Raw genomic sequence first — 115343 nt, forward strand, 5'->3', positions numbered from 1 at the left:
CCATCACTCGGATCTTTGGGATCCAGCTTATGCTTAATCTCCCATTCGTCGGGCATCCCGTCGCCATCCGTGTCCAAGGGCAGCAATTTAGGGTCGAAGGTTAATGTGGGGTAGCCTCCTACCTCGCTAACATCTTTAATAATACCCGTAGCTGTGCTGGTTTTTCCGGTGCGCACCATATCCACCACGCGGGTATCTACAGCATCCCGCTTTGGCAGTGTTGCGCCAGCTTTTGCTAATACCGCGTCAAAGGCCACTTCGGCCGTCTGGTGTGGCGCTACAGGCCAGCCCTCAAACGGCGTATATACCCGCGCCAGCTGCTCCTGTGTATGCTCGCCAGCTTGCAACGCATCTTTTGTTTCCTTCATCCGCATCCCTGCCCAGTTGTTCAGCGTCACCGCCTCATCCCCGTGCATCACATTGCCCGCCACATACCATTTGCCCGGTCTATTGACCTCCTTAGCATACCAGTCGCCTGCTGCCCAAGCACTGCCCGGCGAGTACATGCTGCGCTGCTCGATACGCGCAAAGACAGATCGCATATTTTCGTTTGTCGCAGGGCCCGGTTTGAAATAATTGTTGATCAGGTTAATCATCGAAGTCTCGTCGCCCCCATCAATGGAGCGATGCTTCCAATTAAAAACCACATTGTAGCGAAAATCAAAAGGCCCCGACATCCCGATGGATGGGTTGCGCGCCGTATTGCTTGCAAACAAATTATGGTGAAAGGTAGACGGATTGCCGCCCCAAGTGCCGCCAAAGGCGTGTCCTTTAGCGTCCAGCGCCTCGCTGGATATCGTCCACTGTATGGTGACATGCTCGGCAGGATCCTTAATCTGCGTGCTGCCATCCAAGGAAGGGCGCATATGCCTATACAGCGAAATATTCTCATCCATCCCCCAGCTGGTGGAACAATGGTCAATAATAATGTGGTGATAAGGGTTGCCACCGATATTGTCATCGCCCTGCCCGCCTGTAGGAATACCACGGCGCACACGCAGGTGGCGGATGATGACGTTGTGCGTATCAATGTTTAAGGTGCCCGCAATGCAGATGCCATCGCCCGGCGCCGTCTGCCCCGCTATGGTAATATCGGGATGCTTGATGTGCAGGTCGCCCCCCACCTTGATGGTTCCCGCCACGCGGAATACCACAATTCGCGCCCCTTCTGCTTCTAGTGCAGCGCGCAAACTACCCGGCCCGCTATCGTTGAGGTTGGTCACCGCAATGACCTTTCCGCCGCGACCACCCGTGGTAAACATCCCTCCTCCCCAAGCGCCCGGAAATGCGGGAATAGCAGCCTCTGGCAAACGTGGCGGATGCGGCGGAATCTGCCCACGCTCCGGCAAAGCTCCTGCAGCTTCCTTAATTTGTGCATCCGCATCCAGCGTACTGCCCAATACGGCGAGCAAAGCCAAAGCGACCGCATTAAATTTATAGGATTTTATCCTTTTCAAACGCATCATCATAGTATCTTTTCTTTCGTTTATAATCTGATGTTAAAGATATTATAATACCGCTCATATCGATGTAACATTTACGTTTCTTAGTAAAAACAGCAATTTAACAGCTATATCTCGCAAGACAAAAAGCTACAACAAAAGGTTAACATCCTATACAAAACAGCGTACACAAAAAATCCCCCGTAAACTAAACGGAGGATGGTATGTTTGCGCGCAGCAGCGATTTGGCTACTTAAAGCTTCGCTAATTGATGCTCTGCTTGTAAAAGGTTTTTACCTGTTCCATTTTGATGGAAGCATCGGCATTTTTCAAATACTTGTATTTAACCGGCAAAAAGCCGGATGGAGCCGAACCGATAATGGGCGCGCCCTGCTCATCGAGCTCGGCCGTGTCGAAAAACACATTGATCAAGGTGTCGTCCGTAATGCTGTCGCCAAAGTAATCGATGCTCCGCTTGCCTACATAATAGTACAGCACGCGGTTGTCGTTTAAAGGCTCCACCCCGCAAATTGCATTGTAGACGAGCTTATTATTTGCCTGTAGCAGCATTTCCAATTCTTTTTTCATAAGACCTCCGTAATTTTGTTCGTGATTATGGAATGCTAGACAAATTTCGCGCCAGCGAGAAGCATAAATCACCGTACATCAACAAATCCGTATTTATTTAGGGTATTTGTTTCCGCAAAGCTTCCCTAAATCGTAGAAACACCTTGCTTGATGGGGTATATTGTGCGGTCATGCCGCAGTACCGCGAGCTATTGCCGCGATAAATATACATACCGATCTATATAGTAGGCAGGTCCGCTAATACTTACAAATAGTCACTGCCTCTGCGCCTTTACACAAAACGGGCAAATCGTGCTTCGACACTAAAAAAACAATTATTTTTTGTATCTTTGTATCCTATTACATAATTGGGGTCGACCGGAATTGACAGGATAGCGATGGTTATGTAAGCATGCAGTGCATTGTTAGTCTAGCACTTAAATCTGAACTTTCAACTTTATAACTGGCGAAGAAAACTACGCCTTAGCTGCTTAAGTTAGACTTAACATAGCTATTTGTCCCGCTAGATCCTGTTCTTTGGTTTAGCATTCGGGGCATCGAACGATAGAACTGGCCGATGTGATTTTACTAAGCATCGGTAAGAAACAGTAAATACGGAGAAAGGTATAGGTAAGCGACTCACCTTCCCTCTCCCGACAATTAAAGAGAAGCTAAGCATGTAGAAAGCGTAAATCATACTATGTTTGGACGAGGGTTCGAATCCCTCCGGCTCCACAAAAAAAGAGACATCTATAAGATGTCTTTTTTTGTGGGCAAGGGATTCGAACTAGTCGTGGGAAGGGTTCGAACAATTTCTTTGCGGCCTGGAGTTTGGGGCTGCGGGACGCAAAACATCCCTCCGGCTCCACGAATTTATACTTAGGACTTGGATCGACTGTTCCACCATACCGATGATTATTTGCCCTGCATACTATTTTTGTATAAATTCGCGCAAACCTCGAATATTAACAATGAATGCTAAACAACTTTTATATATCATGGTCGCTCTAATTGCAGTAGCAGTAACCATTACGCTTGTCACAACATATTTTAATGTAGAAAGCACTTTCTTGACTGCTGTAATGGGGGCGTCATTCTTATTGATATTGCCCGCTTCCTATATGCATATGCATGCTGTCAAACGGGAGCTCGAAGAACTGATAAGAACTAGCAATACCGATCTACATGCAATGTATGATGTTTGCTACAGATTTAAAGCACCTGATCATGCCATCAAAGAGTTATATAAAAACCTAAATAAAATACAAGCAGACTATAAAGACCATTTTGCACGCGAAACTTCTCAGAATAAAGATGTCTTTAGATTCTTGGACACAGAATACGACAAAGCGTCAAAACGAACCCTTCTTATCTTGCAAAAGAAAGTGCTGACGCTTCCTCACTCTATTGCTAAAAGAATGTTAGAAGCTTTTTCTGAAAATTACCTATAATCTCCCTTTAACTAGCTACACAGGGATGTGGGACGCAAAACATCCCTCCGGATCCACAAAATTAGACCGACCTCTACAAGAGGTTTAAGGTATTCAACACCAATAACTCTATTCACTCAAAACCCGATCGCAAAAACAACTTACCGTCGTTAAAGCTGCTATCACAGAATTACTGGAGCTTGGCTTCGACCCTTTCCAACAGTTTGCCTATGCTGATACCTCTTCCGTTGGTAAATACAATGTGTGCCGCTGCATAGATGAGTATCTAGAATTTGCCAAAACATCACTTAAGACAAACACTTACAAAGTGTATGAAGATCGATTGAACATTTTTAAAGGCTACCTTCTGGACGAAGGGATCGATCATAAGCGGATTGATCAAATATCAAAGGATAATATTTTCAACTTCGTCACCTCCTATAAGGTGAATCGCGGATGGGAAAATAAAACGTACAATCACTACCTCCAAGCGATCAATACCTTTTTGCAGTTCTTTATGGACAACAAAGATGGATACATTGCGGAAAATGTTTGTGCGAAGATAAAGCGACCTGAGGTTTACAAGAAAGGCAACACGCCTTTCAATAATGTCATCTTCCGCGATCTGCTCGACTGCTTGAAAGATCAAGATCCTTATCTGTATCAATTTAGCCGATTCATCTACTACAGTTGCATGAGGCCCGATGCAGAGCTACGCTTACTTAGAATATGTGACATCGATCTATATCGGCGTGTAATTTTGGTACCCAGCGAGAATTCGAAAAAGAAGAAAACGCAATATATACCTATCGACGACGAGTTCTTGGAGATCATTATGGAAATGAATTTGGATTGGTTTAATAAAACGGATTATGTTTTTACAACGTCTGGGATGCCTGAGCCAAAGCCTGCGTATGAAAGCTATTTCCGGAAACGGTTTATTCCTTTGAAGAAATCCCTAGGAATCAACAATGGAGAAACGTTGTACTCCTTTAAACATACCAGGTGCATCCATTTGGTGGAAGACGGGGAAAAGCTTCACAACATCATCAAGCTAACCCGGCATAAGACGCTGGCCGAGCTTATGGATTACCTCAAAGATATGGGTGTAATCTTGGGTGACGAGATCAAATTTAAGAGCAGGAGTATATAGAAGAAGGCTAGCATTATTCGCTAGCCTTTTTTCTAATGCCGGACCTCGTGAGCTCTGGCTAGACCAATGTCATCTAGCGAAGGGATTCTCACATCTTTAAATGTTCCTCTGACAAAGACTATGGTCTGCCGATATCTTAGAAAGCCATTAGCATAACATTTTGTGGTAATCTCCCCAATAAAAAATTGGTATAGCTCTTTGTGTGTCATCCCGACTACCTCAGGAAATTGTATCTCTAGTTCCGCTATTGCCTGCGTAAGGCACTGCGTTATATCTTGCTTGCGCATAATCAAAGATGGGTATAAAATCAACACATTTTTTGTCGTTGGACTTTGAGGCCTTAAAATAATTTATCATAAACAAACCCTTTGCGCCCACCACACGTTCACATAGCGGATGAAAACTATGATTGAATTTCCCAGGCGCGAGGCTGGGGATTTCTTTTTTATAAAACCTTTTTAGAAATAACCTGTTCTTTATTTACAAATAGTAAAAACGAAATGTACGGTTTAAAATCCCCTGCAGTGATGCATGGGATTTTTTTTAAACCTTTGCAGGTGGATACGTGTTACCTATTCGAATAATCTTTATAGCACATATTCAATTTCTCAGCTTTCCCCTATCACGCGAGGTGACTAGGGGATTTTTTATGCCACTGCGCATCCCAAAATCCCGCAAGCTCCGCATCACTCCACTGGGCAGCCTCTTCCAGTACAATCACATTGTCGCCTTCTTCATCCAATCGATCGAGGAACTCCCACAGATCGCCAAATGTCTTATGCGGCACCCCATCCATGAATAGGTTATATCCCTGCTGCATCCACTTTCCAATCTGTTCCTTAGTCAGCCCTGCCATCATCGAGTCGAACCATTCTAAGCTTTCGGGGATTGCCTGCGGATGTTCTCGGAAGCTGTTCTTAATCAATCCCCTGACGGCATTCTCCGACTGAAGATACCGCGCTACTGTAAGCGCCTGTGTTCCTATATGCTCCAAAGTTGACGGTTCCATGTGTATTGCTGTTAGTCAATAAATACTAAAAATTGTATTCAAATATAATATTTAATACTAATAATTTTAGTAAAATTGCAAAATGAAATCGCTAGAAGTCCACGCAAGAGGTCGCGTCATGTATGTCAAGTATTCCACGGAAAGAAAGCCCTTTGGCAGTCTAGAGGTAACCTTATTAGCTAAGAATGGAGTTTCCATTTACCTATTCCGTAAAGAACAGGGAACATGGCGGCTAGCATATGGATTTTTACAGGAGAACATCAAAGAAGCCTGTATAGATGCGATAATTCTGCGATTCGACACAAGCGTCGTCGAGATTCTACCAAAGCCCAAAGGCTTATGGCACGTCTTTGTAAATGACATTTACACCAGTAGCATAAGCAGTGATGGCAAAAAGTGGGATTACCATTTCGAGGAAGATTCTTGCATTACCGACGATCACATGAAAAAGTATATCGGGATCATATCGCTGGGGCAGGTTAAGTGGATCGATCGGGATGGGAGGTGAAATGTTAAATATTATTAAATATCATAATTTATAAAATTTATTTTATTATTTTGTATTTGAAGTTGAGAATTAGCCTTATGTATACAGCGAACAACATAGCAGATTTCTTTCTGGGCCGATATGCGGCGGAAGGTAAAATAACGCCAATGAAGTTGATCAAGCTGGTGTATATAGCACATGGATGGTATCTTGGTTTGACGGGAAAAGCTTTGATCGACGAGAATCCGGAGGCATGGAAATATGGACCTGTAATCCCCTCCGTGTATCATAGTTATAAGCACTTTAAAAACTCGCCCATTCGTTGCGAACATGATTCGGAAGTTACGACGGGAAGTGAAATTATTGATAAGTTTTTAGATAGAATCTGGAAAGTTTACGGAAAATATACAGGAACTCAACTTAGTGCCAAGACCCACATGCCAGGTACTCCGTGGGATATAACATGGAATGATTTAAAAGACAGAAACAGATCTTCTCTCCAAATTTTAGAAACGGACATCAAGGAGCATTATCAACAATTAGCTAGTAAAAATGCCAACGGATAGTAGCGATGATTCTGTTGAAAGGTTCTTAGAATCTCTAAATAATATACAGCCCGAAGCGAGTTCTGTATCCCAACTTGATTCTCAATCAGGTCAAGAGGAGGAGCTTTTTATCAATGGAACGAACTACGCACGTAGCACAAGGGAAGATTTAAGGGATCAAAGATATGAAAACAACACGCAGCTCCGTAAAAGGCTTGCATTTTGGGCACTAAGTATTGTTTCATTATGGCTGACATGCGTAATTCTAATTCTTGCGTACAATTCATCTAAATATAGACTATCTGATAATGTGCTAATAGCTCTTTTAACCACTACTACTGCAAATATCTTGGGTATAATCTACATAGTATTAAAAGACATATTTAACGGCAGATCCGAAGATTAAAGTTAAATACAACTTGTTTGTTTGTAATATATTCATGATTTAGTGCCCCATGGGTCAAATATCATTCACTTTTTACCCGCTCTAAATATAGAGGGATTTTTTATTCAAATGCCTATCTGTAAATCTTGTAAAGCTCCCCTAGTCTTGGGCATCTGCTAAGTGAAAGTCGTCGTAATGCTCAATCAAAACCTCATTACCTTCTGCATCTTTCAGGTAAGCCGCTGTACAATGGATATTAGAATACTGGTAAACGGCCACTCCGTGGGGGCTTCTCTCAATCCGACAAGACAAAAGCTAGCTGTGGTATTGTTCATTCTATCTCTAATAATCCTAATCGGCTCACCGAACTTTACCAGCTTCTCTCTTTTCATTTTGCGAAGCTACAGTAAAGTTTTTTAACAATAATGACCAGTATCATTTTTCAAAGTTCTTTAGCCGTTTAAGTTTGGTCTCCATTCTGGCCCTTCCCATGTGGCCGAAATCATAGGCAAGGCTCTCCATGGAAACGTGGAGAGCTTATTTTATTCGGACAAATGCCCTGCCTATTTGAGGTTGATGAAGTTTTGGGAGGTGGCGAGATAGGATTTGTTGACATAAATCAATACATTTTTCAAATAAATAATAATGGTAAACCATGTTTTATATATTTTAGTAATTTGTGATTTAAAGACACCTTCATTTAAATGAAGAAGATGATTTTCAGCCTATATTAAATACCAAACCATAAAAAAAATTATTATCATTATGAAAAAGTATTACCCTATTTTATTATCTAAATCTGGCGAGTTAGTTGCCCTGAAAAATATTTTTGACGAAGTCAAGGGAGGTGTATCACCTATTATACAGGTTTTGCCAGGTACTGACTCAAAAGTATTGGATTTTGCCAGAGACCATTGGTCAGAAAAAAACTATGAATTACTAATTGATTTTTCTCTATTTAAACCGTTTGATGAGGAGAAAATTGCAAACCTTATAGATGGATTGTTGTTGATCGGTGTAAATGCAATACCAGTAATATCTATTGATAGCGATCCTCGCTATTTAACCATGATTAACAAGCTCAAATCTACATTTATGATTGATCGCGTAGCAATCAGACTAATATCTAACAACGGAGATTTTTTAAAAATAAACGAAAATATTGAATCATTGTTAACAGATGTTTGGCTGGAACGTCCGGAAGTTTTACTCATACTAGATTTCGGACTAATTAATAAGGGAAACACGGATTACTTCACAACAATAGCGACCAAAATTATCCCATCTTTACATGCTGTGGAAGATTTTAGCAGTATTATTATTTCATCTGGTTCATTTCCTGAAAATTTAACAAACTTCCTCCCTTCTCCAAATTTTTATTTAATAGAACGCTATGAATGGACATTTTGGAAAAATCTGAAATCAACTTCCGAATATAGCCACCTTATATCTTATTCTGACTATGGAACTAAAAATCCCGTGTACGTTGACGCTAACTTTGCTGGCACTTGTAGTGTAAAATACACGTTGGAAGAATCATATTTAATTTATAGAGGTGAAAAATCTAATAATCATCCAAACGGACATGGTCAGTTTATTGACTTTGCAAATTCGTTGATATTATCACCCGAATATTCGGGTGAAACGTTCTCTTGGGGAGATGGACGTGTAATGGAAATTGCTAGAGAAAAAGGTAAAAAGGATCCAAAACCGGGTAGCCTAGAAAGTTGGGTGCAAATAAGTCAAAATCATCACATATCACTAATTCACCATCTTTTATAGAGCAATTTGCAGGTTATTCCTGATTTTTAATTTCTTACGAACTGAAACTGAGAGCTGATCTAACGGAACCTGATTAGCTAAAATCTCGCAGAGTGTCCAATTCCTATCCTTTTTCCGATAAGGAATCTGATACTCTGCGAGACAATCTATAATTTCATTTCTGTACAGAAGCTTAGCAATGTAAAAACCCTCTTTATACTTATTGAATTTTGGAGATCTAATTTTTTTAATTTGGTAATTTTCTCCTTTACAAACACAAACATATAGGCCTATCCACTTTGGAATACTTGCTTTAATTTTATCCAAATATCTAGACTCTGTTACGATTGACAAATAGTCAAATATTTTCGTGTAGGCTTCTATCTGTGAAGGTAATCGCTTTAAGGTATCAGATGCCCCCTTGATTTCAAATCCATGCAGGGAACCATTAACCACCGCGATGTCAATTCTTGCTTTTGTTGCAGCCAGGTCAAGTTCGTCTATCACTCTAGAATCCCCATCGTAAAAAAAATGGTTCAATTCGGTGTCCTTAAATAATTTGCGAATTTCTGGATCTTTCATATTTTACACGTCCACAATAATACAATTTTAAATACAAATGGTTAAATCAAAGTGATCAAATTTCACAGTACTATTTATCCACCCTTCAAAAAACCACCAAGCCAAACCTACGGCAACCTAAAAAAATTATACCCCCCCCCGCCTGAATCCCTATTCCAAAACGGCGAGGCTTAATTGGCGTCACCCTACGGAAATGCTCAACGTGATTTATCACCATATTACTATCTGGCGAGGTAATGTGCGTAACAAGGTAGTCATTGAAGAATGTCCGTTTCTGCTCGGCTACTACATCCAGCGTTGTATTGTAGTTATAAGTCAACGTGGACCGTCCAATGGTATCAACCCGCGTTGTAGCAGTAAAGTACCTACCTTGGTAATACGTCACCATCCGTTTAAGCGAATCGATCTCTCCCTTAGCCGCGCTCAGCTGGCCGGATACCGAAGCATTGATCTGTATCAGCTCCTTTATCCCGTCCATCTGGATCATTAATGTCAGAAGCCTTAATTTTAGGTGCAGGCCCTAAAGTATCCTGCACATAGTTATTGTATGCCGCGGTAATGTTGTTCGAAGGAATAATTCCCTCGCGCGGTGTATAGCTGACTACCGAATTACCACTCGGGGTTGTGCCTCTGGTTAACGGGATCGTGTCCGTTTTAGGGTCTACGGCCTCGGCGGCGATCATATCATTACAATCGCCGTTGAATATTCCGAAAAACAAATTTACTATCAAGGCGATCACTATGAGCCCCAATAGTACTATTGTAGTGTTTTTACCCATGTCATCTTTTTTATTAAGGATTTTCTTAGCCTCGACCTCCGTATTATCGCGAAGGGTGCTATCGGCATACCTAATCAAATTGTCCTTATCCCTACCTTCCTGCTCAAGCTCCTGTATCCTGTACTCCTTATCCCATATCCTGTCGGTCATCATATTGAGGCGTTCTACAGCATCGTCACGTTGCTTTTTGGCATCGAAATAGAAAGTAGTGGCTATCGTAGCTATGGTAGCATCCAGCTCTATAAACGTGTATTTATATAAACGAAAATGTTTATATTTATTCTATGATTAAGCAGTTCGAAAAATATAAAGGTATACATCCGGGGATTGTTCTCGAACGCGAATTGAAAAAGCGTGCTATTAAGCAGCGACCGTTTGCATTATCTTTAGACGAGCATCCACAAACCTTTAACGCGATAACCAAAGGCAAACGCGGGCTTAGCACAGCCTTGGCATTAAAAATCGAACGGGAACTAGGTTTGGAAGAAGGCACCTTGGTAATTCTACAGGCTTATTACGATATCCAAAAGGTCAAAGAAAAAGAAACTCAATCCACGCCAAATCTTTCTGTTCTCCGCTCATCACTTTTTTGGGATACGGATATCAACAAAATAGACTGGCAGAAGCAGTATCGGGCGGTCATCCAACGCGTTTTTGAACGTGGCAAAAACGAGATAGCGCGTTTTTATGGCATTGAAAAAGTAAGGAAGGCATTAGAAGAGTCTAAAGCCAGAACTCCATACACCATCTATAAACCAAATTAATAGGATGAGTAGTTTGTTTTATGGTACTGTTACGAATTTATTGAAAGATTCGTTGACCACTTTAATGAATTGTGGCGCATTGAAATAATTATGATTGGTTGGTGGCACTTCGCTAAGTCTGCAGATCGGTCAAGGAAGTAAGCTGTAGATACCTTATCACGTTGTAGGGAATAAGATGTAGAGGTAATTTCTTTAATAAATATATATACAACTCTTCCTGTGTCATCCTGTCTATCTTGGGAAATTGCTCCTGTAATTTCATTCTCGCCTCCGTAAGACGATTTGATATGGACTGTTCCAGACCACAAGGTTGAGGATTAAATCAATGCACTTTTTGAAAGTTGCGTCTGTCCCCACATTTTTCGCTAGCCTTCTAATTTCTCTGAAACGAAGAACAACACACCTAGATCACCAAAGGATTAACGGCATCATTATTGGTAACTACCAATCAGTAAACAAATTATAAAACGCATGAATATCTTGAGTAAATTATCTATAGCTGTTTTGCTTCTATTATCGGTCACTGCCTGTAGTAAAGATGATGAGCAGAACAGTACAGCCGGTTCTAGAATTAAGAACTTTGCGAATAAAGAACAGGTGATGGCCGCAGTTGGTGCTTTCGTAGACGGATACACAGAAGGGGGAATAAATAACACAATTTTCTATATGGGCGAGGACTACCCAACAGTCATTGCCGATACGTACTATAATATTCCATTTAGGCGTGAGGCAGCAGGTTATGAATACACCCGACAAATAATGGGCCGAACGACCGCACAGTACGAAAGCTATGAATATGTCACCACTGAAACCGCTTTTGAGGGATATGTAGAGATTTCGGATAATAGGCTCAGTAACGATGTCTATAGCAATGTGCGAATAGCAAAATCACCTGATAATAATGAATTATGGCAAACATTCATTGCGCATATCGATTTAAAAGAAGAATACAATAATTCGCAAGTTCTGCTGTTACATACTATACGAAGCGGCTTTCAAGGCGATCCCAGCAGTGCGCTTCCAGTGATCGATGACAATACAGCAGTCACACACTTACTTGCGCAGTTAGAGGCTCTTTAATGGAGCCAACTCGACGAAATAAAAGCGGACTTGCATTATTCGCCAGCCTGAGATTCGCGCAAACCTCGAATATTAACAATGAATGCTAAACAACTTTCATATATCATGGTCGCTCCGGTAGCAATAGTGTAATCTCACTTAACCATTTTGTACAATTCCTACTTTTTTATTAGCTGCAATCCTAACGAATTTATAAGAAGTACCTAAGATTGATTTATCGTACTTTTCAACAAAGTCAAGAACTGCAGTTGAGGTTTTGTGAGATGTTCTGATATATAAACGCTGCCGGCCATATTACCTTTTATGGAACGATAAGACCTAAAAATTGGGGCTTATCATTCCGCGATTGGTAAACATCAAGAGCAATTCTCCAAAAAATAACGTTTAATAGCAATCTCAAACCTACCACGCCTGCAAATCCCTCCTTATCATCAACAAACCATACCTACCCATTTCTAAATCATCACCCCCCATATCTATAGCAAAGTTCATATACAATAATATACCGATCGATTTCCAAAATCCACGGTTCCATTACTGTAAGCACACGGCGTTGATCTTCATTTTCTGCAGGACATACATTAACTATCGGCGCCTCAGCAAAAAGCCAGAGAGGACAAACACGAAAGTGTCGCACAAAAACGATGGAGTATTGCATATGAGCGATGAAGTATTGAAAATGAGCGATGCATTGTTGCATGGAAACAACGGTTTATTGTTATCTTACAATGGATCATCGCTATCATACAAAGCCACACTGTTACTATGCAAAGCGACAAAGTTACTGTCCAATAGCTCATTGTATATCAACAAAGGATTGATGCATCTATTCGACGCCTTATTGTACACAAACAATGCGACGTTGTATATGAACAATGCGCTATTGTTCATATACAATGATCCATTGTATAAGTGCTACGACGTATTGCTGTAATGCAGCAACCTATCGTTCATATGCAAAATGGCAGCTTTTCACAACTAGATATCAACTTATTAACAAGTTCCATTTTTTCTTGTCATTTTCCGGCCATGTTGCTATCGCAACGTGATGCAATAGCAACGTAGCTCGCTTAAGAATACTAGCCCAATGACCTCCGTTTTAGACAGCTGTGACGAAAAGAAAGTCGCCTAGATAATCCCCAGCTTATCTGCGTTTCTGAAATTTTGGAAGGCTATGCAGGCTAAAATTCGTAAATTGGTTTTTATCTATAAAAGCGACATGGAAAACCCGAATAAAAACAACAACATAAACCTCATACTGATACTTGTATTGATAGCCACCATTTTTATCTTGGGATATAATTTCGGATATAAGCTAATGGCCATGTTTGACTAAAATGGACTAACAGCTATTTATTGCACGAATAAATATATCTTTACCTTATGAATACCGCTGATAATATCGACATAAACACTTTTGAGTTTCCCATTTTTCGACTAAAAAACATCCTATATTCCATTCCTGTTTCTGCATTGCTTTTGTGGGGTTTCGTCAGTATCATACCCCTGATAGACCAATGGATGCTTGCTAATAATCCTTTGTTAAAACTTCCTTGCATGTTACTTTCCTTGGGAGCATTTGCGTTTATTCTTTTAAAAACGATCTTCTATATCCACGTTCGAAAGACCATCATTTATCTAAACGAGCAAGGCTTCTGGTTCAACAGCCTCCAAGGACAAGCAATCGCATGGGAAGACGTTCGCTACGTTGCATTTTCTAGGGATAAATATGAAAGGCAGTCCAATTCGTCTTCATCCAGCGTGTTTTTTTCGCTTGGCAGCATGAAGACGCTACACATCAACTGCTCTACTTGGACGATTATGGACAAGGCAAAGAGAAACAGATATAATCAAGATTTTCAGGCGTTCAAAGCGGTATTGCGTAACTATTGCCAAGTTCATGATCGATTTAGAAATTAACGCGACTATGCCTGCAAATTCAAATTACACTTATTATTTACCGCACAATATGCGGAGAATAAACACTTTATTCTCCGCATCCGGCTTGCATATCCAGCAATACACATTACAAGATCATCACTTCCTTTCCGGCGGATAACAAATACCATCCGGTCTGCGTCTACGTTTTAGCAGATCCAGTGCGATCAAGGCCAGTATATCCAAGGTCTTCAGCAGCAGGTTTCGCGTTACCAGATCATCGGCTTCCATGCCGACGGCAGCTGGCGCATGGCAGTGAGCGATAAGCCGATCTTCAACGCGGTATATCTGCCGGCGAACATCGATACCTTCGAACAATTTCGACAAGGTTTTGCGTAGATCTTTCCGCTCCTTGGCCGATACGTTTCTCGGACTCCAGTACGTCAGCTGATTCTCGGGAACGGGGCATCGCAAAAAATCAATGCTATCCGCATCCAGCCACAGCTTAGGGAAATAATCCGTTTGCAACAGCAGCCAACCAATTTCCAATATCCAGCGCAGCACCGCGCGCAGTTCGACGGGCGGGATAACATAAGGCGTATTGCTGCTAGACGACAGCGCATAGAGCGACAGTATGCTCGCTTGGATATCCGCATAACTACGCTCATAAAACACATCGCCGATGAGTTCCAAAGGACTTGCGCTCTGGTAGCCGTTCACATACTCCGAGCCAAGGTAATCCTCCAGCAAATGTCGGTTTGCTGGAGGGTAGGAAAGATCAGCCCAAAGCAGCGCTACCCGACAAGCCTCGTGCAGTTTCAACAGCTGTTCATAGGTGCGCAAGGGAGCATAGTCCGTCCCTTGCTCCGACAAACACTCGTCCGTTTCGATGCACGATTTCCAAGCTTTCAACAGCTTGAGCCAAGTACATAGATCCATCTCGCCAAAAAAATCAGCAAAAGCGAGCGCAAAGTTTTGCCCTTCCCGCCTATTCAGCATCGTAAAATGTGTCTTAAAATGCGCCAAATGCTGGTTATGCCTTTCATCCTCCCTTGATCGGTATTTCTTCTTACAGCGGTATGGATTTTTAACCCATTCGATATCGATCCATTCATCGCTATACTCCAGTCGTTTCTTATGGTGCAGAAAATAATGGCATCCCTTTATCATCAACCGAAGGCTGCCGACCGTCGCCTTCAACTGTTTCTTTTCCACGCTGCTCCTATCGCCTCTGGAAGTTAAGGAAACAAGGAGCGTCCACAGTTTTTTATTGAACGACCCGTAGGTATCATACGCAAAGGCTTCCGTAATTCCGTCCTCCAATAAAAACCAAGGTATATCCCACTTGCTCTCCGGATTGGTAAAATATGCATTATCCATAACGTTTTATATTTTGATTAGCTTAAACCCAAGCAAATCAACAGCATACAAAACAGATATCAAACCAGCTTATCTTTATTCCCACCAATGGTATTTGTACCTCACCGGCATATGCTTGTATTGTACCATCTCAAGAAATTTCGTATCTTAAACGCTGAATAATGTTAACTTTGGACTTATGCATACAACCAACACGACAAACCATATAGGAAGAAAAATCAGCCGCATACGCGAACTGCGCGGACTGAAGCAAGAAGCCTTGGCTATTGAATTGGGCGTGAGTCAGCAGACCGTGTCCAATATCGAGAAAAGTGAGTCTATAGAAGCCACCCTATTGGCACAGGTAGCCGAAATACTAGGGGTTACGCCAGAAGCGATCGAGAATTTTAGCGAAGAAGCAGTGTTCAATATTATAAATAACACATTTCAAGATAGCAGTTCGAATAATAACAATTATCTATGCACAATCAATCCACTAGATAAAATTATTGAATTGTATGAACGCCTGTTGGAAGCCGAAAAAGCGAAGTTGGAGTATCTAGAGCGCTTGTTAAAAGGAAAGTAGGTCTCTATGTCTCAAAAAGCGCTACATATTACTTTTGGTTTCTCTGGAAAAGCTACACTTGTGCAGAGCCAACTACTAGATTTAGAGCATGCTGAAATAATAAGCTTTACGGATCCTCTTTGTGAAGGTCCGTTATGTGGGCTTGACGAGACTGAAGCAATTTGTGTTAGAAAACAATGGATGCATAAGGTTTTCGGGCCTATAGAGTCCGAAGGGAGCAATAATTTTGTCGATGACAATCTCACGCTTTTAAAGCAAGTAATCTCTTTTTCCGACCAGCATAGCCATATCTACTTATGGCTTGGCGATGATGCCAACGAAAAGATTACGACCGCACGCCTACTTTTCTACTTAAAAAAACTGTCGACACCTATCTATAAACTGAATTTCCATAGTATGGATTTTAGGAACGAGCAAGGAGAAAAGCTAAATATCCGTTCCTTACAGATGATGCTAGAAGACAATATTTCGGAGGCTGCTAAGCACTTTGAACTGTTAAGCGAAAATGACATGCAATCTTACGCATCACTTTGGATGCATATTCGTGCGCGTGATGCCGTAATTAACCAATTTGATAATGCAGGAAAACATTTAGCTAGCGACGAGACTTTTTTTGATGAATATCTTTTGAAAAGATGCAGCGAGACAGCTCAAAATTCGTCATTGACTGTTGCCTTTACCCTTTGTGATATCTGGGATACATTCCATAATGGTTCCGTAGGCGAATCTTTCCTCTATTATCGACTGAAGGAACTTGCACATATGGAGAAGCTCGAGATTTCTAATCCACATGAAAATCCTGAACGGGCGAAGATCGTGTTTGATGTTAGAAAGAAAAATTAGCTAGTACCTCCAGCTAAAGCAGACCCCTCAAAACTTTCAAAAGATTGTAACTCACGAATAGTCTTTAATAGACCTAAAGAAATAGCAGACATTACGCATAACGTAAAAATTGCCTAACATGGTAACGACGAGCAACAAGTTTACAGACCTCATTACTAATGCGTTCTTTTGTTTTTTGTAATTCTCTAACAATTTGCATTTTGCTGTAAAGTTTTTCCAAGGGTTGGATATCTTTAGCAAATGTCTCCGCAGTTGTAGCGATTAGCGCTCTAGGGATAATAAAATCTTTGTCATCCTGAATATCTAAATTCTTCGGATCGACATCCCAAAATAAGTGTTTGGGAAAGATTTGCGATATATCCTTTATTGCGCTCATTTATACAAACTTACAGCATATTGAAAACAAAAGCAAAATAAATTTGTGCGTAAACCATCTATTTAAAAAAATATAGGTGCTTAATACCTCTTTACAAAACAAACCTCGACAGAAGGATTAAACAGCTCGCTACCCGAACACATCCACCAAGGAAAGCACAGTAGAAAAGCAAATTACACCCTACATTGGAGCGAGATCCTGATACGCGATCTGCACTTTATACATCAGCGTTGCTTGGTTGCCCGACATAATGCCTCCTGCGAAAAAAGGTTTGGCGAACTGCCGCATCAAGAAGGTAGTGACGAATTTCAGGCAAGCATTGTCGCACTTCAAACAAGCACTATTGTACATCAAGAAGCAAATGATCTACATCAATAGCAACGCCTCAAACCTCAAAAGCATACCGATGGATATCAGCGCGCAAACAGCAAATATCAGCCAAAGCTGGCCTAGCTTCAAGACACGAATGCTACGTAGCATTCCTTAGGCGACACAAGAATTAACTTCAAAAACAGATAAAATCACAAAACAAAATGTCGTCACAATAATTTCGGAGACCGTCAAAGACAAGTTGAAAGTCGGCAGCGAAATCTATTCGCCTGTTCTTGCGCTATTGTATGTCATCAAGCAGGCATTGATGCTTAAATGAATAACAAAAGCACATGAAGAGTGAAAAAAGTCATTCGTCAAACAAAAGCAGTCATAGCGCAAAAACATGTTGATGTCCATCCGTCTCGACAAAACGCCTGACAGCAAGAAAAATTCGTCTGACAACGAGAAGAAAAAGGTTGACGATGATAAGCTGATGCTTGTCAACAAAACTTTTTCACGTGAAGACAAGCGAATGCTACGTAGCATTTACAACGAGTAAAGAAAAAAAACATGCGCTAAAAGCATCTTAAGAGGCATTTTTCAAACTTTCGACTCCCTACTCTACAATTACCTGTATACCCGCTCGCTCAGCCTTATATTTAATTTTTTCCACTAGGCCATAGTAGCTCCAGTTACGCAGCAAAAAATTATCGGCTTTCGCGATTTCCTGCTTTCCCTGCTGGTTGACCAGCAGCAAGGTGCCCGCCTTTGCCTTTACACAGATATCGATCAGCCGACGGCTGTAGAGATGTAGTCGATTATCCACATAGCGTTTTTCTTTGTCGTGAAAATGCTTGAGGCATTTCAGCTTTTTTCCACGTCCATGGCCGCCACGGCAGTAGCTGGCCGCCCGTTGTGCGCGTTGCATCGCTGCCTGTATCGCTAGGCGGCGGTAGAGAAACTCCTCTTTGTTCCCTATTTGATGTTTTTCCCTATCGATAGATACCGTAATAAGCTGCTCCACGGATAGCGAAGCTTCGGCAATAATATGCTCGTGGAGCTCATGCTGCTGCTTGGGCTGCTCGAACCGCAGCAGCAAGAACAGCTTATCGTTCAGAATTTGGATGGCGCTGGCACATATCTTGATCTGCCCGGCGAGGGCACTTTGCAGCAGTGCCGGCGTATCCGACCGGTCTTTGCCAAGGAATGTGCAAAAAGGAATCTTGAAGAGCACAAACTTAAAATTGCGACCATGCTCGGCCTTGCTGAGCTTCAGTTGATCGCCACTAAACGGGATGGGCATATATTTTTGATAATTCCGCAAAGACTTCTCCCCTTTCCAGTACGCCAATCGATCGCTCTTGTAAAGACGGTTTATCGATATATTTAGGGCGGCCATAATTTTGGAAGGCAATTGCCCTTTAAAATAGAAAGACAACAGGCGATATGCGGATCCCAATTGCGAACAGACAAGCATGCCGTTCGCATCTTTCTTCACATCGGCGAGCTTGAGCTTGACATCATCATGCAGGTAGACCAAATCCTTGATCTGCTCCTGAACAAACAGATGTGTCGTGGCCAAGTTGGCGGCACGAAACACCGTGTTTTGCCAATAAAATAAGCGTTCGAAGTGCGCTGAGCGCTGCTCCTTATCCTTGCAATCCACCAAAATCTGGATCTTACGCGTCAAAATAATCGTTTGCTTTTCCATTGTCCTACGTATTAACCTTTTTTTTTCCTGCCGCTTTTAGCCTCGCATGTGCCTGCACAAAAAGCTTCTTCACCATCGTTAGCTCCATCGTTAATGCCTCCGATATTTGCTCAAAAGACCATTGCCGCTCATAGCGCATTTGGAAGATCTGCTGCTGTACCGCATCCAGATCATCCGTCGCCAACAGCTTCGCCAGCGCAGGTGCCTGCGCTATTTTCTGCGCGCCATTCGTAATAGATCGCAGGCGATCGATGGTTTTCTCCACCTGCCGCGCCACCTCGCGCGCCGATATGCCGCCCAAAGACAGCGCTATACGCTCGTAGTTGAAGCTATATTGGATGCAGAGCTTGATAAACAGCTGCTGTTGTCCATCCAAATTGGGTAGCAGCAGCTGCAATTCTTGCAGGTGTTGCTCCTTCTCTGCTTCCTCTCTGTCTAGATCTGCCGACTCGACGGCTTGGCTATCATCCATTTCATAGCCCAGTAAAATATCCTGCGCATCGGCTATGCCATCCAGCCTTAGGAAGCTTCGGTGGAATCTATTCTCCGTATTCTCGAAAAAGTTGCGTATAGCCGATCGCAGCTGCACCTTCAAGAAGCTGCTGATGCCCTCCACTGTATCCACCTGCTCCCGAAACAACCATAAGCGCAGCAATACCTCTTGCGATAGGCTATCTGCGACCGCATCATCCTGCGTTGCCCGCAATGTTCTACGATAGAGAAAGCCGTAAAAGCGATCATAGAAAAAGTTGAGCCCACGCACATCCCCGCGTTGGAGCAAAGCGATAAATTCTTGGGGCTGCTGTTGTTGCGATGTGTTGTTCATAATCATCATCTTGGTTAGTTAACGATACCGGCCCCGCTTGCTGCGGCAGACGGCTGAGCATCTAAAATTGATCTACAGGGCCTATCAAAAAGTAGCATAATGCGATGAGGTATGGGATATTGATCGAACAAACCGCAGCCATGACCTCGCGATAAGGGATAAAAACAACTTATTAGGAAAAGATGTATTGTGTTACATCTGCTTTGGGAAGCGCCAAGCATGGCGCAATTCCTAAGCTTAACGATAGGTGGAAGCGAGCTCTTCCATAATCTAGCGTTATGCCTACAGTACGTGCAGACGTATTTGGTGAGTGAGCAATATCCTCACCTTGCAGCGTCACAAGCAGCCTCATTGCATATATTTCCATCTCCTTCGCAGGAAAAACGTTCAATCAATAGCCATACATCAAAGAACTTTTACTTTTGGCTTTTCAAGCAAATTCTAACCTAAAAAGCACTAGTTATAAAGCACCTATAAAAATATCTACACAACAAATGTATATAATATTTTTATTTGCACAAAATATGTTACAAATAAATATGTAACATAAAGACTCCAAAATTATTTTTATTTGGTATGTGAGTACGATCAACAAAGAGATTCTAAAAGAAATTGGGATCAACATCAAGTCGCGGCGCGAGGAAATATCCTATTCGCAGAAAGATCTTTCCAACATGACCGGATTGACGATCAATATGATTTCGACTTTTGAAAATGGAAAGGGCGCTACGCTCAATAATTTCCTGTTGATCTGTCGCGCCCTAAAAATACAACCCAAAGACATCCTGCACAACAATATTGATTTAGAACCGCTCTACGATCTTCCACCCGAGTCTAAGCGACGGATCGAAGGCACGCGCAAATTGGATGACCTAGTAGTGCATACCGATTTTTTCGATTTCCCGAAACGGGTGTCGGAAGTACTGAAAAAGCTGGACTACGACAAGTCGCAGAGCAACAAGTTTTCGGTATACCTCAGCGGCTATTGCAAGGAGGGTAAACTGGAATATATCAAGGAAGGTAATATCAAAAAATACAGGAAAAAGCAGTAGCTTTTTCCTGCTATATATTGGTTCCCAAAGCGTATGATCCTCTAAAATATGTGGGACGCGCTTTTCAAGCAAATACCTACAACAGCTTTATACGCACGTACTGAAACGCATCATTCAGGCTTCCATCGGCCTTCCAAAAAGCATTAACATGGTTTACGGCTGTATACAGGTAGCCGTCGGCAGCCCAGAACATGTCCGTCTGCTCACCATTGGGCATCCAATTTTTAAAGCTCGCGGCCATCAGCCTATTGATCTTGTTGCCAGAAATGGAATACAGCTCTAAGTCGGCCGTCATATCGTAGGGGTTGGCATAGATGCAGATAATATGTTTCTTATCGGCCGAGATATGGGGGTACTCGCCAAAAACCTGTGTCTCTTCGCCACTCGTTTTGTCGATAAACCTATAGTTCAGGCTCTCCCAATACTGCCCATTGATGAGGAACTGGTTTAAAAATTCCACCTGCCCTAGGTATTGAAAATATTGCTCATCCTCCTCCGCATTGGCTCGATCAGCATACCTTACCGTTTTGCTTTGCGCGGGTAATTCGAGGACACCATTTTTCTTTTGGTGCGCAAGCGTATCCTGCAAAAGGAAATTTACCGAGCTGCCTTTCTTGCTATCAAACAATCCCTTATCTATCAATTCCAGTTCCAAGTATTTGCCAAGACGCTTACCGTCTTCATGCTGCTCCGTCTCCTCGCCCACCGTGAGCAGCGAAACCACCGCTAGGTCGGCCGGTACTAGCGCAATCGCGCCCACGGCACCCGTTTGGCTTTTCAAGACATATACCTTTTCCCATCCGTTACTTTCAATTTGGCTGCCATCACGTGTAAATTCCCGCGTTATGCGCTCGCGTATACCAAGCCAAGACTCCGTTTCCTCGATCACGTCCAGCTTGCTGCCATAGGTAAAAACACCCAACGACTTCGCATCCTCGCTAGCCTGCTGTCGCATGGTCGCCCCATTTCGGTCTACGACATAGGTGCTGCGAAGCACCGCCGTCTTATCAAAGTCAATGGGATTACCAGCAGGCTCGTCCAGCTGTGCCATCGTATCAGCAGGCGATTGCTGCGGTACATTCGCCGTCGTCTGCGCGGTATTCGTACAGCTAACAGCCAACAAAAGCGGCGCAGCAACAGCGAGATAAATCAGTTTTTTCATTCCTATAGTCCTACCAAAAAACCGGCCAATTTAAAAATAGAAAATGCGCACACGCTCGTGAACAAATTCAAGAATTAATGACCAATTCCCGAAGATAAATTTATTTTTCTTAATTTTAAGACTTAAATTATAAGCTACGGAGAAAGCATTGCACCATCTTTGCTATTTGCCTAGGGTCTGTATCTCACCTTAATCCCCTCCTCAGCTGTAGATTACCTTAGCAAGCAATACCCCAACAATCAGGTAGATGCTAAGTTTGTTGCAAAGTATTTCAGCTTAGGGAGATAGACCTCTTGGAAGGTTTACCAAACAATTTTATGCGCGAAGGACGCAGGAAAGGTATTATTTTTGAAGCATAGCGAAAAACAACAGATATGATCTTTAATCTTCAATTACTCTTTGCAAGCTTTATGACAGTCTTCACGGTTCAGCAGCAGGATCAGGAGCTTTACAAAGCATGGAAAATTGTGGCCGAGGAGCGCCTATATCTGAATTTGGATGGATCAGCGCATAGCGCATTTCTCAACAGGCTGGACTCGGCAAAATCCGAGGCTACTGTCTTTACTTTCCTTCCCGATGGCACCTTCCAATCTGCCGAAGGCAACGGAACATTTAAGGCCTCTGCCGACTCCATCCATTTACGGATTTCGGACAAAACCACCTCTTTTAAGTTTACATTGAAAGATAACAGCTTATATTTGTACAACGACGTGAAAAAGGAAGACCATATCCGTAGGGAGATGTTGCACGCGCAACCCTTGTAAGCATATCTCGCTCCTTTGAAGCGCCTACATAGCCCCACAAGAAACCATGAAAATTTACGCAGAAACAGAACGACTGATTTTAAGAGAAATAGTGCCCAGCGATATCGAGGGTATGTTTGAATTAGACTCGGATCCTGAAGTACATAAATACCTAGGCAATAAGCCCGTACAGGATAAGCAGCAGATTGCAGCCGTGATCGATTTCATCCGGAAGCAATATGTAGATTACGGTATCGGACGCTGGGCCATAGTGGATAAGGAAACCAATGAGTTTATGGGATGGGCTGGCTTAAAATACGTCACGGAGGAAACCAACGGACAGCGGAACTTCTATGATTTGGGCTATAGGCTGATACGCCGTCATTGGGGTAAAGGTATCGCTACCGAGGCTGCACAAGCTTCCTTGGACTACGGATTTAACGATATGAAATTAGAAAAACTTCACGGCATTGCAGATTGTCAGAATGTAGGTTCCAACAAAATTTTGGTGAAGATTGGATTTGATCTCGTGGAAACATTCAACTTCGACGACATAGCCTGCAACTGGTATACCATCGTCAAGCCATCTGTTTAAAGCGGATAAGCGTTTAGCGCTGCACAGGCATGCAGATGATTTGATACGCCGGGATGCGCAGGTCCTAAAAAAACCTTTGGCTATCCTCATCAAATGAAGATAGCCAAAGGATTACTATTAATAGCTAATGAGGCCTGGCGCTTTTGCTATAAAAACATCCAATACACCATCTGCCAGCTTGATAGGTCCTTCTACACGGGTAGCGCCCGGGATAGATTGTATTGCTGTTGCTTCGGCGGCAAACTTTTTAGCCTGCTCAAAATGACCCGTTGCTGCTGCATCTGCGCTATCGGCTGCCTCTAGCCCTGCCGCTGTGGACGCCAAAGCCTTGCCCCACAATACCATGGCATCTAGCCAAGGAGCCGCTTCGGCAAGGAAAGCCTTATCTACATGCCCATTGCGGATCACATTCGGCGCATCTGCAAAACGAGCAGCATGCTGTGCCAGCGCTGCAATTGCCGCTTTGCGGCTGTTGACATCGCCATAGGCGATAACATCCTCTACTTCATCCAAGATAGCTTTTAAATGAGGCGCCTGTGCCTGCCAAGGATGCGTACCAAAGGTTGGTGCCAAACGCTGCGTATCAAAGAAAGTCAGCAAAGCCTCGCTTACCTCTGGATTCCAAGCAGCCAGCTCACGTGCCGCAAATTTCCACGTGCGGTCGGCATCATAGCCCTTATCATTCCAAGCAAAAGCCACCACACCCGTCACGGCAGCACGACTCGCCACCTCTTGGTTCATCGGGTTAGACACAATACCGGAAAGCTCTTGCGAAAGACCTGATTCACGGCGCATGTAAGGCGCCATCAACAACCTGCCACTCGACTCGCCATAATCATTCACTGGATAGTTGTCCCACAAGAAAGTCTTGCGACCAAAGGCCTTGGTAGCCGCCTTTGCGTCGGAAATAGAAATGGCCGGCGGTACAACATCTGTTCCTGTCCACTGCACTACAATTGAAGGGTTAAGGTGCTTGCGCAAGGCTTCTTTGTAAGGTGTTTCCTTGGCGTCATAGTATTCCGTAGGCACCATAATCAATGGAGGTGCTGTTGGATCAACCTTTTTGATATCGGCTTGCACGGCATTCAGCAAATGTGCCTGCGCCCGAGCGGCAGCCTCGGCCCCTGAAGGACCAAAAGTAATCGAATCTTGCTCGCAGTTCCACTGTTTATACTCGATATCGTCTAGTGCAACATAAAAACTACGGATACCTAGTTCGCGCAGTACCTTAAATTTGGCGAGCAGCGCCTGTAGATCCTTCGGATCGGAAAAGCACACCGTTGGTCCAGGAGAAATAGCGTACACGAAGTTGATGTGGTTGTTCTTGGCCACCGCAGCAAGCTGCCCCAACTCTTTCAAGGTGGCAGCAGGGTAAGGCTCGCGCCAGCGATCACGTGCATAGGGATCGTCTTTCGGGCTATAGATAAAAGTATTGGCCTTTAGGGTAGCCAAAAAGTTGATATGCTTTTCACGCTCCAGCATGGACCAAGGCTTACCATAGAAACCTTCGATGGTACCACGGATGGGCAATGCTGGATGGTCGTTGATGACCAATGCTGGGAAAGCTGTCCGCGCAGCCAGTTGCCGGAATGTTTGGGCGGCATAATAAAGGCCGTCTGCGTCTTTGCCCAGCAGCGCGATCACTGCGCCGTCGCCGACAGGCTTGCTGGCCAAGGTATAACCACTTGCGGCCGTATCTACCGAGCTTGTTAGTTGTTTTACGGCATCCAGCACCTGCGCATCAGCATGCGTGCCTAGCAAGATGTAGGTGCCATCTATATTTTTAGGAATCTTTTTGGCGGTCTTCACCGTTTTTACGCCGGCATCTTGAAGCACGCGCGCAATCAATGCGCTGCTGCCCGCATCAACCGTTGACGAAGAAACCAATACCACCGATTTCCCTAAGCTAAAGTTGCCTTTACCCAGTTCCATCGACACAGGGGTCGGAAAAATGGACGGCAAGGTCGATGTTTTGGAGAAGGAAGAAGCATTCGTTAAAGGAGGAGTTGAAGAAGATTGAGCGAAAGTCATGCTTACACCCAAAAGCGGCATCGCCACAACAGCGCGTAGTAGCCTTTTCAGATTATTTGTCATAGTAGCCAAATTTAAAAAAATATCGTTGTGTTTACCAAGAAAAGCAGACTGATATCAAGAGAAGAGCATCATATACCAAAAATAAGCGTTCCGCGGGGCGCGGTTGCACGAAGGCATATGGGTTTGCGACAGGCTGCCATCCTGCTACAAGCAGTTAGATCGGGAAAAATTCCGTCTCGGTATACACCGCTAGGCAACCAGGCCGACAAGCTGCAGCTCCCTGTCTTTCCAGAGTAGCAAGTCTTCCAAGACCAACACGCAAGCATCCTCGTCTACACGCACGATAAATTCCCAAAAATCACCGTCTATCTTTTGACGAACCCCATTGACAAGCAGGTGGTATCCACGGGTGATTAAATCCTTTACTATATCTTTTGTTAGCGCTAGCTCTTCCATCTTCCTTCGTTTTCAATAGAACAAGAATTTATGAAGTTAGTTTTAAAAGCGTATTGGTTTATTCCATCTTTTTATAAAAAATTTGTAGCATTCATTATTTTTATTATATTCGATCAAACAATGCCGTTATTTTACTTCTGCTTATGAAAACTATTGACCGAAATCAAAAAATCACAACAACAAAAACGTAGAAGTAATTTTTCATGCTTATGAAAATCCTTTCGGGGAGAATTAATCCCTCTACTGCTCGGTAGAGGGATTTATTATTAGGATGTAAACTCGAAGTAGTAAATTTGGATACCGTAACAATGATAAATTATAACGACAAGTGCTTCTGCGCCGTAGCAAACAGTGATAATGGGGAAACCTCAGCAGAAACGATATTTCACTACCAACAGGTAGGGCAGATCTTAACGGCGCACTACCAAGGCGGAAAGATCGTCAGCGGACATCTAATCGGCATTGTCAATCAGGCCGGCGAAATTGATATGCGCTACCACCAAGTCAATACCGAAGGACAATTGATGACCGGTATCTGCAGATCCACACCGGAGATCTTGGCAAATGGAAAAATACGCTTGCACGAAACCTGGCAATGGACATCAGGCGATCAATCTGCTGGTGAATCTATTATCGAAGAACTATAGCGATATGCAACGCGTATTTTAAAAATTGATAGACAATTAATTTATCTTGATTGCCCAATCGAGCAACAATAATCGTTCTCGTATTATTCTTAAAGTAGACAGCACATCTTCTTCCTTTGGTAAGTCGCCAAATACCAACGGCCCAAAGTCATTGATATACACAAATCGAAGTTCTCTCCAAACAACCTCCAAATGTCTAAAAATCAAGGCATCAACCGGATGATGGACTAACCACATATTATTGTTTCTGAAGCTCAACTTATCATCATAGGCAACCTGTAACAACATCCTTTCGAACTCAACAGACTGCAGGAAAGTACAGAAAGCAGCTTGTTTCATAAGTTGATGTAAATCGTAGAGATGTCTTATCTTTTTCTTTAGATCATCCAAGGGTCTTTCCGTATACGAGAAACGAACTAAGCTCATTATTTTTTCACAGATAGTTCGTGTAGGCTGCAATACCGATAATTCAAAGGGCAAAAGCCCATATTCTTCCGCAAGATATCGTTGCCCGTTTCGAAGCAACATTTGACCTACAAACGAAGAAAGATAAACAGTTATCTGAAAGAGTTCGCAGATAAGTTCATGATAGATCAGGAAATCACCTTCCCGATGTCAAGGTATACCTTTTCGACTACGGTACACTAGGAATAATATACCCATATAGATCGTTTCCAAAATGCTCGGTCACACTGATATCAAGACGATGCAGACTATACCAAGCTATTGGATACGCTAAGAGCGTCGCCACCTAATGCCTTAGTAGGATGCGTTGTTGACTTGCACAATGTAATAAAGCAAGTTTCACCTCAGCTAACCATACCGAAAATTACAGAGATCTAACTCGCTTTTGGCTCTATTCCTTAGGATATCAACATATATCGATTTTGAATGTAGAGAGGCAGTTAATATATATAATTAATTTACAAGTGATTTATTAATACATATATCACATTACAGTAATATACAAACACGTATTATTGTAATCACAAAACAGATTATTAGTAAGCTTAATTTTGACACAATGAAAGAAAAAAATGGAGCTATTTTTTTACGAAGGTTTTGGTTTTGGGTCATGCCCCTCCTCGTTTTATTCATCTTACTACAAGGATGTGATAAGGGGATAGATGTAGCCAGCTTTCCGCGCTCAGCCGATGCGTTAGAAAATGGCTATCAAGCTCTTTATGAAAAACTTAACGTAGGAGACAAATTAATCGACACATTGAACTCGAACTTGATCGTAAACTATTTGCCCGAGTGGGAAAAATCCAGAGAATACCAAAAGAACGATTCCAGTCATCATAGAATCGTGCCACTGAAACCTGTAGTTACGACTGGGGGCATCGCCAAAGTAGCTAATGTCATATCTGACTTCCCTTTTTTATTCATAGTTAATGGAAAACAATTCTATTTTGGAAGATTCTTTTCTTCCGCGTACAGTGAGGGACAGGTTGTCAATATGGACAGCGTTTTTGTTAATGGTGAGATGGAGCTGACGGAAGTTTTTACGAATAAGATAATAAAATACCGATATGAGGGTGGTGCAGGAGAATACATTAGGCCATCTGTGCAAGCTCGGCAAGCAACTGGGAGAAATTTGCAATCAAGATACGAATTAAGATGTGAGACGGAGATTACCTGTACATGGTATGCCGATTGCCAAGGCGGGCTCTATTTAGCGACCAGTCCCTCTGGCACTTGTATACAGCCGCCGTCAACGACCCCATGCGACTACTCGGCACCATGGCAGCGTTCTACGGATATAAGGCGCGAAGTTTGTCAAAATGTATGGATTCCCGACCCCATAGATCCAGGCGTCCCTGGAGGCGGTGGACCTCCAACTAATGAGGACAATAAGACTGAAAAGGAAAAAATTCTGAGAGACCTTAAACTTAGCGACTGCCAAGGGGTAAAAAAAGCAAATGAGATAGCGAAAGATATTAAAATAAGAAATGCTATCAATGCAATAAAGAGCAAAACAAAAGAATGGGGCGTAGAATTGAAACTAGCGGATCCCAATGATCCTAATTCTTTAACAGTCGGCGCCCCCTACACAGATAGTAGGTCTTCAGTTGTAAATCTAACTCCAAGCTGGGATCAACGTCAGGGATATACAATTGGTTTTATTCATAACCATCCTAACGGGGGATCTCCAAGTCCATCTGATATCTTTAACGCGGCTGTCGATCTTGTTACGATGGCCGGCCAGCAAAATATTCCAGCAGATCAACTTTCGTTATATTTGAATAATTTTGTATCAATAGTGGTAAGCGGTGATTATATTTATACTATCACTGTCAAGGAAGCTCAAACATTCGCTTATATGACAAGAGAATTTGAAGGGAGTAGGCAAGTGAAAGAAAATTTGAGATACAGAGAGTCAATCGAAAAATATTTAGAAGACAATAATATTCAAAACCCAAGTCGAACCCAAATGCAGACAGCAGGAGAATCAGCTCTATTAAAACTGTTTGGAAACATGTTCAATCTTAGCAAGCAGAAAATTAACGAAATCGAAAAAAATCAGTCAGTACAGCGATCGGCCGATGGCAGCATTAATACTAAAAACCCTTGCAACCCTTAATTCAACAAAGATGAAAAAGATTTTTTTGCCGTTTTTTATATTGTTTTTTGTGGCCGATATTATGGCACAACAAAACGTTTTACAGAAAATTAACAGCCCTTATCTGCATTCGCGAGATTATCTTAGGACAGTTAGTGCAGTCAACGATTTAAACAACACAATCTTTAGGAAGTACATTGGCATGGATTATCTAAACATGATTGACAGGTTCTCCGATAAATCCGCTTATTTCAGAACGAGATATCCTTTATCTGAGCCAAATGAAATTGGTTTGTTAAATGTATCTTGGCTTTCCTTTTCTAGAGCTAGACCTAGAGCCACTATTGAAGAGTTTTCCAAATCCAACTTCGATGCTTTGACACTTGAAGAAGATTGGGACAGCCGAGTAATTAAGTTTGTCAAAAACAACATGGTCCATGGAAGCTATATGTACAATAAAAATACATTAGATGTTTACTTCTTGGTTGTGTCAATGACAAAACCAGAGATGATACGCGGATCAGTTAAAATAAATCTTACAAATGATCAACTAAAAGAAGCATTCCTTAATGATTTCATACAAAAGATTAAATTTGAGCCAGATGAGACGCAACTGCCTCCTGGTAATCCCGGAGGTACTAGGCCTCCACGCAGATGACAATAATTAACACCATTCAATAAGTTCTTTTCAGATCATGAGCGCGAATTAGCATTATTTGATCTAAAACGGAATACCCCTCCCCTTTACCAGTATATTTGCTCGGTAGAGGGGGTATTTCGGTGATTAATTAAATTTGATGGTTTTGTACATCGAATAGCAAACTATTAACTGCCCGAACACCAAGCGTAAATCTAGATTATGACTTCTCTAGTGTTTAAAAAGTTTCTCATAAGTTTCGAACGATATCACCATCAAGTTCGAGCAATAACCATCTGAAACATTTCCAGTCCAACAGTCAATACGCTCAATAGACGTCCCCAACGCAACTCTTTATATTTTCTTAACACTATCATAAAAATAGCTTTTTATGCTATCTCTACTTTTGGTAATTATTAACAGATCTAGAGGATGCATCTTGAAACAACAGATTTATTGGTTGATCGCGGCACGGCCCTGAGTATAGAAACATACAATGCGCTCTACGCGACCTATTGTCATTCCGTTTATCGAAACATCATGAAGCTTGTCAAGAATGAAAACGATGCGGAGGATATTCTGCAGGATGTATTTGTGTCGCTGTGGGAAAACAAGGATAAACTCAGCGATCGCTCCATCTCGGGCTGGCTCTTTATCGTGAGTCATAACAAAGCGATGGATCACCTGAAGAAACAGCTGCGCCTCACGATTGAGCAGCATAGCATTATCGAAGAAATAGCAGACCTTAGCCTTGATGTGCACGATCGCGAAGCCCTCTACCTAGAGCAACTCAAGATGGTGACAGAAGCCGTAGATGCCCTGCCAAAAAGAAAAAGAGAAGTGTTTAGGCTATGCCGTCTAGAGGGATACTCCAAGGATGATGTGGCCGCGATGATGGGCATCTCTTACCAATCCGTAAGCGACTACCTTAAGCAGTCCAACAAAGCCATCAAAGCATACATCGTCGAAAACTATCCCTATGCCGCCAGCGGAGCAATTGTTGCCGTGGCTGCCTTCTCTGCCTGAACTGTTTTTCCATTACAAATTCGAAACAATAGCTTCACGATTTGTTAATCCAAAAAAGCATCCCCTTTTTGCCATTCGTCAGTCTTTAGGACGAGATGCAACAGATAAGCAAACTGATAGACAAATTTTGGAGCGGAAAAAACCGTGCACAAGAAAACAAAAAACTGCTGGAGAGCCTTGGGCAAGATGCCGACGAAATCCAAGCGCAGCACCGCGACGAATTTGAGGATAGCCTAACAGGGGGTAACCTAGAACAGATGCCCGAGGAACGCCGCCAGCGCGTCTTCCGCAACTTGCAAGGACATATTCAGCAACAGCAGTTCGTAAGCGACCAACCAACTTCCCCCTATCATTTGCAAAGCAAGCGACGATATGCCTTTGTCCGCGTAGCGGCGGCAGCCATCCTGATGCTGGCGCTAGGCAGTATGATCGCGATCCGGCAAATCCAACAGCGCATCCATTCGGAGGTAACAGGCATCGCCTTAAACAAAGACATTACCAAGAAAAACGATAGTCAAGCCGTCCTATCGTTCAGCATGCCGGATCGTTCTACCGTGCACCTTGCCCCCGGCGCTACCATAACCTATAACGCAGACTACAACAACCGTAACCGCGACATCAGCCTTACTGGCCAAGCCCGCTTCGATGTGACGAAAAACCCCGATCTACCTTTTCAAGTTAGTGCCCGTGGATATACAGTGACCGCATTGGGAACGATTTTCCTCGTGAATGCCAGTCCAAAAGACCGCATGCTTGTAGCGCTATTGGAAGGTAAGGTAGCCGTTCAAAAAATAACGACGACAGCAGAAAAAACGGAAGCGCATATCCTGCTCCCAGGCGAAGAACTGCTGATCGACTTGCAAAACCAAAAGATAAAACATTTCGACATGGCCAGCAGCAAAATGCACAAAGCCGAAGATCATGCCCTACATCCCGAGCTCGCTGCTCCAAAGATAGGCAGCCAGCGCATCGTGCTACACTTTAGTGATACCCCTGTTTTGACCGTGATTTCCCAATTGCAAGAGCTCTACGGAAAAACATTCGTATACGACCAGCAACAGCTGAGCCGCGAGGTGTACAGCGGCAGCTTGTCCCTAGGCGACGGCAGCAGTATCGACTCGCTCAGAAAGACCTTGAACATTCTTTTCAGCGGCAGCAACCTTGACTTCAGCATAGAAGCCGATCAAATCAAGATAAAACGTAAAGAAACCCAAAACAACTAAAATACATAACAACCGTACAACATGCGTAAATTTTTAACCCTTCTCTTGCTGACAGGACTAACCCTAGGCCTGTTTTCAAGCCGTGTCCTCGCGCAGGCCACTAACGCCAGCATCGTGGGCGTCATTACCGATGCCAACAATCAACCTGTAGGCGGTGCCAGCATTACCGTGCGCAACGAGTCGACAGGCTTTACCACCAGCACGTCTACCAACACGAATGGCGAGTACCTTTTCCAACAATTGCCGCTAGGCAAGCCCTACACCATCACGGTGCAACACCTTCTTTACGCCCAAGCGGTAGAGAAAGGATATGGCCTAAATCAAGGCGATCTATTGCGGCTAAATTTCAGCATGAAGGAAACCAACAACATGCTCGATGCCGTGGAAGTATCCGCCAGCAGCAACCTGAAAAACACCATCCGCAACCTCGGTGCTTCCACAGCCGTAACCTCGCGCGACTTGGAGCGCCTACCCGTTAACGGAAGGAACTTCACCTCCCTCATCAACCTATCACCATTAAGTAATGGCAACCAGCTTTCTGGGCAGATAGCAACCTCCACCAACTATTCCATCGATGGAATGACCTCCCGTGGCCCGCTATCTGGCGGTACCACCAACCGTGGACCATATTCCGTTTCCATGGAAGCTATTCGGGAGTTCGAAATCGCAACCAATCAATACGATGTCACCTATGGCCGCGCAGGCGGCGGTACCATCAGCACGGTTACTAAATCTGGAACAAACACCTTTACCGGAAGTGTATTTGCCTATGGCAGAACCGCTGGTTTGGCTAGCCCATACGACATCCGAGGTAACCGCATCGACCAGGAATATTCCACTTACCAGTTTGGCTTTTCCTTGGGTGGTCCTATCGTCAAAGACAAAGCACACTTTTTTGTAGCGCTCGATCAGCAGCAAGACTCACGTCCGTTCTACATTGCCGATATACGTACGCCGGCAGATGAGACACGTCTAAACATCACCCAGTCCACGTTGGATCAGTTCCTATCCATCGCACGCAACAAATATGGCGTGGCCGAATCACAGCAGATCGGTGCTTTCGATAGAAAACGTCCTACTACCACCCTATTTGCCCGCGTAGATTGGCAGCTCAGCGATAAAAATCTATTGACCGTGCGCAACAACTATGTGCGCGATATGAACAACTATGGGGTGTCCGACAACAGTGCCATCAATATCTATGAAGTGTATGGCTCCCACCTGTCTACAGACAACAGCCTCATGGCTTCCTTGCGTACCTCCATTGCACCGAAAGTGACCAATGAGCTGAAAGCGCAGTACCTCTATACCTTGGATGATGGTCGCCCCAATGCGCAGCTCCCTTCATCGAATATTCCGCGTGCCATTGTGCAGCAGCTGGAATCTACCATTGATGGAAAAACCGTGAACACCACGGTGCAGCTTGGCGGACAGCGCTACCTACCCGAAGTATTCAAAAACCATGTGTTCCAATTGGTCGACAACCTCTACTATACCAAAAACAAGATCAACTATACCTTTGGTGTCGACCTGATGTATACCAAGCTGAGTTCTTTGGCCACCAGCGAAATGAACGGCCGCTACTACTTCAGCGGTATGGACAACTTCAACAACCTTACACCATTCCGCTATGCACGGGAAGTTTCCTTGGTGGATGATCCTACCGTAAACCAAAGTGTGCTCAACAGTGGTGTTTATGCGCAGGCACAATCCAACCTAGGTAGCGGATTGGATCTTACCGTAGGTGTGCGTGCAGACTATACCCACTATTTTGACAAGCCTACCTTCAACCAAGCGGTATATGATGCTCTGAAGCTGAGCACCGACAATGGTGTAACCACCTTCCAGCTTCAGCCCCGCTTTCAATTGACCTGGGACATCGGCGAACAACAACGTGATATACTACGCGTCGGTGCCGGAATCTTCGGGTCCAACCTCAATAACTACTCCATGGTCAACAATATGTTGAACGATGGTACCAAAGTAGCTTCGGTGGATATCTCGGGCGCACAAGTGCCTACACCAAATTTCCCTGGCTACCGCGCCGATCCGCTAAGCGCTCCCGGACAGGAACTGTTTAACCTTCCCGGCGTACAAAAAGTGAGTACCATCAACATGAATAGCAAAGATATCAAGGTACCTACCCTATATAAAGCCAACCTTTCCTACAACCGTTTCATCAGCGATCGCTTCCGTGTGGGCGCTACCTTCCTGATGTCCTTTGCACGTAACAACTACATGTATGTAGACCGCAATATGAAGAACGATCCGTTCTTCCGCTTAGCCAATGAAGGAAACCGCGGCGTATTTGTACCCGTAACCGGCATCAACCCAACCAATGGCGCTGCCGATTGGACTACAGGACGCGAAAGCACAGCAGTGAGCCGCGTATTGGAATTGGTGAGTGAAGGCAAAATAAATCAATACGCCATCGTGCTGGATGCAACAGCACGCTACTACAAAGATGGCGAGATTACTGCGAGCTACACTTGGAACGACACCAAAGACAACACTTCTTATAATGGTAACGTGGCCAACACCGCTACGCTGGACCTCATGGTGGCCGACGACCCGCGCGATCTGAGCACCATGGCCTATTCCAACAACCATTTCCGCAACAAAATCGTGGTCTATGGTACCTTGCCAAGCTTCTATGGTGTTAGTTTCGGTGTACGCTACTCGGGTATCGGCGGCACGCGCTACTCCCTAGCCGTAAACGGAAATGTGAATGGCGATTTTGTGAACAGCAACGACCTTGCCTTCGTCTTCGACCCCAACAATAGCAACAATAGCCAAGCGATTCGCGAGGGTATACAGAACATCTTGAACAACCCCGAAGCCGACCAACGCTTTAAAGACTACCTGAGCGGACGTTTAGGACAGATGGCAGAGCGTAACGGTGTGGAGAACGGTTTTTACGGCGTATGGGATATCCGCGCGAGCAAGAAATTCAAGATACATCGCACGCACAGCATCGAAATATCGGCGGATGTCTTCAACTTTGCCAACCTCTTGAACAAAGAGTGGGGCGTAGACCATTCCTTGACTAAGCAAAACCTGATGACGATCCGTAGCTTTGATGCTGCAGCTCAACAGTACAACTACCAGATCAATCCAAACGCTGGGGTTTCCAATTTAGCAGGTAACCCATACCAAATCCAACTCGGATTGCGTTACAGTTTTTAATATATAAAGCACAAGTATGAATAACTCCAGAAGAGATTTCATAAAAAAAGCGGCACTTCTATCAGGAAGTGCTGCTTTGGTCAATATGTTGCCGGCTACTATTCAGAAGGCACTCGCTATTGACCCCGCAAAGGGCAGTACATTTTATGACGCCGAGCATGTGGTTTTCCTGATGCAGGAAAATCGTTCATTCGACCACCTTTACGGCACCTTAAAGGGCGTACGGGGGTTTAACGATCCACGTATCATTAAGCAGCCCAATGACAACAACGTGTGGTTGCAGTCCAACGCCGAGGGGAAAACCTACATCCCCTTCCGCCTCAACACCAAGGAAACAAAAGTGCCTTGGATGGGATCTACGCCACATGGATGGGCCGACCAAACCGACGCCCGCAACCAAGGAAAATACGACCGCTGGCTGAACGTTAAAAAGCCTTACAACAAGGCTTATGCCGATATTCCCCTTACACTAGGCTACTGCGACCGTTCCGACTTTCCATTCTACTACTCCCTAGCCGATGCTTTTACCGTATGTGACCAACATTTCTGTTCCAGCATCACCGGTACGCACCCCAACCGCTGGTACTGGATGACGGGCACCGTACGAGAGAAGAACCAAGTGGATGCCAAAGCACATGTGTGGAACATCAGTGACTACAACAAGCCTACACTGAACTGGAAAACCTATCCCGAGCGACTGGAAGAGCAAGGCGTATCTTGGCGCATCTACCAAAATGAGCTCACGATGGGCTTTGGGCTAAATGGCGAAGAAAGCAATTGGCTGAGCAACTTCGGCACCAACGTCATGGAGTATTTTGAAGCTTACAATGTACGCCTGCACCCCAGCGGCATTGCTAACCTAGCGACACGAAAGGCAATAGCGCAACAGGAAATTGCCCGCATAGGATCTAACCCTAGCGATGAAGCCGATAAACGGCGGCTACAAGCGGCGCAAAAGGTGCTGTCCATGATCGAAACCGGCGAGCAGCGCTATACGCAGGAAAACTTTGATAAGCTGTCAACTCTGGAAAAATCCATCAACAGCAAGGCGTTCACCGTAAATAGTGGTGATCCCGACTTTCACAGCTTGACGAACCTGGCTTATGACGATGAGGGAACAGCGCGTAGCCTAGAAGTGCCCAAAGGCGACGTGCTCCACCAGTTTAGGCAAGATGTAAAGAACGACAAACTGCCCACCGTTTCTTGGCTCATGACGCCCGCCAACTTCTCCGACCATCCCGGTCGTCCTTGGTTTGGATCTTGGTATGTCAATGAAGTGATGGAGATCCTGTTGGAGAATCCCGAGATATGGAAAAAAACCATCTTCATATTAACCTATGACGAAAACGATGGCTTCTTCGACCATGTTGTACCCTACGCAGTGCCCAATCCCTACAAGGAAAACACAGGTAAAGTATCGGCCAATATAGATCCAAAAATGGACTGGGCCTTGAAAGACCAACAAACAAATCCTTCGGCTATGGACGACCGCATCCGCGAGAGCTCCATTGGTTTGGGGTATCGCGTGCCGCTCGTTATCGCCTCCCCTTGGACGCGTGGTGGCTTTGTCAACTCCGAACTTTTCGACCATACCTCTTCCCTGCAGTTTCTGGAAAACTTCCTTGCTACCAAGTTCAAGAAAAACGTGCGCGAAGAGAATATCACGGCATGGCGCAGAAGTGTATGTGGCGATTTAACATCCGTATTCCGCCCATACAACGGTGAAAAAATAAACGGTCCGCAGTTTATGGACAAAAGCGCTTTTATGGAAGATATCCATAAGTCACAATTCAAGGATCTGCCACAAAACTACAAGGCTCTTTCTGCAAGTGAGATACAACAGATCAATGACAATCCATTGGCCTCCCCGTTATTTCCGAAGCAAGAGCCCGGCATAAAACCAGCCTGCGCCATCCCCTACGAGCTTTATGTGCATGGTGCCTTCGATCCAAAAACAGCAAGCTACAACCTATCGTTCCAAGCTGGCAACAGCGTGCATGGAAGAAAAGCCAGTGGCTCGCCCTTTTTGGTCTATGCGCTAGCCCCTTACCAAGGCGAAAGCTTACGCACCTGGGAATATGCCGTGTCCGCTGGCGACCAGCTGCAGGATAGCTATCCCTTGGCTTCTTTCCAGCAGGATAGCTACCATTTCAGCGTATACGCGCCAAATGGCTTCTTCCGCGAGTTCCGCGGCAGCAAAGAGCAACCCGGTATACGCGTGAAAAGCCTGTATCAACAAGAGGGAGCCGCCGCCAAACTCAGCGGCAACATTCTGTTGGAGCTGCACAATGCCGGCAAGGAAAGCCGCGAGCTGCTCATCAGCGATCTGAGCTATGGCCAAAAAGCATTGTCCTGCCAGCTGAAAGCGGGCGAAACTAAGCAACTTGTGGTCGATCTGTCGAAAAACCATCATTGGTATGACCTATTGGTTACGGTAAAAGGTTATGCATCTTGGTCTGAGCGCTTCGCTGGACACGTGGAAACCGGCCGCCTATCCAACACCGATCCGCTTATGGGCGGAATCGTTTAATAAGCGAAAATATATTCTGTTACGGGGTGTATGTCCCGTAACAGACATATTTAGAGCTATGCCTAATCGGCCAATCGAAAAGAGGCCATGACGGGTAAGTGATCTGAAATCGTCCCCGCATCGGTTATCACTTCTCCTGCCAGCAAGCGAAGTTTGTCGTTGTAAAAAATATAGTCGAGCCGAGCCGACGGATCTGCACTGTCGTAGCTGTACATCAGCCTGTCGCCACCCAAAGCAACAGCCTGCATATCGGCAGCTTCTAAGAAAGGGGCAATCGTTGCATCCACTTCGTCAGGACTGCTATTGAAATCGCCGAGCAAAACGGTAGGATACTTCGCGGCATAGTGACGATAAATAGCAAGCACCTGCGCGCTATGAATGGCTCGGGTGTCGCGATCAAAGGCTTCCAGATGTACATTGATTACTATAAGCTCCTGCCCTTGAAACGCGACTCGACAAACCTGCGCTAAGCGCTCTAGGTAAAAATGATTGTAGAAGAAGGGCGCAGACTGTACTTTGGATAGCGTATCGACCTTTTGATCCATAATGGGATACTTCGACAGCAACGACTGTCCAGAAACAATCCGACCAAAATGAACCGTCGGCGGCCAATACGGAAACGGTACATAACGCTTATCCCAATTAACGGCACGTGCGACATAAGGAAAAGTCCCAGCCTTTGCAAGCAGCTCTTCTTGATCCATGTTATAGCTGCGATCACTCCCGTAATCAATCTCTTGAAAGGCGATGATATCCAAATTCTTTTGCTGTAGCAAGTCGGATGCCTTTTTTAGGTGAGTATCAAACAATGTCTTTGCAGGCTGCACAGGCTGATTATTTGTCAGTCCACTCAAATAACCCAAATTGTAGGTCATAATCCGGAACACGCTATCATTCAAAGCAGCGGTATCGACCTGAACAACCGATACACGATTGCCACGCAGCAGCACATGCTGTTCGCTCGGTAGGTTAGCCTGAAAGGCCCACAGGTAGAAAGCCATCACCAGTAGAAACAGCGCAAAGCATGCAAAAATGGTGTAACGAATAGTCTTTTTCATCAGCTTATCCTTTAATAGATGTACCTTACAGATTGCCCTTAGAAACTAACGCGTATCTGCGCCCCTACTACGCTACGTGTTCCACCCACAAAAGTCGGAAAACCTATGGTATCACCACTGTTACCAGCATCGATAATATACTTGGTATCCAGAACATTCTTGCCATAGGCACCAATTTCATAGCCAATGCCGCGTTTCTGAAAACGGAAACCCGCGGTAAAGTTAGCCAGACCATAGCCGTCCTGATAGAGGTCGGGGCGATTATCATCTTCGAAAAATACGCCAGACCGATACGAATAAGACGGTCGTGCATAGATAGACGAACTGCCCTTTAACGCGAAGTTGGCATCAAGCCCTATGGCAAAACTATGCTTAGGCGTCAATCGAAATTGGTTACCCGCATATTCCTGCGGATTTCCATTTTCATCCATATCACTAAACTTACCATCGATAAAGGAATAGTTACCAAAGAGCTGTACAGCGGGTAGGAAATAATAACGCAAACCTGCTTCCACACCAAAGGAACTCGCCTTACCGCCATCATCTGCCAAGAGTTGCGGTGCAATAGCACCTTCCACCTGCTGGAAAGACAGTGTCTGGAAATTAGACCAATCATAATAGTAGGTATTCAGCTCGTAACCCAGCTTACCATTATCCACGATTCCCTTAAGTCCCATCTCATAACTCCAAACAACTTCCGGCTTCAGGTATCTTGTTTCGCTAGGCAGGATATTCACCACGCCGGGTCTTCTTCCCCGGGATACCGTTGCATAAACATTGTTTTTCTCAAACATATAGTTCAGGGCGAAACGGCCAACGTATGAAAAATAATCCTTTTGCGCATAGATGGTTTCATTAGCGACAGGATTGAGCAAATTTGGCGATCCATTGTTCGCAATCATGCCGAACACGCTAGGTGGGTTTGCCGCTAGGGCACGATAGCCGCCACGTTGGGCTTCATAGGTACCACGCAACCCCAAGGTCATTTTCAGCTTATCCGTCAGATCATAAGAGCCATCCCCAAACAACTCTATCGCTTGGTTACGACCATAGTTGATCGACGACTCACGGTGTATGCCCTCAATAGGCGCTCCATTCAATAAAGAAACCAAGCCTATCAGCTCCTGCGGCAAAACACCGGCAGGCAACATGCCCGATGCCAATAGCTGATCCCAGGTCATTCCCGGAGGCAGTTGTCCACCCATCAACTGGTTAATAAGCCCCAAGGCTAGAGGTTGCAGATTGGGCAAATTGTTTACCGGCTGCACCACGCCATTCTCCATCACCGGAGGCGTAGTGAATATTTGCTGAACTTGCTGATTCAATAAGGCGATCTGCTCCGCAGGAAGATTCAACGATTGACCCAAAGCGCCGATTTGCGCCCCCAGCTGCCCGCCCAGTAGCGGTGCGATGTAGGCCGGATAGAGCACGCGCTCATTGATGCGCATAGGCACATCTTGAGAAGAGTTTTCATAAAAATAACTGGTCCCAAAAAATCCGGATAATTTGCTATCGCCTTCGTAGTTTAAACGGAACTCCTGACTGAATTGATTGCCTTTGGCTATCTCCGAAATCCACAGCAACTGTGCCGGCGTACCATCGGCGTCAAAGGACTCGTCGGATTTAAATGCCCGGAAGCCGGATAGCGAACTTAACTTCCATCGATTGCTCAAAGGATGATCCACCAAGAGGGTTGCTCCCCCGACATGCCTTTTTATGTATAATTTTTCGTTTTCGTCAGCTCCCAAGTGCGCCGGCGTATTCGGATCTGTATCGCCAGCAGCAGGAGCAAATCGTTTGCTCTTGAAACTTGTGCCGGGATAGTTATCATATTGGTAGTTCAGAATCAAATCGGCCGTAGTACCGTTATCTCCCCATAAACGGGTGGAGTTACGCAGTGCAATTACCTCTTTACCATTCAAACGGCCGCCCGCCCGATTGGCGATAAAACCGTCGCGACCCTCATAGTTTATAGCAAAGCGGTTGGCCAGTTTTTCTTTGATGACTGGTGTGTTGACAAAACCTTGCACAAACCGATGGTTGTAAGCTCCATATCCACCAGTTACTTCAGCAGCAAATCGATCCTGCGCCTTGTTTTGGATAATATGTACCGCACCAATCTGCGCGCCACGGCCAAAGAGTGTACCCTGCGGCCCTTTGGCTACTTCCACGCGCTCCAAGTCAAATAGTTCCACAACGGAAGCCCGCGAGCGCGAGATCGAAATACCGTCCTGAAAAACGGAAACTCTCGGTTGCGACCGCGCATCGCCATTATCCGATGTAATACCGCGAATAACATAACCCGGGTTGTTTGGACTTTGCAACTGTATCTGCATGCCGGGAATAAACTCGGCCATTTCATCCATCTGCCGGATATTCATCTTGTTCAGGATATCACCCGACACCACACTCACACTCACCGGAACCTCGACACTGGTTTGCGTGCGCCGTTGCGTGCTGACCAACACCTCCCCCAGCGCAATACGCTTGTCCGAAAGCACAATATTCCCCAGGTCATTTGCTCCTGCTTGCACGACGATCTCCCTTTCATAGTCGGACAGACCCTGATACTTGATCAGGATATCGTAGCTTCCCGACGGCAGATTTACAAATTGAAAACGTCCATCGGCATCCGAACTGGTATGCTGACCAGCCTTCCGCAGGGTAACGGTAGCGCCAACAACGGCCTGCTCCTTTTCGTCCCATAGTCTTCCAGAAAGACTAGATTGCTGTGCGTAAACGGCCGCTCCGAAATAAAAGTAAAAGCAGAGTGCGAGTAGATAGGTAATTAGCTTATGCATAAACGGTTTGTTTTATTTGACAAACCTAGTTATCACATGTAAACTAACCGTGAAATATGTATAAAGTTACGCAAGCGTTATCGGTCAGTGATATTTCTTTTATGTTAAAATCGATTTACTGTATTGTATAAATGAGACGACCATTGTGTTTGTATGAAGTTAAGGACTTCGCGACATGATTTAAGCAACAACATATAGTCCTTATCCACTACACCTTAAATAAACCTGATTTCTTTCAAGACATTCAAGAACTGCATACCGCGACATCTCCTTATCTCCCATCAAAACTTATACGAGTATCCCAACCGCACAACCTGCGTCTCATAATAATCATCACTGGTATAGCGAAAGCCATTACCTTGAATCTCCCGTTTAATCACCATCGTATTAAACAGATCCGTTGCATTCAAGAAAATCTCTCCTTTACCTCGTTGTACAGCTTTCTTCAAGCCCATATCTACCGAAAAGCGAGCAGCCATCTTTCCTTGCGGGATAATATCGGGTGCAAAGTATACGGCGCTAAGTTGTCCATTGAAGTCATGCGCAAAGCGGAAGATATTGTTCCACTTGAGGTTTCCCGAAACAATGCGTTGCGCTACTGCCGTAAACACCGTGGGCACAGGATAGCGGTTTTCCACCGTGAATGCGTCGATTTGGTTTCGGTATATATTTCCGTTTATAGTGAAGGTGTAAACGCTAGAAACCGGTTGGTTCCAGATAGCTTCTAGACCACTGTTGTAACTTTTGCCCGCGTTTTGAAACACCGCATACACCAAGGGGCTGCCCGGCACAATGGTAGAGATACGCGTAATAGTTGCGTCGGAGAAGCGGTGGTAGAGCGCGCCATAGAGGTAAGCGCTGCCATAAGTATATTTGTATCCCAGCTCCACGGAGTTGCTAAACTGCGGGCGCAAACCTGGGTTGCCCACCTTAATAATTTCCGCGTCGTCGTACTTCGGAAAAATGCGGATATCCACTTCATTGGGACGATCTACCCGTCTATTGTAAAACAAGGATATCTTATTGCTTTCGTTAACCTTATAGCCCACACGCATCGTGGGAAAAGGTTGCAAATAGTGATAGCCTGAGCTTGTATAGGTAGGATGATCAGGATTTACATCGTAGCTGATGTTGACATATTCCAATCGCAGACCCAACTCAGCTTCCCATCGATCATTTTCTAGGTTATAGTTACCAAAAACCGCCGGAATCCACTCGTCGTAATTGGCCCAACCACCGGCAGCAACATCGAGCACCGAATTTTCGCCCGGCATAAAGTTCATATCCGTCGGGATGTTGCGCTTACGGATCTTCAGCCCCGTTTCGAAGCGACCATAGCGAAGCGGCTTACTATAGTCTACATTAAAATCGTAGACCTGCTCGTCGGAGAGCAATTTAAAAGCATCGGTACCTACGAATGTTGGAAGAATGTTGTCGTAGAAATACTTTTCGTCTTCCCGATGAAAGGTATAGTTAAAGTCCATGTTTAACAGATGCCCCGCCTGCTTAAACTTATGTTGGTAAGCAGCCGTAGTCATCACCGTAGTCTTCAGTTCATCTTCCAAAAACTGCCATAGCCGGATGCGTTCAGACAAATCCGCATTGAAGAAAGGCTGATCGCCGCGATCGATGATCTTCTCGTTACCATACAGTCCGGACAGGGTCAACGTATTGCGATCATTGAAAAACCAGTCTACTCCAGCCTTTGTGGTTAAGAAATTCGTGTTACGGTTGCGTTTCAGCTGGGAGCGGATGACGGTGCCATCGTCATAATCACGCTGCACAAACTCATTTTTATTTAGTGTTTCCGTGTAAAGATTATCAGCCTGGACAAAGATATTTAGCTTATCCTTCCGGTAGTTTAATGACAGCGAAGGATTGACTTTTGGCGTTCTGCTATACTGTGGACGTATGCCCGGTAAGTTTTCTTGGCGCTCCCAAAGAGCACCCAAGCCAGCGGAAAGCCCCACTTTACCATTCCATCCTTCTTGCCGTTCCTTCTTCATAATGATATTGATAATGCCGGCCTGCCCATTGGCCTCATACTTGGCCGAAGGATTATTGATGATCTCGACTCGCTCGATGGACGAAGCAGGAATGTTATCCAGCCCTGCTTGGCTACCAAAGCCCGTGAGTGCCGTTTGTTTGCCATCAACAAGGATAGTTACCTTATCACTGCCGCGCAACTGCACCTTGCCTTCCTGCACATTGACACCCGGCAGATTTTGCATAGCCTGTAATACAGAGCCTCCGGATTGACTAATGTTGTCGGCCAAGTTGTAGCTCTTCCGGTCCATGGCGGCATCGATCGTGCGTATCCCACCCGAAACGACCACTGCTTCCAGCTGCTGAGCGTCAGCGCTAAGGTCGATGCTCGGAATCTCCAAAAATTCAGATAGGTTGCCTACATAGATGGGGATCATTTTGCCGTGGTAACCGGTATAGGAGAGCTGGAGCCTGTAGCTGTTGGGCTGCATATCGGCGAAGGAAAAACGTCCGTCTTCATCCGTCACGGTTCCCGCTATAATGGTCTCCGCTTTCGCACTTTTCAGGACAACATTGACGTAGGGTAAAACCGTTTTTGATGCTTGATCTCGCACCTGTCCAGAGACGGTTACCTTGCTGGCCTGCGCGTGTACCTTTCCAAGGGAAAACAGTAGCAACATGGAAATAGCAATGATCTTAAAGTATGGCATAAGCTTCATGATTTTATTTGATGAAGCTAAATTGCCAACGGATTTGGAAGAAATTTGGAATTTTAGAAACCTAGGGTAAAAACATGTTTATTTTCCGCATAGCGATAGCTAACGGTCCACTGCTGCGCTTTGGCAATCTCGCGCACGATGGACAAGCCCAGGCCGCTGCCAACATTGTCTTTAGACAACCGACCGAAACGACGGAAAATAAGATCTGTTGGCAATGCTGAAACGCCCGTATTAGACAGCTCAAAGTGATCTTTTTTCAACACACAACGGATCTGCCCACCGGCCGGTGTATGCCTTATCGCATTTAGCAGCAAGTTGTTGATCAATATCTCTGTCAGATATTCGTTGCAGCACACCTCCACATGATTGTCGACTTCCATCGTCACCTGCAGCTCCTTTTGCATGGCATACTCCTCCACGAGCAACAAGCATTGTTGCAAAAGTCTATCAAACGAAAAATATGCAAGATCTGCAAACTGGCTATTTTCGATTTTCGTCAACAACAGCAAATTTTTATTGATCCGCACACTGCGTGCAAGGGAACGATTCATTTCCTCCAGCAGTTGGTATTGTCGATCTGAAAGATGTTCACTTTGCATCAACAGATCCAACTTGCTCTGCAAAATAGCCAAGGGTGTTTGTAGCTCATGCGATGCATTTTCTGTAAACTCCTTCTGCGCGGTATAGGTGAGGATCGTGTGATCGATCAGCTTATGCAGGGAGTCATTTAATTCTTCAAATTCCGCGATATCAGAGCCTGTAAAAGCGATGGCTGACTGTCGATGCAGGTGAAAATGTTGCAGTTGATCCAAGGTATGTCGAAATGGCTTCCAAATCTTGATGGATGATCGTCGATTGATGAACAAGATACCCACAAGGGTCAACATAAAGAAAAAGAGTGTTGTCAAGGCAATAGCGACCACTGTTTCCTCCGACTCTTCGATATTGGTCTCGACGGTAAAGCGCAGCGGCCTATCGTTAACCTGAATAATGGTAGACAATACACGAAAGCGATCGATATTGACGGTTGGAGCATAAGCTTTCTGTTTCTCCACGGTAAAAAGACTGTCCTGCCCACTGTCTCCAGAATGAGGATAATGGATATTGGTTCCGGGCTGTAGCTGATTCCACAAGGCTATACTGCTATCCAAGGCTTCGTCCGACAAGTTCAATCCATGCAGCTGATAGGCTGTTCTATCGGCCATAATCTGGTTATGCTCATCCAGTTCGCTTTTCCAGATCGTATCCACCACGAAGAAATAAACCGGAATGCTGAGCAAAAACACCAATAGCGTATAGATCAGTACGGGCTTACTGGTCTTCTGCAGTAACGGTTTCGTTTTTTTAGCCATGGCTTTCCCATTTATATCCCGTGCCATAAACAGTTTTGAGATAATTTCCACAACTGGCATCATGCAGCTTTCTCTTCAGGTTTTTGATATGGGCATATACGAAATCGTGGTTTTCTAGCATATCGGCAAAGTCACCGGAAAGATGTTCAGCCAGTGTGCTTTTCGAGATCACCCGGTTCTTGTTACCAATAAAAAACAGCAGCAGATCAAATTCTTTTTTCGTCAATGCCACGAGTTCCTCGTGAATCGATACCGTCTTCGCCTGCAGGTCGATGCACAGCTCCTGTTGTCGCACAACATTGACATTATTGAACTGCTTACGACGGATAATGGCATAGATTCGGGCAGTAAGTTCGGATAGATGAAAGGGCTTGGTGATATAATCATCCGCACCAATATGCAAGCCTTTGATCTTATCTTCCACGGCATGTTTTGCCGAGATAATGATCACCGCATCTTGCTTGTTTACTGCTTTCAACTCTTCCAGCACTCGGAATCCGTCACCATCGGGCAGCATGATGTCCAGCAAAATGCAATCGTACGCATACGATTGTATCTTGTTGTTGGCATCTACAAGCGACGCCGCGTACTCACAGCGATAGCCCATATCCTGTAAGTACTCGCCCATGCTGTTGGCCAGTTCCTGTTCATCCTCGATAATCAATAGCTTCATCCCTACAAATTTAGCGATGCAATTTTGAATTAATTCTGAATGCACCTGTGATGATAAAATATAAGTAAAATCTATATACAAAGCTAACCAACAATGACATTATCTATGCAACTTTTCGAAAGGTATCCAAGCAAAAGCCCTACTTTAGCGAAAAGTATCGAAACAACTATGCTCTGGCTTGTATGCAGAAGCAAAGATAACACCGATTATGGCAAAATTGATCAATCTCACTGTTTTCAAAAACTTCTTCCGCTCGAACAATGCGGGGGGTATACTCCTATTTATCTGCGTCATCCTGTCGATGATTATAGCCAACAGTCCACTGGCCTCGAACTTGCAAGCCTTGCTAGACCACAGCATCGGCTTCGAAACCGCGACCATACATCTTAACTATAGCTTGCTGATGTGGATCAACGATGGGTTGATGGCCATTTTCTTTCTGATGGTGGGGCTGGAGATCAAGCGCGAGATCGTAGAAGGCGAGTTATCATCTCCACGGCAGGCCTCCTTGCCCATTCTCTGCGCTTTTGGAGGCGCGGCCGTTCCAGCACTGATTTACCTCTTTTTTAACGCGGGGAGCGACACGGCTGGCGGCTGGGGTATCCCCATGGCGACAGATATAGCCTTTGCATTGGCCGTGATCGGTTTGCTCGATAAGCGCGTGCCGCCCAGCTTAAAGATTTTCTTGGCCGCACTGGCCATTGTCGACGACCTTATCGCGATCTTGGTGATTGCATTCTTCTACTCCTCGGGTATAGAAACCAGCTACCTCCTCTATGCCTTTATCGGCATGCTCGTGCTGATCGGCATGAACAGGCTCAACATACAGAATCCTTTTCTTTACCTCATTCCCGGTGTTTTCATTTGGTATTTCATCCATCATTCGGGCATACATGCCACTATTGCCGGCGTGCTTGTCGCGATGACCATCCCTACCAACGATACCGATGTGGAATCGCCGCTGGAGCGCCTTGAGCACGCGCTTATCAAGCCCGTCAATTTCTTTATCATCCCCTTGTTTGCCTTTGCCAATACCAATATCACGCTAGAGGCAGAGATGGTGCATGGGCTTATCGCTCCATTGGGACTAGGCATCAGCTTAGGGCTGCTGCTAGGAAAGCCTTTGGGCATTCTGTTAATGGCTTTTGTTTGTTCCAAACTGAAGATAAGTAGCCTACCAGAAGGCAGTAATTTTAAGCATATGTTGGGCGTAGGGCTCTTGGCTGGGATAGGATTCACGATGTCTATCTTTATTTCTATCCTCTCGTTTAGCAATCCGCTATTCGTTAAAGAAGCGAAATTATCGATCTTATTGACATCCATTTTAGCAGGTTTGTTGGGCTATCTGTTCCTTCGAAACATGGGAAAAGCAAAAGAAATAGTATAGGTCTATACATTTAGTAAGTTGCAGTTACCTGTTTTCACAGTGCCGTATATGTACGAAGCATTATCTTATCCTATCGAAAGATTCCCGTTAACCTCTTACATACCAAATTAATAGTAGGATACTTTGTCCTATGGATCGGATATTATAAAATTACCCTTCGCCGATTTATTTTTCTTTACCGCTAGCTACTTTTTCGTGCGCAGCCCATGAAAATTCACGCCTGTCACTACGCGCAGCTATCAGCCGAGATCAATAGCAGTAGCCTTAGCATTGCCCCAAGAAAAAAGATCACAAAAACGATCGCACAAATTTACCTATGGTTAAATATTATCTATATTTATAGGCTATAAACGATTGTGGGCGAAGGCATACCAAGTAAACTAATTAATGAGAGCACATGAAATACATACGTGTTAAAGCCAACTTTTTCCGCTATCCCGACGATAAATTGGTGGTCAGGGCAGCGCATATTATTACTTGTTTAAAAGAATCCGATTTTTTTAAATCGCCGGATCCTCCGCTTGAACAACTCGAAGAGGCCTACAACGATTACTATCAGAAAGTAATCGACGCACAGGATAAAGATCGCGAAAAAGCGGCAACCAAACGCGAGAGTAAACGGCGCCTTACTGATCTCCTTCAAAAACTGGCCTTTTATGTCAATATGGTAGCAGATGGGCAACTATCGCTATTGTACAGCTCCGGATTTCCAGTGTTAGCCAAAAAACAGACCGGAAAATTGCCGGATTGTCCCATGGCAACATATGTCAAAGACGGCCGCAAAAGCGGCGAGGTGGCATTTGGATTCACGCCCGTAGGGCGGGATATGTACTATGAATACCGTTTTGCAACATTAAGCCCGCGCGGAAGGGCAATTTGGGGAGAAGTGGCCGTCACGACGCGCTCCTTCAAGAATTACCACGATGGCCTTCAGCCTGGGCAATGGGTGTATTTTAAGGTGCGTGCACGGAATAAGAACGGCTGCAGCGCATGGACGACACCGATCAAATGGTTGGTGCATTAACTGTTTATATGCCTCTGTAGTGACCTAGCGTCACATTATAAATACGGATCATCGCCGCGAGATCATCCTGTTCCACAAAATGTGTAGGTGTGAAATGCCCCATCGTTACCCGTTCACCATTCTCGTCTCTCACCATCGCCAAGCTACAGTGTTCATCGTCCTCATGGAAAATCGCTATTCCACAAATTTGCTCGCCATCATAGCTCACGTAATACGATGCACGCCGACTGTCGCTGAGCTTTCTCAATGCTAAAATTGGATTTCCTATTTTCTGTAGTTTGGTTATTCTCATGCAATATAAATATATCGCGACAAAAGTCTAAAAAATACAGCAATTAAAACACTTTTAAAAGAAAGTTACACAATCGTGTGCGTAATTTTTTGTAGTTTGATTTCGACAATATTTCGATGGCTAATCTTGTCCTGCGTGCATGCAGATTCGATAAACTCGTTTAGATATAGGTAAAAAACCTTGCCTCAGCATTTTGCAACAAGGGCTAAAGTAAGCGATCTATCTCGGCTAAGTGAATCGTACTGTTGCTGAAACAGGTCTTGCAAGGAGCAAGAGTCTCATAAGATGGATCCGTCGTACATTTTGCAGGAGCGGCGGCAATCATCCATTTTCTTGGGTGGCAGAATGGCGGCTAAGACATCCTACGTCTATCAAACATGCCAGCGATGGCCATCCAGCAAATGCCTCTGCTATATGCTCTTTTATTTACATGCCGGATTTAATAGCGTTCAGCACAGCTCGTTTAGATTTATAGATTGTATCACGAAGTTACAAGGCGCTTCTTTTTGTCAACATGCAGTAAATGATATTAATACTGTATATTTTGAGATATGATAATAGCATAATCGAACAGCAGCAAAACATTAAGCCTTCGAAAATCGTTATATAGCATATAAGCAATTGAAGTATCACGTTGTGCCTGACAACAGAAAAAAACATGATATATGCCATTCACTTTCTTGAGCAACAGCTCTAACACAGTTGGGAAGACGGTTCCTTTCATCATCATTTTGCTGCTATTCGTTTTGACACTTGGCTCAACAGCGCTGGCGCAGATACCCACGGTCGACACGAGCAGCAACGCGGCGGCAATTCCAAAATTTCCGGAAGACTCGCTCAACCGACGCACACCGCGGGGCGCGGTGGCCGGCTTTATCAGCGCTGTGTCCAAAGAAAATTATGAAAGGGCGGCTCGCTACCTGCACATAGATCGGAAGCTGCGCAAGAAAAGAAACAAGGAACAGCTGGCACAAGGCTTACAACAACTGCTGGATCAACATGGTAGTATCCTACCCTACGCGCTCATCAGCGATAAGCCAGATGGACATCAGCAAGATAATTTGGGTCCCAATATGGATCGCGTGGGCTCTGCTGTAATCGACAACGAATCCTTCGATATTATGGTAGAGAGCGTGCAGGATGAGCACGGCGGTCCTTTATGGCTTTTTTCGACACAAACCATCGAGCGTATTCCGCTTCCCGTAGAAGAAGAAATCGCGAGCACCTGGATCAGCAAAGTAATGCCCAAGGTACTCATCGACAAAAAATGGAGCGGCGTACCTATAGGACATTGGATCATCAGTTTTATCCTTGTTTTCTTGGCCTACCTATTGGCTTGGGCCGTCACAAAAGTTATCATCTTCTTGTTGTCACGCTTGTGGAAGAAAGCGCGGCTAGAGCCCAATGCTGGCATTATACGCGCGTTCTTCCGTCCAGTACAGCTTTTTTTGGCCGTATGGATCTTCGTTTTCGCGCTGGAGCAAGCTGATATATCCATTATCGTTCGGCAAAGGCTCAGCAGCCTCAGCGTTATTTTCTATATATTGGCGGTCTTGCTATTGATGTGGCAGCTGCTGGACGCGGGTAGCAAGATCACGCAGCGCAACCTCGCGAAAAGAGGTAATCAAGCAGGCGTATCGGCCATTCTTTTTCTTCGGCGAGCCATCAAGATCGCGCTGTTCTTCATCGCTATCATCACCGTGCTGGATACCTTTGGCTTCAATGTAACGACCGGTATTGCGGCACTGGGAATTGGGGGTATTGCCTTAGCCCTGGGCGCGCAGAAAACCGTAGAAAACTTTGTGGGCAGCGTTACCCTTATTGCCGATCAACCGGTGCGTGTGGGCGATTTCTGTAAGGTAGGCCAACTGGTGGGCACGGTAGAACAAATCGGCATGCGCTCTACCCAGATACGCACCAATGAGCGTACGGTGGTGACTATCCCCAACGGCGAATTTTCGTCGCTACAGATTGAAAACTTCACCCATCGCGATAAATTTCTTTTCAGTCCCAGCTTCTTCTTTCGCTTGGACAGTAGCGTTGATCAGATCCGCTACTTGTTGGTTGAAATGCGCAGAGTGCTCTATGCACACCCTAAGGTGGATCCTATCCCGGCGCGCGTGCGCTTTGTCAACGTCAGCAAAGAGGGTCTGAAATTCGAGATTTTCGCCTACATCAATGCGGTGGATTTTGATATGTTCCTGTCGGTACAGGAAGACCTTCACCTGCATTTTCTGCAAGTGATCAAAGCCAGTGGGACCGATCTTGCACGCGATGCACAAAGTATATACATGCAAACGGGAGAAGAGCCCCAAGCAGAAAAACAAGCGGAGATAGCGCGTCAAGTGGAGGCCTGGAAAGCGAACAACGACCTGCAGATTCCCGATTTCGACGAACAGCACATCAAGGACATCCGTGGAACGATTGATTATCCCCCGCAGGGATCAAGCCATCATAAAGACAAAGACGTAAAGAACTCATAAACAAGCACATTGCGCAGTGTATAAATTGGAGACTTTTCTTTGTATAAATTCAAATTGATAGAAAACTATTTCTCGTAAGCAACGTTCGCTATATGATTTAGTTTGGATAGCTCATATATTTAAAAAGAGTGAAAGTCCCCTGTCGTGAGACACGGGACTTTTTTATTTAACACGAAACCTGTACACGCAAAGATGGCTGTATGTATTTTCCGGCAACAAGGTAATGGAAGGCCAATGAGGCTTATTGGGAGAATCTGGAAAATACTGGGATTCGAGACATATAGCCGTTTGCTTATGGTAGGGAATGCCGTCTTTACCTATTCTAGATCCATCCAGCATATTGCCCGTATAAACCTGTAATCCGGGCTGATCGGTGTACACCTCCATGAGGATACCGCTTTCTGCGGCGTAGAGGCTTGCGGCAAGTTGCCTGCTATCTCCCTGCGTATTGAGCACAAAATTATGATCTATACCGTTGACATACGAAAGCTGTTCGACGGCCTGCCCCTGCTTGCTCAACGCCTCGCCTATGCTTGTCTTTTTCCTAAAATCGAAGGGTGTTTCTGCTACAGGTAAAATTTCGCCGGTGGTAATCAAATCCTCGCGCAACGGAGTGAAGTTATCGGCATGGACATATAGGCTATCCTGCAGAATAGTCTTGTGCGGATCTCCAGACAGGTTAAAAAAGCTATGGTTAGTCATGTTGATCGGTGTTTTCCGATCGCTGTTGCAAGTATACTGTATTGCCAAGCTGTTGTCGTGGGTTAAGGTATATAGTACTTTTACCTCCACTTTCCCCGGAAACCCGCCCTCGCCATCCGGCGAGGTATAACGCAGCATCAAGCTGCTGTCCGAAAGCACTGTTGCTTGATACACCTGATTTTGCCAACCCGCAGCACCGCCATGAATGGTATGTTCGCCGCTATTGATGTCTAGCTGGGCGGTATCCCCATCCAAAACAAACTGCCCATGGTCTATGCGATTTGCGACGCGACCAATCGTGGCACCAAAAGAGGAAGGCTTAGCGGTGTATTCGGCTATATTATCAAAGCCCAACACCACATCTCGAAATTTCCCCGACCTATCGGGAACCCACAACGAAACAATACGTCCACCATAATTCGTCAGGCAAAGCTCGGCCCCCTGCGCATTGCGCAGCACAAAAAGATGGGTGGAGTCGCCGTTGACGATAGCTTCAAACCTACGTTTACTTAATCCGGAGGATGTGACATCCTGATCTACTGGAGCTCCACAGCCGAAAAACAAAAAGAATAAAGGTAGCAGAAAAGTAATATGACAAGCTATATTTTTCATGATGGAGTCGCGGTTTTTCCTTTGGTTACATCTATTAACAAGGTACAATGTACGAAGATTCCTGCTAAAACATGGTATGGATTGCAGCAGGGAGACAAATAAACAAAAGGATGAGATCGGCGTTAGCCTATTTGCGTTACAAGATCGCCCCCAATTGGCAATCAATAAAATCCGTTAACATATGAAACAATAAACCGAGGGAGACGAGCTGTAAAACCGAGCCACGCTTAGCAAATAGAAACACTACCGCATAGACGAAAATAGCGGCATAAGAATGTAGCAGGTGAAATCCTACGCTACATCGATTGGGATCAAAAATCGGGTCGGCCAAAAGGTGATCTAGATCGACCAGCATGGTGCTCAATAAAATCAGCCAGGCGAACTTCCAACGATTGCTGTAAAAAAGATAAGCAATGCCCGCTGGAGCAAGAAAATGCAAGCCGTAGTGGATACTTGTTTGGATGATGGCCGATGTTTCCATGTTCAAATATACATACTGTAGTTTCTTAGGGGACAATTTTCCGAATTATTGATATTTTTGTCGATTATTTATTGTATTAAAACACCATTCATCATTACACCCTATGTCAAAAAACATCGAAACACTACTGGCAGACCTGCATGCAAAAAAGATACAGTTTGCGACAGTTATCGCTCATATTGAAAAAGATTATCTACATACACCGACAGCTTTCAAAAATGGTCCGGTTGAAAACGAAGCGACACAAAACCAAGGAAGCGCCAAGGTATTCGCTTTTGCAAGCCTCCACAAGCTGTCCAAAGAAGATACGTTGTTGCTATTTGCCGAGCATTACCAAGCCATACTTGATACGCCTGATGGCCAAGACCATCAGAACATTAGACAATTTATGAACTATGGCTGGGATGGCATCAGGTTCGAGGGAGAAGCATTGCAAGCAAAGTAATCAACGTCAATTTCATCTCGATACATAAATATTTCTAAAATAAAATAGAAATAATATATTCAATGCAGTGTGAAATCAAAAAAAATCGCTAGCTTTAAGTGCGTCAAAAAAAATCCACTTCAGGTGGAGTATATCTAGTAGGAAATTCCCCGTCGTGAGATAGGGAATTCTTTTTTTTAATTGGCTTCGATCTTTGTACTGAACGAACCGTCTTTTACTGCAATACTTCGTACAAGCACCTCTCCATTCACATAGATTAGCGTGCCCGAGAAGGTACCCTCCACAGCGCGATCGTTAATATTATCAATTTTTAATTCAAATTTATCCAATGTGGATAGCGTATTTCGCGTTGCAGCAAAATTAAACTGAACGTCATTCTCGGTACGGTTATGCAAAGCGAGTATAGTATATGGGCTGCTATCGTCTAGTGTATAGCTTCCGGCCGGCACGCGAGAGACCTCGCTCATCACGGTAAAAGCCACCCACGAAGATCCGTCGTTGGTACCTCTTACCTCCAGATAATTCCCCCCATCTATCCAGCGCGCAGAAACATCGGTATAGATCTCCTCTTTGTCCCCCAAGGTAACTTTCATAAAGTTCGTGGATTCACCGAGATCGTCATCCACACTTTTGCTACAGGCGGTCAGCAGGAACAGAGCCAAGAAGGCATAAATCGTAGATTTTATATGCATAAGTTAATATGTTAGATGTAAGTTGATTGACCCTTTTCTAAGCAATAATTATACCCCTATTGCAATTCCACCCAAAAATCAATACAACTCCCTAATATACAATAAATTTCAAAACATCAAATGCGTAGAGAACGCTTTGAGGCTTTACGGCGTTCTACATAAAAAAGTATGCATAGTATTAAATTAACAGAAAGAAATGGAAATGACTTGGTCTTGGAAGTGACTGACAGTGAAAGCGTGGATCTTATTGTAGAAGTGACCTTATTTGACGACGGCAACTTTAATGCTCGCGTGGGTTCACATCACGTTTCTGAAGAAGTGCGAAACGATATCAATCATTTTCTGGCTGAGCAAAACATACGCCATAAGCAGGAAGGATAAACGCAAATTTCACCAACGTTAACCCTAGAAGTAGAGCTTGGGGGGATATCCCCCCAACTTTGCTTCTTTACGGAATGCTATTGCGCACCTGCGATGCACGAAGCAATCTCCGAGATATATAACCTATTTTTTTGTCAGATACTTGATCACCGAAATCACATCTTCATGACCATGCCCTTTCGCGCTAGCTTCTTTCAAGGTCTGCAACACCGCTGCACCAGCAGGGAAATGCGCCCCAAGGTCTTCCGCCAAGGCTGCATCCTTTAACATGAGATCCAAGGCAAAAGCCGGAGAAAAATCTTCCGCTATCAAGAGGGGTGTTTTTACTTTTGTTGCTCCGCTGCCACTGGCGCTAGCATTCACAATATCGAGCATCTCTTCACGCGGAAGCCCCAAGGAATCTGCAAACAAGGTCATCTCGGCCAAGCCTTGGTAAAGGATCGACAAAAAGTAGTTCACTGAAATCTTTGCCGCCAATCCCTTTCCATTTTCGCCTAGATATTTGATGTTCTTGCCCATAAATTCCAAATAGGGGCGTGCACGTTCCACATCCTGCTGATCACCTCCAACCATAAACAGCAAGGTACCCTCGCGTGCGGGACCTGTGCTACCGGCAACGGGCGCATCCAAGAGCGAGGCTTGCTTTACTTTCAAGGCCTGCCCAATATGGATCGAGCAATCTTGAGAAATGGTGCTTACATCTACAAATAACTTACCAGCGATGTCGTGCATCAGCACCTGCTCATACACCGCCTTCGCGGCTTCATCGTTGGTCAACATGGTAAATACAATATCGGCATGTGTCAGTAAATCGGTCATATTTTCGGCCACATGCGTGGAAGCACCAAAGCCCGCTGTACGTGCCGCAGTCCTGTTGTAAACACTTAGGCTGACACCTGCATTTTCCAAATTCTTCGCCATGGGATGTCCCATATTTCCGAGTCCGATAAACCCAATTTTTTCTTTATTCATCTGTATTAAATTAAATAGTCAAAACAGCAGCTACTTCCCTAAACACGGTCGGGCCACTGGTTGGGCAATTCGCCACTAAATCCCATCTGCGGGAGATGATCAATCGCCAACATCTCTTCATCGGATAGGCTAAAGTCAAACACATCCAAATTTTCGGCCATGCGCGCTGCCGAGGTAGATTTCGGGATAACCGACACCGCGTGTTGGATCACCCAACGCAGGCAAATCTGCGATACCGTTTTGTGATGCTTCTTCGCCAAGGATTCCAAGAGCGGTTCGCCAAAAACCTTGCCACGCGCCAATGGTGACCAAGATTCAATGGCTATACCTTTTTCTTGGCAATAAGCGACCACCTCGGGCTGCCAATAACCGGGATGAAACTCAATCTGATTTAAGGCCGGTACAACGCGAGCTGTCTGCAAAAGCGCATCCAGATGTTCAGGCCAGAAATTGCTGACACCTATCGTTTTGATCTTCCCCTCGGCCTGCAGCTCCTCCATGGCCCGCCATGCATCAGCATTAACCTGCTGCCAATTCGTATAATTCTTTGCATTTGCCGGCCAATGGATCAGGTAAATATCGATATAATCTAGCCCCAACTTGGACAGCGAGTCAGCGAAAGCCTGTTTCGTCTGCGCATAGCCCAACCCTTCACGCCACAATTTCGTGGTAACGATAATCTCTTCGCGCGGGATGCCACTGCGGCGGATCCCCTCGCCTACCTGCTCTTCATTTCCATATTTAGCAGCGGTATCCAACAAACGGTACCCCTGTCTTAGCGCTTCCTGCACCGACTCGACACCTTCTGCATCGGTCGCTTTATAGGTTCCAAAACCCAATAATGGAATCTGTTGTCCATCGTTTAATGTTATGTGCTCCATAAAATATCCAAATCATGATACGAACGCATCGTATCCCATTAAGTTGAGCCAATTTAGTAGAAAAGTATGGCAATTTGACCATCGTACTGTAAATAGCGTCGCTTAATTTCCTATTTTTGTTTACATGACAATAGATGAATTGAAAAGTGAGTTACTTGGAAAATCCTTTCCAGAAAAGGTTACGATATCGCCGGATCAAGTTGTTTTTGATGTGGAGCTCTTTCTAAAGACGCAATTCATTATGTTGGAGCTTTGGAAGAAAGATATCGAAAAATCGCCAGCCTACATTAGGTTGATGCGATTTCGAGAAGCAGTCAATCCAAAGGATGAGGAGACCCCTGCAACGTCTTAGATCATCCTGCATCCGCTACAAAAGGAAGCCTTGCTAACGTCGATCGCAAGATGAGAGAAATATCCGGGAAATACCGTTTTACAACTACCCATCTTCGGAATTTGTCCGAGGTGGATCTGCTATCGCACTACCGTCTTGCCGAGGTCCCTAGCCGCAGCGCTATACATCAACTGCGCGTGCAATCTATGGGTATAGACCAAGCTATTTTTAGCTTGGGAGGAGCCATGGCAACGGATCATCAGATACAAGTGCTGCAACAGGAAGATTCCCTAACGGTGTGCTGCTCTTGTGCCGCGGACGTGCCTTTCCTATGCTATCATGAAATGTTAGCACTCATCGCCTTGATTACGCAGAAAAACTACCGCAGTTTTTTTGACGTGGACAGCAGACGCTCTATTTTCCTACCCTATGCCAGCCGCTATGGCTTGGATAAGGAAGAAATGCTGGACGATTACTTCACACTGCTTTATGATAAAGGAACTTTGCTCGTCGAACCAAAGCATGAGAACATTCTGGCGGTGGATGCACATGCGGCAGATAAAGAGCTTTCGGCTATCGTGCAAACAAAAAAGTCAAGAGCAGCATGGCAGCCTCCTGAGAAGAAAAGAATCTTGCTGCTCAGTAAGCACCGCTTTTACCAACAACTACGTATGGAGCTATTGGACGTAGATAGTACCCAGAATGGAAAGCCAAAGCCTCCGTTTGTGTTTGTTGACCCTAAACCTCTGTTATGGAAAACAAAGGATATTGCGGAAGCGAAGCTTTATGCCGCCCTATCGAGCTTTCAGCAGAACTATACGGAAGAAGCTGATGAAACGACCTTAGATGCTTTGCATGTACTTTGCGAACATGCCCGTGATTTTCCGGTCTACTACCACGACCAGCGCATATCCGAAAAGATAAGCAGCAAATCTATGCGCCCAATAAATCTGGCGCTATTGGATGCCTCGATAGAAATATCCGTGTTTAAGCGCCAACCTTTTTATGAGATCAAGGCGGCGTTGCTTTGGAACGACGAACGTATCCCACTGAAAAATCTACAGCTGCAACATCAATATTTTTTCTGTCGGCAGGATCATTTCCTCCTTATCCGCGATTTGGCCACGCTGAAGCTTTTGGAATATTTTCGAAAAAGTCCGGAGATCTTACTGGTTCATGCCTCTAAGTATGATGAATTTGTGCGCCACACGTTGCAACCCTTAGAGCATATGGTCCACATAAACTACGCCTTCGCGCGTGCAGCCAATTCCGAGGAGAAAGTGGTTTTCAATAATGACCAAGAGCATATTATTTACTTCAGCCAAGAAAACAGCTACATCAATATCACGCCGGTGATGCGCTATGGCACGGTGGAGGTTGCTTTATCCTCCAAGAAAAAGATTCGTAGCAGCGATGAAAATGGCAATGTATACGAAGTGGAACGTGCTTGGGATATCGAAGACCGTTTTCGGCAGCTTGTTGTTCGGCAGCACCCGGAGTTTGCTGGCCAACAACAGGAAATGAACTACTTCTACCTGCACCACCAGCATTTTTTGGCCGATAACTGGTTTCTGCATGCCTTCGAGGCATGGCGTAACGAGGGTATTACCTTGCTGGGATTCCAAGAAATGGGGATAACCAAGCTAAGTCCGCACAAAGCAAAAATTGCCATCCATATCGTGAGCGGCACAGATTGGTTCAATGTCAAACTAAATACTTCCTTTGGCGACCAGCAGGTATCCATCAAACAACTGCACCGCGCCTTACGGCACAAAAGCAAATACATCCCCCTTGATGATGGCAGTATAGGCATGCTTCCCGACGAGTGGATGGCCAAGATAGCGCGTTACTTTCAGTTTGGTATATTGGAAGCCGACCTGTTGAAGGTTCCTAAAATTGGACTCACGGCTGTAGAAGAATTGTTTGAGGATGAGCTATTGCCGCGTGAAATACGGGAGGAAGTGGACGAACTAGAAAAGCGCTTATCCAACATTAAAAAACGAAACACGGTAAAGGTACCGAGCATGCTCAAGGCGCAACTACGCCCCTACCAGCTGGATGGGCTACGCTGGCTGAACCAGCTGGACGACCTCAACCTTGGTGGATGCTTGGCCGATGACATGGGATTGGGAAAGACCATTCAGCTTATTGCCCATCTCTTGCTACAGCAGGAAAAAGGTCAGCATGGTATAAACCTCATTGTTGCCCCCACATCGCTTCTGTTTAACTGGCAACAGGAATTTGAAAAGTTTGCGCCCTCCCTCAAAGTAATCTGTATACAAGGTGCATCGCGGGAGCAACACTATGATAGCTTAAAGGCTTATGATGTGGCTTTGATTTCTTACGGACTATTACTTTCTGATATCAACAAACTAAAAAAGCAACCCTTCAACACCTTAGTGTTGGATGAATCACAAGCGATCAAAAACCCCAGTTCCGAACGGTATAAGGCTGCACGCTTATTGACGGCTCGCATTCGCTTTGCGCTGACGGGCACCCCCATTGAAAATAGCACCTTCGATCTCTATGGCCAGCTGTCCTTTGCCTGTCCCGGATTATTGGGCAACAGGCAATTTTTTAAAGACACCTATGCTACACCCATCGATCGCTTTGAAGACGGAAAACGCGCCAAGGACCTGCAGCAACGAATTGCACCATTTATCTTGAGGCGCACCAAGAAACAAGTTGTCAAAGAACTGCCCGAGAAGACAGAAATGATTATCTACTGTGATATGGGTGCACAACAACGGGCAATCTACGACAGCTATGAAGCAGAATTACGCGATTACCTGCAAGGAACAAGCGATGACGAACTACAGAAAAGCAGTATGCACGTGCTGGCCGGTTTAACCCGACTGCGACAGATATGTAATGCGCCATTTCTGCTGAAAGAAGGCTATGATGCTCATATTTCCGCAAAATTGGATGCCTTGGTCGAGCGGGTGCAGGACATCAGTGGAGACCATAAAATATTGATATTTTCCCAATTTGTGGAGATGCTCGATTTGATCAAAGCCGCATTGGACGACGCACAAATCCCTAGCAGCTACCTTACTGGAAAGACAAAAGACCGTGCAAAGGTGGTCAGCGAATTTCAAACAGATGACGAAAAACGAGTTTTCTTGATCAGTTTGAAAGCCGGTGGTGTGGGATTGAACTTAACGGCGGCAGACTATGTTTTTTTGGTGGACCCCTGGTGGAATCCGGCGGTTGAAAACCAAGCCATCGATCGGCTTTATCGCATAGGACAAGAAAAACAGGTGTTTGCCATTCGGCTGATCTGCCCGAATACCGTAGAGGAAAAAATACAGCGCCTTCAGGATAAAAAAAGAGACCTTGCCGGAGATATGATAAAAAGCGATATCGATCTTACCCGCAAATTCAGCAAACAAGATTGGCTGGATCTACTGCAATAAGGTAGCAGCAAATCCAGCCAACAATATGGTTGAGGATTAACCTCGGATTACTGCTTCTTGAGCACTAATCCCTTGCTGAAATCAAGAGCTGCACTATCCTTGAACGCAACTTTCCCGTCTTTTTCTTCAACATCGGTGTAGCCTTCGGTCGCAGTCTTTCCATCCAACTTGAAAGCGACCTCGCGCACCGAGGTCTGTCCTTCCGAGTTAAACGTATAATCTGCCAAGAGCACACCATCATTCACTTCGCCCTCAAAACTACCACTGTTGTGGTCTTTCTCTTTCCAAGCATAGGTGAGATGGCCTACCGCTTTGCTACCCTGCATGGTAAGATGGAGAGCCACCGTATCGCCGGCCTGCTCGTAGCTGTAAGATCCAGCATAATCATTTTCTGCGGAAACCGTTTCCGTACCTGCTTGCGCCAAGGAATCGGCTTCGCTCGGTTCCTGCTTGGCGGATTGGCCGCAAGATGCACATATAAAAATAGCGCCAACTAGATAGGCAAATGTTTTCATGGTATATTCTTTATGTTTTAATACAAGGTAGTTAAAAACAAATCGTATACCAAAAATCCATGGCTATTTTGCAGTCTTTTCTAGCTCCACAGATAGCTCATTCAATAGAGATTTCGCCTCATGGAGATCCTTGTTCCAAGTTGCTGTGCGCTCTACCTTGTTTAGTCGCTGTAGGACAGTATCTAGGCGCTCCAATTCTGCCTTTTTATTTGCTTGTATAAGTTGTGCTTTGAGCAGCTGTATTTTCTCGTAATCTTGAATGCCCTCCAGCATCCGTTCATAACGAATGGAGCTGCGCCCACCGGGATACACCACATAGGTATCGCCGGCTGGCCAGGTGCGGAATCGGGAATCTTGCAATGGATTTTCAACCCAAGAATTGAAGGCCCAACGCAGCATGCCGTCAAATCCAGCTGCTGCAGCATACCAAGCCAAATAAGTCGATTCTGCCGGTTCGGAAAAAGTAAACTGATTGGGGAATGCATCGCTGCAGCAGATATAAAACGTTGTGTTTAACCCACGAGATTTTCTGAGCTGCAGATCTTCAGCAGCGAAAGGATGACCAATAGCGATGCTGATATCATCACTGTTAGGGTAACGTTGGTAGGTCTTTTGGTTATCGGCATAGGATACCCCAAGCTCTGGGCATACCTTCTGCAATAAGGCAAAAGCAGCATCCATCTCCTCACGGGATCGTTCGTCAGTCGCTATATTGGTGATATCCAACCAACCTTTGGCACGTAGGTGCTTCACAAAATCCTGTAAAAATGGCGTCCATAGTTCTTCGAAGATTGCCGTTCCCGGCTTAGCCGACACATTGACCATCTTATTGCTTTTCTGATCCTTATAATGAATCTCGTTATTCCAAGGAACGATGGAGTAACAATTGATCATCTTGTTGACACCTAGATCGAGCATAAACTGCACCCAACGATCAAAGACCTTGTAATCATAGTGCCAAGTACCATCTTCGTTTTTCACCCATTGAATCATATCAGCGTAGGGATCGTAGGTCTGAACGTTCCAAGGATCTTTGTTGAGTGTGGTCGTAATCACTTTTTGTCCTGCATCGGCCAAGCGCTGCATCACGGGCTTTAGTTCTTCGAAATGTGCGTCAGACCAAAGCTCGGTGCCGGATACACGTGCCACTGCCGCCGGGTGTTGCCATTGATCGAGGTGATATTTCCAAGCGGACGCTTTAGGCAATACGTGGTTAAGCACATTGACCTTCAGTGTCAATGGTTTTATTGTTCCCGCTGGCGTTTCCACGGATACAAGGCCTGTATAGGTACCGGCTTTAGCGTCTTCTGGAATGTGAACGCTGATCCACACGGGGCGTACTTTCCTTGCCTCAAGATCGTAACTGGCACAATCGTCCAGCATATCGGCCACAAGCGACGAGGCGAAATCTTTTGGATTGCGGTGTCCACAGCCCGAAGCGAATTCATCGGTCATTACGTACCGTACAAATCGTGCCGAAACAACATCGCTAGCCAACAGTGTCCCATCATCCGCCCGCAGGGGGGAGATGCGAACACGCACGGAGGGTATAGCCGTCGTCGTCCACAGCAACAGCTGCGCGGATACGCGTTCGCCACGCCAACCTGTGAGAGACTGCTCTTCTTTGCTAGCGATTGCTGGCGCTAACGATTTGGCATAGCGCTTATCGATGGTTACGAAAGAGCGCTGCAGCCCCTCGCCTACGGCGGACCAATCGGAAAGCGTATCAGCTGTAGGATCGGGTAACTCTTCAAAATCGTGTGTCAATACTTTGGGGGATTGAGCCAGTAGCGTCGACACGGTAAGGGCCAAGAAGAATATCAAGAAATGGTTTTTAAAAGGGCGTCTACTCATCGGTTACAGCTATAAAAAACATGGATAGACCAAACTAAATAAAATAGTTAGCGCACACAAATATAGTAGGCATGCAAACGATTGACCAAAAAAAAATAGGGCTTCGTAAAAAGCCCTATTCATCTCGTTTATCAACGATCGTTATTTTTTCTTCGCATACAGCTCTTCGCGTTGTGCTTTTACGGCATCCGAATTAATATATTCATCGTAGGTCATCAATTTATCGATGATACCATTAGGTGTCAATTCGATGATACGGTTTGCTACCGTTTCCGTCAACTCGTGGTCACGTGAAGTAAACAACATAGAACCTTTGAAATCTTGCATACCATTATTGAGGGCGGTGATCGACTCGAGATCCAAGTGGTTGGTTGGCTCATCGAAGATCAAGAAATTGGCACCTTGCAGCATCATCTTCGAGAACATACAGCGCATCTTCTCTCCTCCTGATAGCACAGAAACCTTTTTCATTACCTCTTCACCGGAGAAAAGCATTTTACCTAAAAATCCACGAATGAATTGCTCATCAGCGTCAGGCTTTGTAGTGTAGGTACGTAACCAGTCAACCAAATTATCGCTCACTCCCTCGAAATAGTCCGCATTTTCAATCGGCATATCGGTCGGTGTAATGGTAATCCCCCATTTAAATTCACCGGTGTAATCGCTATCACGACCAGCTAGTATCTCATAAAATGCAGAGGTGACCAAAGAATTTTCGGATAGGACAGCAATCTTATCCCCTTTGTTGATCATAAAGGTGATATCCTTAAAGTAGCGTTCACCATTGACGGTTTTGCTTAAGCCTTCCACATTCAAAATCTGGTCGCCAGGCTCACGATCCATTTGGTTGAACATAATCGCCGGGTACTTTCTGTTTGAAGGCTTGATATCTTCAATATTAAGCTTATCCAAGGCTTTTTTCCGTGAAGTAGCTTGCTTAGATTTGGACGCATTGGCAGAGAAACGACGGATAAACTCCTGTAGCTCTTTTACCTTATCTTCCATCTTCTTGTTCTGGTCAGAACGTTGCTTTAAAGCCAATTGAGAAGATTCATACCAGAACGAGTAGTTACCACTGTAGATGGTCATCTTACCAAAATCAATATCTACGATATGGGTACACACATGATCTAAGAAGTGACGGTCGTGGGAAACAACCAGCACGGTAGCCTCGTAACCGGCAAGAAAATCTTCCAACCAAGCGATGGTATTGATATCCAAATCGTTGGTAGGCTCATCGAGAATAAGTACGTCAGGGTTACCAAAAAGCGCTTGTGCCAAGAGCACACGAACCTTCTCGTTACCATCAAGCTCTTGCAATAATTTGTAGTGTAACTCTTCTTTGATACCCAAGTTGCTCAATAAGGTCGCCGCATTGCTTTCCGCATTCCAGCCGTCCATTTCAGCAAAAAGGCTTTCCAATTCGCCGGCACGTTCACCGTCAGCATCCGAGAAATCTTCTTTCATGTAGATCGCATCTTTCTCCTTCATCACTTTGTACAGCTCTTGGTTACCCATCATCACGGTTTCCAACACGGTAAACTCATCAAACTGATAGTGATTTTGGCTCAGCACCGACATACGCTCGCCCGGCGTGAACGAAACAGAACCTGTCGTTTGATCGACCTCACCTGATATAATCTTCAGGAACGTAGACTTCCCGGCACCATTGGCGCCAATAATTCCGTAACAGTTCCCAGGAGTAAATTTTAAGTTGACATCTTCGAACAGCACACGCTTGCCGAAACGAAGGCTCAGATTGGATACATTAATCATGCGGCAAAGATACGCTTTATTCTTGGATTTTGGATGCTTATTTAGAGAGCATTAAGGAAAGCAAGCTTTCCCTAAGCCTATGCCTCAACCCTTTAACCAACTATAAAAAAGGAGATTATTTAGTCTAGGTTTTCCAAGGCAGCAGATATGGCCTGCACCCCATTGACGAGCTTTTCATTATCGTCACTGTCAACTCCAGTATTTATTACGACAATTCTACCGATACCATTCTCCAAATCGAGGGATATCACCGCGAAAACGCAAGGGTCACTGCCTGTATGGATAAAGCGATTTTTTCTATTATACGTCCAAAACACAGCTTGATTAACAGAGTTCTTATCCATATTTAACGGTAAGTTTGCTGTGTCGAACTGCGGTTGAAAAAGTGCAGAACAGAAATCCCGCGAGAAAAGGGACGAGTGGTTATGATATCCTTGTAGCAGTTCCTGCACATACTGTTCCAAATCCGTCAAGGAGGTTCGTAAGCTACCATCCGGATAGGTGATACAACTATACAGTTTCAAGCTATTGTCTTCGTTACGCAATTGATCAAAACCAGGATATTCGGTATCAGAAAGCTCGTAAAGTGTCGCATATTGATCTACTTTTTTCTCGTTGTAAAACCAATGCGTATCCTGTAATTTCAACGGCCTGAAAATATGTTGTTCGGTAAACTGGTCAAAGGACATCCCTGAAGATGCTTCTACTAAGTATGCGGCCAGCGCAGATGCGACATTGGAATATTGATACCTACGACCGACGGCGTCCGTACCAAAATTGCTTATTTCGTAATATGCCCCTCCTTCAACTAGATAATCTTGCAGAAAATCTGCCAATGAACGATCTGGAGTTTTATTTAATTGATATGTTTTCAAGTACGTCGACTCATTATCCAAAATCCCCGAGGTATGGGTAAAAAGGTGTCTTACCCGTATAGTGTCATTTGGCCGATGCGGATTCACAACACTAAACGGAATAATGTCGTTAATGGGCGTTTCCTCCTTAAAATAATGAAGCTCTACAGCTTTCAGTAAGGCCAGACCAATAAATGTTTTGCTGACCGAACCAATAGGTTGAATGGTTCGCTCGGTAAACGGCTTCTTCTGTTTCGCATCCGCATAGCCATAGCCTTTGGAAAATAGAACAGCCTTGGTATCTACAACCCCAACTGCAAAGCCTACAAATGGAAATCTACGCGCAACCTTAGCAAGATCTCTGTCAATTTGTTTAAATGGCTGCTGCGCAAAAGACGACGGCAAGAAAAACAATGACAGCGATAGGAATGTGATAACTTTCATGATAAAAAAAGGACATGGCAGTTCAAGATACAAAAAATTCAACAGGCTGGAGCATGCAACTTTCTTTAACCATTAGCAACATGAATAATAAATAAAAAAAATGTAACAATATCCAGAAACAGGCGACTAACTAACAAACTATTATGCTCAACATGAAAACACTATTAATGACTTTCGCCGCCCTGCTATTGTATGTTTACGCTGGAGCGCAAGAAAACTCGTTGCTATGGAAGGTCTCCGGCAATGGACTAACAAAAGATTCCTACGTTTTTGGCACATTACACATGGCATGTAGCGCCGATTTTCGCATCCCGGAAAAGGTAAAGAGCGCTTTAGGGAGCACCGATGCCATTGCGGTAGAAGTAGACATAACCGACCCGAAAAATATGGCCTTGCTGCAAAGCAAGATGGGACCTAAGCCGACCTTCTTTGACGGACTTGGCGCCGACAAGAAAAAGGCTATCGACAGCGCTTTGCTAGCGAATGAAATTCCGCCAGCAATTTTCGATCAGGTTTCTCCGACCGTAGCCTTGTCATTGCTGACCATCAAAGGATTTGACTGCCCGAGTATGCAAGATATAAAAATGATGGAGCACGAGTTGAAGATGCTGCCTCAAGCCGAAGGAAAGCCGGTTGCCGAGCTGGAAAGCGCCACCTTTCAAGCAGACTTGCTAGACAGCCTATTCTCTGCGGAAGACCTATACAATTACCTTACGTCCAACATAGACAGCAAAGCATACAGCAAGGAACTGGTTAATGCCTACTTCAGTGAGAACCTACAAAAAATAGAAGAGATGACGATGAATACGGCATTTCTTTCAGGGCCAAAACAAGAAAAACTATTGGATGCGCGCAATCGGGTGTGGTTGCAGAAAATGCCGAGTATGATGACAGAAAAGTCGTATGTATTTGCCGTTGGAGCCGCACATTTAGTTGGTAAAAATGGCGTAATTCAATTATTACGCGACAAAGGTTATACGGTAACCGCCGTAAAAAACTAAGCCATAAAAAATGCGGTATCATTTGTTTTTTGATACCGCATTTTTCCATTTTTTAAACGACTCTATTTTTGAAAAACTTCGCTTTGGGTTTCTGCGAAAGATCGATCAGGTAGCCATTGACTACCGCATACTTGAGTGTCCCCCCGCTACTCAACAAAAAGTTGCTTGTCCCCAAAAGACTAATCTGCGACGTGGGAGTAAAGGAAGCCTGTGTAAAAACCACTAAAGGCAAATCATGTAAGCGATCGCTCCCCTTACCGTTTACCTTAACTGCAACAAAGCCCTCTTTCAACAAACTCCAAGCACGATCCATTGTGATGTCCTCTACGGTCTCAAAGGCCTGCGGATAGGTCTTGCCCTGCACAAACTTAAGCCCTTGCTCCTCCAGCTCATCGTAGCCATACGCTATATCCAAATCGCCAATATCCTCCACATGACCACGCACGAAAAAATCACGTCCAACGGTGATTTCCGTTCGACGCAAGGCAATATCGGTTTTCAACGAAACGCTATCCGTCGTGAGATCGATACCGCGCAAAACCACATCATGCATTTGTGATGCATTGAAAGGAATTTTATCGTAATCTTCAGCATCATATCCCGCATAGGATCCTTGTGCTATTTCCATCAGCGCGTTAAGGATAATTGCAAAATTAAGCTGTCTAATTTCCTGCTTCTCGGGATCGCCTTTTTTTCCACCCGACTCGATTAGCACCGTGCTTGCTCCCCAGCTTTGGAAATTGTCGCCAAAACCGCGCGGACTATAGGTATCATCATATTTAGCCACCGCATTGGGCACGTACTGCTGCAGCAAGGTATTCATCCCTACAATCAGCTGCATAGCACCTTTGCGAACATCGTTTACTTCACGCGCTTCATTGTAGGCTGGCGCCAACATGGAAATGGTAACCGGATTTTTTGTTTCCGGAACATTGTAGTAGATACTTTGATCGTGCAGATTGAATCCATAGCTAGGCTTCACCTCTTTGGCTATCTTCCGAAGGAGTGCCCCTTCCACGGTCTGCCCTACCCGAGCATCGCGGTTTAAGTCAATATGTTGCGCATTACGCCGCGTATAGCGTTCAGCGCCATCAGGATTAAGCATCGGGATGAAATGTATATCCAAGTTGTCATTCAACAACTGGCGCACCGAATCAAAACCATCTCCTTTACCCTCCAAGAAGTTGAATAGATCAAACAAAGCCATCGTCGCCGTAGGCTCGTCGCCGTGCATCTGCGACCAAAGCATTACTTTCTTAGGCCCCTTCCCATACTGTACTTTGTAAATCGCACGATTTTCAAACGATTGGCCGATCTGCTTGACCGAGAAAAGAGCATGTTCCTGATGCTTCTTAACCAAGGAGTCTACTTCATCGTGCTTGAAACGGCGATGTACAATAGCCGTTTCCCTGTATTTTTCATGCAGTGTATTAAATTGCGTCGTATCCAGCTTCATAGCATTTGAATAGTCTGATTTTTTTTCTGGAGACAGCGTTGTACAAGCCTGTAGCATAGCCAGTATGCCCACGATAACGAGGTTTCTATTCATCATACTAAAATAACACTGTTCTAGCCCTTATTGTTTCAAACCTTCTGCCCCAAGCAGACAGAGCGATCTTTACATCTCTAGGTCTGCTGCAGGCCAGCCGTCTTCTTATCGGTTAAACAATAAACGGTGTCCGGCTCCCGCCTCGATAACCTGTCCGTCGCTGAAGGCCAAATTGCCCGAAACGATGGTATGCACGATGCTCGAGGAGAAAGTATGTCCTTCGAAAGGAGACCAACCACACTTCGAAAGAATATTTTCTTTGCTAACTGTATAGTTTTTTTGGAGATCTACCAACACCAAATCGGCCCAATATCCTTCCCGGATAAAGCCTCGGTTTTCCACTTGAAACATGGTAGCCGTGTTGTGCGCCGTCTTCTGTACCAACTGCTCCAAGCTAAGCTTGCCCTCCTTCACCATATCCAACAGTGCCTGCAAGGCATGTTGCACCAATGGCCCTCCTGAAGGCGCCTGCGCATAGGGCTGTGTTTTTTCTTCCAAAGTATGTGGCGCATGATCCGTTGCGATCACATCGATATGCCCGTCCAATACAGCCGCTAAAATACCATCCCGATCTGCCGCTGTTTTCACAGCAGGATTCCATTTAATAAAATTCCCTTTCTGCGCATAGTCGCTATCCGAAAACCACAAATGATGCACACAGGCTTCGGCAGTGATGCGTTTTTCGGTTAACGGTAAGCTGTTGTCAAAGAGTTGCGTCTCTCGAGCTGTCGATATATGCAGGATATGTAATCGGGTATTATGCTTTTTAGCGAGGTCAACAGCCTTGGATGACGATAGGTAGCAGGCTTCTGCCGAGCGAATAAGCGGGTGCATTGTTGGCGTTAATCCATCTTCACCATACTTTTCTTTGAAATCGGCCAAGTTCTGCTTAATAGTCGCTTCATCTTCACAATGCACAGCAATTAAGGTTGGAGCCTCTTTAAATATCTTTTCTAAGGTATCTTCGTTATCCACCAACATATTTCCAGTAGACGAGCCCATAAAGATCTTAATACCACATACGTCTCGGGGATTGGTTTTCAGCACTTCCGCCAAATTATCATTTGCCGCCCCCATAAAAAAAGAGTAATTCGCCAACGATTTCTCTGCCGCAATTTCATATTTATCTTGCAGCAACTTCTGTGTCAACGTATTAGGCACCGTATTAGGCATTTCCATAAACGATGTGGTACCGCCAGCAACAGCAGCCCTACTCTCGTGCCAAATATCCGCCTTGTAGGTTAAGCCCGGTTCACGAAAATGAACTTGATCGTCAATAAGACCCGGCAACAGGTGCAGCCCTTTCGCATCGATCACCTGATCGGCCAGATGCGAGATGGTCTCTGCAATCATTTCGATGCGACCGTGGTTGATATACACATCAGCCGTTATCGTCGTTCCTTCGTTGACTATCTGCGCGGATTTAATAAGAATTGAAGACATAATAAACTTGTAATATAGCGGGTAATATAAATAAATAGTAGCTGTACAGGTTGTTAATTTGCACGCCAACGAATTTACGAATCAAGGTTGAAAAAACAGCACGCATAAAAAGAAAAAGCCCGTAATCGGGCGATTACGAGCTTTCCTATTAACCAATTATAAACTTAAATTATGAGATTACAAATTTAATTTTTTTCAAACAGTTTTGCAAGTTATAACGCGTAATTTGTAGCTATCTATCGACCTCGCCCAAGACAATATCGATAGACCCTAAGATAGCAATAAGGTCAGCAATGAGCTGTCCTCTACCCAACTCGGGCAGCACCGACAAATTATTAAAGCTTGGCCCTCTTGCCTTTACACGCTTCGGAATATCCGTTTTCTCTTGCGTAACAAAATGAAAACCCAGTTCGCCCTTGGGGTTCTCGGCACGCATGTAATATTCCTGTGATTTTAAGTTAACCTTCTTCGGCACAAGCGCACGCGGATCAAAGGTTGGTGTTCGCTTAAAGTCATCGCGCAGGCGATGTAAACACTGCTCAATAATATTCACGGATTCCTTCACCTCGTCCACGCGAACTTTATAGCGATCCCAACAGTCGCCCAGCATCCCCATTTCGCCTTTACCTACAGGAATATCAAATTCCAGCTCGGGGTAAATGGAATAACCATCAACGCGACGTAGATCCCACTTTATTCCCGATGCACGTAGCATGGGTCCGCTGCAACCGTAGTTTATTGCAACATCGGCCGGCAGCGCACCAATATTAGCCGTACGCGAGATGAAAATTTGGTTGTTCGAAAGCAACTCATCCAGTTCTACCAATTTTGGTTTGAAGTAATCCACGAAATCACGGCAGCGATCTTCGAACCCCACAGGTAGATCGTAAAAAAGACCGCCTACCCAAATATAGTTGTAGAGCATGCGTGATCCCGATGCCCATTCTAACATGTTCATAATGTGCTCGCGATCGCGAAAACACCACATAAACGGTGTGAAAGCGCCAATATCGATACCGTAAGTACCGATCGCGATTAAGTGGGAAGCAATACGATTGAGCTCGCATACCAGCACGCGGATATATTCAACGCGCTTAGGAATTTGCTGATCAATACCGAGCATGCGCTCCACGCCCATCACAAAAGCATGGCTATTGTTCATTGACGCTAGATAATCCAGTCGATCTGTGAAGGGAATAGATTTCCCATAGTTCATGGACTCGGCGTGCTTATCAAAACAGCGGTGCAAATATCCCAAATGAGGAATAATATCTTTTACGATCTCGCCGTCAGTGATCAATTCCAAGCGCAACACACCATGTGTAGAAGGGTGCTGAGGTCCCATATTGATCACCATCTCCTGCGCACCTACCGCAGCTATTTTTTGTTTATATCGTTCTAATCCTTCCGAATAATTCATGTTGTTTGCTTACTTTATCGCAATTCCGTGGTAAGTCTCTGCATCTTGATAATCCTTGCGCAAAGGATATCCATCCCAATCGTCGGGCAACAAGATGCGACGAAGGTCGGGGTGTCCGGTAAAGAAAATACCCATAAGATCGTAAGCTTCGCGCTCATGCCAATCTGCCGTGCGCCAAACAGTGGACACCGAAGGTAGCGCTGGCAGTCTATGCAGAGCCCGATCATTATCCAACTCTACTTTGAGCGTGATCTGTGTTTGATAAGGTATAGACGCCAAATGGTATACCACGGCGAAGCGTCCTTCGGGAAAATAGTCTACCGCAGAAATATTGGACAGAAAATCAAAATAACATCCCTCCGTGTCGCGGAGAAAAAAACAGATGTCGACAATGAAGTCGGGGTTGACCAGCAAAATAGGTTGCAAGCCCTGTTCGTCTAGTCGCAAAATGGCTTCCTCGCCAAATTTGTCGATCAGTAAAGTCTTAACTTGTTCTATCATTATTTAAGGCGCTAAACGTTGGCACTGCCAGACTCCCTCTTGAAAAACATAAGCTATACGATCGTGTAAACGACTGCTTCTGCCCTGCCAAAACTCGATATGCATGGGGCTTACCTGATAACCTCCCCAAAATGCGGGACGCGGAATCTCTTCCTGCCCGTTATAACTTGCTTCCACTTCCTGCAAGCGTGCTTCCAAAACAGACCGATCGGCAATAACCTGACTCTGCGGCGAAGCGAGCGCACCAAGTCGGCTACCCCTAGGGCGAGAAGCAAAATACTCGTCAGAATCCTCTGCAGGCAGCTTTTCCACCCATCCCTCTATACGAACCTGCCTTTGTAACTCAGGCCAGAAAAACAGGAGGCTTACCTGCTTACGCTGCAACATAGATTGCCCTTTTTTACTGTGATAGTTGGTAAAGAAACTGAAGCCGGAAGGTTTGATATCCTTCAGCAACACCACCCTAGAAGATGGATAGCCATCATCACTTATCGTGGATAGCACCATGGCATTGGGTTCCAATACTTCTGCCTTCAAAGCTTCATCAAACCAACGTTGAAATTGCGCAATGGGATTAGGCAGCACATCACGTTCATCCAACGCAAATTTGCTGTAATCTTCCCGTATTGCGGCGATATTTTTATCCGTAATAGACATGGTTAAAGTCTCGTTGATACAGAAGCAAACTTAATCAAAAGCGACGGCTTTACCGACAAACGGCATAAAAAATTGCTTTTATCTGTAAAATGGCTTATATTAATGGCATATTGCCAACCATCGTCGCTGAAGCGGCACCGTGTTGACGAGGTTCCTTTTGTTTCACTTAAATGCGCTGCGCTATGTTCAATATACACGTTCCAAAGAAAGGTAGTCTCTTACTCTCCGAGCCCTTTATGCTTGACAGCAACTTCGAACGATCCGTTATTCTGCTTTGCGAACATCATCCCGAGAATGGAACGATGGGTTTAGTGATGAACAGTAGGTCTTCGCTATCGCTTTCGGCTATTTTTCCTGACGTGGAAAGAAATGACTTTCCGCTTTACGTAGGAGGACCAGTAAACGTAGATGCACTTTTTTTTATTCATACAGTAGGCGAAAAGATTGAGGGTAGCTGGCCGCTGGTGGATGGCGTGTATTTCGGTGGCGACCTACAGCAAGCCCTTTATTTGATCAACGACAACCTTTTACAACCCGAGCAAATCAAGTTCTTTTTGGGCTATGCCGGCTGGAATGTGGGGCAGCTCGATCAGGAGATCGAACAAAATAGTTGGGTGATCCATAATAAATTCCCTTCGGAACTCTTGTTCATCGAAGATGGGGAAGATTTGTGGAAGCATGCATTGATTAGTCTAGGCCCGAAATTTGCCCATATCGCTAACTTTCCAAAAACGCCTGACCTAAACTAATAACAAACGAAAAACAGCGCAGCGAAAGCTAACGCTCCAGAAATACCATACCCGAGAGTTCTACCTCTGCTACATACTGTAGCGCATTTTCGATCACCAAAAATTGATTCAGATCTGTTTTGATATATGAGTAGGATGTAAAGTCGACATCGATTTTATCGGGTACCCACGAGGGATCGATGCTGTTCATTTCTGAACATGAGCGAAGTGCATTATAGCCTTTACCTTTCAGCTCTCGGAGCACCTTGTAGTTTAGCTTAACAAATTCCATCATAGAAGAACTTTAGTTTTAGAACATAGATCTATTGGAAGAACAGCTTGCTGATACTTTTGTTTAATCCATCCGAGGTAAAAAGTCAAATACTCGTGTAAAAATCATAATACACTTACATAGTTTTTCTGCAGTAAGGTAATCACCTCCTTTGCTGTCGCTAACGCGGATAATGGGTTTTGCCCCGTAACGATATTCTCGTCGACTACCGTGTACGACATGAAGGGAACCTTTGATAAGCTGATATCCGCCTCATGTTCGCGCAAGCGCGTTTCCAATAAAAAGGGAACATGCTTATTTCTTAAGACCATACCCTCCTCCAAATTAGAAAATGCAGTTAATCGCTTTCCACGGAGAAAACCAAATATATTGCGTTCCACAGCGAACAATGCGGCGGGGCCATGGCATACGGCGCCGATGATCTTTGATTCATGAACACAATGGGTTAAGATGGCGGCGACGGATGCATCGTTGGCCAAGTCCCACAGCGGGCCGTGACCTCCCGGAATAAAAACAGCATCGAAGCGAGCAGGAGCCATTGTCTCCAATTTTTCCGTCGACGCAAAAGCACGTTGCGCCTCTTCATCTTTCAGAAAACGTTTGTTGGATACCGCAAGATGCTCGGTGAGCTTGCTTAACGGATCGATCGGCGGAACGCCACCCTTCGGGCTTGCTAAAGTGACGCGATAGCCTGCATCAACAAATGCGTAATAGGGATCTGTAAACTCGCCCAACCAGATACCAGTCTTGGTATCGGTATCGATCATATCTTCGTGCGAGCTGAGTATAAAAAGTATTTCACGATGTGCCATAACTGCGCCTTTCCTCCTAAGTCTATTATACAATGAACTCCATTGTTCCCCAATCGTTCTTTAAAAGAGAGATTTTTGTTTGCCTCAACCATTGAGGCGATCACATTGGCGTATGGAAATTAGGCCGTAGGCTGTCAGCAGGGAAGAAAGAAAATATTGGCCAAGTGTAGATACGCCTTGGCCAAGAAGAAATACATATTTACCTATAAGGGTAAAAAATGCGATTGAAAAGTACGCTCTTCAGCGCCCGTATACGAATAATAACGCGGCAAAAACCAACCTAAGGCTTGCATCACCGCACGGTAATGGGCTTCTGTTTCAAATTGCCACGGCGTAAGATTAAACACCAGATCTTGCCCCTTTCCATAAGTGGAGCGATCCATGAGGCATACCTTCGGTTCTTGAATACCTTGTGCTTTTAAAAATTCACGAATCACGCCGCGCGCTTTAAGCGGTAGGATAAGTTCTGAGGGAGCACCCACCAATACCTGCTCGTCCGCGGTAATGGTCTCGTCACCTTCACCTCCTCGTCCAAAAAGATGATCACTCGGTATAGCAAAGGTACGATGCACCGAATAATGCAATAGATCGCCATAGGACAACACCCATTCTACTTCGCCTGCTTTTGGCTCCAAAGCAACGCCAAGGCCATTGTCGAGCAGAAAATCATCAAGCATGTGATCGAGAACATAACATTGGAATGGCTTATTCGCTTCAGGAATAAATAGCTGAAAATACGGAAAGTTGTCTGGTCCCTGAATAACCTGCGGGTCGCCGCAGACAAAACTCGCAGTACCCACATGCGTCAAGAAATTACCCACCCACTCGTCATTTCTCTCCTCCCGCGGTACACGCAACAGCTGATCGATAACAGCCGTATGGGCAAGATTGCCTAAATAGGCCACATCATTCGGGTTCCTATCATCCGTTTCAGCTTCATCAATCTTCTCTAATTCTTCCACAGGAGCCTCAGGAACATTCGTTGATTCCTCGGCTGCCGCTGCTGCTTCTTCAACAGCTTGATCCGCTTTTTCGGCATACGGCATAATAACCTCTTTATCAAGACCATCTAGCGTCTCTTCAGTTGAATCTGCTTGCTGTTTATGTTCTTCCCGGATAGTTTCAACAGTATCCAAGTCGATGTGCTCGGCTGGCACTGCGTCCACAGGCACTTTAAACGTATTTCCCGCCGTCGGTCTCTCGTTGTCGTCAGCATTTGGCGAGGCCAATGTGTCCTCCACTTTTTCTACATGCTCACTTTTCGGTTCCGCAAACTCTTCTTGTTTGCGTTTCTTAAAAAAATCTAATATGCCCATACCATCTAAATCAAGCCTCAAGATATTCAAATCTTTGAAAAAACGCAAACATGAGATCAATTTAGGCCCTATTTTCCGGCGTTCCCTCGAACTTAACAGCTTATGACTGGAATTTCGGGAACTAACAAACACGACTTATTAAATAGACTAACTTTAACGCTAAAAACCTTATCTTTGCTTCGATTCATCATTCGCTTTTCCAGCTTGCTGAATACCAACATATTGTAGCATTAGGTAATCCATGATCAGATTAGAAGAGATCAATAAAATATTTTATAAGAAAAACAAAACGGTACAAGCCCTAAAGAATGTGTCGCTAGAAATAGCTAAAGAGGATATTTTTGGTATCATTGGCTATTCAGGCTCGGGCAAGAGTACCCTCGTTCGAACCATCAATCTATTAGAGCGTCCCAGCACTGGAGAGGTATACCTCTCCGGTCAAGCAATCAGCACCTTATCCGAAACACAGTTGATTCCCTATCGTCGGAAAATAGGCATGATCTTTCAACACTTTAATCTGCTTTCATCCCAAACGGTATTTGACAACATTGCTTTTCCTCTAACGCTTGCAGGCACGCCCAAAGGGCAGATTGAAGCACGCGTGAAAGAACTATTGACCTTGATAGACCTCGACGAAAAGAGTGACGACTATCCTGCAGCACTATCTGGAGGACAAAAGCAACGTGTGGCCATCGCACGAGCGTTGGCATCCCAACCGGAGATCCTGCTCTGCGATGAGGCAACAAGCGCCTTGGATCCGCAAACGACGCGATCTATCTTATCATTGTTAAAACGCATAAATAGAGAACTGGGAATCACCATTGTGCTTATTACCCATCAAATGGAGGTCGTGCGCGCAATATGTAACCGCGTGGCCGTGATCTCACAGGGCGAAATAGTGGAGGAAAATACCGTTGAAAATATTTTCAACAATGCCCAATCACCCATTACAAAGGAATTATTAAACCCCACATTAGTTATTGATTAATCCCTCGAACATCATGTCTGAAGCAACACTTTCTTTATTGGCAAAAGGAACTTGGGAAACCCTAGTCATGACCTTTTCCTCCGGTTTTTTTAGCTTCCTGCTGGGTCTTCCTTTAGGTATTCTACTTTTTCTAACTAGAGAACGGCAACTGTTGGCCAATAAATCGGTCAACCGCACGATTGCATTTTTCGTCAACATCTTCCGCTCTATTCCTTTCATCATTCTTATTGTATGGATGATTCCGTTTACCAGAGCATTGGTTGGCACATCGATCGGTATGAAAGCGGCTATCGTTCCCCTCAGCATCGGCGCTGCCCCGTTTGTTGCCCGACTGGTGGAAAACTGTTTGCTGGAGATTCCCTATGGAATTATCGAAGCAGCGCGCTCGATGGGCGCATCCACTTTGCAGATTGTTCGTCGCGTGCTTATTCCAGAAGCGTTGCCCGCATTGATCAATAGCAGCTCGCTTACACTGATCACTTTGGTAGGCTATTCCGCAATGGGCGGTGCCGTGGGAGCTGGCGGACTGGGGCATATCGGATATCAATATGGCTATGTGGGCTATGATGCATTTATCATGAACATGGTGCTCCTACTTTTAATAGGCATTGTATTTGGTATCCAATTTTTGGGCGATAGGCTATCGAAAAAGGTAGACCATCGGAAGTAAATCGCAAACACAGTATAAACGCAATAACAGTATACGCATGAAATTCAACCTTACACAAGCTGCAGCATCCATTATGCTCGCAGCGATATTATGGTCTTGTGGTGGATCCCAAAACTCTTCCAATGTCCTCAAAGTAGGCGTGCAGGCAGGCCCTGAATTTAGTTTGGCCGAGGCTGCACAAAAGGTAGCCAAAGAAAAATACAATTTGGATGTCGAATTGGTATCGTTCAACGATTATGTAATGCCCAACGAAGCGTTACAACAAAAAGATATCGATGTCAACGTATTTCAAACAAAGCCTTACCTCGATGTACAGACAGAGAGCCGTGGCTATACCTTCGCCATCGTAGGCAACACCTTCGTTTATCCTATGGCAGGTTACTCAAAAAAAATAAAGAGCATTAGCGAGCTGAAAAACGGTGATACCGTCGTGATCCCCAACGATCCGACGAACCTTGGTCGGGCGCTATTACTCCTTCAGGAAGTAGGCCTGATCAAGCTGAAGGCTGATGTTGGCATATTGCCGAAGCTACAGGATATCACCGAGAACCGCTTGAACCTGGAAATCTTGGAACTGGAGGCACCACAACTGCCCCGCACCTTAGACGACGCAAAGGTTACGGTAGCTATCATCAACAATAACTTCGCAGCCAGCAACAACCTGACGGCAAAGCGCGACGGTATCTTCGTGGAAAACGAAAAATCGCCCTATGTAAATATCATCGTTAGCCGTGAGGACAATAAAGAAGACGAGAAAGTAAAGAATTTTGCAAAAGCCTATCAATCCGACGAGGTAGAAGCTAAAGCAGAAGAAGTTTTTAAAGGAGGCGCTGTTAAAGGCTGGTAAGCAAAACCGTAGTTCATAAAGAAGGGTAAGTTCTGTTTCCAAGAGGCTTACCCTTTTTGTTTTATTTCTCATTTCAGCTCCTTGCTTTATTAAAAAAAACAGCAAGTCCAAAAAAGTAGTAGAACGATTAGTTAAGTGTCACGCCTTTCGGCATTCTTTTTTGCAAGCCTAATGTGTGCAAGATGATGTTCGCCATGCCAAGCATAAATCCCTGTATTGATTCGCAGCGAAATTCGCTGATTCGTTTCTGGATGCACGAAGGTCCGATTTCTCATTTCGTCCGTAAGATTAGCCAAGAGGGCAGCCCAACGCGCATGAAGCCCCTCCAAAATCAGCAAGGAATATCCAATGCCGACGATGGAAGCATCCGGAAGCAACGCCCATTGATCTTCCAAATAGGGTTTGATAGTGGGTTCATTTTCCGTGAGTGCTAGCTTAAAGCGTATAAAACTGTTCATATGGCTATCCGCACAATGATGCACCAGCTGTGCGATGGTCCAACCTTCTTCGCGATAGGTATTGCGCAATGCTTCTTCTGACAGGTTTTGTACTTCTTCTTTCAGTAAATCTGGAAAATCTGCGATTTTCTGCAACCACTCTTGAAATAGGGCATCGCTAATTTCATCCGGACAGACAAACTTTCCAATAGGATAACGGCTTTTTTCTAAGGCTTCTTTCATTTACTACGTAGTTTATGGCGAAAAATACATCTTTTTTCATTGTTCCTGATGTTGATGACCTAAAATATTGTTTTGACAAATCTCTTAATGCTGACGAATAGCTTGAACTTTAAACAAACAAAAATCCTTATCCGACCGTTTCCCTTTAGTAAGGAATTTCATGTAGTAAGGAATTTCATGGTAAACACACAAACAATATGGCAAAGATAGTCGCAGAGCAACTGGTGGAGATGTTGGTGGAAGCTGGCATAAAGCGCGTATATGCGGTCACAGGAGATAGTTTAAATTTTTTCAATGAAGCTATCCGCAAAGATGGCCGCATCAAATGGATACATGTAAGGCACGAAGAGGTTGGCGCTTACGCCGCTGCTGCAGAAGCCGAACTGGATGGTATTGCTTGTTGTGCAGGAAGCTGCGGCCCCGGACATATCCATTTAATCAATGGGGTGTACGAAGCGCATCGCTCCCACGTGCCACTGCTGGTTATAGCATCCACTATCCCCACTAATCAAATGGGAACGGATTATTTCCAAGAGACCAATACGTACAAGCTATTTGATGATTGTAGCGGCTATAATCAATTGGTAACGACCGCCGAGCAAGCGCCACGTATTTTCCAATCAGCTATACAGCATGCCATATCCCAAAAAGGAGTCAGTGTAATTGGACTGCCAGGCGACGTATCGGAGCTAAAAGCTATAGAACCGCACAGCGCACAGAAAATGTACGCCTGCCAGCCCGTCATCCGCCCTTCGGATTACGAACTACAGTGCATAGCACAATTACTCAACGAAGCTAAGACCGTTACCATCTATGGAGGAATAGGCTGCGCAGGTGCGAAAGAGCAACTTTCAGAATTGGCGAAAAAACTAAAAGCTCCCGTGGGCTACAGTTTTCGAGGAAAAATGCATGTACAGCTTGATGCTCCATACGATGTGGGCATGACCGGCTTATTGGGTATCCCCTCTTGCTACCAAGCCATGAAAGAAGCTGATGTGCTTTTACTGTTAGGAACAGACATGCCTTATGACGCTTTTATGCCCAAAGACAATAAGATTATCCAAATAGATCTCGTGCAAAGCAGGCTAGGCCGACGCGCCGATCTCACTATTGGTGCTGTGGGCGATATTAAAGAAACCATTAAATCGCTACTCCCCTTCCTCGAAGAAAAAGATGACCACTCTTTCTTGGATTCCTTTGGCACCTTTCACGAAAAAGTGCAGGAGCGACTTCATCAGTATGTAGAAAGCAATGGTGAGAAAGATGCAATTCAGCCCGAGTTTCTGGCAGATAAAATTAATTCCCTTGCCAAAGATGATGCTATATTTACGGTGGACACAGGAATGTCCTGTGTGTGGGGCGCGCGCTACATACAGCAAACTGGTAGCAGAACCCTATTGGGCTCGTTCAATCACGGAAGCATGGCCAACGCCATGCCTATGGCGATCGGCGCAGCTCTCGCGCATCCCGACAAACAGGTAATTGCATTTTGTGGTGACGGCGGATTGTCCATGCTTTTGGGCGACCTTTCTACCATCAAACAGTATAACCTTCCCATAAAGTTGGTGGTTTTCAACAACAGAGCATTAGGCATGGTAAAACTGGAGATGGAAGTAGCAGGCTTGGTCGATAATGAAACAGCGATGGAAAATCCGGATTTCGCTAAAGTAGCCGAAGCGATGGGTATTCACGGCATGAACATCCATGAACCATCAGAAGTCGAAGATGGACTACGTAAGGCCTTCTCCTTCGACGGGCCTTTTCTGCTCAACGTGTTTACCAATCCAAACGCACTCGCTATGCCTGCCCATATTACCAAGGAACAGGTTTTGGGTATGACGGAAAGTATGGCAAAGATGATCTTGGGTGGCAGAATGGATGAAGTGTTTGATACGATTAAATCAAATTACAAACACCTGAAGGAAATCTTCTAATTTGACAAGATATACGCGTCTTTACCGGAGCTATCCTGCGGTAAAGACGCGTAAAAATTAGGGCTTAATCTCGGCCGATTTCGCCCATATATTGATATCGCTATCTAGGGCGTAACGGTTAATGGCGGCAAGCTCCTGTTCGGAAAAATCCAAACGATCCAAAGCGCCAACGCAGTCTATCACCTGCTGAGGCTTGCTGGCACCTATCAAGGCAGAAGTCACCCGCTTATCACGCAACACCCAAGCTATGGCCATTTGTGCTAAGGTTTGTCCACGCTCTTCGGCCAATTGGTTTAAGTCCTTCACACGGCTTAAATTTTCTTCGGAGAGGAAGCTAGTCGATAACGATTTCCCTTGACTGGCGCGACTGCCTTGTGGTATCTCCTGTAAATATTTGTTAGTCAACATGCCCTGCGCCAAAGGCGAAAAGACGATGGATCCAATTCCAGTTTCTTCTAAAGCATCCAAAAGGCCATCCGTTTCTACCCAACGGTTCAGCATCGAATAGCTGGGCTGATGGATGACGAAAGGCGTACCCAGCGCTTTCAAGAGTTGATGGGCTTCGCGTGTACGAGCAGCATTGTAAGAGGATACCCCGACGTAAAGGGCTTTTCCAGCACGAACGAGCTGATCCAAAGCCAGCATCGTTTCTTCCAACGGAGTCTCTGGATCGAATCGGTGCGAATAAAAAACATCTACATAATCGACCCCTAGGCGCTTCAAGCTTTGATCACAGCTAGCAATCATATTCTTACGACTTCCCCATTCGCCATAAGGACCATCCCACATCAAGTAGCCCGACTTTGAGGAGATGATCAATTCATCGCGCAGCCCGGCAAACTCTTCCCTTAAAATACGTCCGAAAGCTTTCTCGGCACTCCCTGGAGGAGGACCATAGTTGTTGGCCAAATCAAAGTGGGTTATGCCAAGGTCAAAAGCCGTGGTGCAAATATCCACCTTTGTCTGGTGAGGCACGTCGTTGCCGAAATTATGCCATAGGCCTAAGGAAATTGCGGGCAATAAAAGACCGCTTTTGCCTGAGCGGTTGTACTGCATGTGTTTATAACGATCTGGATTAGCGGTATACTTCATGAAAACATAAATTTTATAGGCAAATTAATCAAATTTAAGCGTATTACCAACTTTGGGAAAACAGGGCGATATACGGAATAAACATATCCCCGATGTGGAAAGAAATTCCTGTGAAAAACAGACAATACTTCGTGCAGTTGCCGTGTAAAATCAGTTTTTTTCGATAAGTTTGACATACAAAAGCCTGATCTACATGAAAAAAACATTATCGCTTTGCCTCGCGCTCATACTCTATGTGGGTGTATCAGCACAAACGCATCGTATCCTATTTAAAACTAATTATGGTTCTTTCAAAGTGGTTCTGTATGATTACATGCCCAAACACCGCGATTTATTTTTGGATGCTATAAAAACCGATGTTTATCGGGATGCACTTTTCAATCGCGTTATTGAAAATTTTGTGGTGCAAGGTGGCGAGCACGATGTGGATATTGCCAAGCGCGAAGCAGCACATCCCGAACTTGGGAAGCCACGCCTCGCAGGAGAGTTCGATCCTCGAGCCTACCATAAAGTAGGTGCTTTTGGTGCCGGGCGCGATGATAATCCAGAAAAGGCTTCGTTCCTAAACCAGCTGTATTTCATCGTTGGAAAAACCGTTAGCAACGAGGAGCTCGATGCATTGGAGAAAAAGAAAGGTATCAAATACAGCTCCGAAGCGCGAAATACCTATTTAAAAATAGGCGGACAACCGCGTTTGGACAATGACTACACCGTCTTTGGCGAGGTTTATGAAGGCCTATCGGTATTGATGGAAATCAGTAGGGTGAAGACCAACAAAGAAGACTACCCGCTGAAAGCGATCGAATTCACAATGGAAGAGATCAACTAGTGATAGGATTGAAAGTTTTGCAAAAATAGAACCGTTAAGCTATAGAATGCTTATAAAAAACGATCTACAAACAACAACTCCAAACTGGTTTTATCAACTAGTTTGGAGTTGCCTGAACACTAAGGCCAATAACTTATTCTTCATACAATCGATTTGCATCGACGCCCTGTATCGATAGCTGATTAATAATTTCTCGGAAATCTAACGCTTTTCCCTCCACAGTAAGCAAACGATAAGCAGAATCTAGATCGAGACTCCACGTATAGATTCCCTTCACTTTTTTTACAGCGACATGGATTTTTTCAAATAGCGATGAGCACTGTACGTCGGTTTCAAAAATTAACTTTTCCATAAGAATTTCTGTTTTACACATGCCTGAATGCATGCAACGTTCAACCATAGCAATCAGCTTCGCGCGTAACTGATCATGTAAAGATAGTCTCAATATCGTCAATAAAAACCATAAAATAATGGCAGTTAACAAATTATGCGACAAACAGGGGAAATCTTGTAATAAGATTTGAGCGGCGTATATTAAATTTCAATAAAATTCAAACATTCACCGCGAAGAACGGTTATTGTTGTAAACCGTATATAATTTATATGAACGATGCTTTAATCATAGCGGGAGTCGTTATTATCACCTTCACACTCTTGCCGCTTATTCGTCACGATTATTGGACATTTCGCGTATTCGATTACCCTCGCTTGCAAAAATTGGTTCTGAGCTTGACTTGGATCGCCGTTTATCTCGGTGTAGGATTGCCATCACATACTGCAGTACTGGTTGTAGCAGGACTGATGCTCGTGAACGTAGCCTATTTGTTCTATCTCATTTTTCCGTTTACCATCTTGGCTTCAAAGCAGGTCAAAAGAGCCACACACGACGATAAAGCGAACAGTATATCCCTATTAATATCCAATGTATATGAAGACAACAACAACATAGCTGGCTGTTTGGCTGTCGTTAAGCGTTGTGCCGCCGATTTGGTACTTTTATTAGAAACAGACCATAAATGGGCCGAAGGAACAGCGCCGCTGGATGACGACTATGCTTACCATGTTAAAGTACCTATAGACAATACCTACGGTATGCTTTTGTTTTCAAAATATCCAATAGAAAATGAAGAAGTGCGCTACTTAGTAGAAGACGATATTCCATCAATACGCTGCGAAGTAATACTGCCCAGTGGGCAGCCTGTCCAAGTCTATGCTGTGCACCCTACGCCTCCCGTGCCCAATGAAAACCCAAGGTCGACGGAACGGGACAAAGAGCTGTTGTTGATTGCGGAAGAAGCGAAGAAAACAAAACTCCCTACGTTGGTAATGGGCGACCTCAATGATGTCGCTTGGAGCTATACCACGACACTCTTTCTGAAAATTAGCGGTTTGTTGGATCCACGCCGTGGACGCGGTTTCTTCAATACCTTTCACGCGCACTATCCCTTTATGCGCTTTCCGTTAGACCATGCCTTTATCTCGACGCATTTCAAACTAAAATCTATCCGTAAGGAAGACAACTTTGATTCGGATCACTTTCCGATATTTGCGCATTTGCAATTTGAAAAAGCGGCTGAAGCAGAACAGGAAGATGCCGTATTGGAGGCCGATGAAGAGGATAAAGAGATTGCCGAAGAGAAGATCAATGCAGAAACCGAATAACTAGCGAGCCACAAACTGATGATCGGAGCACCCAATAGGTAAGTCTCGCTATTTTTTTGCTTCGCGCATAACGAACGTACTTTTAACGGAAGTAAGCGGCACCAAGTCGATCAGCTTATTGATCATAAAATCTTGATAACTCTTAATATCCTTGGCGGCTATGCGCAAAATAAAGTCGAACTCGCCAGATGTTTGGTAACATTCTAAAACCTCATCGAAGGCAATCGCCTGCTCGAGAAAAGCCTGTAGCCCGACGCGCGAATGATCTTTGATTTGCACATGGGTAAAAGCCACCAAACCACGATCCAACTTCTCGTAATCCAATACAGCCACATAGCCCTTAATATATCCCTGCTCTTCCAAACGCTTGATGCGCTTGAAGATCGGTGTAGCGGTCTTGTTCAATCGTTCACCAATTTCCTTATTGGTGAGTCGCGCGTTAGCCCGTAGAAGCTGCAAAATCTGCAAATCGGTTTCATCCAAATTCATCATGCTCGCATTAAAAATCTCCAAACAGTCGTATCAACACTAATTTTAGCATAAAAAACTACATAAGTAAATTAATATAAATCAATATTTCAAAAGTAAACAAAAATGTAAAACAGAAATTTTAAAAATGAGATTTGCATAAAATAATATTGCCATATGAACATGCTTCATCCCGCTGACCAAGATCGATTGTCGACATATATGACCAAGGCCTTTGATCGTGCAAAAAATTTTATCGGTTATCCTATTGCACAGGATTTTGATTATGCCCAGCTGTATCCTCTGCTCAAACTTCCGCTAAACAATATCGGCGACCCGCTCCTTCCATCCACCTACGACCTCAGTTCAAGGGAAATGGAAAAAGAAGTGCTAACATTTTTTGCGGATATCTTCCGGGCGCCACAGGAAAATTGGTGGGGCTACATCAACAACGGGGGCTCAGAGGGCAATCTATATGCTTTATATGCAGCCCGTGAGCTTTATGCCAACGGCGTTGTTTATTATTCGGATGCAACGCATTACAGCGTACAGAAAAACATCAAGCTTTTGAATATGGAAAGCATCCAGATCCGTACACAAAAGCATGGAGAAATCGATTATGATGATCTGCGCAAAATGATTGACTTCAATCGGCATAAGCCAGTTATCATGGTTGCCAATATTGGAACGACTATGACTGAAGCTAAGGATGACATTACGCAATTTCGCCAGCTGATGCAGGAGCTACGTATAGACAATTACTACATACATTGTGATGCGGCATTGGCCGGCGTATACAGTATGCTGCTTGATCTTAGGCCGGGCTTTGATTTCACTTACGGCGCGGATAGTATATCCATCAGCGGCCACAAATTTATTGGATCGCCCCTGCCCTGTGGGCTCGTCCTCATCAAGAAAAACCACAAAGACCGTATTGGACGTCAAGTGGCATATATCGGCACCATCGACACCACTATATCCGGCAGCCGAAATGGTCATACACCGGTCTTTCTATGGTACGCGATGAAGTGTATGGGGAAGGAAGGATTTCGTGATCGCGCATTGGCCTGCCTTGAAAACGCCCAGTACGCCTGTCAAAGACTACAGGAGATTGGCATCGACGCTTGGCGCAACACAGACGCCATAACCGTTGTGTTTCCTGCCTTACAGCATGCTGCGCTATTGGAAAAATGGCAAATTGCCACAGGAGGAGGAATTAGTCATATCATCTGCATGCCGGGCGTGACAAAAGAAAAAATTGACGAATTTGTGGCAGATATTTTAACTTTGGAAGCTAATCGCTTGCTCGAAGCAGAGTTAGTCCCATAAAAAAAACGTACATTTGCCCAGTTTTATTGAGGAGAACCAAATACACATGCAAGATAATTACCTTTCTAGACCATATGCAGCAATAACTGGTATTGGTGGATATGTGCCGCAGAAACGCCGAACGAACTTTGACTTGGAACAGGTATGCGACACGTCGGATGAATGGATCATCAAACGTACCGGTATCAAAGAACGCCGCATATTAGATGGCGATCTAGCAACTTCGGATATGGCCGTGATGGCGATCCAAGACCTGTGCACCCGTTTCAACAAAGATATCAATGATGTGGATGCGATCTTGGTGGCCACCTCTACGCCGGATGTGATGATGCCCGCCACGGCAAACATCATTGCCAAAAAGTTGGGATTGACCAATGTTTGGGCCTTTGATATGAATGCTGCATGTTCTGGATTTTTATATGCCTTGGATATGGGTTCTTCCCTGATAGAAACGCAACGTTATAAAAACGTGTTGGTCGTTGGCGCAGACAATATTAGTGCTTTCGTGGATATCCAAGACCGATCTACCAACATCTTGTTCGGCGACGGCGCAGGCGTTGTCTGGCTGGAGCCTTCATCAGAAAATGGTATTATCGATGCCTTCATGCAAAGCAATGGCGATGGACGCGAATATCTCAATATTGAAGGCGGTGGCTCGCTTCACTCGATCAACGACGAAACGATCGCCATCGAAAAGAAATACATCCGCCAAGATGGTAAAGTGGTGTTCAAGCAGGCCATCCAATCCATGAGCGATGCATGCAATCAGGTACTGAAGCGGAATAATCTCCATATCGATCAAGTCAACTGGCTGATCCCTCATCAAGCAAACAAAAGAATTATTGATGCTGTAGGGAAAGAGATAAATATCGCTGCAGGTCGCACTCTGACCAATATTGAGTACTTGGGAAACACTATCGCAGCAACGATTCCACTTTGTATTTGGGAAAACCTGAAACAATTGCAAAAAGGTGACCTCCTAATGCTCACCGCTTTCGGTGCCGGCTTCTCTTGGGGAGCTAGTCTATTGCGCTGGGCAATCTAGAGAAAAACATAAAAGCTGATATTAAAAAAGCTTACGCCAAAAACGTAAGCTTTTTTAATACCACTAGATCGATATACAAAAGTCAATTTTCTTTTACCAAAAAGCTGGATCGTAATAGATTGTTAACATAAATTTCATCGGGAAAGGTCTAATTTTCAAACAAAAAATCCGGTAAACTGACTACCTTTGGCAAACAAATTTCTACTATGCGTCTTCTTAGAAAAGCAATAATATTCTTTAACATCATCTTCAGTTGTTTTTTGTTTTCACAGCCTATTTTTGCTCAACAATTATCAAGGAAATATTTACCCGGACATTATTACACAAAACAAGGCGAAAAGGTATCTGGTTTATTGAAATTTAACTATACCTCGACTCCATTAAAGCCTAAACCTTATGGTACCTGTTCGGTATCTTTCAAATCGGACAAAAACGCAAGTAAGATAAAATTGACAACAGAAGATATAACAAGCTTCGTGATGGGGCAAGATAGCTTTACGGTTGCTAAGGATTTTGATTTTCGACATATATTCTATTTCAAGATAACACAAGATTTTGTGCAGGTCTTGTCGTCCGGAAAAATTTCCCTTTACAGATACTATGCCTTGATGGGCTCGGGTTCAAAATTCGGTAAGTCAACGGTCACTTATACCTTTTTGAAAAAAGGACTTGATATTGTTCATGTCCGTGAGAAAGAAACAAAGGATATCCTTTTAAAGCATATTAAAGACTTTCCAGAGCTGCACAATATCGTCAGTCAAATGAACAAAGAAGGAATAAATCTAAAAAAGCAGATAGAGCTCTACAACGCCCATTTTCTACCAAAAGCGGGAATCTGATATCATTCAGCTTAACGGCTTTTATGAATCAGCAATCGCAGCTCTTGGTCGATTCATCATCTTTCAAGTTTTAAGCTGTTCATCACTTCGACTATTTACTTGGAGATGGTAAACGCCTTTCTAGTGCGACGAAAAAATCGCTAAAATCTTCCTTGCCAAGAGAGCTTTTGAGTGTCACGAAGAACAGCTCTCCGCCATCTTCCTGGTTCTTTAATCGTTGCGTAGCCTATTACTTCGACTTGTTTGCCACCCAATACTGATTTACTAGATCAAATAATTTAGGAGCATCTGTTTCAATTTCAGAAGCCGTGTACATAATCACATATTTGTCAATCTCCTTTTTGTAAGCCATCCCCCGATAAGATTTCGACAATCTATCTGCGTACTTTCTATCATTTTCAACCGTAAACGCAACCAGGGTATCACCGCTTACTTTTTCTAATTGAATATCCTGTATATCAGACCAAGCAATCTCGCCAAAGGCTTTGGACACTGGTGTCGTAGAACCTGAAATGCCTCTACTATTGATGACCACCAAAGCCGCTTTATCTTTCAATTTTAACAATGAACTGATCAGGAAAAACAACATAATAACCAAGATCGCGCAAGATACAACGGCTAACTTTATTTTGATAATCCCGTCAAAAACGCCCAAACTATACACCGCCGCAAGGGCCAAAATAATACACAAACCGGCGGATTTAAGAAAAAGGTTTCTCGTTTTTTTGCTGTCGCGGAATAATTCAATTTGTTGGTTCATTTTTCAAAGATTTTATAGGTATCAAATATACAGATATATGTACAATTTATGCCGTAAAACCGGGATAAGATCGCGCAAATCACCACCAAAATGCTCGCTTTATTTTACTATATTTATGTCATCATATACAGTAATATTAGCTGAACAACGCTAATTTTCACCTAAAGAACACTATTAAAATCGATGAAATTTTGCTTACTATTACTAACATACCTGATCAGTTTTGCTGTAACCACACCAATTTCCGCACAAATAACTGAACAGAAAATTGATTCACTCATGAATCGCGCACTTGCTAAATTGCAGGTAGCTGGAGCTGCGATTATTCTCGTCAAAGACGGGCAAACGGTTGTACAAAAGGGATATGGCGTGGCCGATATGCATACACAAGCGCCTGTTGATGACCAAACGATTTTCCAGATAGCTTCCAACAGTAAAGCGTTCACCTCGGCAGCCCTTGCAATGTTGGTTGATGAAGGAAAGCTAACTTGGGAAGACAAGGTGATCGACCATATTCCGGAGTTTAAAATGTACAACGACTATGTCACGATGAACATGAACATCACCGACCTGTTGACACACCGAAGCGGACTGGGACTTGGCGCAGGCGACTTGATGTTCTTTCCAGACAGCACAGACTTTACCGTTGCCGATGTGCTACAAGTTTTTCAGCATTTCCAACCCGAATCCGCATTTCGCACACAGTTTGATTACGACAATCTGCTTTATATCGTAGCCGGCGAAGTTATCGAACGGGTAAGCGGCCAACCTTACGAGGTCTTTATACAACAGCGTATACTCACACCGCTAGGAATGGCGAGTTCATTTATAGGAAGTCAGCCTGTCGCTCAGCAAACTAACCTCGCCAAGCCGCATAGCACCACGACTGGCGAAATGAGGCGCATTCAGCTATTTGATAACGGATTGACCAATGCCGCTGGTGGTATTTACGCCAATGTCGCAGATATGGCAAAATGGCTCCAGCTCCAGCTAAACAAAGGTCACTATAGCAACGGAGACTCCAGCTTGTTTTCGTCAGAAAATGCAGCTAAAATGTGGACCGTACACACCCCCATGGCAGCACATGGTTCTGCACGCTACCAAACACATTTTTCGGGATACGGCTTAGGTTGGTTTTTGACCGACATAAGAGGCAATATGGTGGTTTCACATTCGGGCGGTCTACCCGGCATGCTTTCGGAGGTCATCTTAATACCCGATCTAAACCTCGGGATGGTTTTGCTGACGAATACCGAGTATGGCGGCGGCGCGCTTAACGATGCGATAAGCAGATCCATTATGGATGCCTATTTCGGTTTGGATGAGCTACCTTGGATTGATAAGAATACGCAATACTTGGCGGACAACATACATCAGGCCGATGAGGAAACCACGCGGGTATGGGCAAGAGTGGATTCGCTCAAGCCACAAAAGATCGACACCAAACGATACTTAGGCTCCTTTCAAGATAACTGGTTTGGTGAAATGCAGATTTATTTAAAAGACGATGCGCTATGGATGCGCAGTGTACGTTCGCCAAAACTAAACGGTTCTATGCATTTTTATGAAAAAGATGTCTTTGCCGTCCGCTGGGACTATCGCGATATGGAATGCGATGTGCTCGCTACGTTTGAAGGCGAGGAAAGCGGAAAAGCGACAAGCATCAAGCTAAAAGGTATATCGCCCGAGATTGATTTTAGTTTTGATTTTCAAGACTTAAATCTCCGCCGTATAACACCATAGTTAATAGAAACATAGATTAAAAAAAGACATTCATGAAAATTCTTTCCGCACAAGATATCCGCACCATCGAACAAGAAACCATTTTAAAGCAACAATTGCCGGAAGCTGCATTAATGGAACGTGCGGGTAGAATGCTATACAACGAGCTTCAACGAGTATTTGGTGAATGCGCCTGTAAAGCGGAAATATTATGTGGATTTGGCAATAATGGTGGCGACGGACTGGTATTGGCTCGCTTACTACAGCAGGCTGGACACGAGGTGACGGTGTACCTGCTTGAGCACCCTACTTACAGCCAAGACAACCTAATCAACCAGAAACGCCTTGAAGCATGTGCTGTTCCCATTATCAAGATCAATAAAGCGAGTACACTGCATTTTACCGAGAAAAGTATTGTCATCGACGCGCTTTTTGGCTACGGCTTATCGCGCTTGCTCGATGAAAGTTGGGCCGCACTCTTTGGGCAGATCAACGCGACAAGCAATCGCGTGTTTGCGATTGATATCCCTTCCGGTTTACGCGCAGACGAGCCTACCCCACCCGATGCACTGGTGATCAGGGCAGATCGCACCTATACCCTCGCCACGGTTAAACTACCGCTGTTACTGCCCATGTATGGACCGCTGACCGGAGATTTTGTAATACTCGACATCGGCTTAGATGCGGACGCATTAGCCGAGATTCCAACCAATAGGCTTTACAGCACAAGCGTTGCTATCAAAAAAATAGTGAAGCCACTAACGAAATTTTCTCATAAAGGCACTTTTGGTCACGCGCTTATAGCCGGAGGCAGCTATGGCAGTATTGGAGCGATTGTGTTGGCAAGCCGCGCGGCATTTAAAACAGGTTGTGGCTTGGTCACGAGCTACGTACCGCGCTGTGGTTATCAAATTGTACAAACAGCACTGCCCGAAGCGCTGGTCAAAACCGACCCCGCCGAACAGCTCATCACAACCTACTCGATGGATACCGCAGCATACAAAGCATTGGCCATAGGCATGGGCATGGGTACTGCCGAAGCAAGCCAACAGGCGCTATACCAGCTATTGAGCGATTTACAGGAAAAAGAACAAGCGCCAAAATTGCTGCTCGATGCCGATGCGCTGAATATATTATCCCTTCATCAGTCTTGGCTAAGCATGCTGCCTAAGTGTAGCATTTTGACTCCGCATCCAAAGGAATTGCAACGCTTGATCGGCAGTTGGGAAAATGATTTTGAAAAATTGGAGAAAACCAGCGAATGGGCCAATCGTTATCAGCAAATCGTCGTCATCAAGGGAGCAAACACGGCGATCGTACTTCCCAATGGTGAAATTCATTTTAACTCTACCGGAAATCCAGGCATGGCCACCGCAGGTGCAGGCGACGTCCTATCGGGCGTTATTGCTTCGCTCCTAGCGCAGGATTACAGCGCTGCCGATGCCGCGATTCTCGGAGTTTACCTGCATGGATTAGCGGGCGACTGCGCGGCAAACAATATCCATCAAAAAAGTATAACGGCAACAGATATCATCGAACATCTCACTGACGCTTGGCAGCACTTACTGCCCTAAAACTTTCTGACTAATTTTTTAAGATCTGTGATAAGGATGAACGGAAGCAGGTAATTAAGCTTGGTCGTACATGTAATGAAACAGGTACAAGGCTTCTACATTGGCCGAGCAGATCAGAGGCATCGCTGTGGCTACTTTTTCGCTATCCCAGTGCCACCATTTTATCTCCAGCAATTTATCAATCATGGTTGCCTCAAAACGTTTGCGAATTTCCTTCGCCGGATTTCCCGCTACAATGCTGTAGGGAGCTACATCTCGAGTTACCAACGCGCGGCTACCGATGATAGCACCATCACCAATGCTAACTCCCGGCATAATCATCGCTTCGGCGCCAATCCAAACATCATGACCAACCAACGTATCGCCAGCGGGTTGATAGCCATTTAAACTGTCTGCAAAAGTATCAACTTCATCCATGAAATAAAATGGAAAAGTAGAGATCCAATCGCTGCGATGCCCTTGATTGCCCGCCATAATAAAGGATACGCCTGTACCGATGGAACAGTAATTCCCGATAATTAGCTTATCCACGTCATCCCGATCTGGAAAAAGGTAACGCGCACAATCTTCAAAAGCGTGGCCGTGATAATAACCGGAATAATAGCTAAACTTACCCGCTATAATGTTGGGGTTTGTATTATGCTCGGCGATAATCTTGCCGCTAAAGGGGCTTTCGAAATGATTTTCCATACCTATTGCTGCGCACTTGCTTTAAAATAATGCCTTGGCGACATTCCTAAATACTTGTTAAAATCTTTGACTAGATGATTGGCATCGTAGTAACCGCAAGCATCAGCGACAGCGTGCAAGTTAGGCGCTACATCTTTTTGAAGACATTCGTATGCGGCGATAAACCGCTTTAATTGCTCAAATTGATAAGGACTCATCCCCATGCTACGCTTAAATTGTCGTTGCACCCATTTTGGATGAAAATTGGCCAAACCGGGTGCGTTTTCATTTCCATCGTTATCATTTCGGTCCAAGTGAAATGCGATCTGATCAAAGGCCAGACTATCCCGATCGATAGTGAGTTGCGCAAACAAACCCATCAATAAGTCCATCAGGCTCTCGATCAAAGACGACCCCTCATAAATTTGCTGAAAAACCGCTGCCAACCCCGCATGGTAGTCGACCAGATTATGTATGTAAGGCTGAACAATCGCCTGCTTACCGAAGAGTGCCTGCCAAGCAGATGGGAAAAAGCGCACAATGGTTAATTTTTCATTTTCTGCTGCTGTTGGTGGCTGCCAGTAACTTTGATTGATCGCTCCTGCGGCAAACCAAATGGCATCTAGATCCAAAAATTCACCTTGAATGCGGCAGGTACTTTTAAGATTGCGATTGGGAAGAATGATCAAGGCTGGAAATCCGTCGTTAAAAAGCGCAACTTCAGCACCTAAACTGGTCAAATCAAATTGGTACACCCCGGCAACAATTGTCTCCATACAGGGATCTATCGGAAGGCTTACGCACTCCTGATCAAAAGAAAACCGTATCGACGTAAGACATTGTATAGGCATCGTTTACAAAGGTAACCATTTTTAACACGATTTATGCTGTCCAAAATTTACTACCTAGCGACAAATGCATCCACGTATCTTTGAAATAAAAAAGAGATGATCGTAGCCAACGAGCAAGAGCTCAGCATGTTGAAACAAGCAGGACATATAGTGGCGGAAACACTGCATTATATGCTGGAACAGGTACGCCCGGGCATAAGCACCAAGGAGTTGGATGATTTAGGCGGGGCATATTTGACGGCAAAAGGCGCACGCTCGGCACCGCGGTTAACGTATAATTTCCCGGGGAACACCTGTATCAGCGTTAACAACGTGGCAGCCCACGGTATCCCCGCACAGGATATTATTCTGCAAGATGGTGATTTAGTTAACATTGATGTTTCGGCCGAATGGAATGGCTTTTGGGCCGACAATGGCGCTTCGCGTATAGTGGGCTCGAGTAGACAGCCGCATCAAAAATTACTGGATTGCTCGATCCAAACCTTACAGGGGCTTATCAAACAAATGCGCTCTGGCATGCGTATTAATGAGGTAGGTGCCTATATGGAAAAGCAGGCTAAGGCCGCAGGTTTTTACGTGATAAAAAATCTAGGCGGCCATGGTTTAGGCAAAGCCTTGCATGAAGAACCAACCGATATTTTAAACTACCGAGATCCGGCCGATAAACGGCGCTTTCGCAAAGGATCTGTTGTCGCGATTGAAACCTTCTTCAACACCCGCTCTACGCTAGCCATCGAGCAAGCCGATGGCTTTACGATGTTAGGAAATAAAGGCGGACTTGCCGTGCAGCATGAAGTTACGCTGGTGCTGACCGATAAAGCCCCCATCGTGATTACACCTATACTGTATTTGGATTTGATTAAGTAAGGTGTTGGCGGAGAAATTTCCTTTACGGAAACCGCTCCGCCATCACTCGGTTGCTTGCCTCGGCCGCCTATCCCGATAAAGAGATCGCCCTGCTTACTCTACTCCACCGCCCAATGCGCGGTACAAATCAGTCATGGCCTGCAATTTATCACGATGTATGGCAATAGCATCCAATTCATTTTGTAATGCATTGCTTTGTGCCGTAATCACCTCGAGGTAGTTGGCCATACCATTTTGGTACAAGAGCAGCGCATCATTGGAAGCCTTACTAAGCGAAGCTGTTTTTTCGGCAATCAAGACCAACCGTTCGTCACTATGCGATACAATCGCCAAAGCATCTGACACTTCAGCAACAGCCGTCATGACCGACTGTTTAAACTGTACAGCAGCCTTCTGCTGTTCCAGTTTGGCTATCTCGTGTGCCGTTTTAAGTGCCCCCTTTTGAAAGAGCGGCTGCGTAAGATTTGCACCAACATTTTTCACCAACGACCCCGGCAAGTCAAACCAGCTATTAAACTCGAACGAATTGGCACCGATCGATGGCGAAAGGCTGATCGTTGGGTACATCGCCGCTTGCGCCAAGCCTGTACGCGCATTAGCTGCGACAACAGCAAACTCGGCAGCTTTCACATCGGGGCGACGGCTCAATAACGCCGCCGGAACACCCGACGCGAAAAGCGCCGTAGGTGTTGCCTCTTTTAGCGATCCCGTTCGTGAAACAGGCGCTGGGTACTGCCCACATAAAATACTTAACGCATGCTCCTGCACAGCAATCTGCTGTTTCGCCAAGGGCAGCAGCAGCTCTGCTGTCTTCTTTTGCGCATTGGCCTGATCGACCGCTAAGGAATTGACCTGTGCAGATTGGTACTGCAGCTCGATCATTTGCAGCGTGACGGTACTCATCTCGATATTTTTATGGGCTACATCCACCTGTTCATCCAGCGCGAGCAGGTTATAATAAGCCTGCGCCACCTGCGCTATAATACGCGTGCGTAAGGCAGCTACATTTTCTTGCTGCGCAAAGTACTGCGCCAAGGCTTCTTCCTTTTGCTTTTTGGCCTTACCCCAAATATCCGCTTCCCACTGCAATTGCAAGGTTGCGCTATAATCATCCAAAAAGTCACTACCCAAAAACTGCTCGCCCAACGATCCATTTAGTGAGTTGCTCGAAAACCAATTGCGGGAAGCGCCCACTTGCAAGTTTAGGATGGGCAAGAGCTCCCGTTTAGCACGCTGATACGTTAAGTCTACCTGCTGCATGTTAAGTAAAGCGACGGCCAGATCGTTATTCTTTTCCAAGGCCCGATCAATCAAATCGAGTAAGATGGGGTCTTTAAAAAATGTTTTCCAAGGCAGCACCACGGTATCCGCAGTAAGCGAAAGCACAGGTTGGCTATATTCCGACGGCATATCCAACGCTGGGCGGCTGTAGCGCTTGCCTACATTGCACGAAGCAACGAAGCAAAGCAAGCCTAGCGTCCATCCTATTGTATGTAATCTTGAACTATGCATATACACTATCCTTTTAAACTATCTACTTTATTTTTTCGTCCTATTTTTTCCTGTAAATACTGGAAAAACATAAAAAGCAATGGGATCACAAACACGCCTAGTAGCACGCCACTAAGCATACCCATCGCCGCCCCCGTGCTGATGGACTTATTTCCGGAGGCAGCACCGCCTGTGGCCAGCATTAGCGGAATCATACCAACCATAAAGGCCAATGATGTCATGATAATTGGCCGTAAGCGGGCCTTCGCTCCTTCCAATGCCGCATCTTTGATGGATAATCCAGCCCGACGGCGCTGTACCGCGAACTCGATAATCAGGATCGCATTTTTTGCCAACAAGCCGATCAACATGATTAAGCCTACCTGTACATAAATATTATTATCTAAACCGATCGCTTTGATACCCAGAAACGCCCCGATAATACCGGTCGGAATAGACAAGAGTACCGCCAATGGCAGGAGGTAACTTTCGTACTGCGCGGAAAGCAGGAAATACACAAATAGCAGACTCAAGGTTAAGATGAAAACCGTTTGATTGCCGGAAGACTTTTCCTCCAAGCTCAAGCCTGTCCACTCGTAACTATAGTCTCTCGGCAACTTGCTCAACACGTTTTTCTCCAAACCATCCATGATGGCTCCATTGCTCGTACCGGGATTTGCCACGACATTAATTGTCAACGAGTTGTAGAGATTGTAGCGACTAACAGACTCCGGTCCATATACCTTACTTAAGGTCACGAGCGATTTCACAGGCAACATCTGTCCCTGATCATTGCGCACGAAGATCTCATTAAACGCCTCTTGATCCATGCGGAATACCCCATCGGCCTTGATATTGATGCGATAAAACTTACCGAAACGCGAGAAATTGAGCGATTGATCACCCGAAAAATACGTCTGGATAGCACCCAACATCGTACTGACGTCAACACCCATCTGCGCCGCTTTTTCCTCATCCACCTCTAATTCTAATTGCGGAAAATCAGCACGGAACATCGTGTATGCATATTGCACCCCCGGCATCTGCATAATCTGTCCGATTACATTATCGGCCATGGCCTTTAGCGAAGCCGGGTCTTTTCCCATACGGTCTTGCAAGACAAGCTCCGCACCGGAGGTAACCCCATAGCCATCTACTGGCGGCATACGAAATGCCATGGCTGTACCTTCTTTAATAGCGGCAAATTTTTCGGAAATCATACCATTGATCACTTCAATATCTTTGACCTCACCACGCGCTTTAGGCTCTTTCAGCTTCACGAAGCCCAGAGCATAGGCCGGTCCGGCACTATTATTCAAAATATTGAAACCTGTGATCCCTGAATTGCTCTCTACAGCCTCCATATCCGTGAGCAAGCTGTCAATTCGTTTGGCGACAGCCGTAGTACGATCAAGTGCGGTACCGGGAGGCATACTCAAACTATAGACAATAAAATTATCATCTTCCATTGGTACAAAGCTGCGCGATGTACTGTTCATCAAATAACCGGCCGCGGCAACAGTAATCAAGATAAGCAGCGCAGCGAGCCATTTTTTTGCAGCAAGGAAACGCACTCCTCCAACATAACGATTGGTCATATTCTCAAAGCTGGAATTAAACGCCACAAAAAAGCGCTTTCCAAAGCCTTGAGGCTTAGCGTCGCCATGTGTGCCATCTCCATGCTCATTTTTAAGCAGCAAGGCACACAGTGCTGGCGTTAGCGTCAAGGCATTGACCGCTGAAATAATAATTGCAATGGCTAATGTGTAGGCAAACTGCTTGTAAAAAAGACCGGAAGACCCCGTCATAAAACCAATCGGAATAAACACCGCAGCCATAACCATGGTAATCGAAATAACGGCACCGGTAATTTCACTCATTGCCTGATGGGTAGCCTCACGTCCCGTAAGCGTACTACCTTCCATCTTACTATGCACCGCTTCGACCACGACAATCGCATCATCGACCACAATACCGATAGCGAGCACCAATGCAAAAAGCGTCAGGATATTGATGGTAAAACCAAAAATCAATAAGAAAAAGAAAGTCCCCACAATGGCCACCGGCACCGCAATGGCCGGAATAATGGTGGAACGGAAATCTTGCAAAAACAAGAACACGACGATAAACACCAAAATAAATGCTTCGATCAAGGTCGATTTAACCTGTCCGGTTGCTTCATCAAGGCGGTCTTTCGTACTCATCACACTGCCGTACTTAATGCCCGGAGGGAATGTACGAGAAGCGCGCAAAATTTCTTCGCGAACGCCTACCTCAATAGCGTTGGCATTGGAGCCTGATGTTTGCAAAATAGCAACCGTTACGGCATTTTTCCCGTTCATGGAGTTGTCTCCACTGTAGCTAATCGAGCCAAACTCGATCCGCGCGACATCCTTCAACCGTACGAGATCTGCTCCATTTCGCTTGACGACGATTTGCTCATATTGCTCCGGAAGATTTTTCTTCCCTTTATAACGAATCACATATTCCAGCGCAGCTTTTGATTCTTCGCCCAACTTTCCGGGAGCCGATTCCAAACTTTGACTTGCAATAGCTGCCGTTACATCTTGTGGAATAAGGCCATAGTTAGCCATACGTTCCGGATTTAACCATACCCGCATGGAATAGTCTTTCATACCGAATACCTGCGCCTGACCCACGCCCGGCACACGCTTGATCTGCGGAATCAAGTTGATATTGACATAGTTTTGCAGAAACAGCTCGTCGTACTTTGCGTTATCTTCAGTATACACGTTGAAGATCATAATCATACTATTCTGCTGCTTGGAGGTGGTCAAGCCCATGCGTACCACTTCCTGCGGCAGTATAGGCGTCGCTTGTTGCACACGGTTTTGCACGTTTACAGCAGCTTGGTCAGGGTCTACCCCCTGCTTAAAGACAATACGCACCGAAAAAGTACCATCATTACTCGCGGTAGAGGTAATGTATTGCATATTTTCTACCCCGTTAATCTGCTCTTCCAGTGGCGTTACCACAGAGCGGATCACGGCTTCACTGTTTCCTCCCGGATAGCTACCACTAACCATAACGGTAGGTGGTGCAATATCGGGAAAGCGGGTTATCGGCAAACTGATCATACCGATAACACCCAGTATGACGATCACCACAGAAATTACCGTGGCAAATACCGGTCTATCTATAATTTTCTTTAACATCTTATTCTATTTAATCGTGTCGTGTAGCCTATTACTGCTGCGCAGCTGCTTGTTTTCCTGCTGTAGGCTTCACCGGCATACCCTCGGCTAACACATCAATCCGGTTTAGGGCAATCTTTTCACCAGCCTGCAGCCCCGATTTAACGATATACTGATCGGCCGTGTGTCCAGCGATCTCGATAGGTTTCATGGCGACCTTGTTGCTATCTGCCAGTGCAAACACAAAATATTTATTCTGAATATCTTTTACACTAGCCATCGGAATGGTAAGTACCTGTTTCAGGTTTTTCCGAATCACGATCTTGCCCGAACCTCCCGAACGCAAAACCCGATCTGGATTGGCAAAAACAGCTTTAAGCGGTACACTCCCCGTCATCCGATCGACATTACCACTGGCCGATTCGATACGTCCTGTTTGCGCATAGACCGTCCCCGTCGCCATAATGAGCTCAACAGTGTTCATCCCGGCGTCTTCCTGCTGATCTTGCATAAAGGCGATATAATCCGCTTCACTTAAGGAGAAGTAAACCAGCACCTGGTTGATTTCCGAAAGGGTGGTGAGTGGCGTAGCATCGGTTGGCGTAATCAGGTTGCCCACGCGATTAGGAATACGGCCAATATAGCCGCTCACGGGTGCTTTAATTAACGTAAAGCCCGCATTTATGCGGGATGATCCGAGCGTTGCTTTGGCCTGTGCCACCTGTGCTTTGGCTGCAGCATAGTTCGCCTCTGCCGTTTGCAATTGCAGTTCGGTTACCACCTTGCCCGTCACCAAAGGTTTTATCTTTTGTAATTCAATGCGCGCACTCTCTTCGGCTGCCTGAGCAGCCAATAACTGTGCTTGGCTATTTTCAACCTGCTCGTTGTACACATCATCTTTGATCTTAAAAAGCGTCTGCCCCTGTTGCACATAGTCACCTTCTTTTACATAGATCGTTGCTAAATAACCCGACACCTGTGCTTTGACATCAACATTTACCAGACCTTCTATCGTACCCGGATACCGCTGTTCTACCGCTGCATCCGTTGGTTGCACGGCCATAAAATCGACATCTACCGGAGCCGACTCATAACTTTCCTGTTGATGGCCAGCACAAGAAGATAACAAGAGAGCACACAGCAAGTAGGCTGCTCCCTTCTTTAGTAATAAAAATCGCGTTGTCATGTTTACCGAGTTATATTTTCAGCGACAAAACAACAAAAACTGGGAAATGAAAAATAGAATTATTTGACCGAACCGTTGTTTTTTGGTACCGAATCGACATCGGTTTTCAGGGTAAGTTTAAAGGAGACAAACAGCACACTTATCTGCCAAATCGATAAAAAGACAAGAGCCTGAGAAGAGATTCGATTAATCACTTTCTAAACAGCCTAGCCCTCCCGAACAAATCAGTTAATGGCCTGCCGTCTTAGAAAAGGCGTTGATGACAATCACGCCACTAATGATCAGGAGCATGCCCAATACTGCAGGCAAATCTAGGGTCTGCTTAAAAATCACGACGGAAACTGCTGCCGTAAGCACAATTCCCAAGCCCGCCCATATCGCGTATGCGATCCCTAAAGGAATGTATTTTAGCGCTTGTGACAGAAAGAAGAAGCAAGCGATGTAGGCTAAAACCATCACGATAGTGGGCACAGGTTTTGAAAATCCTTTGGACACCTGCAAAAAACTTGATCCGGTCACTTCGAGAAGAATGGCTAAGGCCAAATACATATATTTCATCATAAAAAATTAAAAGTCTAGCCAATTCTTGAGTAACATGGCTTTATCGCGACTGACGACAACTTCTACAGTAGGGTTTTTCTTGATCTCCAGTTTGAGCTTGCCATTGAAGTAATTGTGTACTCGCACAATAGCGTCGACATGAACAATAAATTGGCGGTTGGCCCGAAAAAACAGTTTGGGATCCAACTGTTGCTCCAGTTCTTCCATCGTCTGCGGTATAATCTCCTCCTGCCCGTCACGCAGCTTTGCTCGCGTAATTTTTAATTCCGAGTAAAAGAAAGCAATATCTTCCAACAGCACTGTTTTGTAGCCATCCCGAAATGGCAACAGAAATCGCTTTCTATATTCCTTAGGCTTAAAAAGTTCCAACACACTGCCCAAAGAAACATTTTGCATCACCGAAAGCTGTCCGTGTTCCACTTTGGTAAGCGCCGCTTTTAACTCATCGGATTCAATCGGCTTCAACAAATAGTCGATACCATTGTGCTTGAACGCACGAAGTGCATATTCGTCGTAGGCCGTTGTAAATACTACGGGCGCAGCTATACTCACTTTGTCGAATATCTCAAAGCTTAAACCATCCGACAGCCGCACATCCATCAAGACCACATCCGGATGCGGATGATAGGAGAACCATTTGATACTATCGGCAATACAATCCAACACCGCTAGAATTTCTGCCTCTGGATAGAGCACCTTCAACAGACGCCGTAAACGATCGGCGTTAGGTTTTTCATCTTCAATGATTACAATTTTCGCTATCATCGCTGTATTAGAGGAATAATGACTTTAAATAAATTATCTTCTTGAAGCACCTGCGGCCTACGCACAGACAGCAAAGCGTACCGCCGTTTGATATTTTCAATGCCGATACCCGACGTCTCCAACGTTTTATCGATCGGCAAACAGCTATTCTCAACCACTAAGGTATCTTCGTTTTCAGTATAGATACGCACCAAAAGAGGATCTTTCTTGTTTGTTTTATTATGTTTTAGAGCATTTTCGACCAGCAATTGCAGGGTCAGTGGTGGCGTGTAAAGGGATAAGGCTAATGGCGCGACATTAATTTCAAATTGGACACCTTCACCAAATCTATTTTCAATCAAGAAGATATAGGAGTTGAGAAAACGTAGCTCATCTTCCAAGGAAATCATATCTCGCTTAGAATTGACCAACATATAGCGGTATATCTTGGAAAAGTTTTCGGCATATTCGTAACCCAATTGTTGATCTTCTAGAATAAGTTCGGAAAGTACCGAGAGGTTGTTGAACACAAAATGTGGGTCTATCTGTAATTTTAGCGAGTGAAGTTCGGCCTCGGTGGCCAATTGGTTTAGTTCAGCAGCATGTACGGCTGCGTTTTTCCAATTTTGGATCAGGTAATTTCCGGTATTGACCGCCATAATCATAAAGGCGATCATCACACTTACCACGGTCCATTGTAACATTCCCCGTGTTTCTTCCATCGATACCTCGCGCCATATGCCCCCACAATCGGTATCGATAACAAGAGCAACCACAGAATCAGCGATCAGGTTAATCAGTAAAACACTAAAAAAGATAAGCGATGACTCTAACAGAAATCGTTTCGTGGGACTAACCGTCCACGAAATACGTTTATTAAGCCTAGCACTGATAAAGATGCTCGATTCGGAATAGGCAAAACATAAGACAAAGGAAAATAGAAGGTCCGCAATGGTCGATGGACGACTAAAATATCCATTCCAATAAGATGAAAATGGATCGATAATATACGTCACCAGATAGAGCAGTACCAATGCAAAAAAGACAAGCAAAATGCGCTTGCGACTATTACTTAAAAAACTGTCCCTCATATTATTCAATCCCATATTGCCATCTCGATATTGATTACGCCTAAAACATATACAAAGGTAAGCGATGTAGCCTGTATTAGCATGATTTTCCTCCTGTACTGTATTTTTACCCAACCGAACTGTACAATGCAGGTACTGAAGCCGATGCCCTGCTGCTACCATTCCCTACCCTATGGCTATAGCAGCACAATCATCGAGCGGCAATAGAAGCTTATCACTTATTTTCAAATTGTTATACAAGGGTCGACTGCACACCGATTTAATTAAACTGTCTAAGCTGTAAAACGAGTAAAGGCGATTTTAAAAATCGCCTCTACAACTGCTATTATTTTTTTCTAAAGTCCATCAGCGACCTCCTCTGTCACGCATTCAGGACATATCTGCTTTATAAATTTTCTAAAGCTTCTCCAATCATTGCCAATTCGGAAGCACTTAGATTAAACTGCATTGCTTTTGCGTTCGACACGGCTTGCTCTTTGTTTCTCGCGCCAGCTAGCACCACAGTTATCGCTGGTTGTAAAGTTGTCCAGCGTAGCACTAGCTGCGCCAAGCTAGCGCCCTTATCTTCAGCCAAGGGCCGGATACTGTCTAGAAAACCCGATATATCTTTATCTTGGAACTTTTTGAAATACTGCTGTCGATGGTCACCTTCATTTAAAGAGGTCTCGCCACGGTATTTTCCGGTCAGCAATCCGCGCTCCATCGGGCTGTAGGCGATGATCCCTAGAGTATGCTCTGCGGCATAAGGCACCAATTCCTTTTCAATAGCCCTATTCAACATACTGTAGGGAACTTGATTGCTCACGATAGCTAAGCTTTCCCGGGCTTCATGTAGCTGCTGAACATTGTAGTTACACACCCCGGCTGCGCGGATTTTACCCTGTTGTAGCAAAAGTTCCATTGCCTCCATCGTCTCACTGATCGGCGTTGTGCTATCAGGCCAATGTATTTGTAAAAGATCAATGTAATCTGTGCCCAAGCGTTGTAAACTATCCTCCACTTCTTTAATCACACTTTCTTTTGCCGCATATTTGTAGACGTCGATTTCTTGTCCATTATTATTTTTCGTGTGCATGGCAAAATCGCCTTTGGGGCTTTGCAGATCCCAACGCATCCCAAACTTGGTCAATAGCTGCACCTTGTCGCGCGCAATATCTTTGATCGCCTCGCCCACAATTTCTTCGCTCGTGCCTTGTCCATAAATAGGTGCCGTATCAATAGCGGTAACTCCTTCGTCATAAGAAGCACGAATTGCCTCCACAGCGTCATGTCTATCGGTACTACCCCACATCCAGCCGCCGGCAGCCCACGCGCCAAAAGTAATGGTTGACAGCTTTAAATCACTTTCTCCTAATTTTCTATACTCCATGATTATCTATTTCGTTTTGTTTTTTGTATTTCTCCTGAACCTGCCGGAAGTTAAGCAATTTTCATTCCCCATTCTTCGGAAAACACCGCCTCCAGATGTTTCGTATACAATTGCATGTCACGTTCCACGTCCGCATTCTTCTCCACGTCATGGAAATGAAAGCTTTTCAGCGGATGCATAGCCGCAAAAGCATTCATGCGGTGGAAACCGAAGAGCGGGCCGTCGTCGACGCTACGCTCATTAAAAAACTCGCCGGGCAACGTGAAGGCTGTTTCCGGTGCATTCCAGCTGCTGGTGACCATGTACTTGGTGCCCTGCAGCATACCACCTGTACCATAATTGATTGTCGGATCGGCTGATCGGCGACCGTCACTGCGGTAGATACCACGCTGATGTCCGGCCGTGAACACCTCGTCAATATATTTTTTAAATCCGAAAGGCAACTGAAACCACCATATGGGTGTATGGTAGATAACAATGTCAGCCCATACGAATTTCTCTACCTCTCGATCTGGCACATAGCCTTCAGCAATATTCGTCATTTTTAACTCTACATCATCCATTGCTTCAAAAAAGGCTTGTGTTGTCTTGCTGACCGTCTCGTTAAAAGCTCCGTTAGAATGGGCAAACCGCTGCCCTCCGTTAATAATAAATATTTTATTCACTGTTGTTCCCTGTTTTATGTAGCACAAAAATAGGACAAGCCTATTTATCATAAAAATAGATCAAATAATAGGTAACTATTATTAAAATAATAGGATACTATTATATCACTTCCTTACTTTTGTTGTACAATCGCTGCTAGCGGAACGTACAGGCAAAAAAATATGGACAGCTATGGTCAATCTAGAATGGTACAGAACATTTAAATCCATCTATAAAATGGGTACATTAACCGGTGCTGCGGAGGCGCTTTTCATTTCGCAACCGGGGGTAAGCCTACATCTAAGTTCGTTGGAAGCATACGTGGGTTACAAGCTTTTTGATCGTACAGGTAGAAAAATGGTCCCTACAGAACGGGGAAAAGTGCTTTTCAATGCAATTGCTGCCCCATTGCAACAATTGGAAGAGGTCGAAAAAAATTTCCAGAAATCAACAGAGAAACACACCCCGACGATCAGCGTGGGCATGTGCTTTGAGACTTTTCAAACCACGTTGGAGCCCTACGTTTCCAGTTTACCGTTCAACCTGATTATTAGCTTCGGCGATTACCCCGACATGTTAGAACAGTTGGATAAAGGTATACTCGACTTGATCATCACGCCGCGAAAAGGTTCTTCACCACAAATCGAGCACGAAGCTTTTTCAAAAGAAAACATCGTTTTGGTAGCTGGAACGGCAGTGGATAGCGAAGCATTTAAGGCTATCCTTACAACGAACGATAGATCAGCACTGCAGGACTGGCTCAAACAGGAGAAATGGTATGGCACCACAGGCGATATGGAGCATCTTTTTCATTTTTGGAGTTTAAACTTCAACCGTAAGCCCGACTTCCGACCGAACTATATTGTGCCCAACTTGCAATCGATCGTGCGCTGCCTAGGCAGCGGAGCTGGACTTGCCGTTATTCCTGACTTCTTGTGTAAAAAAGAAATTGAAGCTGGATCAATCCAATTGCTATGGAAAGGAGACAAAACATTGGAAAATACCTTGTATTTTGGCAGCAGGAAGAACAACCGGTATCAACGTGAGATTACGCATCTCAAAGATTTGTTTAAAAAAATAATGGTTTAACAACATATGCAAGAGCAGCTACATATCCGCCCCTATCAGGTAAATGACAAGAAGTCGCTTTTGGCGCTCTTGGGCTTATTAGTGCCCACCTATTTTGCGGAAGAGGAAATTGCAGATCTAGATCGATACCTCGATCAGGAAATAGAACTTTATTTTGTGGCCGAGTTACATGGAAAGATTGTAGCTGCTGCAGGTATCAATTTTGAAAAGGAGGCTGGTACCGGTAAATTAAGTTGGGACTTCGTGCATCCCGAAGAGCAAGGCAAAGGGATAGGAAAAAAGATGCTGCAGCATCGCTTAGACATCTTAAAGTCGATGGTTGATATACATATGATCTCTGTGCGCACCTCCCAATTGGCTTTCCAATTTTATGAAAAGAATGGATTTGAAATTGTAGATATTCGAAAAGACTACTGGGCACCGGGCTTTGACATGTATAAAATGATTTATGTTGACGAGAGATAGTGAACCCGGAATAAACGCGTAAACATACATTTGTTTTATATTGAACGATATCTATATTTGCAGCGAAAAAACAGTTAACATGGAAGCTTTAGTTTACCGAGACGCACAACGTGCTGACTTAGAACAGATCGTAGCGATCTACAATACCACAATAGCCTCTCGGTTGGTGACTGCAGATACCGAAGAAGTGAGTACAGAGAGTAGAACTGCTTGGTTCGAAGAGCATAATGCTGAACGACGCCCCTTGTGGATGGTGGAAAATCAAAACGGAGATACCATCGGCTGGGTTAGCTTTCAATCGTTTTATGGCAGACCGGCATATAATGGTACGGTGGAGGTCAGTATCTATCTTGCCGCCGACAAACGCGGTGCTGGATATGGTAAACAAATACTACAGCATACACTAGATTCCGCTCCTCAGTTTCAAATAAAGACCCTGCTGGCCTTTATTTTCTCACACAATATCCCCAGTTTAAATCTATTTTATCGTTTTGGGTTTACCGACTGGGGCGACTTCCCACGCATCGCCGAAATGGATGGCAAAGAGTATGGACTTAAGATATTGGGCAAACGCCTCGTTCCCTAGTAAATTATTGCTTTACCAAGCGAATTCCGGAATATTGCCAGCGTGCCGAAGCATGAAAGAAATTCCGGTAAGTGACGCGGCTATGCCCTAGTGGCGTAGCATCCGAGGCACCACGCAACACCATCTGGTTAACCATAAACTTACCGTTGTATTCGCCAATTGCCCCCTCGGCTTTACAAAAGCCAGGATACGGCAGATATGCACTATTGGTCCATTCCCAACGTCTTCCCCAATTGAATGCCAGGGCAGCTACCTCCCACTCCTGTTCTGTTGGCAGACGCATGCCACGCCAGGCCGCAAAAGCGGCAGCCTCGTAAAAGCTGACATGACATAGTAAACCTTCTGGATCAAGTTTTCGCAAACCGCTCAACCCGTATTCCATCCATTCACCTTCGATTTCATGCCAGTATAACGGTGCCTTTACCTGTTCCTTCTGCACCCAGTCCCAGCCCTCGGCATGCCAATGCCTAAAATCACCGTAGCCTCCTGCCTCGATAAATTCTAAATAGGCCGCATTCGTCACCAGCTGAGCTGCTATCGTGAAACCATCCAACCATACCCTATGTCTGCCCTGCTCGTTGTCATAGCAGAAACCATCATCAGCATAACCAATATCATAAAGCCCTTCAGCGATTTGAATATATGCTTCAGCACCGCTGCTGAAATCTTCGGGATCTTTGTAGCCTAGATCGTAGGGAGGAAACAAAGGATTATGGCCCAGGATATACTTGATATCGGTCATCAGCAGTTCTTGATGTTGCTGTTCGTGATTTAGGCCGAGCATCAACAAAGTGCGCAGAGGCTCTTCATTTGTCCATTGATCCAACCATTCAGACAAATGGAGATCCACATGCTTTCGGTAGCTGTATACATCGGCTACGCTGGGTCTACTGAGGTTTCCGCGATCTGTCCGTATTACCCGAGCTCCAACAGACTCATAATAACTGTTGAACACAAAATTATAGTGCGGATCAAACACCGAATATCCGGGCTTGTGCTGCAGCAAAAAAGTTTCAAAAAACCAAGTGCTGTGTCCTAGATGCCATTTGGGCGGACTGACAAACTCTTTCGGTTGAACAACGTAATCCTCTGCCAACAAAGGCGCACAAAGTTCCTCCGACTGGCTGCGGACGGTTAAAAATTGATTTAATAAATCGTTCATTTTTATCTTCTATTCGCTATTAACAGGCTTCCCAAATAACGTCCACAAACCAATTACGCTTATCAGCCACCGCATGCACAGGCATGAAGCCCGAAGCTCTTGCTAAAGCTTGCGTTTCTTCAAAACGATATTTCTGCGATACTTCCATATGAATAAGTTCGTCTTTCTCAAACAGCACCTGCTCATCCGGAAAGTGCACGACATGATCCAGCAAACTGACTAAATAACTACTACAAGTGCCAGATACGGGATCATACTGACAATAATGCTCGAATAGTTCCTCATTAAAATCGGCTCCCAGCTCCTTATTCATGCGACGTAATAAGTTCATATTAAATTGCCAGGTCAATCCAGCTTCATCAGCATAAGCAGCCTGTATGATACGTGGATTTTTCATCAGGTCAATCCCCAGCAAAACACGATCGCCAGTATGCAATAAAGATCGTAACCTAACGCAAAATTGCGCTGCTTGCTGTCGCGTCATATTGCCCAAATTAGCGCCTAAAAACAAAACTACTTTGGGAAGCGCTCCAGTAGTCGCCATATCGGCCAAGCCATCGAAATAATCGCCTTGAAAAGCCTGCAAATCGATCGTCGGAAACGCAGTTCGCATCCTATCCCCCAATTGCTCCAACACGTGTGGAGAGATATCTATGGGACGATACGTAAAATGAATTTGTTGTTGCAACATTTCGCCTATCAGGTGTTGTGTCTTGCTGGCATCACCCGCTCCGAGTTCAATCAGATCCACCTGCCGGTTTGCTTGAAGAAGATGCTCGAGCAGCTCCCCCGCCTTATCCCTAAAAATCTCTTCTTCACATCGTGTGAGATAGTATTCTGGACAGCGCATGATTTTCTGAAAAAGCAAATCACCTGCAGCATCGTAAAAATATTTTGATGGTAAGCGCTTCATCGGTTCACGCAACCCCGAGAGCACATCTTGGTAGAACACTCCGCTACGATTACTTAAATCGTTTTGATCCAAATCCTCTCTTCGCATATACATAGTTGGCAGCTCCTTATTCTTTAATGAAAATACAATCGATAACACGAAATGTTTGCCAAACAGCGTATTGCCTGCTTACAAGCAGATAAGTTTCCACGAAGATTAATAAGCGCTAATCCTAACATTATGGATTTGCTTTCTTCAATGAATCTGCTTTTTGCAGCGAATCCTGTTTCAAGGTGTCTGTTGTGCCGTAAAGCGGTTCATCAGTAGAATTGAGGTTGTAGCGCGACTTATCCATTTCGCTGACAGGTCCCGGTGTGGTTTCTACACTGTCTGCAGCTTTGCTATCTGAATTCCCACCGCCACAGGACCAAAGTAGTATGGGTAGACTGGCGAATAATACGAATGTGCATTTTTTCATAACGTTTATATTTGATTTAACCATAGGTGTCTGTGTTAGCACCCTACTGCGATAAGGACGCATAAGTGAACAACATGTTAGCCAAAGCACCGCAAAACAAGTATTTACACCAAGAATACGGGTAGTTCTTTCCTTTAATAGGGTTCGCAAAAGCGAAATACTCAATATTCCGCGCGCCGAACTAAGCTATCCCTGTGCCTTTCTGAAAATAACGGATGTGAACGAATCTGCCTTCAGACCGTTCTCTTCCTACGGAAAAGGTAGCTCCGGCAAACCTTTAACAAACCGTTTTATAGCGTATGGAAGAACCAGAAAAAGAACAACAGGCCTCAGAAGCCTTCTTTCAGGAGGCTTTACAATTGCTTCACGAGAGCAAGCTACCCTACATGCTGGGCGGAGCCTTTGCCATGTTTCATTACACAGGCATTTTCAGAAACACCAAAGATTTGGATATCTTTTGCAAAAGCACCGAGTATATCCCCATCCTCAAGTTCTTCGCTGAGCGCGGATACCGTGTAGAACATACGGACGTACGCTGGCTGGCGAAGGTGTTTAAGGACGATTTCTATATTGATATTATTTTTGACAGCGTCAATCATATCTGTACCGTTGATGACTCTTGGTATGAACGTGCGGCAGACGGACATTTTATGAACATCCCCGTGCGCTTTATTCCTGCAGAGGAATTGATCTGGTGCAAACTTTACGTACAAAACCGTGAACGTAATGATAATGCGGACATTAACCATACGCTACTGAAATATGGTAAGCAATTGGACTGGGATCACCTTCTTTTCCGAATCGATGCACATTGGCATCTGTTATTGAGCCAATTGTTGAGCTTCCAGTTTGTTTATCCCTCCGAGTACGCGGATATTATCCCGCAAAAACTGTTCATGAATCTGCTGGAGCGTGCTAAGGAACAATATGATCTCCCTCCGCCGGTAGAGAAAGTGTGTCGCGGCCCACTGATCGACCAAACACAGTATCAGGTGGACGTCCGGGAGTGGAACTATAAATCTTACACCATAAAAACAGTTTAATGATGGCAACACGTGAACCGATAAAGATTGCTGCAGTTGGCGACTTACACGTTAAGATGACCGACAAAGGAAAATGGAAGAATTACTTCGAGGAAATATCCAACATAGCCGATGTACTATTAATATGTGGCGACCTGACCGACACCGGCGATGAGGAGGAAGCGCATATTTTGGCTGAGGAGCTGCACGCCTTGCACATACCCGCCGTTGGCGTCCTGGGCAACCACGACTACGAAAAAGGCCGTCAGAAGCTTATCCGACAAATGCTGTCGACTAGCAACTTTCAGTTGCTCGATGGCGAATCCGTTGTTATCAAAGATACGGGGTTTGCAGGCGTAAAGGGTTTTGGCGGAGGCTTTGATCGCTATATGCTATCTATGTTTGGTGAAGATGCCATGAAGGCATTTGTACAGGAGTCGGTAGATGAGTCAATGCAACTCGACCGTTCTCTTGCTCGATTGGAGCAGGAATATCCCGAAATTCCGAAGATTGCTCTACTCCATTATTCGCCAACCGCGGAAACCGTACAAGGCGAACCCGTAGAAATTTTTCCTTTCTTGGGGTCTTCCCTCTTAGCGGAACCACTCATTCGGCGACAAGTTTCGGCAGTATTTCACGGCCACGCCCATGCCGGACAACTTATCGGCTCGCTCTCCGAAAACCTAGCGGTTTACAACGTGGCGCTTCCCGTACTCAAAAAACACCAACAGGAGAAAGAATTCTTTATGGTCGAAATATAGTTTAAAAAAATATCAATCACAGGAAAAAGCCAATGGGCAGATGCGGAAAGAAGTACCCTGATTTCCATACATCTGCCTTATTTGGCTTAACCTTTTTCAACTTTCCATCCTGCCGCTTCCGGCCACCAAGAGCAGCAGAGATGGTCTCCTGCTTGTTAAATTGCGGTTCTTTCAATCGGTCCTTCATATGTTCATCCTTTTAATTGAATCAAAATTAATGGCTAATTACCTACTAAAACTTAACCTATGTCAAGAAAAAATATTCCACAGGTATTCATTTCATCTTAGTTCAACACAAAAAAAAACGATTAAGGCCATCCTTTCACAAAATATCGCTTGAATATTAACGTAATTTAGCCATATCTTATCCAAATATTCCCCTCAGCATCCATTCTTAGCCTGCCGTTTTCTATATTTACTGTCGAAAACCGGATCAGTACGACATCAAATGAAACACATCATTCAAACCCTAACTGTTATCGCCTTGACGGCACTCTATACGCCTTCCCACGGACAGCTAATGAAGGCCAAGGAGCTTTTCAGCAAGGCGGACTCCCTAAGAGGGACGTTAACACCGTTACGCACCTGCTATGATATCAAATACTACCACCTTGATGTCAAAGTAGACATTGACAAACGATTTATTTCAGGGAGCAACCTGTTCCGTTTTCAGGCAACGGCAGATTTTAATAAGCTGCAATTTGACTTGTTTGAAAACCTGTCTGTAGACAAAGTGTTATACAAGGGAAAATCCGTTCCCTTCGAACGGTCGTACAACGCCGTATTTGTTAGTTTTCCGCAAACTATCGAGAAGGGCAAGATCGATTCTTTCGTTGTGCATTACTCCGGAACTCCTGTTGCCGCTACTAGAGCACCTTGGGACGGCGGATTTGACTGGAAAACAGATAGCAATGGTAAACCGTGGGTGGCCACAGCCTGTCAAGGGCTCGGTGCCAGCGTATGGTGGCCCAATAAAGATCATCAATCAGACGAGGTAGATAGCATGCTGGTATCTGTTTCCGTGCCTAACGGCTTGATGAACGTATCCAATGGTAGACTACAAAAAGTGGAAAAACTGAAAAATGGCTACACGCGATACGATTGGAAAGTCACCAACCCGATCAACAACTATAATATAGCACTCAACATCGGTGACTATGTTCACGTGAAGGAGCTTTATCAAGGGGAAAAAGGACCGCTAACCGTGGACTACTATGTTTTAGAAGAAAATAAAGCTAAAATACCACATCTACAAAAAAATGCAAAACAAACGCTCGATGCATTTGAGCATTGGTTTGGCCCCTATCCGTTCTACGAAGATGGTTACAAACTTGTCGAAACCGCCCATTTAGGTATGGAGCACCAAAGTGCCGTCGCCTATGGCAACAAATACCAAAATGGCTACTTGGGGCGTGATGCCTCGGGCACCGGCTGGGGATTGAAATGGGATTTCATCGTCGTGCATGAATCGGGACATGAGTGGTTCGGTAACAATATCACCTCGAACGATCTAGCAGATATGTGGATACACGAAAGCTTTACCAACTACTCCGAAGCCCTGTTTATCGATTATCATTTTGGCAAAAAAGCGAGCTTGGCCTATGTGCATGGCAACCGCCAAGGCATATTAAACGATAAGCCCATGCAAGGTCCTTATGGCGTAAATAAAGAAGGATCTGGCGATATGTATCCAAAAGGCGGTGTGCTTTTAAATATGATTCGTACAATAATCGACGACGACGACAAATGGCGATCGATTTTACGTGGACTAAATGCAACCTTCTACCATAAAACGGTAGACTACGTGGATGTCTTACAATACCTCAACAAGGAAAGCGGCATGGATTTCACCACTGTATTCGAGCAATACATCCAGCGTAAAAGTATCCCCGTTTTGGAACTGCGGAAAACCCCAGATGGCAAGCTTGCTTGTCGATGGATTACGGAAACAGCACAGTTCAAAATGCCAGTTCATATCGGCTTAAAAGGCGGTGAACAGAAACGCTATATGATTAGCGATAAGTTGACTATCCTCCCCCTACAAATTGATGATTTAAACAAGATCGATGTCGACACGTTCAACTACTATATTGGCACATTAATGCAATAAAAGACCGATTTTATCGTTGTAAGGTTTTTATCGATTTCTATCATGAAAACATTTACGGCGTGCATCACTTTTTCCTATCCAACAGATGGATAAAACCATTTTTTTTATTTAGGTTTGCATTAAAATTGAAAATAAGACAAGAGACATTCAATGGGGTTATTTAACTGGTTTACGCAAGAAGTTGCTATCGATTTGGGAACGGCCAACACCCTGATCATACATAATGACAAAGTAGTAGTCGATGAACCATCTATCGTTGCCTTCGACCGCACCACCAACAAGGTGATCGCGATAGGGCGGCAGGCCATGCAGATGGAAGGAAAGACTCATGATAACATAAAGACAGTAAGGCCTCTTCGGGATGGTGTTATTGCTGATTTTACAGCAGCCGAACACCTCATTCGCGGGATGGTGAAACTGGTAAACAACGGAAAGTCGTGGTTTTTCCCCTCGCTTCGTATGGTGGTATGTATCCCTTCAGGAATCACCGAAGTGGAGAAAAGAGCGGTACGCGACTCTGCCGAGATTGCAGGAGCTAAAGAGGTTTACCTTATCCACGAACCGATGGCGGCAGCTGTAGGTATCGGTATTGATGTGGAAGAGCCCGTGGGTAACATGATCATCGATATCGGTGGCGGTACCACCGAGATTGCCGTGATCGCCCTTTCGGGTATTGTTTGCGACCAATCTATTCGCGTAGCCGGAGATAACTTTGACTCCGATATTGTACAATATATCCGTCGTCAACATAATATTATGATCGGTGAACGCACCGCAGAAAAAATCAAGATTGAAGTAGGTGCCGCTCTTCCGGAACTACAAGATCCACCAGAGGATTTTGCGGTACAAGGACGTGACCTGATGACCGGTATACCTAAACAAATTACCGTTTCTTATACTGAAATAGCACACTGTCTGGATAAATCTATCTCTAAGATCGAAGAAGCTATCCTAAAAGCCTTGGAAATTACACCGCCAGAACTATCGGCAGATATCTATCAAACCGGTATTTATTTAACTGGTGGTGGAGCCTTGCTGCGTGGTTTGGATAAACGTATCCAAGCGAAAACCAAGCTTCCTGTGCATGTTGCCGAAGATCCCCTTCGCGCCGTGGTAAGAGGTACAGGCATCGCTTTGAAAAACATTGGACGATTTAAATTTTTGATGCAGTAACGCGTCTATATAATTTTTCTAACATGCGCGATATAGAAAAGAGGTCATCTACTATTCTATATCGCGTATTTGTTGACAGGTAATTAACGGATATTCATGAAAAACCTTTGGCTATTTCTTGTTCGATACAATGCGATCTTCTGGTTTATCCTGTTTTTCTCCGTGTCCATTGCCCTCGTCGTACAACACAACAGCTACCAACGCACATCCTTTATAAACTCGTCCAATGTCATGGTGGGCTCGTTTTATCAACAGGTCAACTCTTGGAAAAGCTACCTCTCGCTACATGATGCCAACGAAAAGTTGGCCGCTGAAAACGTCTTGCTAAGACAGCAAATTCAAAACTTGCTTCAAGCGGATACATCGGCTGACTCGGTACATATTGTAGATTCGATTGAGCAGGGTAGATACGCATTTATTGTGGCCAACGTGGCAAACAACAGTGTGCACCAAAAGAGCAACTACCTCACACTGGATAAAGGATCTGCAGATGGCGTAGAAAAAGGAATGGGCGTTATCACCAGCAATGGTGTGGTAGGCATTATCCTGCAAACATCGGCTCATTTCAGTTCGGTGCAATCCTTGCTCCATCCCGACACGAAAATATCCGTAACCTTGGATAGCTCTGAAGTATTTGGATCGCTCGTATGGGGAAGCAATATTGATCCACGTTTTGGTATGGTGCGGGATATCCCTAACCATGTACAGGTGAAAAAAGGCGAAAAGGTATTTACCTCCGGTTATTCGCTCTTTCCGGCAGGAATACACGTCGGTAATATTGTCGAAACAGGTATCAAATCTGGGGAAAGCTTCTTGGATCTTAAAATCAAGTTGTCCACCAATTTTAGCAACCTGAACCACGTCTACATCGTCCGAGATTTGTTAGTCAATGAAAAAGAAACGTTAGAAACAACGAGCCAAGACAATGGGTAAAGTTATCGTACTAAATATCATCCGA

At 44.8% G+C, this 115343-nt stretch carries 109 protein-coding genes and 1 other RNA gene (2 of these 110 cut by a window edge); 54 read left to right on the top strand and 56 right to left on the bottom strand.

All coding sequences use genetic code 11. The features are described from left to right. Both SCB77_RS04335 and SCB77_RS04340 read right to left on the bottom strand, forming a co-directional pair. A protein-coding gene (locus SCB77_RS04335) for a pectate lyase family protein (RefSeq protein WP_320185203.1) crosses the window boundary here: on the bottom strand, positions 1–1469 show its 5' portion. Its footprint begins 118 nt before the window's first position; only the first 1469 of its 1587 coding nucleotides appear in the window; it begins with the start codon at positions 1467–1469; the stop codon falls past the left edge of the window. Between the two features lie 237 nt (positions 1470–1706). After that, positions 1707–2030, bottom strand: coding sequence for a hypothetical protein (locus SCB77_RS04340; protein WP_320185204.1), 324 nt, complete (start codon positions 2028–2030; stop codon positions 1707–1709). 349 nt (positions 2031–2379) lie between these two features. Here SCB77_RS04340 and ssrA point away from each other — a divergent pair. From ssrA to SCB77_RS04355, 3 genes are all read left to right on the top strand, one after another. After that, positions 2380–2747, top strand: a transfer-messenger RNA (tmRNA) gene (gene ssrA / locus SCB77_RS04345). A 233-nt stretch (positions 2748–2980) separates the two neighbouring features. Next, positions 2981–3460: a hypothetical protein gene (locus SCB77_RS04350; RefSeq protein WP_320185205.1), complete on the top strand. Its 480-nt coding sequence runs from the start codon at positions 2981–2983 to the stop codon at positions 3458–3460. Positions 3461–3701: 241 nt separating this feature from the next. After that, the gene (locus SCB77_RS04355; RefSeq protein WP_320185206.1) at positions 3702–4592 is read left to right on the top strand and encodes a tyrosine-type recombinase/integrase; all 891 of its coding nucleotides are present in this window, start codon (positions 3702–3704) and stop codon (positions 4590–4592) included. A 622-nt stretch (positions 4593–5214) separates the two neighbouring features. Here the strand turns inward: SCB77_RS04355 and SCB77_RS04360 are convergent. After that, entirely contained in the window at positions 5215–5601 is a 387-nt protein-coding gene (locus tag SCB77_RS04360; protein ID WP_320185207.1) for a hypothetical protein, read from the bottom strand. 82 nt (positions 5602–5683) lie between these two features. Here SCB77_RS04360 and SCB77_RS04365 point away from each other — a divergent pair, with 82 nt between their 5' ends. From SCB77_RS04365 to SCB77_RS04375, 3 genes are all read left to right on the top strand, one after another. Beyond that, complete coding sequence (locus tag SCB77_RS04365; protein WP_320185208.1) at positions 5684–6109, top strand: hypothetical protein; 426 nt, start codon at positions 5684–5686, stop codon at positions 6107–6109. 77 nt (positions 6110–6186) lie between these two features. Further along, complete coding sequence (locus tag SCB77_RS04370) at positions 6187–6654, top strand: Panacea domain-containing protein (RefSeq protein ID WP_320185209.1); 468 nt, start codon at positions 6187–6189, stop codon at positions 6652–6654. 1129 nt (positions 6655–7783) lie between these two features. Continuing rightward, entirely contained in the window at positions 7784–8800 is a 1017-nt protein-coding gene (locus tag SCB77_RS04375; RefSeq protein WP_320185210.1) for a beta family protein, read from the top strand. Here the strand turns inward: SCB77_RS04375 and SCB77_RS04380 are convergent. The 3 genes from SCB77_RS04380 to SCB77_RS04390 form a co-directional block, all read right to left on the bottom strand. Continuing rightward, a complete protein-coding gene (locus tag SCB77_RS04380; RefSeq protein WP_320185211.1) occupies positions 8795–9361 on the bottom strand; it encodes a sce7726 family protein in 567 nt (188 codons plus the stop codon). The genes SCB77_RS04375 and SCB77_RS04380 overlap by 6 nt on opposite strands. Before the next feature lie 85 nt (positions 9362–9446). Further along, on the bottom strand, positions 9447–9839 hold the full coding sequence (locus tag SCB77_RS04385) for a hypothetical protein (protein ID WP_320185212.1): 393 nt from the start codon (positions 9837–9839) through the stop codon (positions 9447–9449). Beyond that, complete coding sequence (locus SCB77_RS04390) at positions 9775–10293, bottom strand: hypothetical protein (protein WP_320185213.1); 519 nt, start codon at positions 10291–10293, stop codon at positions 9775–9777. The genes SCB77_RS04385 and SCB77_RS04390 overlap by 65 nt, the downstream gene beginning before the upstream one ends. 131 nt (positions 10294–10424) lie before the next feature. Between SCB77_RS04390 and SCB77_RS04395 the strand changes: the two genes are divergently transcribed. The 4 genes from SCB77_RS04395 to SCB77_RS04410 all read left to right on the top strand — a co-directional run bounded on the left by SCB77_RS04395 (position 10425) and on the right by SCB77_RS04410 (position 13904). Then, positions 10425–10904: a helix-turn-helix transcriptional regulator gene (locus tag SCB77_RS04395; RefSeq protein WP_320185214.1), complete on the top strand. Its 480-nt coding sequence runs from the start codon at positions 10425–10427 to the stop codon at positions 10902–10904. 471 nt (positions 10905–11375) lie between these two features. Beyond that, on the top strand, positions 11376–11984 hold the full coding sequence (locus SCB77_RS04400) for a hypothetical protein (protein WP_320185215.1): 609 nt from the start codon (positions 11376–11378) through the stop codon (positions 11982–11984). A gap of 658 nt (positions 11985–12642) precedes the next feature. Beyond that, complete coding sequence (locus SCB77_RS04405) at positions 12643–12918, top strand: hypothetical protein (protein ID WP_320185216.1); 276 nt, start codon at positions 12643–12645, stop codon at positions 12916–12918. A gap of 623 nt (positions 12919–13541) precedes the next feature. Continuing rightward, complete coding sequence (locus tag SCB77_RS04410; protein WP_320185217.1) at positions 13542–13904, top strand: hypothetical protein; 363 nt, start codon at positions 13542–13544, stop codon at positions 13902–13904. A 117-nt stretch (positions 13905–14021) separates the two neighbouring features. On the opposite strand, the gene SCB77_RS04415 is transcribed toward SCB77_RS04410, so the two are convergent. Then, on the bottom strand, positions 14022–15242 hold the full coding sequence (locus tag SCB77_RS04415; protein WP_320185218.1) for a hypothetical protein: 1221 nt from the start codon (positions 15240–15242) through the stop codon (positions 14022–14024). Positions 15243–15420: 178 nt separating this feature from the next. Between SCB77_RS04415 and SCB77_RS04420 the strand changes: the two genes are divergently transcribed. Together SCB77_RS04420 and SCB77_RS04425 are read left to right on the top strand one after the other, a co-directional pair. After that, entirely contained in the window at positions 15421–15807 is a 387-nt protein-coding gene (locus tag SCB77_RS04420; RefSeq protein ID WP_320185219.1) for a helix-turn-helix domain-containing protein, read from the top strand. A 6-nt stretch (positions 15808–15813) separates the two neighbouring features. Next, a complete protein-coding gene (locus SCB77_RS04425; RefSeq protein ID WP_320185220.1) occupies positions 15814–16650 on the top strand; it encodes a DUF1835 domain-containing protein in 837 nt (278 codons plus the stop codon). Positions 16651–16741: 91 nt separating this feature from the next. Here the strand turns inward: SCB77_RS04425 and SCB77_RS04430 are convergent, their stop codons facing one another. After that, complete coding sequence (locus SCB77_RS04430) at positions 16742–17026, bottom strand: DUF6922 domain-containing protein (RefSeq protein ID WP_320185221.1); 285 nt, start codon at positions 17024–17026, stop codon at positions 16742–16744. Between the two features lie 250 nt (positions 17027–17276). Here SCB77_RS04430 and SCB77_RS04435 point away from each other — a divergent pair, with 250 nt between their 5' ends. Then, on the top strand, positions 17277–17513 hold the full coding sequence (locus tag SCB77_RS04435; RefSeq protein ID WP_320185222.1) for a hypothetical protein: 237 nt from the start codon (positions 17277–17279) through the stop codon (positions 17511–17513). Between the two features lie 228 nt (positions 17514–17741). Beyond that, positions 17742–17897: a hypothetical protein gene (locus SCB77_RS04440; protein ID WP_320185223.1), complete on the top strand. Its 156-nt coding sequence runs from the start codon at positions 17742–17744 to the stop codon at positions 17895–17897. Between the two features lie 57 nt (positions 17898–17954). Here SCB77_RS04440 and SCB77_RS04445 read toward each other — a convergent pair whose 3' ends face one another. Together SCB77_RS04445 and SCB77_RS04450 are read right to left on the bottom strand one after the other, a co-directional pair. Then, positions 17955–19049 carry a hypothetical protein gene (locus tag SCB77_RS04445; RefSeq protein ID WP_320185224.1) on the bottom strand — a complete coding sequence of 365 codons (1095 nt, stop codon included), beginning with the start codon at positions 19047–19049 and terminating at the stop codon, positions 17955–17957. A 4-nt stretch (positions 19050–19053) separates the two neighbouring features. Further along, entirely contained in the window at positions 19054–19884 is an 831-nt protein-coding gene (locus SCB77_RS04450) for an RNA polymerase sigma factor (protein WP_320185225.1), read from the bottom strand. 569 nt (positions 19885–20453) lie between these two features. Here SCB77_RS04450 and SCB77_RS04455 point away from each other — a divergent pair. Beyond that, on the top strand, positions 20454–20927 hold the full coding sequence (locus SCB77_RS04455) for a helix-turn-helix domain-containing protein (RefSeq protein ID WP_320185226.1): 474 nt from the start codon (positions 20454–20456) through the stop codon (positions 20925–20927). Between the two features lie 76 nt (positions 20928–21003). Here SCB77_RS04455 and SCB77_RS04460 read toward each other — a convergent pair whose 3' ends face one another. Beyond that, positions 21004–22089, bottom strand: a complete 1086-nt coding sequence (locus tag SCB77_RS04460) for an SH3 domain-containing protein (RefSeq protein ID WP_320185227.1) — start codon at positions 22087–22089, stop codon at positions 21004–21006. A 374-nt stretch (positions 22090–22463) separates the two neighbouring features. Between SCB77_RS04460 and SCB77_RS04465 the strand changes: the two genes are divergently transcribed. Continuing rightward, a complete protein-coding gene (locus tag SCB77_RS04465) occupies positions 22464–22853 on the top strand; it encodes a hypothetical protein (RefSeq protein ID WP_320185228.1) in 390 nt (129 codons plus the stop codon). A gap of 46 nt (positions 22854–22899) precedes the next feature. Next, entirely contained in the window at positions 22900–23427 is a 528-nt protein-coding gene (locus SCB77_RS04470; protein WP_320185229.1) for a GNAT family N-acetyltransferase, read from the top strand. Positions 23428–23544: 117 nt separating this feature from the next. Here the strand turns inward: SCB77_RS04470 and SCB77_RS04475 are convergent, their stop codons facing one another. Next, positions 23545–25521 (bottom strand): beta-N-acetylhexosaminidase family protein, encoded by a 1977-nt coding sequence (locus tag SCB77_RS04475; protein ID WP_320185230.1) that lies wholly within the window; start codon positions 25519–25521, stop codon positions 23545–23547. A 189-nt stretch (positions 25522–25710) separates the two neighbouring features. Further along, positions 25711–25917, bottom strand: coding sequence for a hypothetical protein (locus tag SCB77_RS04480; protein WP_320185231.1), 207 nt, complete (start codon positions 25915–25917; stop codon positions 25711–25713). A gap of 308 nt (positions 25918–26225) precedes the next feature. Here SCB77_RS04480 and SCB77_RS04485 point away from each other — a divergent pair, with 308 nt between their 5' ends. After that, positions 26226–26564 carry a n-acetylglutamate synthase gene (locus SCB77_RS04485; protein ID WP_320185232.1) on the top strand — a complete coding sequence of 113 codons (339 nt, stop codon included), beginning with the start codon at positions 26226–26228 and terminating at the stop codon, positions 26562–26564. Positions 26565–26600: 36 nt separating this feature from the next. Here SCB77_RS04485 and SCB77_RS04490 read toward each other — a convergent pair whose 3' ends face one another. Further along, entirely contained in the window at positions 26601–27092 is a 492-nt protein-coding gene (locus tag SCB77_RS04490; protein WP_320185233.1) for a nucleotidyl transferase AbiEii/AbiGii toxin family protein, read from the bottom strand. A 496-nt stretch (positions 27093–27588) separates the two neighbouring features. On the opposite strand from SCB77_RS04490, the gene SCB77_RS04495 reads away from it, so the two are divergent. From SCB77_RS04495 to SCB77_RS04520, 6 genes are all read left to right on the top strand, one after another. After that, positions 27589–29148, top strand: a complete 1560-nt coding sequence (locus SCB77_RS04495) for a hypothetical protein (RefSeq protein ID WP_320185234.1) — start codon at positions 27589–27591, stop codon at positions 29146–29148. Continuing rightward, a complete protein-coding gene (locus SCB77_RS04500) occupies positions 29111–29785 on the top strand; it encodes a hypothetical protein (RefSeq protein WP_320185235.1) in 675 nt (224 codons plus the stop codon). Before SCB77_RS04495 ends, SCB77_RS04500 begins: the two co-directional genes overlap by 38 nt. A 411-nt stretch (positions 29786–30196) precedes the next feature. Beyond that, complete coding sequence (locus tag SCB77_RS04505) at positions 30197–30790, top strand: RNA polymerase sigma factor (protein WP_320185236.1); 594 nt, start codon at positions 30197–30199, stop codon at positions 30788–30790. 95 nt (positions 30791–30885) lie between these two features. Then, complete coding sequence (locus tag SCB77_RS04510) at positions 30886–32013, top strand: FecR family protein (RefSeq protein ID WP_320185237.1); 1128 nt, start codon at positions 30886–30888, stop codon at positions 32011–32013. A gap of 21 nt (positions 32014–32034) precedes the next feature. After that, the gene (locus SCB77_RS04515) at positions 32035–35199 is read left to right on the top strand and encodes a TonB-dependent receptor (RefSeq protein ID WP_320185238.1); all 3165 of its coding nucleotides are present in this window, start codon (positions 32035–32037) and stop codon (positions 35197–35199) included. 16 nt (positions 35200–35215) lie between these two features. Beyond that, a complete protein-coding gene (locus tag SCB77_RS04520) occupies positions 35216–37729 on the top strand; it encodes a phosphocholine-specific phospholipase C (RefSeq protein WP_320185239.1) in 2514 nt (837 codons plus the stop codon). Positions 37730–37791: 62 nt separating this feature from the next. Here the strand turns inward: SCB77_RS04520 and SCB77_RS04525 are convergent, their stop codons facing one another. From SCB77_RS04525 to SCB77_RS04545, 5 genes are all read right to left on the bottom strand, one after another. Beyond that, entirely contained in the window at positions 37792–38787 is a 996-nt protein-coding gene (locus SCB77_RS04525; RefSeq protein ID WP_320185240.1) for an endonuclease/exonuclease/phosphatase family protein, read from the bottom strand. A gap of 38 nt (positions 38788–38825) precedes the next feature. Continuing rightward, positions 38826–41588: a TonB-dependent receptor gene (locus SCB77_RS04530; protein ID WP_320185241.1), complete on the bottom strand. Its 2763-nt coding sequence runs from the start codon at positions 41586–41588 to the stop codon at positions 38826–38828. Positions 41589–41869: 281 nt separating this feature from the next. Beyond that, entirely contained in the window at positions 41870–44293 is a 2424-nt protein-coding gene (locus SCB77_RS04535; RefSeq protein ID WP_320185242.1) for a TonB-dependent receptor domain-containing protein, read from the bottom strand. A 53-nt stretch (positions 44294–44346) separates the two neighbouring features. After that, the gene (locus SCB77_RS04540) at positions 44347–45645 is read right to left on the bottom strand and encodes a sensor histidine kinase (protein WP_320185243.1); all 1299 of its coding nucleotides are present in this window, start codon (positions 45643–45645) and stop codon (positions 44347–44349) included. Beyond that, positions 45638–46318: a response regulator transcription factor gene (locus tag SCB77_RS04545; protein ID WP_320185244.1), complete on the bottom strand. Its 681-nt coding sequence runs from the start codon at positions 46316–46318 to the stop codon at positions 45638–45640. The genes SCB77_RS04540 and SCB77_RS04545 overlap by 8 nt, the downstream gene beginning before the upstream one ends. Positions 46319–46526: 208 nt before the next feature. On the opposite strand from SCB77_RS04545, the gene nhaA reads away from it, so the two are divergent. Next, positions 46527–47705: a Na+/H+ antiporter NhaA gene (nhaA, locus tag SCB77_RS04550; RefSeq protein WP_320185245.1), complete on the top strand. Its 1179-nt coding sequence runs from the start codon at positions 46527–46529 to the stop codon at positions 47703–47705. Positions 47706–48102: 397 nt separating this feature from the next. Next, the gene (locus SCB77_RS04555) at positions 48103–48729 is read left to right on the top strand and encodes a fibronectin type III domain-containing protein (protein ID WP_320185246.1); all 627 of its coding nucleotides are present in this window, start codon (positions 48103–48105) and stop codon (positions 48727–48729) included. A 4-nt stretch (positions 48730–48733) separates the two neighbouring features. Here SCB77_RS04555 and SCB77_RS04560 read toward each other — a convergent pair whose 3' ends face one another. Beyond that, positions 48734–49021, bottom strand: coding sequence for a hypothetical protein (locus SCB77_RS04560; protein ID WP_320185247.1), 288 nt, complete (start codon positions 49019–49021; stop codon positions 48734–48736). A gap of 665 nt (positions 49022–49686) precedes the next feature. Between SCB77_RS04560 and SCB77_RS04565 the strand changes: the two genes are divergently transcribed. Then, positions 49687–51504 carry a mechanosensitive ion channel family protein gene (locus SCB77_RS04565; RefSeq protein ID WP_320185248.1) on the top strand — a complete coding sequence of 606 codons (1818 nt, stop codon included), beginning with the start codon at positions 49687–49689 and terminating at the stop codon, positions 51502–51504. Positions 51505–51666: 162 nt separating this feature from the next. Here SCB77_RS04565 and SCB77_RS04570 read toward each other — a convergent pair whose 3' ends face one another. Both SCB77_RS04570 and SCB77_RS04575 read right to left on the bottom strand, forming a co-directional pair. Further along, positions 51667–52818 (bottom strand): aldose epimerase family protein, encoded by a 1152-nt coding sequence (locus SCB77_RS04570; protein ID WP_320185249.1) that lies wholly within the window; start codon positions 52816–52818, stop codon positions 51667–51669. A gap of 136 nt (positions 52819–52954) precedes the next feature. After that, on the bottom strand, positions 52955–53299 hold the full coding sequence (locus tag SCB77_RS04575; RefSeq protein WP_320185250.1) for a DUF6122 family protein: 345 nt from the start codon (positions 53297–53299) through the stop codon (positions 52955–52957). Between the two features lie 103 nt (positions 53300–53402). Here SCB77_RS04575 and SCB77_RS04580 point away from each other — a divergent pair, with 103 nt between their 5' ends. Then, positions 53403–53744, top strand: a complete 342-nt coding sequence (locus SCB77_RS04580) for a HopJ type III effector protein (protein WP_320185251.1) — start codon at positions 53403–53405, stop codon at positions 53742–53744. A gap of 176 nt (positions 53745–53920) precedes the next feature. Here SCB77_RS04580 and SCB77_RS04585 read toward each other — a convergent pair whose 3' ends face one another. Next, positions 53921–54436, bottom strand: coding sequence for a hypothetical protein (locus tag SCB77_RS04585; protein WP_320185252.1), 516 nt, complete (start codon positions 54434–54436; stop codon positions 53921–53923). A 168-nt stretch (positions 54437–54604) separates the two neighbouring features. Between SCB77_RS04585 and SCB77_RS04590 the strand changes: the two genes are divergently transcribed. Then, the gene (locus SCB77_RS04590) at positions 54605–54817 is read left to right on the top strand and encodes a hypothetical protein (RefSeq protein WP_320185253.1); all 213 of its coding nucleotides are present in this window, start codon (positions 54605–54607) and stop codon (positions 54815–54817) included. A 123-nt stretch (positions 54818–54940) separates the two neighbouring features. On the opposite strand, the gene SCB77_RS04595 is transcribed toward SCB77_RS04590, so the two are convergent. Together SCB77_RS04595 and SCB77_RS04600 are read right to left on the bottom strand one after the other, a co-directional pair. Continuing rightward, complete coding sequence (locus SCB77_RS04595; RefSeq protein ID WP_320185254.1) at positions 54941–55789, bottom strand: NAD(P)-dependent oxidoreductase; 849 nt, start codon at positions 55787–55789, stop codon at positions 54941–54943. A 38-nt stretch (positions 55790–55827) separates the two neighbouring features. Continuing rightward, positions 55828–56670 carry an aldo/keto reductase gene (locus tag SCB77_RS04600; RefSeq protein WP_320185255.1) on the bottom strand — a complete coding sequence of 281 codons (843 nt, stop codon included), beginning with the start codon at positions 56668–56670 and terminating at the stop codon, positions 55828–55830. A gap of 124 nt (positions 56671–56794) precedes the next feature. Between SCB77_RS04600 and SCB77_RS04605 the strand changes: the two genes are divergently transcribed. Together SCB77_RS04605 and SCB77_RS04610 are read left to right on the top strand one after the other, a co-directional pair. Further along, the gene (locus SCB77_RS04605) at positions 56795–57022 is read left to right on the top strand and encodes a DUF6965 family protein (RefSeq protein WP_320185256.1); all 228 of its coding nucleotides are present in this window, start codon (positions 56795–56797) and stop codon (positions 57020–57022) included. Between the two features lie 50 nt (positions 57023–57072). Beyond that, positions 57073–60417: a DEAD/DEAH box helicase gene (locus tag SCB77_RS04610; protein ID WP_320185257.1), complete on the top strand. Its 3345-nt coding sequence runs from the start codon at positions 57073–57075 to the stop codon at positions 60415–60417. Positions 60418–60464: 47 nt separating this feature from the next. On the opposite strand, the gene SCB77_RS04615 is transcribed toward SCB77_RS04610, so the two are convergent. The 4 genes from SCB77_RS04615 to SCB77_RS04630 form a co-directional block, all read right to left on the bottom strand. Beyond that, positions 60465–60932, bottom strand: a complete 468-nt coding sequence (locus tag SCB77_RS04615) for a hypothetical protein (protein ID WP_320185258.1) — start codon at positions 60930–60932, stop codon at positions 60465–60467. A gap of 63 nt (positions 60933–60995) precedes the next feature. Beyond that, entirely contained in the window at positions 60996–62786 is a 1791-nt protein-coding gene (locus tag SCB77_RS04620) for a DUF4091 domain-containing protein (protein WP_320185259.1), read from the bottom strand. A gap of 141 nt (positions 62787–62927) precedes the next feature. Further along, positions 62928–64562: an ABC-F family ATP-binding cassette domain-containing protein gene (locus SCB77_RS04625; protein ID WP_320185260.1), complete on the bottom strand. Its 1635-nt coding sequence runs from the start codon at positions 64560–64562 to the stop codon at positions 62928–62930. Positions 64563–64681: 119 nt separating this feature from the next. Continuing rightward, positions 64682–65860 (bottom strand): serine hydrolase domain-containing protein, encoded by a 1179-nt coding sequence (locus SCB77_RS04630; RefSeq protein ID WP_320185261.1) that lies wholly within the window; start codon positions 65858–65860, stop codon positions 64682–64684. A gap of 152 nt (positions 65861–66012) precedes the next feature. On the opposite strand from SCB77_RS04630, the gene SCB77_RS04635 reads away from it, so the two are divergent. Next, positions 66013–66861, top strand: coding sequence for a TraB/GumN family protein (locus SCB77_RS04635; RefSeq protein ID WP_320185262.1), 849 nt, complete (start codon positions 66013–66015; stop codon positions 66859–66861). Positions 66862–66913: 52 nt separating this feature from the next. On the opposite strand, the gene SCB77_RS04640 is transcribed toward SCB77_RS04635, so the two are convergent. The 5 genes from SCB77_RS04640 to pdxH all read right to left on the bottom strand — a co-directional run bounded on the left by SCB77_RS04640 (position 66914) and on the right by pdxH (position 72431). Further along, complete coding sequence (locus SCB77_RS04640) at positions 66914–68413, bottom strand: M14 family zinc carboxypeptidase (RefSeq protein ID WP_320185263.1); 1500 nt, start codon at positions 68411–68413, stop codon at positions 66914–66916. Positions 68414–68515: 102 nt separating this feature from the next. Continuing rightward, the gene (locus SCB77_RS04645; protein WP_320185264.1) at positions 68516–69853 is read right to left on the bottom strand and encodes a dihydroorotase; all 1338 of its coding nucleotides are present in this window, start codon (positions 69851–69853) and stop codon (positions 68516–68518) included. Positions 69854–70085: 232 nt separating this feature from the next. Further along, the gene (locus SCB77_RS04650; RefSeq protein WP_320185265.1) at positions 70086–71273 is read right to left on the bottom strand and encodes an NADH-quinone oxidoreductase subunit D; all 1188 of its coding nucleotides are present in this window, start codon (positions 71271–71273) and stop codon (positions 70086–70088) included. A gap of 9 nt (positions 71274–71282) precedes the next feature. Further along, the gene (locus SCB77_RS04655; protein ID WP_320185266.1) at positions 71283–71774 is read right to left on the bottom strand and encodes an NADH-quinone oxidoreductase subunit C; all 492 of its coding nucleotides are present in this window, start codon (positions 71772–71774) and stop codon (positions 71283–71285) included. A gap of 3 nt (positions 71775–71777) precedes the next feature. Continuing rightward, positions 71778–72431, bottom strand: coding sequence for a pyridoxamine 5'-phosphate oxidase (pdxH, locus tag SCB77_RS04660; protein WP_320185267.1), 654 nt, complete (start codon positions 72429–72431; stop codon positions 71778–71780). Positions 72432–72613: 182 nt separating this feature from the next. Here pdxH and SCB77_RS04665 point away from each other — a divergent pair, with 182 nt between their 5' ends. Further along, the gene (locus tag SCB77_RS04665; RefSeq protein WP_320185268.1) at positions 72614–73180 is read left to right on the top strand and encodes a YqgE/AlgH family protein; all 567 of its coding nucleotides are present in this window, start codon (positions 72614–72616) and stop codon (positions 73178–73180) included. A 28-nt stretch (positions 73181–73208) separates the two neighbouring features. On the opposite strand, the gene SCB77_RS04670 is transcribed toward SCB77_RS04665, so the two are convergent. The 3 genes from SCB77_RS04670 to SCB77_RS04680 form a co-directional block, all read right to left on the bottom strand. Further along, a complete protein-coding gene (locus SCB77_RS04670; RefSeq protein ID WP_320185269.1) occupies positions 73209–73454 on the bottom strand; it encodes a hypothetical protein in 246 nt (81 codons plus the stop codon). 101 nt (positions 73455–73555) lie between these two features. Continuing rightward, the gene (locus tag SCB77_RS04675) at positions 73556–74263 is read right to left on the bottom strand and encodes a type 1 glutamine amidotransferase domain-containing protein (RefSeq protein ID WP_320185270.1); all 708 of its coding nucleotides are present in this window, start codon (positions 74261–74263) and stop codon (positions 73556–73558) included. Between the two features lie 203 nt (positions 74264–74466). Beyond that, positions 74467–75579: a hypothetical protein gene (locus SCB77_RS04680; RefSeq protein ID WP_320185271.1), complete on the bottom strand. Its 1113-nt coding sequence runs from the start codon at positions 75577–75579 to the stop codon at positions 74467–74469. 241 nt (positions 75580–75820) lie between these two features. Between SCB77_RS04680 and SCB77_RS04685 the strand changes: the two genes are divergently transcribed. Genes SCB77_RS04685 through metQ form a run of 3 tightly spaced genes read left to right on the top strand, consistent with a single transcriptional unit; the run spans position 75821 to position 78084 of the window. Continuing rightward, complete coding sequence (locus SCB77_RS04685; protein WP_320185272.1) at positions 75821–76567, top strand: methionine ABC transporter ATP-binding protein; 747 nt, start codon at positions 75821–75823, stop codon at positions 76565–76567. Between the two features lie 13 nt (positions 76568–76580). Then, positions 76581–77237 (top strand): methionine ABC transporter permease MetI, encoded by a 657-nt coding sequence (gene metI / locus SCB77_RS04690; protein ID WP_320185273.1) that lies wholly within the window; start codon positions 76581–76583, stop codon positions 77235–77237. Positions 77238–77274: 37 nt separating this feature from the next. After that, positions 77275–78084 carry a methionine ABC transporter substrate-binding lipoprotein MetQ gene (gene metQ, locus SCB77_RS04695; protein WP_320185274.1) on the top strand — a complete coding sequence of 270 codons (810 nt, stop codon included), beginning with the start codon at positions 77275–77277 and terminating at the stop codon, positions 78082–78084. A 131-nt stretch (positions 78085–78215) separates the two neighbouring features. Here the strand turns inward: metQ and SCB77_RS04700 are convergent, their stop codons facing one another. Continuing rightward, positions 78216–78764, bottom strand: coding sequence for a YfiT family bacillithiol transferase (locus tag SCB77_RS04700; protein WP_320185275.1), 549 nt, complete (start codon positions 78762–78764; stop codon positions 78216–78218). Positions 78765–78961: 197 nt separating this feature from the next. Between SCB77_RS04700 and SCB77_RS04705 the strand changes: the two genes are divergently transcribed. Then, on the top strand, positions 78962–80698 hold the full coding sequence (locus tag SCB77_RS04705) for a thiamine pyrophosphate-dependent enzyme (protein ID WP_320185276.1): 1737 nt from the start codon (positions 78962–78964) through the stop codon (positions 80696–80698). A 57-nt stretch (positions 80699–80755) separates the two neighbouring features. Here the strand turns inward: SCB77_RS04705 and mgrA are convergent, their stop codons facing one another. Further along, on the bottom strand, positions 80756–81790 hold the full coding sequence (mgrA, locus tag SCB77_RS04710; protein WP_320185277.1) for an L-glyceraldehyde 3-phosphate reductase: 1035 nt from the start codon (positions 81788–81790) through the stop codon (positions 80756–80758). 193 nt (positions 81791–81983) lie between these two features. Here mgrA and SCB77_RS04715 point away from each other — a divergent pair, with 193 nt between their 5' ends. Next, the gene (locus SCB77_RS04715) at positions 81984–82619 is read left to right on the top strand and encodes a peptidylprolyl isomerase (RefSeq protein ID WP_320185278.1); all 636 of its coding nucleotides are present in this window, start codon (positions 81984–81986) and stop codon (positions 82617–82619) included. A gap of 133 nt (positions 82620–82752) precedes the next feature. Here SCB77_RS04715 and SCB77_RS04720 read toward each other — a convergent pair whose 3' ends face one another. After that, complete coding sequence (locus tag SCB77_RS04720; RefSeq protein WP_320185279.1) at positions 82753–82971, bottom strand: hypothetical protein; 219 nt, start codon at positions 82969–82971, stop codon at positions 82753–82755. A gap of 251 nt (positions 82972–83222) precedes the next feature. On the opposite strand from SCB77_RS04720, the gene SCB77_RS04725 reads away from it, so the two are divergent. Further along, a complete protein-coding gene (locus SCB77_RS04725) occupies positions 83223–84281 on the top strand; it encodes an endonuclease/exonuclease/phosphatase family protein (protein WP_320185280.1) in 1059 nt (352 codons plus the stop codon). Between the two features lie 48 nt (positions 84282–84329). Here the strand turns inward: SCB77_RS04725 and SCB77_RS04730 are convergent, their stop codons facing one another. Then, a complete protein-coding gene (locus SCB77_RS04730; protein ID WP_320185281.1) occupies positions 84330–84773 on the bottom strand; it encodes an Lrp/AsnC family transcriptional regulator in 444 nt (147 codons plus the stop codon). Between the two features lie 153 nt (positions 84774–84926). Here SCB77_RS04730 and SCB77_RS04735 point away from each other — a divergent pair, with 153 nt between their 5' ends. The 3 genes from SCB77_RS04735 to SCB77_RS04745 all read left to right on the top strand — a co-directional run bounded on the left by SCB77_RS04735 (position 84927) and on the right by SCB77_RS04745 (position 87962). After that, complete coding sequence (locus SCB77_RS04735; RefSeq protein WP_320185282.1) at positions 84927–86078, top strand: histidine decarboxylase; 1152 nt, start codon at positions 84927–84929, stop codon at positions 86076–86078. Positions 86079–86124: 46 nt separating this feature from the next. Next, the gene (locus tag SCB77_RS04740) at positions 86125–87123 is read left to right on the top strand and encodes a beta-ketoacyl-ACP synthase III (RefSeq protein ID WP_320185283.1); all 999 of its coding nucleotides are present in this window, start codon (positions 86125–86127) and stop codon (positions 87121–87123) included. A 449-nt stretch (positions 87124–87572) separates the two neighbouring features. Further along, on the top strand, positions 87573–87962 hold the full coding sequence (locus tag SCB77_RS04745) for a hypothetical protein (RefSeq protein ID WP_320185284.1): 390 nt from the start codon (positions 87573–87575) through the stop codon (positions 87960–87962). 229 nt (positions 87963–88191) lie between these two features. Here SCB77_RS04745 and SCB77_RS04750 read toward each other — a convergent pair whose 3' ends face one another. Beyond that, positions 88192–88722: an STM3941 family protein gene (locus tag SCB77_RS04750; protein WP_320185285.1), complete on the bottom strand. Its 531-nt coding sequence runs from the start codon at positions 88720–88722 to the stop codon at positions 88192–88194. A gap of 183 nt (positions 88723–88905) precedes the next feature. Between SCB77_RS04750 and SCB77_RS04755 the strand changes: the two genes are divergently transcribed. Next, positions 88906–90465 carry a serine hydrolase gene (locus SCB77_RS04755; protein WP_320185286.1) on the top strand — a complete coding sequence of 520 codons (1560 nt, stop codon included), beginning with the start codon at positions 88906–88908 and terminating at the stop codon, positions 90463–90465. A 32-nt stretch (positions 90466–90497) separates the two neighbouring features. Then, entirely contained in the window at positions 90498–92018 is a 1521-nt protein-coding gene (locus SCB77_RS04760; RefSeq protein WP_320185287.1) for an NAD(P)H-hydrate dehydratase, read from the top strand. A gap of 54 nt (positions 92019–92072) precedes the next feature. Here SCB77_RS04760 and catB read toward each other — a convergent pair whose 3' ends face one another. Both catB and SCB77_RS04770 read right to left on the bottom strand, forming a co-directional pair. Continuing rightward, a complete protein-coding gene (gene catB, locus SCB77_RS04765) occupies positions 92073–92708 on the bottom strand; it encodes a type B chloramphenicol O-acetyltransferase (RefSeq protein WP_320185288.1) in 636 nt (211 codons plus the stop codon). A 2-nt stretch (positions 92709–92710) separates the two neighbouring features. Then, positions 92711–93463, bottom strand: coding sequence for a helix-turn-helix domain-containing protein (locus SCB77_RS04770; protein ID WP_320185289.1), 753 nt, complete (start codon positions 93461–93463; stop codon positions 92711–92713). A 171-nt stretch (positions 93464–93634) separates the two neighbouring features. Between SCB77_RS04770 and map the strand changes: the two genes are divergently transcribed. Continuing rightward, positions 93635–94405, top strand: coding sequence for a type I methionyl aminopeptidase (map, locus tag SCB77_RS04775; protein WP_320185290.1), 771 nt, complete (start codon positions 93635–93637; stop codon positions 94403–94405). A 93-nt stretch (positions 94406–94498) separates the two neighbouring features. Here the strand turns inward: map and SCB77_RS04780 are convergent, their stop codons facing one another. From SCB77_RS04780 to SCB77_RS04815, 8 genes are all read right to left on the bottom strand, one after another. Beyond that, a complete protein-coding gene (locus tag SCB77_RS04780) occupies positions 94499–95917 on the bottom strand; it encodes an efflux transporter outer membrane subunit (RefSeq protein WP_320185291.1) in 1419 nt (472 codons plus the stop codon). A gap of 5 nt (positions 95918–95922) precedes the next feature. Continuing rightward, on the bottom strand, positions 95923–99072 hold the full coding sequence (locus tag SCB77_RS04785; RefSeq protein WP_320185292.1) for an efflux RND transporter permease subunit: 3150 nt from the start codon (positions 99070–99072) through the stop codon (positions 95923–95925). 31 nt (positions 99073–99103) lie between these two features. Continuing rightward, the gene (locus SCB77_RS04790; RefSeq protein WP_320185293.1) at positions 99104–100237 is read right to left on the bottom strand and encodes an efflux RND transporter periplasmic adaptor subunit; all 1134 of its coding nucleotides are present in this window, start codon (positions 100235–100237) and stop codon (positions 99104–99106) included. A gap of 228 nt (positions 100238–100465) precedes the next feature. After that, a complete protein-coding gene (locus SCB77_RS04795) occupies positions 100466–100798 on the bottom strand; it encodes a DMT family transporter (RefSeq protein ID WP_320185294.1) in 333 nt (110 codons plus the stop codon). A 6-nt stretch (positions 100799–100804) separates the two neighbouring features. Next, positions 100805–101563, bottom strand: coding sequence for a LytR/AlgR family response regulator transcription factor (locus SCB77_RS04800; protein WP_320185295.1), 759 nt, complete (start codon positions 101561–101563; stop codon positions 100805–100807). After that, complete coding sequence (locus SCB77_RS04805) at positions 101560–102633, bottom strand: sensor histidine kinase (protein ID WP_320185296.1); 1074 nt, start codon at positions 102631–102633, stop codon at positions 101560–101562. The genes SCB77_RS04800 and SCB77_RS04805 overlap by 4 nt, the downstream gene beginning before the upstream one ends. A gap of 385 nt (positions 102634–103018) precedes the next feature. Beyond that, positions 103019–104002: an aldo/keto reductase gene (locus SCB77_RS04810; protein ID WP_320185297.1), complete on the bottom strand. Its 984-nt coding sequence runs from the start codon at positions 104000–104002 to the stop codon at positions 103019–103021. A gap of 50 nt (positions 104003–104052) precedes the next feature. Beyond that, positions 104053–104667, bottom strand: a complete 615-nt coding sequence (locus SCB77_RS04815) for an NAD(P)H-dependent oxidoreductase (protein WP_320185298.1) — start codon at positions 104665–104667, stop codon at positions 104053–104055. Between the two features lie 172 nt (positions 104668–104839). Between SCB77_RS04815 and SCB77_RS04820 the strand changes: the two genes are divergently transcribed. The 3 genes from SCB77_RS04820 (at position 104840) to SCB77_RS04830 (ending at position 106787) form a co-directional block, all read left to right on the top strand. Further along, positions 104840–105736: a LysR family transcriptional regulator gene (locus tag SCB77_RS04820; protein ID WP_320185299.1), complete on the top strand. Its 897-nt coding sequence runs from the start codon at positions 104840–104842 to the stop codon at positions 105734–105736. Positions 105737–105742: 6 nt separating this feature from the next. Further along, positions 105743–106201: a GNAT family N-acetyltransferase gene (locus SCB77_RS04825; protein WP_320185300.1), complete on the top strand. Its 459-nt coding sequence runs from the start codon at positions 105743–105745 to the stop codon at positions 106199–106201. Positions 106202–106280: 79 nt separating this feature from the next. Next, positions 106281–106787 (top strand): GNAT family N-acetyltransferase, encoded by a 507-nt coding sequence (locus SCB77_RS04830; protein ID WP_320185301.1) that lies wholly within the window; start codon positions 106281–106283, stop codon positions 106785–106787. Positions 106788–106791: 4 nt separating this feature from the next. On the opposite strand, the gene egtB is transcribed toward SCB77_RS04830, so the two are convergent. The 3 genes from egtB to SCB77_RS04845 all read right to left on the bottom strand — a co-directional run bounded on the left by egtB (position 106792) and on the right by SCB77_RS04845 (position 109319). After that, positions 106792–107949 carry an ergothioneine biosynthesis protein EgtB gene (egtB, locus tag SCB77_RS04835; RefSeq protein ID WP_320185302.1) on the bottom strand — a complete coding sequence of 386 codons (1158 nt, stop codon included), beginning with the start codon at positions 107947–107949 and terminating at the stop codon, positions 106792–106794. Between the two features lie 19 nt (positions 107950–107968). Beyond that, positions 107969–108955 (bottom strand): L-histidine N(alpha)-methyltransferase, encoded by a 987-nt coding sequence (locus SCB77_RS04840; protein WP_320185303.1) that lies wholly within the window; start codon positions 108953–108955, stop codon positions 107969–107971. Positions 108956–109079: 124 nt separating this feature from the next. Beyond that, positions 109080–109319, bottom strand: coding sequence for a hypothetical protein (locus tag SCB77_RS04845; RefSeq protein ID WP_320185304.1), 240 nt, complete (start codon positions 109317–109319; stop codon positions 109080–109082). A gap of 299 nt (positions 109320–109618) precedes the next feature. Here SCB77_RS04845 and SCB77_RS04850 point away from each other — a divergent pair, with 299 nt between their 5' ends. Next, entirely contained in the window at positions 109619–110362 is a 744-nt protein-coding gene (locus SCB77_RS04850) for a nucleotidyltransferase (protein WP_320185305.1), read from the top strand. Continuing rightward, positions 110362–111102, top strand: coding sequence for a metallophosphoesterase family protein (locus SCB77_RS04855; protein ID WP_320185306.1), 741 nt, complete (start codon positions 110362–110364; stop codon positions 111100–111102). Before SCB77_RS04850 ends, SCB77_RS04855 begins: the two co-directional genes overlap by 1 nt. A gap of 16 nt (positions 111103–111118) precedes the next feature. Here the strand turns inward: SCB77_RS04855 and SCB77_RS04860 are convergent, their stop codons facing one another. Continuing rightward, positions 111119–111289, bottom strand: a complete 171-nt coding sequence (locus SCB77_RS04860; protein WP_320185307.1) for a hypothetical protein — start codon at positions 111287–111289, stop codon at positions 111119–111121. Positions 111290–111550: 261 nt separating this feature from the next. Between SCB77_RS04860 and SCB77_RS04865 the strand changes: the two genes are divergently transcribed. The 4 genes from SCB77_RS04865 to SCB77_RS04880 form a co-directional block, all read left to right on the top strand. After that, on the top strand, positions 111551–113212 hold the full coding sequence (locus SCB77_RS04865) for a M1 family metallopeptidase (RefSeq protein WP_320185308.1): 1662 nt from the start codon (positions 111551–111553) through the stop codon (positions 113210–113212). A gap of 150 nt (positions 113213–113362) precedes the next feature. Continuing rightward, the gene (locus tag SCB77_RS04870; RefSeq protein ID WP_274268854.1) at positions 113363–114385 is read left to right on the top strand and encodes a rod shape-determining protein; all 1023 of its coding nucleotides are present in this window, start codon (positions 113363–113365) and stop codon (positions 114383–114385) included. Between the two features lie 96 nt (positions 114386–114481). After that, positions 114482–115318: a rod shape-determining protein MreC gene (gene mreC / locus SCB77_RS04875; protein ID WP_320185309.1), complete on the top strand. Its 837-nt coding sequence runs from the start codon at positions 114482–114484 to the stop codon at positions 115316–115318. Beyond that, a protein-coding gene (locus tag SCB77_RS04880; RefSeq protein ID WP_320185310.1) for a rod shape-determining protein MreD crosses the window boundary here: on the top strand, positions 115311–115343 show its 5' portion. 495 nt of this gene lie beyond the right edge of the window; 33 of the gene's 528 nt are visible here — the first part of the coding sequence; its start codon is at positions 115311–115313; the stop codon falls past the right edge of the window. Before mreC ends, SCB77_RS04880 begins: the two co-directional genes overlap by 8 nt.

This window comes from Sphingobacterium bambusae, from assembly GCF_033955345.1.
Lineage (GTDB): Bacteria > Bacteroidota > Bacteroidia > Sphingobacteriales > Sphingobacteriaceae > Sphingobacterium > Sphingobacterium bambusae.

Excerpts from the sequence above, each read along its gene's own strand:
- SCB77_RS04780 (WP_320185291.1), bottom strand. The coding sequence starts at position 95,917 with ATGCATAGTTCAAGATTACATACAATAGGATGGACGCTAGGCTTGCTT.
- SCB77_RS04635 (WP_320185262.1), top strand. The coding sequence starts at position 66,013 with ATGAAAACACTATTAATGACTTTCGCCGCCCTGCTATTGTATGTTTAC.
- SCB77_RS04390 (WP_320185213.1), bottom strand. The coding sequence starts at position 10,293 with ATGATGACCGACAGGATATGGGATAAGGAGTACAGGATACAGGAGCTT.
- SCB77_RS04430 (WP_320185221.1), bottom strand. The coding sequence starts at position 17,026 with ATGAGCGCAATAAAGGATATATCGCAAATCTTTCCCAAACACTTATTT.
- SCB77_RS04785 (WP_320185292.1), bottom strand. The coding sequence starts at position 99,072 with ATGTTAAAGAAAATTATAGATAGACCGGTATTTGCCACGGTAATTTCT.
- SCB77_RS04500 (WP_320185235.1), top strand. The coding sequence starts at position 29,111 with ATGGCAGCATTAATACTAAAAACCCTTGCAACCCTTAATTCAACAAAG.
- SCB77_RS04590 (WP_320185253.1), top strand. The coding sequence starts at position 54,605 with ATGCATAGTATTAAATTAACAGAAAGAAATGGAAATGACTTGGTCTTG.
- SCB77_RS04520 (WP_320185239.1), top strand. The coding sequence starts at position 35,216 with ATGAATAACTCCAGAAGAGATTTCATAAAAAAAGCGGCACTTCTATCA.
- map (WP_320185290.1), top strand. The coding sequence starts at position 93,635 with ATGATCGTAGCCAACGAGCAAGAGCTCAGCATGTTGAAACAAGCAGGA.
- SCB77_RS04705 (WP_320185276.1), top strand. The coding sequence starts at position 78,962 with ATGGCAAAGATAGTCGCAGAGCAACTGGTGGAGATGTTGGTGGAAGCT.
- SCB77_RS04670 (WP_320185269.1), bottom strand. The coding sequence starts at position 73,454 with ATGATGGAATTTGTTAAGCTAAACTACAAGGTGCTCCGAGAGCTGAAA.
- SCB77_RS04640 (WP_320185263.1), bottom strand. The coding sequence starts at position 68,413 with ATGATGAATAGAAACCTCGTTATCGTGGGCATACTGGCTATGCTACAG.
- SCB77_RS04610 (WP_320185257.1), top strand. The coding sequence starts at position 57,073 with ATGAGAGAAATATCCGGGAAATACCGTTTTACAACTACCCATCTTCGG.
- SCB77_RS04465 (WP_320185228.1), top strand. The coding sequence starts at position 22,464 with ATGATCTTTAATCTTCAATTACTCTTTGCAAGCTTTATGACAGTCTTC.
- SCB77_RS04420 (WP_320185219.1), top strand. The coding sequence starts at position 15,421 with ATGCATACAACCAACACGACAAACCATATAGGAAGAAAAATCAGCCGC.
- SCB77_RS04725 (WP_320185280.1), top strand. The coding sequence starts at position 83,223 with ATGAACGATGCTTTAATCATAGCGGGAGTCGTTATTATCACCTTCACA.
- SCB77_RS04715 (WP_320185278.1), top strand. The coding sequence starts at position 81,984 with ATGAAAAAAACATTATCGCTTTGCCTCGCGCTCATACTCTATGTGGGT.
- SCB77_RS04615 (WP_320185258.1), bottom strand. The coding sequence starts at position 60,932 with ATGAAAACATTTGCCTATCTAGTTGGCGCTATTTTTATATGTGCATCT.
- SCB77_RS04730 (WP_320185281.1), bottom strand. The coding sequence starts at position 84,773 with ATGATGAATTTGGATGAAACCGATTTGCAGATTTTGCAGCTTCTACGG.
- SCB77_RS04620 (WP_320185259.1), bottom strand. The coding sequence starts at position 62,786 with ATGAGTAGACGCCCTTTTAAAAACCATTTCTTGATATTCTTCTTGGCC.
- SCB77_RS04570 (WP_320185249.1), bottom strand. The coding sequence starts at position 52,818 with ATGAAAAATATAGCTTGTCATATTACTTTTCTGCTACCTTTATTCTTT.
- SCB77_RS04870 (WP_274268854.1), top strand. The coding sequence starts at position 113,363 with ATGGGGTTATTTAACTGGTTTACGCAAGAAGTTGCTATCGATTTGGGA.
- SCB77_RS04795 (WP_320185294.1), bottom strand. The coding sequence starts at position 100,798 with ATGATGAAATATATGTATTTGGCCTTAGCCATTCTTCTCGAAGTGACC.
- SCB77_RS04830 (WP_320185301.1), top strand. The coding sequence starts at position 106,281 with ATGGAAGCTTTAGTTTACCGAGACGCACAACGTGCTGACTTAGAACAG.
- SCB77_RS04370 (WP_320185209.1), top strand. The coding sequence starts at position 6,187 with ATGTATACAGCGAACAACATAGCAGATTTCTTTCTGGGCCGATATGCG.
- SCB77_RS04790 (WP_320185293.1), bottom strand. The coding sequence starts at position 100,237 with ATGACAACGCGATTTTTATTACTAAAGAAGGGAGCAGCCTACTTGCTG.
- SCB77_RS04445 (WP_320185224.1), bottom strand. The coding sequence starts at position 19,049 with ATGGAAAAGCAAACGATTATTTTGACGCGTAAGATCCAGATTTTGGTG.
- SCB77_RS04855 (WP_320185306.1), top strand. The coding sequence starts at position 110,362 with ATGATGGCAACACGTGAACCGATAAAGATTGCTGCAGTTGGCGACTTA.
- SCB77_RS04800 (WP_320185295.1), bottom strand. The coding sequence starts at position 101,563 with ATGATAGCGAAAATTGTAATCATTGAAGATGAAAAACCTAACGCCGAT.
- SCB77_RS04755 (WP_320185286.1), top strand. The coding sequence starts at position 88,906 with ATGAAATTTTGCTTACTATTACTAACATACCTGATCAGTTTTGCTGTA.
- SCB77_RS04360 (WP_320185207.1), bottom strand. The coding sequence starts at position 5,601 with ATGGAACCGTCAACTTTGGAGCATATAGGAACACAGGCGCTTACAGTA.
- catB (WP_320185288.1), bottom strand. The coding sequence starts at position 92,708 with ATGGAAAATCATTTCGAAAGCCCCTTTAGCGGCAAGATTATCGCCGAG.
- SCB77_RS04425 (WP_320185220.1), top strand. The coding sequence starts at position 15,814 with ATGTCTCAAAAAGCGCTACATATTACTTTTGGTTTCTCTGGAAAAGCT.
- metI (WP_320185273.1), top strand. The coding sequence starts at position 76,581 with ATGTCTGAAGCAACACTTTCTTTATTGGCAAAAGGAACTTGGGAAACC.
- SCB77_RS04810 (WP_320185297.1), bottom strand. The coding sequence starts at position 104,002 with ATGGAGTATAGAAAATTAGGAGAAAGTGATTTAAAGCTGTCAACCATT.
- SCB77_RS04405 (WP_320185216.1), top strand. The coding sequence starts at position 12,643 with ATGAGCGATGAAGTATTGAAAATGAGCGATGCATTGTTGCATGGAAAC.
- SCB77_RS04340 (WP_320185204.1), bottom strand. The coding sequence starts at position 2,030 with ATGAAAAAAGAATTGGAAATGCTGCTACAGGCAAATAATAAGCTCGTC.
- SCB77_RS04380 (WP_320185211.1), bottom strand. The coding sequence starts at position 9,361 with ATGAAAGATCCAGAAATTCGCAAATTATTTAAGGACACCGAATTGAAC.
- SCB77_RS04350 (WP_320185205.1), top strand. The coding sequence starts at position 2,981 with ATGAATGCTAAACAACTTTTATATATCATGGTCGCTCTAATTGCAGTA.
- SCB77_RS04535 (WP_320185242.1), bottom strand. The coding sequence starts at position 44,293 with ATGAAGCTTATGCCATACTTTAAGATCATTGCTATTTCCATGTTGCTA.
- SCB77_RS04475 (WP_320185230.1), bottom strand. The coding sequence starts at position 25,521 with ATGACAAATAATCTGAAAAGGCTACTACGCGCTGTTGTGGCGATGCCG.
- SCB77_RS04580 (WP_320185251.1), top strand. The coding sequence starts at position 53,403 with ATGTCAAAAAACATCGAAACACTACTGGCAGACCTGCATGCAAAAAAG.
- SCB77_RS04540 (WP_320185243.1), bottom strand. The coding sequence starts at position 45,645 with ATGGCTAAAAAAACGAAACCGTTACTGCAGAAGACCAGTAAGCCCGTA.
- SCB77_RS04675 (WP_320185270.1), bottom strand. The coding sequence starts at position 74,263 with ATGGCACATCGTGAAATACTTTTTATACTCAGCTCGCACGAAGATATG.
- SCB77_RS04770 (WP_320185289.1), bottom strand. The coding sequence starts at position 93,463 with ATGGAGACAATTGTTGCCGGGGTGTACCAATTTGATTTGACCAGTTTA.
- SCB77_RS04440 (WP_320185223.1), top strand. The coding sequence starts at position 17,742 with ATGTTGATGTCCATCCGTCTCGACAAAACGCCTGACAGCAAGAAAAAT.
- SCB77_RS04515 (WP_320185238.1), top strand. The coding sequence starts at position 32,035 with ATGCGTAAATTTTTAACCCTTCTCTTGCTGACAGGACTAACCCTAGGC.
- SCB77_RS04410 (WP_320185217.1), top strand. The coding sequence starts at position 13,542 with ATGTTACTTTCCTTGGGAGCATTTGCGTTTATTCTTTTAAAAACGATC.
- SCB77_RS04480 (WP_320185231.1), bottom strand. The coding sequence starts at position 25,917 with ATGGAAGAGCTAGCGCTAACAAAAGATATAGTAAAGGATTTAATCACC.
- pdxH (WP_320185267.1), bottom strand. The coding sequence starts at position 72,431 with ATGTCTATTACGGATAAAAATATCGCCGCAATACGGGAAGATTACAGC.
- SCB77_RS04760 (WP_320185287.1), top strand. The coding sequence starts at position 90,498 with ATGAAAATTCTTTCCGCACAAGATATCCGCACCATCGAACAAGAAACC.
- SCB77_RS04375 (WP_320185210.1), top strand. The coding sequence starts at position 7,784 with ATGAAAAAGTATTACCCTATTTTATTATCTAAATCTGGCGAGTTAGTT.
- metQ (WP_320185274.1), top strand. The coding sequence starts at position 77,275 with ATGAAATTCAACCTTACACAAGCTGCAGCATCCATTATGCTCGCAGCG.
- SCB77_RS04490 (WP_320185233.1), bottom strand. The coding sequence starts at position 27,092 with ATGTTGCTTCGAAACGGGCAACGATATCTTGCGGAAGAATATGGGCTT.
- SCB77_RS04735 (WP_320185282.1), top strand. The coding sequence starts at position 84,927 with ATGAACATGCTTCATCCCGCTGACCAAGATCGATTGTCGACATATATG.
- SCB77_RS04860 (WP_320185307.1), bottom strand. The coding sequence starts at position 111,289 with ATGAAGGACCGATTGAAAGAACCGCAATTTAACAAGCAGGAGACCATC.
- SCB77_RS04450 (WP_320185225.1), bottom strand. The coding sequence starts at position 19,884 with ATGATGATTATGAACAACACATCGCAACAACAGCAGCCCCAAGAATTT.
- SCB77_RS04495 (WP_320185234.1), top strand. The coding sequence starts at position 27,589 with ATGAAAGAAAAAAATGGAGCTATTTTTTTACGAAGGTTTTGGTTTTGG.
- SCB77_RS04750 (WP_320185285.1), bottom strand. The coding sequence starts at position 88,722 with ATGAACCAACAAATTGAATTATTCCGCGACAGCAAAAAAACGAGAAAC.
- SCB77_RS04365 (WP_320185208.1), top strand. The coding sequence starts at position 5,684 with ATGAAATCGCTAGAAGTCCACGCAAGAGGTCGCGTCATGTATGTCAAG.
- SCB77_RS04820 (WP_320185299.1), top strand. The coding sequence starts at position 104,840 with ATGGTCAATCTAGAATGGTACAGAACATTTAAATCCATCTATAAAATG.
- SCB77_RS04530 (WP_320185241.1), bottom strand. The coding sequence starts at position 41,588 with ATGCATAAGCTAATTACCTATCTACTCGCACTCTGCTTTTACTTTTAT.
- SCB77_RS04460 (WP_320185227.1), bottom strand. The coding sequence starts at position 22,089 with ATGAAAAAACTGATTTATCTCGCTGTTGCTGCGCCGCTTTTGTTGGCT.
- SCB77_RS04680 (WP_320185271.1), bottom strand. The coding sequence starts at position 75,579 with ATGGGCATATTAGATTTTTTTAAGAAACGCAAACAAGAAGAGTTTGCG.
- SCB77_RS04525 (WP_320185240.1), bottom strand. The coding sequence starts at position 38,787 with ATGAAAAAGACTATTCGTTACACCATTTTTGCATGCTTTGCGCTGTTT.
- egtB (WP_320185302.1), bottom strand. The coding sequence starts at position 107,949 with ATGAACGATTTATTAAATCAATTTTTAACCGTCCGCAGCCAGTCGGAG.
- SCB77_RS04740 (WP_320185283.1), top strand. The coding sequence starts at position 86,125 with ATGCAAGATAATTACCTTTCTAGACCATATGCAGCAATAACTGGTATT.
- SCB77_RS04510 (WP_320185237.1), top strand. The coding sequence starts at position 30,886 with ATGCAACAGATAAGCAAACTGATAGACAAATTTTGGAGCGGAAAAAAC.
- SCB77_RS04560 (WP_320185247.1), bottom strand. The coding sequence starts at position 49,021 with ATGAGAATAACCAAACTACAGAAAATAGGAAATCCAATTTTAGCATTG.
- SCB77_RS04595 (WP_320185254.1), bottom strand. The coding sequence starts at position 55,789 with ATGAATAAAGAAAAAATTGGGTTTATCGGACTCGGAAATATGGGACAT.
- SCB77_RS04850 (WP_320185305.1), top strand. The coding sequence starts at position 109,619 with ATGGAAGAACCAGAAAAAGAACAACAGGCCTCAGAAGCCTTCTTTCAG.
- SCB77_RS04545 (WP_320185244.1), bottom strand. The coding sequence starts at position 46,318 with ATGAAGCTATTGATTATCGAGGATGAACAGGAACTGGCCAACAGCATG.
- nhaA (WP_320185245.1), top strand. The coding sequence starts at position 46,527 with ATGGCAAAATTGATCAATCTCACTGTTTTCAAAAACTTCTTCCGCTCG.
- SCB77_RS04825 (WP_320185300.1), top strand. The coding sequence starts at position 105,743 with ATGCAAGAGCAGCTACATATCCGCCCCTATCAGGTAAATGACAAGAAG.
- SCB77_RS04400 (WP_320185215.1), top strand. The coding sequence starts at position 11,376 with ATGAATATCTTGAGTAAATTATCTATAGCTGTTTTGCTTCTATTATCG.
- SCB77_RS04585 (WP_320185252.1), bottom strand. The coding sequence starts at position 54,436 with ATGCATATAAAATCTACGATTTATGCCTTCTTGGCTCTGTTCCTGCTG.
- SCB77_RS04665 (WP_320185268.1), top strand. The coding sequence starts at position 72,614 with ATGTTCAATATACACGTTCCAAAGAAAGGTAGTCTCTTACTCTCCGAG.
- SCB77_RS04565 (WP_320185248.1), top strand. The coding sequence starts at position 49,687 with ATGCCATTCACTTTCTTGAGCAACAGCTCTAACACAGTTGGGAAGACG.
- SCB77_RS04840 (WP_320185303.1), bottom strand. The coding sequence starts at position 108,955 with ATGTATATGCGAAGAGAGGATTTGGATCAAAACGATTTAAGTAATCGT.
- SCB77_RS04555 (WP_320185246.1), top strand. The coding sequence starts at position 48,103 with ATGAAATACATACGTGTTAAAGCCAACTTTTTCCGCTATCCCGACGAT.
- SCB77_RS04505 (WP_320185236.1), top strand. The coding sequence starts at position 30,197 with ATGCATCTTGAAACAACAGATTTATTGGTTGATCGCGGCACGGCCCTG.
- mgrA (WP_320185277.1), bottom strand. The coding sequence starts at position 81,790 with ATGAAGTATACCGCTAATCCAGATCGTTATAAACACATGCAGTACAAC.
- SCB77_RS04575 (WP_320185250.1), bottom strand. The coding sequence starts at position 53,299 with ATGGAAACATCGGCCATCATCCAAACAAGTATCCACTACGGCTTGCAT.
- SCB77_RS04650 (WP_320185265.1), bottom strand. The coding sequence starts at position 71,273 with ATGAATTATTCGGAAGGATTAGAACGATATAAACAAAAAATAGCTGCG.
- SCB77_RS04720 (WP_320185279.1), bottom strand. The coding sequence starts at position 82,971 with ATGGAAAAGTTAATTTTTGAAACCGACGTACAGTGCTCATCGCTATTT.
- SCB77_RS04655 (WP_320185266.1), bottom strand. The coding sequence starts at position 71,774 with ATGATAGAACAAGTTAAGACTTTACTGATCGACAAATTTGGCGAGGAA.
- SCB77_RS04385 (WP_320185212.1), bottom strand. The coding sequence starts at position 9,839 with ATGGACGGGATAAAGGAGCTGATACAGATCAATGCTTCGGTATCCGGC.
- SCB77_RS04685 (WP_320185272.1), top strand. The coding sequence starts at position 75,821 with ATGATCAGATTAGAAGAGATCAATAAAATATTTTATAAGAAAAACAAA.
- SCB77_RS04865 (WP_320185308.1), top strand. The coding sequence starts at position 111,551 with ATGAAACACATCATTCAAACCCTAACTGTTATCGCCTTGACGGCACTC.
- SCB77_RS04470 (WP_320185229.1), top strand. The coding sequence starts at position 22,900 with ATGAAAATTTACGCAGAAACAGAACGACTGATTTTAAGAGAAATAGTG.
- SCB77_RS04395 (WP_320185214.1), top strand. The coding sequence starts at position 10,425 with ATGATTAAGCAGTTCGAAAAATATAAAGGTATACATCCGGGGATTGTT.
- SCB77_RS04805 (WP_320185296.1), bottom strand. The coding sequence starts at position 102,633 with ATGAGGGACAGTTTTTTAAGTAATAGTCGCAAGCGCATTTTGCTTGTC.
- SCB77_RS04630 (WP_320185261.1), bottom strand. The coding sequence starts at position 65,860 with ATGAAAGTTATCACATTCCTATCGCTGTCATTGTTTTTCTTGCCGTCG.
- SCB77_RS04435 (WP_320185222.1), top strand. The coding sequence starts at position 17,277 with ATGCCTCCTGCGAAAAAAGGTTTGGCGAACTGCCGCATCAAGAAGGTA.
- SCB77_RS04845 (WP_320185304.1), bottom strand. The coding sequence starts at position 109,319 with ATGAAAAAATGCACATTCGTATTATTCGCCAGTCTACCCATACTACTT.
- SCB77_RS04645 (WP_320185264.1), bottom strand. The coding sequence starts at position 69,853 with ATGTCTTCAATTCTTATTAAATCCGCGCAGATAGTCAACGAAGGAACG.
- mreC (WP_320185309.1), top strand. The coding sequence starts at position 114,482 with ATGAAAAACCTTTGGCTATTTCTTGTTCGATACAATGCGATCTTCTGG.
- SCB77_RS04415 (WP_320185218.1), bottom strand. The coding sequence starts at position 15,242 with ATGGATAATGCATATTTTACCAATCCGGAGAGCAAGTGGGATATACCT.
- SCB77_RS04700 (WP_320185275.1), bottom strand. The coding sequence starts at position 78,764 with ATGAAAGAAGCCTTAGAAAAAAGCCGTTATCCTATTGGAAAGTTTGTC.
- SCB77_RS04625 (WP_320185260.1), bottom strand. The coding sequence starts at position 64,562 with ATGATTAATGTATCCAATCTGAGCCTTCGTTTCGGCAAGCGTGTGCTG.
- SCB77_RS04605 (WP_320185256.1), top strand. The coding sequence starts at position 56,795 with ATGACAATAGATGAATTGAAAAGTGAGTTACTTGGAAAATCCTTTCCA.
- SCB77_RS04600 (WP_320185255.1), bottom strand. The coding sequence starts at position 56,670 with ATGGAGCACATAACATTAAACGATGGACAACAGATTCCATTATTGGGT.
- SCB77_RS04485 (WP_320185232.1), top strand. The coding sequence starts at position 26,226 with ATGATAAATTATAACGACAAGTGCTTCTGCGCCGTAGCAAACAGTGAT.